General features: G+C 73.1%; 97 protein-coding genes and 1 riboswitch. Of the genes, 43 read left to right on the top strand and 54 right to left on the bottom strand.

What is annotated here, in order from left to right; all coding sequences use genetic code 11:
- The 3 genes from AC1RSJ_RS13255 to galE all read right to left on the bottom strand — a co-directional run.
- Window positions 1-929, bottom strand: a 929-nt coding sequence (locus AC1RSJ_RS13255) for a glycosyltransferase family 2 protein (RefSeq protein WP_493118867.1), incomplete at its 3' end; no start/stop codon positions are given.
- A 145-nt stretch (window positions 930-1,074) separates the two neighbouring features.
- On the bottom strand, window positions 1,075-1,401 hold the full coding sequence (locus tag AC1RSJ_RS13250; protein ID WP_493118866.1) for a WhiB family transcriptional regulator: 327 nt from the start codon (window positions 1,399-1,401) through the stop codon (window positions 1,075-1,077).
- A 196-nt stretch (window positions 1,402-1,597) separates the two neighbouring features.
- A complete protein-coding gene (gene galE, locus AC1RSJ_RS13245) occupies window positions 1,598-2,566 on the bottom strand; it encodes a UDP-glucose 4-epimerase GalE (RefSeq protein WP_493118865.1) in 969 nt (322 codons plus the stop codon).
- A gap of 105 nt (window positions 2,567-2,671) precedes the next feature.
- On the opposite strand from galE, the gene AC1RSJ_RS13240 reads away from it, so the two are divergent.
- A complete protein-coding gene (locus AC1RSJ_RS13240; RefSeq protein WP_493118864.1) occupies window positions 2,672-3,637 on the top strand; it encodes a GlxA family transcriptional regulator in 966 nt (321 codons plus the stop codon).
- 17 nt (window positions 3,638-3,654) lie between these two features.
- Here the strand turns inward: AC1RSJ_RS13240 and manA are convergent, their stop codons facing one another.
- Window positions 3,655-4,770: a mannose-6-phosphate isomerase, class I gene (manA, locus tag AC1RSJ_RS13235; protein ID WP_493118863.1), complete on the bottom strand. Its 1,116-nt coding sequence runs from the start codon at window positions 4,768-4,770 to the stop codon at window positions 3,655-3,657.
- A gap of 128 nt (window positions 4,771-4,898) precedes the next feature.
- Here manA and AC1RSJ_RS13230 point away from each other — a divergent pair, with 128 nt between their 5' ends.
- From AC1RSJ_RS13230 to AC1RSJ_RS13205, 6 genes are read left to right on the top strand one after another with little or no spacing between them, the layout of a single operon-like run.
- The gene (locus tag AC1RSJ_RS13230) at window positions 4,899-6,098 is read left to right on the top strand and encodes an acyl-CoA dehydrogenase family protein (RefSeq protein WP_493118861.1); all 1,200 of its coding nucleotides are present in this window, start codon (window positions 4,899-4,901) and stop codon (window positions 6,096-6,098) included.
- 24 nt (window positions 6,099-6,122) lie between these two features.
- Window positions 6,123-7,472, top strand: a complete 1,350-nt coding sequence (locus AC1RSJ_RS13225; protein ID WP_493118860.1) for an O-antigen ligase family protein — start codon at window positions 6,123-6,125, stop codon at window positions 7,470-7,472.
- Complete coding sequence (locus tag AC1RSJ_RS13220; protein WP_493118858.1) at window positions 7,469-8,794, top strand: O-antigen ligase family protein; 1,326 nt, start codon at window positions 7,469-7,471, stop codon at window positions 8,792-8,794. The genes AC1RSJ_RS13225 and AC1RSJ_RS13220 overlap by 4 nt, the downstream gene beginning before the upstream one ends.
- 51 nt (window positions 8,795-8,845) lie before the next feature.
- On the top strand, window positions 8,846-9,745 hold the full coding sequence (locus AC1RSJ_RS13215; RefSeq protein WP_493118857.1) for a glycosyltransferase family 2 protein: 900 nt from the start codon (window positions 8,846-8,848) through the stop codon (window positions 9,743-9,745).
- A 9-nt stretch (window positions 9,746-9,754) separates the two neighbouring features.
- The gene (locus tag AC1RSJ_RS13210) at window positions 9,755-10,465 is read left to right on the top strand and encodes a glycosyltransferase family 2 protein (protein ID WP_493118856.1); all 711 of its coding nucleotides are present in this window, start codon (window positions 9,755-9,757) and stop codon (window positions 10,463-10,465) included.
- On the top strand, window positions 10,462-10,851 hold the full coding sequence (locus tag AC1RSJ_RS13205) for a DUF2304 domain-containing protein (RefSeq protein ID WP_493118855.1): 390 nt from the start codon (window positions 10,462-10,464) through the stop codon (window positions 10,849-10,851). The genes AC1RSJ_RS13210 and AC1RSJ_RS13205 overlap by 4 nt, the downstream gene beginning before the upstream one ends.
- 14 nt (window positions 10,852-10,865) lie before the next feature.
- Here AC1RSJ_RS13205 and AC1RSJ_RS13200 read toward each other — a convergent pair whose 3' ends face one another.
- Together AC1RSJ_RS13200 and AC1RSJ_RS13195 are read right to left on the bottom strand one after the other, a co-directional pair.
- A complete protein-coding gene (locus AC1RSJ_RS13200) occupies window positions 10,866-12,101 on the bottom strand; it encodes a hypothetical protein (RefSeq protein WP_493118854.1) in 1,236 nt (411 codons plus the stop codon).
- Window positions 12,098-13,099, bottom strand: a complete 1,002-nt coding sequence (locus tag AC1RSJ_RS13195) for a glycosyltransferase family 2 protein (protein ID WP_493118853.1) — start codon at window positions 13,097-13,099, stop codon at window positions 12,098-12,100. Before AC1RSJ_RS13195 ends, AC1RSJ_RS13200 begins: the two co-directional genes overlap by 4 nt.
- Window positions 13,100-13,185: 86 nt before the next feature.
- On the opposite strand from AC1RSJ_RS13195, the gene AC1RSJ_RS13190 reads away from it, so the two are divergent.
- Window positions 13,186-14,862, top strand: a complete 1,677-nt coding sequence (locus AC1RSJ_RS13190; protein ID WP_493118852.1) for a DUF2142 domain-containing protein — start codon at window positions 13,186-13,188, stop codon at window positions 14,860-14,862.
- Here AC1RSJ_RS13190 and AC1RSJ_RS13185 read toward each other — a convergent pair.
- Both AC1RSJ_RS13185 and AC1RSJ_RS13180 read right to left on the bottom strand, forming a co-directional pair.
- Entirely contained in the window at window positions 14,835-17,129 is a 2,295-nt protein-coding gene (locus AC1RSJ_RS13185) for a hypothetical protein (RefSeq protein WP_493118851.1), read from the bottom strand. The two genes, AC1RSJ_RS13190 and AC1RSJ_RS13185, sit on opposite strands and share 28 nt — an antisense overlap.
- On the bottom strand, window positions 17,126-17,617 hold the full coding sequence (locus AC1RSJ_RS13180; protein WP_493118850.1) for a hypothetical protein: 492 nt from the start codon (window positions 17,615-17,617) through the stop codon (window positions 17,126-17,128). Before AC1RSJ_RS13180 ends, AC1RSJ_RS13185 begins: the two co-directional genes overlap by 4 nt.
- A 133-nt stretch (window positions 17,618-17,750) precedes the next feature.
- On the opposite strand from AC1RSJ_RS13180, the gene AC1RSJ_RS13175 reads away from it, so the two are divergent.
- Together AC1RSJ_RS13175 and AC1RSJ_RS13170 are read left to right on the top strand one after the other, a co-directional pair.
- Window positions 17,751-18,674, top strand: coding sequence for an ABC transporter permease (locus AC1RSJ_RS13175; protein ID WP_493118849.1), 924 nt, complete (start codon window positions 17,751-17,753; stop codon window positions 18,672-18,674).
- Entirely contained in the window at window positions 18,674-19,855 is a 1,182-nt protein-coding gene (locus tag AC1RSJ_RS13170) for an ABC transporter ATP-binding protein (RefSeq protein ID WP_493118848.1), read from the top strand. Before AC1RSJ_RS13175 ends, AC1RSJ_RS13170 begins: the two co-directional genes overlap by 1 nt.
- On the opposite strand, the gene AC1RSJ_RS13165 is transcribed toward AC1RSJ_RS13170, so the two are convergent.
- The 3 genes from AC1RSJ_RS13165 to AC1RSJ_RS13155 are packed head-to-tail and all read right to left on the bottom strand — an operon-like array spanning window position 19,852 to window position 23,010.
- A complete protein-coding gene (locus AC1RSJ_RS13165; RefSeq protein ID WP_493118847.1) occupies window positions 19,852-20,838 on the bottom strand; it encodes a glycosyltransferase family A protein in 987 nt (328 codons plus the stop codon). The two genes, AC1RSJ_RS13170 and AC1RSJ_RS13165, sit on opposite strands and share 4 nt — an antisense overlap.
- On the bottom strand, window positions 20,835-21,758 hold the full coding sequence (locus tag AC1RSJ_RS13160; protein WP_493118846.1) for an NAD-dependent epimerase/dehydratase family protein: 924 nt from the start codon (window positions 21,756-21,758) through the stop codon (window positions 20,835-20,837). Before AC1RSJ_RS13160 ends, AC1RSJ_RS13165 begins: the two co-directional genes overlap by 4 nt.
- Window positions 21,751-23,010, bottom strand: a complete 1,260-nt coding sequence (locus AC1RSJ_RS13155) for a rhamnosyltransferase WsaF family glycosyltransferase (protein WP_493118845.1) — start codon at window positions 23,008-23,010, stop codon at window positions 21,751-21,753. Before AC1RSJ_RS13155 ends, AC1RSJ_RS13160 begins: the two co-directional genes overlap by 8 nt.
- Window positions 23,011-23,147: 137 nt before the next feature.
- Between AC1RSJ_RS13155 and AC1RSJ_RS13150 the strand changes: the two genes are divergently transcribed.
- Window positions 23,148-24,029 carry a glycosyltransferase family 2 protein gene (locus tag AC1RSJ_RS13150; protein WP_493118844.1) on the top strand — a complete coding sequence of 294 codons (882 nt, stop codon included), beginning with the start codon at window positions 23,148-23,150 and terminating at the stop codon, window positions 24,027-24,029.
- Here AC1RSJ_RS13150 and rfbA read toward each other — a convergent pair.
- Both rfbA and AC1RSJ_RS13140 read right to left on the bottom strand, forming a co-directional pair.
- A complete protein-coding gene (rfbA, locus tag AC1RSJ_RS13145; RefSeq protein WP_493118843.1) occupies window positions 24,002-24,865 on the bottom strand; it encodes a glucose-1-phosphate thymidylyltransferase RfbA in 864 nt (287 codons plus the stop codon). The genes AC1RSJ_RS13150 and rfbA overlap by 28 nt on opposite strands.
- A complete protein-coding gene (locus AC1RSJ_RS13140) occupies window positions 24,862-25,488 on the bottom strand; it encodes a dTDP-4-dehydrorhamnose 3,5-epimerase family protein (RefSeq protein ID WP_493118842.1) in 627 nt (208 codons plus the stop codon). The genes rfbA and AC1RSJ_RS13140 overlap by 4 nt, the downstream gene beginning before the upstream one ends.
- 73 nt (window positions 25,489-25,561) lie before the next feature.
- Here AC1RSJ_RS13140 and rfbB point away from each other — a divergent pair, with 73 nt between their 5' ends.
- The 3 genes from rfbB to AC1RSJ_RS13125 are packed head-to-tail and all read left to right on the top strand — an operon-like array spanning window position 25,562 to window position 28,547.
- The gene (gene rfbB, locus AC1RSJ_RS13135; RefSeq protein WP_493118841.1) at window positions 25,562-26,560 is read left to right on the top strand and encodes a dTDP-glucose 4,6-dehydratase; all 999 of its coding nucleotides are present in this window, start codon (window positions 25,562-25,564) and stop codon (window positions 26,558-26,560) included.
- Complete coding sequence (gene rfbD / locus AC1RSJ_RS13130; RefSeq protein WP_493118840.1) at window positions 26,560-27,426, top strand: dTDP-4-dehydrorhamnose reductase; 867 nt, start codon at window positions 26,560-26,562, stop codon at window positions 27,424-27,426. The genes rfbB and rfbD overlap by 1 nt, the downstream gene beginning before the upstream one ends.
- Window positions 27,423-28,547, top strand: a complete 1,125-nt coding sequence (locus AC1RSJ_RS13125; RefSeq protein ID WP_493118838.1) for a glycosyltransferase family 4 protein — start codon at window positions 27,423-27,425, stop codon at window positions 28,545-28,547. The genes rfbD and AC1RSJ_RS13125 overlap by 4 nt, the downstream gene beginning before the upstream one ends.
- A gap of 17 nt (window positions 28,548-28,564) precedes the next feature.
- Here AC1RSJ_RS13125 and AC1RSJ_RS13120 read toward each other — a convergent pair whose 3' ends face one another.
- Genes AC1RSJ_RS13120 through AC1RSJ_RS13105 form a run of 4 tightly spaced genes read right to left on the bottom strand, consistent with a single transcriptional unit; the run spans window position 28,565 to window position 32,906 of the window.
- Window positions 28,565-29,758 (bottom strand): acyltransferase family protein, encoded by a 1,194-nt coding sequence (locus AC1RSJ_RS13120; RefSeq protein WP_493118837.1) that lies wholly within the window; start codon window positions 29,756-29,758, stop codon window positions 28,565-28,567.
- Window positions 29,751-31,220, bottom strand: a complete 1,470-nt coding sequence (locus tag AC1RSJ_RS13115) for an LCP family protein (protein WP_493118836.1) — start codon at window positions 31,218-31,220, stop codon at window positions 29,751-29,753. The genes AC1RSJ_RS13120 and AC1RSJ_RS13115 overlap by 8 nt, the downstream gene beginning before the upstream one ends.
- Window positions 31,221-31,267: 47 nt before the next feature.
- Window positions 31,268-31,735: a 5-(carboxyamino)imidazole ribonucleotide mutase gene (purE, locus tag AC1RSJ_RS13110; protein WP_493118873.1), complete on the bottom strand. Its 468-nt coding sequence runs from the start codon at window positions 31,733-31,735 to the stop codon at window positions 31,268-31,270.
- A gap of 43 nt (window positions 31,736-31,778) precedes the next feature.
- On the bottom strand, window positions 31,779-32,906 hold the full coding sequence (locus AC1RSJ_RS13105) for a 5-(carboxyamino)imidazole ribonucleotide synthase (protein ID WP_493118835.1): 1,128 nt from the start codon (window positions 32,904-32,906) through the stop codon (window positions 31,779-31,781).
- A gap of 88 nt (window positions 32,907-32,994) precedes the next feature.
- On the opposite strand from AC1RSJ_RS13105, the gene AC1RSJ_RS13100 reads away from it, so the two are divergent.
- A complete protein-coding gene (locus AC1RSJ_RS13100) occupies window positions 32,995-33,543 on the top strand; it encodes a GtrA family protein (protein WP_493118834.1) in 549 nt (182 codons plus the stop codon).
- Here the strand turns inward: AC1RSJ_RS13100 and AC1RSJ_RS13095 are convergent.
- Both AC1RSJ_RS13095 and AC1RSJ_RS13090 read right to left on the bottom strand, forming a co-directional pair.
- Complete coding sequence (locus tag AC1RSJ_RS13095; RefSeq protein ID WP_493118833.1) at window positions 33,485-34,045, bottom strand: PH domain-containing protein; 561 nt, start codon at window positions 34,043-34,045, stop codon at window positions 33,485-33,487. The genes AC1RSJ_RS13100 and AC1RSJ_RS13095 overlap by 59 nt on opposite strands.
- Window positions 34,042-34,881 (bottom strand): biotin--[acetyl-CoA-carboxylase] ligase, encoded by an 840-nt coding sequence (locus AC1RSJ_RS13090; RefSeq protein ID WP_493118832.1) that lies wholly within the window; start codon window positions 34,879-34,881, stop codon window positions 34,042-34,044. Before AC1RSJ_RS13090 ends, AC1RSJ_RS13095 begins: the two co-directional genes overlap by 4 nt.
- Window positions 34,882-34,947: 66 nt before the next feature.
- Between AC1RSJ_RS13090 and AC1RSJ_RS13085 the strand changes: the two genes are divergently transcribed.
- The 3 genes from AC1RSJ_RS13085 (at window position 34,948) to AC1RSJ_RS13075 (ending at window position 37,699) form a co-directional block, all read left to right on the top strand.
- The gene (locus AC1RSJ_RS13085) at window positions 34,948-35,763 is read left to right on the top strand and encodes a polyprenol monophosphomannose synthase (protein WP_493118831.1); all 816 of its coding nucleotides are present in this window, start codon (window positions 34,948-34,950) and stop codon (window positions 35,761-35,763) included.
- Window positions 35,764-35,849: 86 nt separating this feature from the next.
- Complete coding sequence (locus AC1RSJ_RS13080) at window positions 35,850-37,457, top strand: acyl-CoA carboxylase subunit beta (protein WP_493118872.1); 1,608 nt, start codon at window positions 35,850-35,852, stop codon at window positions 37,455-37,457.
- A complete protein-coding gene (locus tag AC1RSJ_RS13075; protein ID WP_493118830.1) occupies window positions 37,454-37,699 on the top strand; it encodes an acyl-CoA carboxylase subunit epsilon in 246 nt (81 codons plus the stop codon). Before AC1RSJ_RS13080 ends, AC1RSJ_RS13075 begins: the two co-directional genes overlap by 4 nt.
- Window positions 37,700-38,098: 399 nt before the next feature.
- On the opposite strand, the gene AC1RSJ_RS13070 is transcribed toward AC1RSJ_RS13075, so the two are convergent.
- Genes AC1RSJ_RS13070 through AC1RSJ_RS13055 form a run of 4 tightly spaced genes read right to left on the bottom strand, consistent with a single transcriptional unit; the run spans window position 38,099 to window position 42,281 of the window.
- Complete coding sequence (locus AC1RSJ_RS13070) at window positions 38,099-39,127, bottom strand: DUF8320 family protein (RefSeq protein WP_493118829.1); 1,029 nt, start codon at window positions 39,125-39,127, stop codon at window positions 38,099-38,101.
- A complete protein-coding gene (locus AC1RSJ_RS13065) occupies window positions 39,124-40,350 on the bottom strand; it encodes a sensor histidine kinase (protein WP_493118828.1) in 1,227 nt (408 codons plus the stop codon). Before AC1RSJ_RS13065 ends, AC1RSJ_RS13070 begins: the two co-directional genes overlap by 4 nt.
- Complete coding sequence (locus tag AC1RSJ_RS13060) at window positions 40,337-41,017, bottom strand: response regulator transcription factor (protein ID WP_493118827.1); 681 nt, start codon at window positions 41,015-41,017, stop codon at window positions 40,337-40,339. Before AC1RSJ_RS13060 ends, AC1RSJ_RS13065 begins: the two co-directional genes overlap by 14 nt.
- 31 nt (window positions 41,018-41,048) lie before the next feature.
- On the bottom strand, window positions 41,049-42,281 hold the full coding sequence (locus AC1RSJ_RS13055) for a class I SAM-dependent RNA methyltransferase (RefSeq protein ID WP_493118826.1): 1,233 nt from the start codon (window positions 42,279-42,281) through the stop codon (window positions 41,049-41,051).
- 31 nt (window positions 42,282-42,312) lie between these two features.
- Here AC1RSJ_RS13055 and AC1RSJ_RS13050 point away from each other — a divergent pair, with 31 nt between their 5' ends.
- Window positions 42,313-42,966, top strand: coding sequence for a Maf family protein (locus AC1RSJ_RS13050; protein ID WP_493118825.1), 654 nt, complete (start codon window positions 42,313-42,315; stop codon window positions 42,964-42,966).
- A gap of 79 nt (window positions 42,967-43,045) precedes the next feature.
- The gene (locus AC1RSJ_RS13045; protein WP_493118824.1) at window positions 43,046-44,824 is read left to right on the top strand and encodes an acetyl/propionyl/methylcrotonyl-CoA carboxylase subunit alpha; all 1,779 of its coding nucleotides are present in this window, start codon (window positions 43,046-43,048) and stop codon (window positions 44,822-44,824) included.
- Window positions 44,825-44,887: 63 nt separating this feature from the next.
- Here the strand turns inward: AC1RSJ_RS13045 and AC1RSJ_RS13040 are convergent, their stop codons facing one another.
- Window positions 44,888-45,853 (bottom strand): hypothetical protein, encoded by a 966-nt coding sequence (locus AC1RSJ_RS13040; RefSeq protein ID WP_493118823.1) that lies wholly within the window; start codon window positions 45,851-45,853, stop codon window positions 44,888-44,890.
- A 173-nt stretch (window positions 45,854-46,026) separates the two neighbouring features.
- On the bottom strand, window positions 46,027-47,463 hold the full coding sequence (locus tag AC1RSJ_RS13035; RefSeq protein ID WP_493118822.1) for an NAD(P)H-quinone dehydrogenase: 1,437 nt from the start codon (window positions 47,461-47,463) through the stop codon (window positions 46,027-46,029).
- A 56-nt stretch (window positions 47,464-47,519) separates the two neighbouring features.
- Between AC1RSJ_RS13035 and AC1RSJ_RS13030 the strand changes: the two genes are divergently transcribed.
- Together AC1RSJ_RS13030 and AC1RSJ_RS13025 are read left to right on the top strand one after the other, a co-directional pair.
- On the top strand, window positions 47,520-48,353 hold the full coding sequence (locus AC1RSJ_RS13030; RefSeq protein ID WP_493118821.1) for a purine-nucleoside phosphorylase: 834 nt from the start codon (window positions 47,520-47,522) through the stop codon (window positions 48,351-48,353).
- Window positions 48,354-48,433: 80 nt separating this feature from the next.
- Window positions 48,434-50,104: a phospho-sugar mutase gene (locus AC1RSJ_RS13025; protein ID WP_493118870.1), complete on the top strand. Its 1,671-nt coding sequence runs from the start codon at window positions 48,434-48,436 to the stop codon at window positions 50,102-50,104.
- Between the two features lie 67 nt (window positions 50,105-50,171).
- On the opposite strand, the gene AC1RSJ_RS13020 is transcribed toward AC1RSJ_RS13025, so the two are convergent.
- Genes AC1RSJ_RS13020 through AC1RSJ_RS13010 form a run of 3 tightly spaced genes read right to left on the bottom strand, consistent with a single transcriptional unit; the run spans window position 50,172 to window position 52,008 of the window.
- Window positions 50,172-50,444, bottom strand: coding sequence for a PTS sugar transporter subunit IIB (locus tag AC1RSJ_RS13020; protein WP_493118820.1), 273 nt, complete (start codon window positions 50,442-50,444; stop codon window positions 50,172-50,174).
- Window positions 50,441-50,890: a PTS sugar transporter subunit IIA gene (locus tag AC1RSJ_RS13015; protein ID WP_493118819.1), complete on the bottom strand. Its 450-nt coding sequence runs from the start codon at window positions 50,888-50,890 to the stop codon at window positions 50,441-50,443. The genes AC1RSJ_RS13020 and AC1RSJ_RS13015 overlap by 4 nt, the downstream gene beginning before the upstream one ends.
- Window positions 50,887-52,008 carry an adenosine deaminase gene (locus tag AC1RSJ_RS13010; RefSeq protein WP_493118818.1) on the bottom strand — a complete coding sequence of 374 codons (1,122 nt, stop codon included), beginning with the start codon at window positions 52,006-52,008 and terminating at the stop codon, window positions 50,887-50,889. Before AC1RSJ_RS13010 ends, AC1RSJ_RS13015 begins: the two co-directional genes overlap by 4 nt.
- Before the next feature lie 97 nt (window positions 52,009-52,105).
- On the opposite strand from AC1RSJ_RS13010, the gene uriH reads away from it, so the two are divergent.
- Window positions 52,106-53,038, top strand: coding sequence for a uridine-preferring nucleoside hydrolase UriH (uriH, locus tag AC1RSJ_RS13005; protein WP_493118817.1), 933 nt, complete (start codon window positions 52,106-52,108; stop codon window positions 53,036-53,038).
- A 9-nt stretch (window positions 53,039-53,047) separates the two neighbouring features.
- Here the strand turns inward: uriH and AC1RSJ_RS13000 are convergent, their stop codons facing one another.
- The 9 genes from AC1RSJ_RS13000 to AC1RSJ_RS12960 all read right to left on the bottom strand — a co-directional run bounded on the left by AC1RSJ_RS13000 (window position 53,048) and on the right by AC1RSJ_RS12960 (window position 62,817).
- Window positions 53,048-53,617, bottom strand: a complete 570-nt coding sequence (locus AC1RSJ_RS13000; RefSeq protein WP_493118816.1) for a carboxymuconolactone decarboxylase family protein — start codon at window positions 53,615-53,617, stop codon at window positions 53,048-53,050.
- Window positions 53,618-53,678: 61 nt separating this feature from the next.
- Entirely contained in the window at window positions 53,679-54,971 is a 1,293-nt protein-coding gene (locus AC1RSJ_RS12995) for a thymidine phosphorylase (protein WP_493118815.1), read from the bottom strand.
- Window positions 54,972-54,994: 23 nt separating this feature from the next.
- A complete protein-coding gene (locus AC1RSJ_RS12990; RefSeq protein WP_493118814.1) occupies window positions 54,995-55,615 on the bottom strand; it encodes a DUF4232 domain-containing protein in 621 nt (206 codons plus the stop codon).
- A 9-nt stretch (window positions 55,616-55,624) separates the two neighbouring features.
- Window positions 55,625-56,086 (bottom strand): cytidine deaminase, encoded by a 462-nt coding sequence (locus AC1RSJ_RS12985; protein WP_493118813.1) that lies wholly within the window; start codon window positions 56,084-56,086, stop codon window positions 55,625-55,627.
- Complete coding sequence (locus AC1RSJ_RS12980; RefSeq protein ID WP_493118812.1) at window positions 56,083-57,369, bottom strand: ABC transporter permease; 1,287 nt, start codon at window positions 57,367-57,369, stop codon at window positions 56,083-56,085. The genes AC1RSJ_RS12985 and AC1RSJ_RS12980 overlap by 4 nt, the downstream gene beginning before the upstream one ends.
- The gene (locus tag AC1RSJ_RS12975) at window positions 57,366-58,757 is read right to left on the bottom strand and encodes an ABC transporter permease (RefSeq protein WP_493118811.1); all 1,392 of its coding nucleotides are present in this window, start codon (window positions 58,755-58,757) and stop codon (window positions 57,366-57,368) included. Before AC1RSJ_RS12975 ends, AC1RSJ_RS12980 begins: the two co-directional genes overlap by 4 nt.
- Window positions 58,754-60,268, bottom strand: a complete 1,515-nt coding sequence (locus AC1RSJ_RS12970; RefSeq protein ID WP_493118810.1) for an ABC transporter ATP-binding protein — start codon at window positions 60,266-60,268, stop codon at window positions 58,754-58,756. The genes AC1RSJ_RS12975 and AC1RSJ_RS12970 overlap by 4 nt, the downstream gene beginning before the upstream one ends.
- A gap of 125 nt (window positions 60,269-60,393) precedes the next feature.
- Window positions 60,394-61,530, bottom strand: a complete 1,137-nt coding sequence (locus tag AC1RSJ_RS12965) for a BMP family lipoprotein (RefSeq protein ID WP_493118809.1) — start codon at window positions 61,528-61,530, stop codon at window positions 60,394-60,396.
- A gap of 171 nt (window positions 61,531-61,701) precedes the next feature.
- A complete protein-coding gene (locus AC1RSJ_RS12960; protein WP_493118808.1) occupies window positions 61,702-62,817 on the bottom strand; it encodes a mannose-1-phosphate guanylyltransferase in 1,116 nt (371 codons plus the stop codon).
- A 188-nt stretch (window positions 62,818-63,005) separates the two neighbouring features.
- Between AC1RSJ_RS12960 and sdhC the strand changes: the two genes are divergently transcribed.
- The 4 genes from sdhC to AC1RSJ_RS12940 are packed head-to-tail and all read left to right on the top strand — an operon-like array spanning window position 63,006 to window position 66,491.
- Complete coding sequence (gene sdhC, locus AC1RSJ_RS12955) at window positions 63,006-63,434, top strand: succinate dehydrogenase, cytochrome b556 subunit (RefSeq protein WP_493118807.1); 429 nt, start codon at window positions 63,006-63,008, stop codon at window positions 63,432-63,434.
- The gene (locus AC1RSJ_RS12950; protein WP_493118806.1) at window positions 63,434-63,883 is read left to right on the top strand and encodes a succinate dehydrogenase hydrophobic membrane anchor subunit; all 450 of its coding nucleotides are present in this window, start codon (window positions 63,434-63,436) and stop codon (window positions 63,881-63,883) included. Before sdhC ends, AC1RSJ_RS12950 begins: the two co-directional genes overlap by 1 nt.
- Window positions 63,883-65,685, top strand: a complete 1,803-nt coding sequence (gene sdhA, locus AC1RSJ_RS12945; RefSeq protein ID WP_493118868.1) for a succinate dehydrogenase flavoprotein subunit — start codon at window positions 63,883-63,885, stop codon at window positions 65,683-65,685. Before AC1RSJ_RS12950 ends, sdhA begins: the two co-directional genes overlap by 1 nt.
- Complete coding sequence (locus tag AC1RSJ_RS12940; protein ID WP_493118805.1) at window positions 65,685-66,491, top strand: succinate dehydrogenase iron-sulfur subunit; 807 nt, start codon at window positions 65,685-65,687, stop codon at window positions 66,489-66,491. The genes sdhA and AC1RSJ_RS12940 overlap by 1 nt, the downstream gene beginning before the upstream one ends.
- A 296-nt stretch (window positions 66,492-66,787) precedes the next feature.
- Here the strand turns inward: AC1RSJ_RS12940 and AC1RSJ_RS12935 are convergent, their stop codons facing one another.
- Window positions 66,788-68,398 carry a sigma-70 family RNA polymerase sigma factor gene (locus tag AC1RSJ_RS12935; protein WP_493118804.1) on the bottom strand — a complete coding sequence of 537 codons (1,611 nt, stop codon included), beginning with the start codon at window positions 68,396-68,398 and terminating at the stop codon, window positions 66,788-66,790.
- 184 nt (window positions 68,399-68,582) lie between these two features.
- On the opposite strand from AC1RSJ_RS12935, the gene AC1RSJ_RS12930 reads away from it, so the two are divergent.
- Window positions 68,583-69,221 (top strand): QsdR family transcriptional regulator, encoded by a 639-nt coding sequence (locus AC1RSJ_RS12930; protein ID WP_493118803.1) that lies wholly within the window; start codon window positions 68,583-68,585, stop codon window positions 69,219-69,221.
- Window positions 69,222-69,226: 5 nt separating this feature from the next.
- On the opposite strand, the gene ptsP is transcribed toward AC1RSJ_RS12930, so the two are convergent.
- Complete coding sequence (ptsP, locus tag AC1RSJ_RS12925) at window positions 69,227-70,870, bottom strand: phosphoenolpyruvate--protein phosphotransferase (RefSeq protein WP_493118802.1); 1,644 nt, start codon at window positions 70,868-70,870, stop codon at window positions 69,227-69,229.
- A gap of 137 nt (window positions 70,871-71,007) precedes the next feature.
- On the opposite strand from ptsP, the gene AC1RSJ_RS12920 reads away from it, so the two are divergent.
- From AC1RSJ_RS12920 to AC1RSJ_RS12900, 5 genes are all read left to right on the top strand, one after another.
- A complete protein-coding gene (locus AC1RSJ_RS12920) occupies window positions 71,008-72,009 on the top strand; it encodes a YihY/virulence factor BrkB family protein (protein WP_493118801.1) in 1,002 nt (333 codons plus the stop codon).
- Window positions 72,010-72,174: 165 nt separating this feature from the next.
- The gene (locus AC1RSJ_RS12915; protein ID WP_493118800.1) at window positions 72,175-73,008 is read left to right on the top strand and encodes an exodeoxyribonuclease III; all 834 of its coding nucleotides are present in this window, start codon (window positions 72,175-72,177) and stop codon (window positions 73,006-73,008) included.
- A 65-nt stretch (window positions 73,009-73,073) separates the two neighbouring features.
- Window positions 73,074-74,078 carry a tryptophan--tRNA ligase gene (gene trpS, locus AC1RSJ_RS12910; RefSeq protein ID WP_493118799.1) on the top strand — a complete coding sequence of 335 codons (1,005 nt, stop codon included), beginning with the start codon at window positions 73,074-73,076 and terminating at the stop codon, window positions 74,076-74,078.
- Window positions 74,075-74,620: a GNAT family N-acetyltransferase gene (locus AC1RSJ_RS12905; RefSeq protein ID WP_493118798.1), complete on the top strand. Its 546-nt coding sequence runs from the start codon at window positions 74,075-74,077 to the stop codon at window positions 74,618-74,620. The genes trpS and AC1RSJ_RS12905 overlap by 4 nt, the downstream gene beginning before the upstream one ends.
- Entirely contained in the window at window positions 74,617-75,345 is a 729-nt protein-coding gene (locus AC1RSJ_RS12900) for an HAD family hydrolase (protein ID WP_493118797.1), read from the top strand. Before AC1RSJ_RS12905 ends, AC1RSJ_RS12900 begins: the two co-directional genes overlap by 4 nt.
- A 94-nt stretch (window positions 75,346-75,439) precedes the next feature.
- On the opposite strand, the gene glpK is transcribed toward AC1RSJ_RS12900, so the two are convergent.
- From glpK to AC1RSJ_RS12885, 3 genes are all read right to left on the bottom strand, one after another.
- Complete coding sequence (glpK, locus tag AC1RSJ_RS12895) at window positions 75,440-76,951, bottom strand: glycerol kinase GlpK (protein WP_493118796.1); 1,512 nt, start codon at window positions 76,949-76,951, stop codon at window positions 75,440-75,442.
- 46 nt (window positions 76,952-76,997) lie between these two features.
- Entirely contained in the window at window positions 76,998-77,738 is a 741-nt protein-coding gene (locus tag AC1RSJ_RS12890; RefSeq protein ID WP_493118795.1) for an MIP/aquaporin family protein, read from the bottom strand.
- Window positions 77,739-77,872: 134 nt separating this feature from the next.
- The gene (locus AC1RSJ_RS12885; RefSeq protein WP_493118794.1) at window positions 77,873-79,585 is read right to left on the bottom strand and encodes a glycerol-3-phosphate dehydrogenase/oxidase; all 1,713 of its coding nucleotides are present in this window, start codon (window positions 79,583-79,585) and stop codon (window positions 77,873-77,875) included.
- A gap of 112 nt (window positions 79,586-79,697) precedes the next feature.
- Between AC1RSJ_RS12885 and AC1RSJ_RS12880 the strand changes: the two genes are divergently transcribed.
- The 7 genes from AC1RSJ_RS12880 to AC1RSJ_RS12850 all read left to right on the top strand — a co-directional run bounded on the left by AC1RSJ_RS12880 (window position 79,698) and on the right by AC1RSJ_RS12850 (window position 86,395).
- Entirely contained in the window at window positions 79,698-80,672 is a 975-nt protein-coding gene (locus AC1RSJ_RS12880; protein ID WP_493118793.1) for a sugar-binding transcriptional regulator, read from the top strand.
- 98 nt (window positions 80,673-80,770) lie between these two features.
- A riboswitch (FMN riboswitch) is annotated at window positions 80,771-80,914 on the top strand.
- Between the two features lie 95 nt (window positions 80,915-81,009).
- Window positions 81,010-82,059: a bifunctional diaminohydroxyphosphoribosylaminopyrimidine deaminase/5-amino-6-(5-phosphoribosylamino)uracil reductase RibD gene (gene ribD / locus AC1RSJ_RS12875; protein WP_493118792.1), complete on the top strand. Its 1,050-nt coding sequence runs from the start codon at window positions 81,010-81,012 to the stop codon at window positions 82,057-82,059.
- A 1-nt stretch (window position 82,060) separates the two neighbouring features.
- Window positions 82,061-82,693, top strand: a complete 633-nt coding sequence (locus AC1RSJ_RS12870; RefSeq protein WP_493118791.1) for a riboflavin synthase — start codon at window positions 82,061-82,063, stop codon at window positions 82,691-82,693.
- A complete protein-coding gene (gene ribA / locus AC1RSJ_RS12865) occupies window positions 82,690-83,985 on the top strand; it encodes a GTP cyclohydrolase II (protein ID WP_493118790.1) in 1,296 nt (431 codons plus the stop codon). Before AC1RSJ_RS12870 ends, ribA begins: the two co-directional genes overlap by 4 nt.
- On the top strand, window positions 83,982-84,458 hold the full coding sequence (ribH, locus tag AC1RSJ_RS12860; protein ID WP_493118789.1) for a 6,7-dimethyl-8-ribityllumazine synthase: 477 nt from the start codon (window positions 83,982-83,984) through the stop codon (window positions 84,456-84,458). Before ribA ends, ribH begins: the two co-directional genes overlap by 4 nt.
- Window positions 84,459-84,629: 171 nt before the next feature.
- On the top strand, window positions 84,630-86,024 hold the full coding sequence (locus AC1RSJ_RS12855) for an MFS transporter (protein WP_493118788.1): 1,395 nt from the start codon (window positions 84,630-84,632) through the stop codon (window positions 86,022-86,024).
- Between the two features lie 68 nt (window positions 86,025-86,092).
- Window positions 86,093-86,395, top strand: a complete 303-nt coding sequence (locus tag AC1RSJ_RS12850; protein WP_493118787.1) for a GNAT family N-acetyltransferase — start codon at window positions 86,093-86,095, stop codon at window positions 86,393-86,395.
- Between the two features lie 35 nt (window positions 86,396-86,430).
- Here the strand turns inward: AC1RSJ_RS12850 and AC1RSJ_RS12845 are convergent, their stop codons facing one another.
- The 3 genes from AC1RSJ_RS12845 to AC1RSJ_RS12835 are packed head-to-tail and all read right to left on the bottom strand — an operon-like array spanning window position 86,431 to window position 89,065.
- Complete coding sequence (locus tag AC1RSJ_RS12845; RefSeq protein ID WP_493118786.1) at window positions 86,431-87,261, bottom strand: ABC transporter permease; 831 nt, start codon at window positions 87,259-87,261, stop codon at window positions 86,431-86,433.
- Window positions 87,258-88,145, bottom strand: a complete 888-nt coding sequence (locus AC1RSJ_RS12840; protein WP_493118785.1) for an ABC transporter permease — start codon at window positions 88,143-88,145, stop codon at window positions 87,258-87,260. Before AC1RSJ_RS12840 ends, AC1RSJ_RS12845 begins: the two co-directional genes overlap by 4 nt.
- Window positions 88,142-89,065, bottom strand: coding sequence for an ABC transporter ATP-binding protein (locus tag AC1RSJ_RS12835; protein ID WP_493118784.1), 924 nt, complete (start codon window positions 89,063-89,065; stop codon window positions 88,142-88,144). Before AC1RSJ_RS12835 ends, AC1RSJ_RS12840 begins: the two co-directional genes overlap by 4 nt.
- A gap of 113 nt (window positions 89,066-89,178) precedes the next feature.
- Here AC1RSJ_RS12835 and AC1RSJ_RS12830 point away from each other — a divergent pair, with 113 nt between their 5' ends.
- Together AC1RSJ_RS12830 and AC1RSJ_RS12825 are read left to right on the top strand one after the other, a co-directional pair.
- Window positions 89,179-89,955 (top strand): hypothetical protein, encoded by a 777-nt coding sequence (locus AC1RSJ_RS12830; protein WP_493118783.1) that lies wholly within the window; start codon window positions 89,179-89,181, stop codon window positions 89,953-89,955.
- A gap of 86 nt (window positions 89,956-90,041) precedes the next feature.
- A complete protein-coding gene (locus AC1RSJ_RS12825; RefSeq protein ID WP_493118782.1) occupies window positions 90,042-91,925 on the top strand; it encodes an ABC transporter ATP-binding protein in 1,884 nt (627 codons plus the stop codon).
- Window positions 91,926-91,949: 24 nt separating this feature from the next.
- Here AC1RSJ_RS12825 and AC1RSJ_RS12820 read toward each other — a convergent pair whose 3' ends face one another.
- The 9 genes from AC1RSJ_RS12820 to AC1RSJ_RS12780 all read right to left on the bottom strand — a co-directional run bounded on the left by AC1RSJ_RS12820 (window position 91,950) and on the right by AC1RSJ_RS12780 (window position 100,353).
- Window positions 91,950-92,537: an isochorismatase family protein gene (locus AC1RSJ_RS12820; RefSeq protein WP_493118781.1), complete on the bottom strand. Its 588-nt coding sequence runs from the start codon at window positions 92,535-92,537 to the stop codon at window positions 91,950-91,952.
- 22 nt (window positions 92,538-92,559) lie between these two features.
- Window positions 92,560-94,092 carry a D-alanyl-D-alanine carboxypeptidase gene (locus AC1RSJ_RS12815; RefSeq protein ID WP_493118780.1) on the bottom strand — a complete coding sequence of 511 codons (1,533 nt, stop codon included), beginning with the start codon at window positions 94,090-94,092 and terminating at the stop codon, window positions 92,560-92,562.
- A complete protein-coding gene (locus AC1RSJ_RS12810) occupies window positions 94,089-95,078 on the bottom strand; it encodes a Gfo/Idh/MocA family protein (RefSeq protein WP_493118779.1) in 990 nt (329 codons plus the stop codon). The genes AC1RSJ_RS12815 and AC1RSJ_RS12810 overlap by 4 nt, the downstream gene beginning before the upstream one ends.
- Window positions 95,079-95,087: 9 nt before the next feature.
- Complete coding sequence (locus AC1RSJ_RS12805) at window positions 95,088-97,193, bottom strand: MMPL family transporter (protein WP_493118778.1); 2,106 nt, start codon at window positions 97,191-97,193, stop codon at window positions 95,088-95,090.
- Window positions 97,190-97,774: a MarR family winged helix-turn-helix transcriptional regulator gene (locus AC1RSJ_RS12800; protein ID WP_493118777.1), complete on the bottom strand. Its 585-nt coding sequence runs from the start codon at window positions 97,772-97,774 to the stop codon at window positions 97,190-97,192. The genes AC1RSJ_RS12805 and AC1RSJ_RS12800 overlap by 4 nt, the downstream gene beginning before the upstream one ends.
- A gap of 4 nt (window positions 97,775-97,778) precedes the next feature.
- Complete coding sequence (locus AC1RSJ_RS12795; RefSeq protein ID WP_493118776.1) at window positions 97,779-98,060, bottom strand: hypothetical protein; 282 nt, start codon at window positions 98,058-98,060, stop codon at window positions 97,779-97,781.
- A 16-nt stretch (window positions 98,061-98,076) separates the two neighbouring features.
- On the bottom strand, window positions 98,077-98,427 hold the full coding sequence (locus tag AC1RSJ_RS12790) for a histone-like nucleoid-structuring protein Lsr2 (RefSeq protein ID WP_493118775.1): 351 nt from the start codon (window positions 98,425-98,427) through the stop codon (window positions 98,077-98,079).
- Window positions 98,428-98,563: 136 nt separating this feature from the next.
- On the bottom strand, window positions 98,564-99,205 hold the full coding sequence (locus tag AC1RSJ_RS12785) for a LuxR C-terminal-related transcriptional regulator (RefSeq protein WP_493118774.1): 642 nt from the start codon (window positions 99,203-99,205) through the stop codon (window positions 98,564-98,566).
- Entirely contained in the window at window positions 99,202-100,353 is a 1,152-nt protein-coding gene (locus AC1RSJ_RS12780; RefSeq protein ID WP_493118773.1) for a sensor histidine kinase, read from the bottom strand. The genes AC1RSJ_RS12785 and AC1RSJ_RS12780 overlap by 4 nt, the downstream gene beginning before the upstream one ends.
- A 103-nt stretch (window positions 100,354-100,456) precedes the next feature.
- Here AC1RSJ_RS12780 and AC1RSJ_RS12775 point away from each other — a divergent pair.
- Window positions 100,457-101,294: PspC domain-containing protein (locus AC1RSJ_RS12775; protein WP_493118772.1), on the top strand; the 838-nt coding region annotated here is incomplete at its 3' end.

The raw sequence follows: 101,294 nt of genomic DNA, 5'->3' as shown, positions 1-101,294 counted from the left end.
GTCCGCCGCAGCCGGCGCCGGGCGGCCGGCACGGTCGGATCGGCGAACGCCGCGCGGAACGCGGCGGCGAACTCGCCGGGCACGGCGCCGGGCCGCTTGGCGAGCAGGTGCACGGCGGAGCGGGCGATCGCGAGCGGCACGAGCACGAGCCAGTGCAGCGGCAGGGCGATCGCCGGCGCGCCGACGAACCGGCGGTGCAGCTGCGCCGAGCGGCCGATGCGGCGCCGAGCGGCGCGGGTGGTGCGGCGGCGGCGTCCGAAGTCCGCCGGATCGACGGCGCGGGCGACGCGGGCGCCGGGCACCCGCACGACGCGGTGGCCGGCGAGCCGGGCGCGGATGGAGAGGTCGAGTCCGGCATCCGCGCTGGGGAGGCCCGGGTCCGCGCCGCCGAGCGCGTCCCAGACGGAGCGCCGCACCAGCATCCCGCTGAGGGCGACGCCGAGCACGTCCGTCTCCGCGTCGTACTGCGCCTGGTCGAGGTCGCTGTCGAGCAGCGGCACGGTGCGCCCGGTCGTCGAGACGCTGATGCCGTAGCTGCGCAGCAGGGCCTGGTCGTCGGGGTCGACGATCTTCGGCCCGGCGATGGCGACCGAGGGTGCGATCTCGACCGCGGCGAGGAGCGCGGCGAGCGCGCCCGGCGCGGGAGCGGTGTCCGCGGCCAGGAGCCAGAGCCACTCGTCCGCGGAGGCGGTGGGCGGCAGCGCCCGCAGCCCGGCGGTCACGGCGACGCCGTACGACGAGGGCGGGGCGGCCACCCGGACGTCGGAGCGGGCGGCGGTGAGCGCCTCAGCCGTGCCGTCGGTCGAGCCGGCGTCGACCACGAGGAGCGTGTCGGCAGCGCGCACCTGGCCGGCGAGCGCGTCCAGGGTTCGCCCGAGATGCGCCGCGCCGTTCCGCGCGACCAGGACCGCGGTGACTCGGGGCTGCATCGCGTCCGAGGCTAGGCGGCGGTCACGGCGGGGCCAGGGAGAACACGCCGCTCAGCACCGCCCCGTCCGAGGGGCGTCGACGGGCTCGGCCCGCCGGAGGACGGCTCGGTCCGCCGGAGGACGGCTCGGCCCGCCGGAGCGCGGCTCAGGCGATGCGGTTGCGGCGGAGCTTGCGGCGCTCGCGCTCGGAGAGGCCGCCCCAGATGCCGAAGCGCTCGTCGTTGTCGAGTGCGTACTGCAGGCACTGGGCGCGCACCTCGCACGATCCGCAGATCTTCTTCGCGTCGCGGGTCGAGCCGCCCTTCTCCGGGAAGAAGGCCTCGGGGTCGGTCTGCGCGCACAGGGAGTCGGTCTGCCACGCGAGGGCGGCGTCCTCCTCGACCTGGCGGAGCGGGCTGCCGGGGACGCCGCGCTTGACGGGGTCGACGAACCAGTCGTCAGGGACGTGCGGGCGGTAGTCGCTCGTCGACATGGCTCTCTCCTTCTGCAGCGCGGCCTCCGGGGATCCCGGGGGTTGCCGATAATTACACCCGTGTCATTCGCCCGCGTCAAGTCGCGGATCGGTATTCCCGGGCGTGTCGCGCGGTCCGCGCCGGAGCGCGTGGTAGAGACCCCCGAACGGGGGAGCCCGCGTCCGGGCCAGCCCGGAGGCGCGGCGCCGTCGTGCCTCAGCGCGTTCCGGCGGCCTCGCGCGCCTCCCAGGCGGAGAGCACCATGTCGTCGAGGTCGTGGCGCATCGACCAGTCGAGGTCGCGGGCGGCGAGCTCGCCCGACGCGACGATGCGCGCGGGGTCGCCGGGTCGCCGGGGGCCGACCTCCGGCTCGAACCCGCGGCCGGTGACCCGGGCCATCGCGTCCATGATCTGGCGCACCGAGACGCCGTCGCCGCTGCCGAGGTTGTAGGCGGCCTCGACGGGCTCGCCGGCGTCGAGTCGACGCGCGGCGGCGACGTGCGACGCCGCCAGATCGGCGACGTGGATGTAGTCGCGCACGCAGGTGCCGTCGGGCGTCGCGTAGTCGTCGCCGTTGATGCGCGGCGTGCGGCCCTCGAGCAGCGCGTCGAACACGAGCGGGAACAGGTTGTGCGGGCTCGTGTCGTAGACGGCCGGGTCGCCGGAGCCGACGACGTTGAAGTAGCGCAGGCTCGCGTGCCGGAGGCCGGTGGCGACCGCCTGATCGCGCAGCAGCCACTCGCCGATGAGCTTCGACTCGCCGTAGGGCGACTCCGGGGCCTTCGGGGTGTCCTCGGTCACGAGGTCGACATCCGGCGTGCCGTAGACGGCGGCACTCGAGGAGAACACGATCCGGTCGACGCCGCGGTCGGCCATGACCGCGAGCAGCGTGGCCGTGCCGGTCACGTTCTGCGCGTAGGTGTGGAGCGGGCGCTGCACCGAGACGCCCGCGTACTTGTAGCCCGCCACGTGGATCACGCCGGTCACGCCGTGGTCGGCGATGGCCTGCTCGATCACGGCGCCGTCGAGGATGCTGCCGCGGAGGAACCGCGCCTCGGCCGGGACGAACTCCTCGTGCCCGGACGACAGGTCGTCGACGACGACCGCGTCGAGTCCCGCGTCGAGGAGGGCGCGCACGACGTGCGCGCCGATGTACCCGGCACCGCCGGTGACCAGCCAGCTCATGTCCTCAGGCTATCGGGACGCGGATGCCGCGATCGCGTGGCAGGATGTGCGATATCCCATCATCACCGCCATAGGCGGTCGCCGTCATCACCACCGGGAGGGTCCATGCTCCGCAAGGTCGTCGCGCTCGTGCTGCCCGGCACGGCGCCGTTCGAGTTCGGGGTCGTCTGCGAGGTCTTCGGCATCGACCGGAGCGACTCCGGCGGCCCGGCCTTCGACTTCACCATCGCGACGGCCGAGCCCGGCCCGGTGGAGACGAGCCTCGGGTTCCCGATCGTCGTCGCCGACGACCTCTCCGTCTGCGCCGACGCCGACCTCATCGCCGTGCCGGCGCATCGCATCGGCGGCACCGACGAGCGCTTCCTCGAGGTCATCCGCGACGCCCACGCCCGCGGCGCCTGGGTGCTCAGCGTCTGCAGCGGCTCCTTCGTGCTCGCCGAGTCGGGCATCCTCGACGGCCGCCGCGCGACCACGCACTGGATGCACGCCGAGCGGATGGCGCGCCAGTACCCGCGCGTCGACGTCGACCCGGATGTGCTGTTCGTCGAGGACGACCGCATCATCACGAGCGCCGGCACCGCCGCCGGCATCGACGCGGCCCTGCACCTCGTGCGCCGCGAGCACGGCGCCGCGGCCGCGAACGTGATCGCGCGGCGCATGGTCGTGCCGCCGCAGCGCGACGGCGGGCAGTCGCAGTACATCCAGATCGTCGTGCCGCCGGTGCGCGACGAGTCGCTGTCGGAGCTCTCCGAATGGATGCTGGAGCATCTCGACGAGGACCTCGGCATCGACCGGCTGGCTCGGCGCGCGCTCATGTCGACCCGCACGTTCGCTCGCCGCTTCCGCGCCGAGTTCGGCACCACGCCCGCCGCCTGGCTCAACCGGCAGCGGCTGCTCCGCGCGCAGCACCTGCTCGAGCAGAGCGACCTGGGCCTCGAGCCGCTCGCGCAGCACGCCGGCTTCGGCACCGCGGCCGTGATGCGCCACCACTTCCTCAAGGTGCTCGGCACGACGCCGAACGACTACCGCCGCACCTTCGGCGCCCGCGAGCCGGAGCGCGCCGCCGGCTGACCGTCCCGGGTGGCGGCTCAGAGCTCCGGGGAGGCGATGAAGACGCGCGTGCCGCCGTCGGCGCCGCCGATCGCGATCGAGGCCTCGTCCTCGATGAAGACGGCCTCGCCGCGGCCGAGCGGACGACCGCCGACCTCGGCCTCGCCGATGCTGAACGCGATCGCCGGACGCCCGCCGAGCGTCAGCTCGACGCCGGCGGTGAGCGCCTCGCCGAAGACGACCGCAAGCTGGAAGTCGGGGATGCCCGGCCGGAAGACGTCGAGCCCGGGCCGCACGGCCTCCGGGCGCAGGTACGGCACGGGCAGGGGCCGGAAATCGAGCACCGAGAGCAGCTCGGGCACGTCGATGTGCTTCGGGGTGAGGCCGCCGCGCAGCACGTTGTCCGACGACGCCATGAGCTCGATGCCGAGCCCGTCGAGGTAGGCGTGGATGTTGCCGGCCGGGAGGTAGAGCGCCTCGCCCGGGGTCAGCGACACCGTGTTGAGCAGCAGCGAGATCGCGACGCCCGGATCGCCGGGGAAGCTCTCCGCGAGCGCCCGGACGGTGTCCCATGACGGGTCGTCCTCGACGGCGGACGCCTCGACGACCGCCGCGACCGTCTCGTCGACGTCCTCGCCGCCCCGGATCAGCCACTCGAACACCGGCCCGATCGCGGCGTCGTCGGCCAGGCGGTCGCGCAGCGCGGCGATCCGCGGATCGGCGGACACCGGGTCCAGCAGCGCACGCGTCGCCGCGACCGCGCGGAACCCGCAGAGCGCCCGGAACGGGTCGCTCAGCGCGTAGATCATCTCCGGCTTGTGCAGCCGGTCCCGGTAGTTGCGGTCGGGGGCGTCGACGGCGATCCCGGCGGCATCCTCGCGGGCGTAACCCGCCTCCGCCTGGGCGATCGTCGGATGCGCCTGGAGCGACAGCGGCGAGCGCGCCGCGAGCACCTTGAGCAGGAACGGCAGGTCGGGCGCCACGTCGGCGAGGGTGCCGCCGCCGTCGACGAGGCGCGCGGGCGAGCCCGGATGGGCGCCGAGCCAGAGCTCGGCCTCCGGCCGTCCGCTCGGCGCGCGGCCGAGCAGGGCGGGCATGAGGGTGGTCGATCCCCAGGCGTAGTCGCGGGGCGTGTTCGTGATTGCGGCGAGCATCGCGCTCATCCTCCCAGTCCGCCGGATCGTGGGCGACCTACAACCGTCGGGGCGTCCCGGCCGACGCGGGTCCGCCCCCATCGCCAACGCATCGACGGCATCCGGGAACGCGGCGTAGCGTCCCTGCCATGACGGTCACCGACGCCCCCGCCTTCACCGCGCTCGCCAGCGACTTCTACGGATTCGCCGACCGCCTCACCGCGCAGGAGAAGGACCTCCTCGCCCGGCTGCGGGTGTTCCTCGAGACCGAGGTGAAGCCGATCGCGAACGACCACTGGAGCCGGGCCGAGTTCTTCCCGCGCCGCGTCGCGGAGGGCATGGCCGAGCTCGGGCTGTTCGGCATGCCGTGGGAGGAGACGAAGCCGTTCGAGAACTCGGCCGTCTTCCGCGGCTGGGTCGCCCTCGAGCTGGGCCGCGTCGACGCCTCCGCCGCGACGCTCGTGGGCATGCAGAACGGCCTCGTCATGGGCGCGATCGGCGTCGCCGGCTCGCCGGAGCAGCGCGCCGAGTGGCTGCCGCGCTTCGCCTCCGCCGAGCTGCTCGGCTGCTTCGGACTCACCGAGCCGCTGTCCGGCTCCGACTCCGCGCGCGGCCTCCGCACCACGGCGACGCCGGACGGCGACGACTGGATCCTCAACGGCGCGAAGCGCTGGATCGGCAACGGCACGATCGCCGACGTCGCCGTGATCTGGGCGAAGAGCACGGTCGACGGCCAGGTGAAGGGCTTCCTGGTGCCCACGGACTCCGCGGGGTGGACCGCGACGAAGATCGAGAACAAGACGGCGCTGCGCATCGTGCAGAACGCCGACATCACGCTCGACGGCGTGCGCGTGCCGGAGGCGAACCGCCTGCAGCGCGGCGACTCGTTCCGCGAGACGGCGGCCGTGCTGCGCCTGACCCGGGCCGAGGTGGCGTGGGCCGCGATCGGCAACTCGATCGGCGCCTACGAGGCGGCGCTGGCCTACGCGCAGGAGCGCGTGCAGTTCGGCGAGACGATCGTGCACCACCAGCTCATCCAGGAGCACTTCGCGAAGATGATGGGCAACATCACCTCGTCGATCGCGCTCTGCACGCAGGTGTCGCAGATGCTCGACGAGGGGCTGCAGCGCGACGAGCACGCGGCCCTCGCGAAGGAGTTCGCCTGCTCGCGGATGCGCGAGACCGTCGCCTGGGCCCGCGAGTCGATGGGCGGCAACGGCATCGTGCTCGACAACGACGTCGCCCGGCACTTCGCCGACGCCGAGGCGCTGTACTCGTACGAGGGCACGCGGGAGATGAACACCCTCATCGTCGGGCGCGCGCTCACCGGCGTCTCCGCGTTCGTCTGAGGCGGGCCCCGATAGCCTGAGCGGGTGACGGATCCCGCGAGCGCCTACCACCGCGCGCTCGCGGCTGCGGGCATCGTCCTGCTGACCGCCGGCGACTTCTTCCGCTACCTGCTGACCTGGTACGGCTGGGGCGCGCTCGTGCTGATCGGCCTCGCGCTGACGGTCGTCGAGCTGGTCCGGGCGCGAGTCGACGTGCGGCGCCTGCCGCTGCCGCTGCTCGCGTTCCTGCTGCTCGCCGGGCTGTCGACGATCTGGTCCGCCTACCCGGGCGCCACCGCCCTCGGCACCGTCGTGACGCTCGTCTGCACGACGTTCGCCGTGTTCCTCGGCACCGTGCTCCGCTTCGAGAGCCTGCTCGAGGCGGTCTCGACCGCGAGCCGCTGGGTGCTCGGGGGCTCGCTGCTGTTCGAGCTCGTCGTGGCGCTGTTCGTGCGACAGCCCGTGCTGCCGCTCTGGGTGTCGTACTGCGACCCGCAGGACATCCGGCCCGCCTGCTACTGGTCGCGCGACCTGCTGCTCGAGGGCGGCCGCATCCAGGGCATCCAGGGCAACTCGAACCTGCTCGCGATGGCCGCGCTCATCGGGCTCGTCGCCTTCGCCGTGCGCTGGGCCTCCCGCTCCGGCTCGCGGGTGTGGAACGGCTTCTGGGCCGTCGTCGCGATCGCGGTGCTCGCGCTGACCCGCTCGTCGACCGTGGTCGTCGCGCTCGTCGCGACCGCGGCGGTCGCCGTGTTCCTCGTCGTCGCCCACCGGCTCGCGGGCCGCGGGCGGCTCGTGCTCCACCTCGCGGGCGCCGTCGTGCTCGTCGGCGGCGTGCTCGGCGCGATCGCGCTGCGCGGGCCGCTGCTCGGGCTGCTCGGCAAGAGCCCCGACCTGACGAACCGCACGAGGATCTGGGACATCGTGCTCGGCCTCGCGAACCAGCGGCCCGCGGCCGGCTGGGGCTGGGTCAGCTACTGGCCGAGCTGGGTCGACTTCTTCGACCTCATCCAGATCAAGGGCATCCACTACTACCAGGCGCACGACGCGTGGATCGACCTGTACCTGCAGCTCGGGGTGATCGGGGTCGTCGTGTTCGGCCTGCTCGTGCTCGTGGCGATCGTGCGCGCCTGGGTGCTCGCGCTCCGCGCCGTGCCCGCGGCGCTGCCGTCGGCCGGTCCGGCGGCTCGCGCGGCGGCGGCACCGGGCGTCCCGCCCGTGGCCGACCCGCCGTCCGTGCGCTGGCCGGTCGCGATCGCGGCCCCGCTGCTCCTGACCGCCCTGCTCGTGCAGAGCCTGGCCGAGAGCCGGCTGCTCATCGAGATCGGCTTCGCGCTGCTCGTCGCGATCGCCATCCAGATGCAGCCGCAGCGCACGCGGGCGACCCGCCGATGAGCGCACCGCAGCCCCTCCACCGCGCGCCGGAGTGGGTGCGGATCGTGCTGGCGTCGCCGCGGCTGAGCGAGGCGCTCACCGTCACGGCCGTGGCGACCGCCGCGGCCGCGGTGCCCATCCGCCGGCTGATCGGCATCCCGGGCCTGTTCGCGATCCTCGCCGGCCTCGTCGTGATCATGGCGCTCTCGTTCGCCGCCCGGCGACACGACATCGAGCTGCGCGGGCTGCTGCCGCTCTCCCTCCTCGGGTTCCTGGGCTGGACGGCGGCGTCGATCTTCTGGAGCGAGTACCAGTGGGCGAGCCTCGGCGGTCTCGTCTACCTCACGGCGTACACGCTGCTCGGGTTCTACATCGCGCTCGCCCGCGACACCATCCAGATCCTGCGCTCGACCGGCGACGCGGTGCGCGTCATCCTCGGCGTCTCGCTCGCGATGGAGGTGCTCAGCGGCATCCTCATCGACACCCCGATCCCGTTCCTCGACATCGAGGGCAACATCGCCGCGCTCGGGCCGATCAGCGGCATCGAGGGCACGCGCAACCTGCTCGGGCTCGTCGCCACCGTCGGCGCCGTGACGGCGGTGATCGAGTGGCGCACCCGCTCGGTGTCGCGGATGACGAGCGTCGTCTCCGCCGTGCTGTGCGGCCTGTGCATCCTGCTCACCCGCTCCCCTGTCACCTACGGCGTCGCGATCGTCGTCGTCGCCGCGTTCCTCGTCATGTACGGCATCCGGCGGGTGAGCGCGGAGCGCCGCACGGTGTGGCAGCTCGTCGCGCTCGCCGGCGCGACTGTGGTGCTCGCCGTGATCTGGGCGTTCCGCACCCCGCTCGTCGAGCTCGTCAACGCGGGCGGCGAGGCGGGCTACCGGCTGCGGATCTGGCAGCAGATCCTGCCCTGGCGGCAGCTGCGCGAGCTGCAGGGCTGGGGCTGGCTCGGCCGCTGGGACCGTGACCTGCCGCCGTACTCCAGCATCCTGTCGCCCGCCGCCGCGCGCCCGGCGGGATCGGCGTCGAACGCATTCCTCGACGTGTGGCTGCAGGTGGGGCTCATCGGCCTGGTGCTGCTCGTGCTCACCGCGGGGCTCGCGTTCACGCGGTCGTGGCTGCTCGCCGGGCAGCGCCGCAGCATCGTCTACGCCTGGCCGGCGGCGGTGCTCGTCGCGCTGCTGTTCACCGGCCTGGCCGAGAGCACGCTGCTCTACGAGTTCGGCTGGCTGCTGTTCGTGATCTGCAGCGTCAAGGCCTCGCAGGAGCTGAGCTGGCGGCGGGCGCTCGACCGCCTCGAGCCGCGGCCCGCGGTGCCGGCCCGCGGCGCCGGCGCGTAGGCGCAGCCCGCCGCGTTGGTAGCGTGTCCCGGACACCAGGGAGGGGCCGACGTGGCGCTCGACATCATGATGCCGTTCTGGGGGCGCCCCGATCACTTCCGGATCGCCGTGGAGAGCGTGCTCGCCCAGGACGACCCGGACTGGCGCCTCGTCGTCATCGACGACCGCTACCCGGATCCGGAGCCGGCGGACTGGCTCCGCTCGCTCGGGGACACGCGGATCGAGTACGTGCTCAACCCCGAGAACCTCGGACCGGCCCGCAACTTCCAGCGCGCCGTCGACCTGTCGCGGGCGGACCTCGTCGTGATCATGGGCTGCGACGACGTCATGCTGCCCGGCTACGTGCGGCGCATCGGCGAGCTCGTGGCCGCGGACCCGGACGCCGCGATCGTGCAGCCGGGCGTCGGCGTCGTGGACGCCGAGGGCCGCCCGTCCACCCCGCTCGCGGACCGGGTCAAGGCGCGGCGCCGGCTCGCGGCCGGCAGCCACGGCGGCGAGGAGCTCGCCGTCTCGCTGCTCGGCGGCAACTGGCTCTACTTCCCCTCCCTCGCCTGGCGCCGCGAGGAGCTGGCGCGCTTCGGCTTCCGCCCGGACCGCGACGTCGTGCAGGACCTCACGCTGATCCTCGAGATCGTCGTCGCCGGCGGGCGCCTCCTGGTCGACGACCGGCACGTCTTCGACTACCGCCGTCACACGGCGAGCGTCTCCTCGCAGGGCGGTCCCGACGGCTCGCGGTTCGTCGAGGAGCGCGCGCTCTTCGCGGAGGCGGCCGGCTGGGCGGCCTCCCGCGGCTGGCGCCGGGCCCGCCGCGCCGCCGCCGTGCACCTGACCAGCCGGCTCAACGCCGTCGCGCAGCTGCCGGCCGCCGCGCGCGCCCTCGACCCCCGCAGCGCGGGCTCGCTGCTGCGTCACGCGCTCGGCCCCTCCGGCGGCCCGGCCGGCCGCGGATAGGATCGCAGCATGGGAAGAGCGCTGGTGATCGTGCCGGCCTGGAACGAGGAAGCCACGATCGAGGCGGTGATCCACGAGATCCGCGACCTCAATCCCGATGTGGACATCCTCGTGGTCAACGACGGATCGCGCGACGGCACCGCCCGCATCGCCAGGGCGGCCGGCGCGCGCGTCGCCGACCTGCCGTTCAACCTCGGCGTCGGCGGGGCGATGCGCACCGGCTACCGGTTCGCCTACGACAACGACTACGACCACGTCGTCCAGATCGACGCGGACGGGCAGCACGACCCGGCTCGGGTGGGCGAGCTGATCGCCCTCCTCGACACCTACGACATCGCGATCGGCGCGCGCTTCGCCGGCACCGGCGACTACGCGGCCCGCGGGCCGCGCCGCTGGGCCATGGTGGTGCTCGCCCGCGTGCTGAGCCGCGTGGCCCGCACGCCGCTGACCGACACGACCTCCGGCTTCCGGGCGGCCGGCCGCCGCGCCATCCGGGTGTTCGCGTTCGACTACCCCGCCGAGTACCTCGGCGACACCATCGAGGCGCTCGTCATCGCCGCCCGCGCCGGCTGCCGCATCACGCAGCTGCCGGTCGCCATGCGCGCCCGGGCCGGCGGCCGCCCGTCGCACGACCCGGTGAAGGCCGCGGCCTACCTCGGCCGCGCCATGATGGCGCTGCTGTTCGCCCTCGTCCGTCCCCGCAGGAGCCTTCCCTCGTGAGCGCCGTCAGCTACGCCTTCGGAGTCGCCACGGCGCTCGTGATCCTCGTGGTCGTGATCCAGCTGCTGCGCCACCGCCGGCTGCGCGAGCGCCACGCGATCTGGTGGATCGTCGCGGGCGTGCTCGCGCTCGTCATCGGCGTCTTCCCGCCGGTGCTCGCCTGGGCCGCGGAGCTGCTCGGGGTCGCCGTGCCGACGAACCTCGTCTTCTTCGTCAGCCTCGCCATCCTGTTCCTGGTGTGCCTGCAGGCGAGCGCCGAGCTGACGAGCCTCGAGTCGCAGAGCCGCGACCTGGCCGAGCGGGTCGGGCTGCTCGAGCTGCGCATCACCGAGCTCGAGGCGCGCACGCAGGACGACGGCACCGGATCGGCGCGCACGCCCGACTGACCGGGCCGGGCGGGTCACGCCCGCCGGCGGCGCTCCGAGTGGGTGCCGGCGAGCGCGGACACGAGCTGCACGACCGCGCCGACGAGCGGGCCGCCCGCGAGCGCCAGCGCCGCGCGCTGCTCGATCGGCAGCGGGAGCGCGAGCAGCGCGATCGACCCGGCGGCGATGACGATCCAGCCCGCGATGAACGCCGCGTGCCGCGATCGCGCCAGCAGCAGCGCCGACACGACCACGTTGAGCGCGACGACGCCGGAGCCGCCGACGAGGGCCGCGAGGAACCACGGCTCGACCGCGAACCGGGTGCCGAGCAGCAGGTGCACGATCGGCGGCCCCGCGAGCGCGGCGAGCCCGGCGAGCACGGCGGTCGCGGCGGCGATGCCCGCGACGACCACGGCGAGCAGCCGGCGCACCGACGACTCCGCGATGTCGCGGAAGCGCACCACGAGCAGGCTCTGCAGCGACAGCGCCCCGAGCATCAGCGGTGCGCGCACCAGCGTCACCATGAGCATCACCGTGCCGAGGCGGGCGCCGCCGCCCGGCTCGGACGACGCGATGATCGCCGGGATGCCGCTCATCACCACGCTCGTCGACACCGATCCGAGCACGGCGCCGACGGACTGCACGGCGAAGCGCCGCGGCGTGGTGTCGACGCCGGCGCCCCGCCGCACCGCGGCCACCAGGAACGGGATGCCGACGAGCAGCGCGACCGGGAACGGCACCACCACCGCCCAGAACAGCACGATGTGATCGGCACCCGCGAGGAGCGCCAGCAGCACGAGCACGAGCCGCAGCAGCGCGTCGACGAGCACCATGACGGCGACCGCGCGCAGGCGCCCGACGCCGTACATCGCGCCGTTGACGAGCGCGACGGCGGAGTAGGCGGCGGTGCCTACGATGAGCGGCACGACCAGCTCGGGTCCGCTGCCCGCCATCACCCGGCCGGCCCAGAGCGGCGAGGTCGCCGCGAGCACCGCGGCCACGACGACCGGGGCGATCGCCAGCGCCGACTCCAGCATCCGCCGCTCCTGCGGCGGGGCGTCGGCCCTCGTCGCCCGCGCGGTCTCCTGCTGCAGCCCGACGAGGCTGCCGACGACGAGGTAGACGGCCGACCAGAAGGCCGAGAAGCCGGTGTAGCGCTCCGGCCCGAGCACGGCGGCGACCACGGTCGTGAGCACGTAGCCGATCGCGCCGGCGAGGATGCTCACGCCGCTGACCAGCCCGACGTCGCCGAGCCGGCGGCGCGCGCTCACGAGGAGCGCCCGTCGGAGGGCTGGACGAGATCGCGCAGCACGTCCTGCGCCCCGCCCCCGTAGCGGCCGTAGTCGCCGGCGAGGACGCCGGCGAGCACACCGGGCAGGCGCGCGATCCGGAGGGCCGGGAGCGCGCTGCGGCGCTCCTCGTGCCGGAGCTTGCGGGCGCTGTCGCGCAGCCGCTCGGCCGGCACGCCCGGCACCGCGGGCAGCCGCTCGGCGAGCGAGCGGGCGCGGCGCAGCAGCCGGGCGTCGCGCTCGGTGCGCCCCGCACCGAGCCGCGAGAGCTTGCGGGCGAGCGTCGGCGCCGCGACGCCCACCTGGTTCGCGCCGTGCTGGCGGTAGTCGATGAGCGCGGCGCGGTCGGGGCGCACGCCGTCGAGCGCGGCCGCCGTCATCGCGAGCCACTCGTCGTGGAGCCAGCCGTCCGGCACCGGCAGGGCGAGGTCGACGAGCTCGCGGCGGAGGCCGGCGGCCGCCCCGGTGACGATGTTGCGACGCAGCAGCAGCGTCCAGGCGCCGCCCGGCCGGGACTCGGCGTCGAGGTCGGCCCCGGTGAGCTCGAGGCGGCCGAAGACCGTCGAGCCGAGGTCCTCGCCGTCCGCGCCGACGAGCCGGGCATCCGAGTGGGTGAGCAGCGAGCCGGGAGCGGCGAGGGCGGCGAGCGCCCGCTCGACGCGGTCGGGGTGCCAGACGTCGTCCTGATCGGAGAGCAGCAGCACGTCGCCGGTCGCGGCGCGCAGCGCGCGCTCGATGTTCCGCACGACGCCGAGGCCGCCGTCGCCCTCGATCACGACGAGCCGTGGGGCGCGGTCGCCGAGCTCGGCGACCGCCTGGCGCACCACCGCGATCGTGCCGTCGGCGGAGCCGTCGTCCGCCACGACGAGCTCGTCGACGGGCCGGGACTGCGCGAGGATCGAGCGCACCTGCTCCCCCACCCAGCGCTCGCCCTGGTAGGTCGCCATCGCGACCGACACGGCGGCGGGCGGGGTGGGCATCCTGGAAGCCTAGCCAGGGCGCCGGTCCGCGCCGACCAGGCGCGGCCTCAGCGGGGCCCGACCCGGCCGTGAATAGGATGCCAGGCGTGAAACTCCGCGATCGGATCGACCGCGTCCCCCGCTGGATCTTCTCCTTCGTGGCGGCTCCCCTCCTCGCGCTGATCGCCCTCTCGGCGTGGGCCCTGGCCTCCCCGGTCGGCTCGAGCCCCGACGACGACTTCCACCTGGCGAGCATCTGGTGCGGCGCCGGCGACCGTGCCGACCTCTGCGAGCCCGGCGCCGCATCCGACCAGCGGTCCGTGCCCTCCGACCTCGTCGGACCGGCCACCTGCTACGCCTACAAGCCGGCGGAGAGCGGCGCCTGCCAGGGCGCCGGGTTCGGCGACGGCGTCGACCGCCTGCAGTCGACCGATCGCGGCAACTTCGAGGGCCTCTACCCGCCGCTGTACTACCTCGCCATGAGCGCCTTCGCGGGCCCCGACCTCGACGTCTCGGTCGTCACGATGCGCATCGTCAACGCCGCGTTCTTCGTCGCCGTCATCGCGGGTGCCTGCGCCCTGCTGCCGCGCCGGAGGAGGCCGACGCTGGTGTGGTCGGTGCTCATCACCTCGGTGCCGCTCGGCGTCTCGATCATCGCGTCGACGAACCCGAGCAGCTGGGCGATCCTGTCGGCGGCCGTGCTCTGGGTCACGCTGCTGGGCTACTTCGAGACGACGGGATGGCGGCGGATCGCGCTCGGCGGCTACGCCGCGCTGGCCACGGTCATCGGCGCCGGCGCCCGGGCGGACTCCGCGATCTACGCCGTCATCGCCATCGGCATCGCGTGCGGCCTGGCGTTCCGCTTCCGGGTGCGGTTCCTGCCGCTGCTCGCGCTGCCCGTCGTGCTGATCGCCTACGCGGCGATCGCGTACCTCTCCGCCTCGCAGGGCGGCGCCGCGGCGACCGGCCTCACCGGCACCCCGCCGCCCGACCCGGAGCGCTGGCGCGGGCTGTTCCTGCTGAACCTCACGAGCGTGCCGGACCTCTGGGTGGGCGTCTTCGGCCGCTGGAACCTGGGCTGGCTCGACACCCCGGTGCCGGCCGGCGTCTGGGTGGCCGGGTTCACCGTGTTCGTCGGCGCGATCGCGATCCAGCTGCGCGACCGCTCGGTGCGGGCCGCGATCGGCATGGGCATCGCGCTCGCGGCGATGGCGCTCATCCCGGTCTACATCCTGACTCAGAGCAGCGCGCTCGTCGGCGGCTACGTGCAGCCGCGCTACATCCTGCCGCTCATGGTGCTGCTCGCCGGCATCGCGCTCATGCGCACCCCGCGCACGCCCCGCACGGCGATGCGGCCGCCGAGCCGCGTCGCGCTCGTGCTCGCCGTGCTGCTGCTGGCGACGGCCAACAGCGTCGCGCTGCACTCCGACATCCGCCGCTACGTGACCGGCACCGATGTGCTCAGCGTCGACCTCGGCAGCCACGCCGAGTGGTGGTGGCCGTCCGCCCCCGGCCCGATGTACGTCTGGGCGATCGGCACCGCCGCGTTCACGGCGCTGCTCGTGCTCGCCGCCGCGCCGCTCTGGCGGCGATCCGCCGCCGACGCGGAGGCCGTCACCGCCCGCCTCGACGACGAGGCCGCGGAGGCGGAGGCCGACGCCGACGCCGACGACACCGGGCGCGTCGGGTCGGACGCCGGGCGCACCGGATCAGCGGACCGCGCCCGGACCGCCGGCGTGGCGCCGGCGGCCGGGACTCAGGCCAGCGGGCCCGTCGGGATCTGAGACGCGAACTGCGGCACGACGTCCATCCAGGACTGACCGCCGCTGAGCTGGGCCCAGCGCGCCATCGACGCGATCGGCCGCTTCTGGCCGCCGACGAGCTGGTAGATCGAGCCGTCCGGCGTGCGGATGAACGATCCGGCCGGCGCGCCGACCTTCAGGTTCTGGCAGGTGAACTGGTCCATCGTCACGTAGTCGAACGGGTACGACGCGGCCAGCGCATCCGAGACCTGGTGCACCGAGCCGCCCGCGGCGACGTAGCGCGTCGTGCCGCAGAGCATGCCGAAGCCCATGAGCTTCTGGTTGACCGGGTAGGCCTTGATCACCGCGTCGTCGGCGAACACGAGCTTCGAGAAGCCCGCCTCCACCGGGAAGACGAACGAGCTGAAGGCCACGCGGCTCGAGACGCCGTCGATGAAGTAGACGGTCGCGTCCTGCGGCGACCGCGCGAGCGTGCCGGCGGTGAGGGCCGTCTTGCCGGTCGTGAGCTGGCCGACCACCGACGAGGGCACGGTCGTGATCGACACCGACTGGCCCGGCGGGGTCAGCGCGAGCAGCGAGTCCCAGCTGCTGATCGGCCGGATGTCGGACGCCATCACGATGTAGACGGTGCCGCTGTCGGGCGTCTTGATGAACGAGCCGGCCGCGATGGTGCCCAGCAGCGGGTAGCTGTCGAGGAACGGCTGCGTGGCGGCGGAGCTCGGGAACGGCGTCGCCGACCCCGCCACCAGGCGCGGGTCGCCGGCCTTGAGGTCGTAGCGGCCGGCCGAGGTGACCACGCTGACGCCGGGGGCGCCGGGCAGCGAGACGATGCCGCTGAAGTCGCGGCAGGCGCCGAGCAGCGTGGCGGACGCGGGCCACAGCGTGCCGCTCGTGCGCGTGGTCACGCCGAGCGCGGCCTCCTGGCCCGACGGCACCGCGCAGCTGCCGCCGCCCGAGTAGGCGTACTTCGAGGTGCCGCGCTGCAGCAGGAACGTGCCGGTGCGCGCGACCGGCGCCGCGAGCGGGATGCTCGAGATGGCGGCCTCGGTGAGCACGTTCATGCCCGCGGGGATGCCGGCGGCGACCTGCGACGCGTCGTCGAGGATCTCGCGCTTCTTCCCGCCGGACACGTAGTAGCGCGCGCCCTCGACGGTGCCCATCACGGAGGTCAGCACCGGGCCGGTCGCGAACGCGGCGATCTGCGCGTCGTCGAGCTGCACGTAGCCGTCCGCGGCGCACGAGGCGCCGTAGTCCGCCGCCTGGGCGCACGAGGTGAACGGCAGCTTCAGGCCGGAGTCGTAGAAGTAGATCGAGCCGTCCGGGCCGCGGATGCTGCGGCCGACTACGTGCCCGGTCGTGAACTGGTCGAGGTAGGACTGCGAGACGTAGGAGACCTGGCCGAGCGGCGCGAGGGCGGTCAGGATGTCGACGCTGGCGACGGGGTACTTCGACGAGCCCGAGGTGAGGTAGACGGTCGCGTTGTCGACGGTCCGAACGACGCTCGAGGGTCCGGTCGGCGAGCCGAACCAGTCGCTCCAGAAGCCCCAGAAGTTGCGGTTGCCGAACGACGCGCAGGGATCGGCGCTGCCGGCGTAGTTCGGCACGAGGGCGTTCCCGTTGGGCTGGTACGGCGTGTAGTCGTACAGCGACGCGGTCGCGATGTTCTGGATGTAGACGGCCGAGTATCCGGTGCACTTCGGCGAGTACAGGATGTTGTTGACCCGGCCCGGCAGGTAGTTGAACGAGGTCGGCTTCTGCTTGTAGTGCTGGAACTGCACGGCCGCGTAGAACACCTGGTAGGTGAAGCCCGCGTACGCCGGGTTGCACGGCGCCGTGTCCGGGCAGTTGAAGCCGGTGGCGCTCGTGTAGGCGCTGGCCGGCGGGTTCGTCGAGGTGACGAGGCTCTGCTCCTTCTGGAGCAGCACGAGCAGCACGCGCGGGCTGATGTTGCACGCGATCGCCGTCTTCGCGATGACGTCGGCGGCGCGGTCGCGGGCGCTCGGCGCGAAGGAGCCGGCGCAGTACGAGCTGGAGATCGCCGGGGTGGCGGAGGCCCAGTCCTTCATGCACAGGGCGCCGGACCGGCAGGTGGGCACCTTCGCCTGCAGGAAGCTCTGGATCTGGTTCGCGCTCATCGCGCCGCCGTCGTAGAAGTTGGCGTCGCTGATGATGTAGCCGGGATTCCACAGCTTGACGTCGTAGGCGTTGGCCGCCTGGGGCGTGGCCATCACCGTGAGCACCGGTGCCACCACCAGTGCCGCCAGCAGGCCGATCAGGGCGCGTCTCACGGGATCTCCACCTTCTGGGTCGCCGAGGTGCGCTCGGTCTGCGAGGTCGACTGGTAGCGCAGCTCGACCGTCCACGGTCCGCGCGACAGCTTCGCGGTCTCGATCTGGGTGGTGCCGCAGCTCGTCGTGGCGCCGTTCGCGGCGCCCTCGGTCTCGGCGGTCACCTCGGCGCCGGACACGTCGGAGGTCAGCACGAAGGTGCAGCTGCCGCCGTCCTCGCTGACCTCGGTGACGAGGCCGCCGACCGTGAGGTGCAGTCCGTCGACGTCGACGGAGGCGATCGTGATGGCCGGCATCGGGCCGTCGACCACGCTCGGGGTCGGGCTCGGCGTCGCCGACGCGGACCCGGACGACGTCGCGGACGGCGTGCCGGATCGGGTCGGCTCGGGCTGCGTCGTGACGCAGCCGGAGAGCACGACGAGCAGGGTCGCGGCTGCGGCCGCGACCAGGAACGACTCCGGGGCGAGCCCCCTCAGACTCCGGATCACCGGGACAGCGTACCTTCAACCGGCACTTGAAGGCGCGTCACCCGTTCGGGAGGGGCCTTGAGCGCCCGTGCACCGGCTCGGCTCTACAATCGTCGGGACCGTCCCCGAGGAAGACACCGGGGCCTTCCCGAGGATGACATCTGTGACCACAGCCGCTGCGCGCGAGAGAGAGGCGCGGATCGCCGACCTCCCGTTCGTGACCGTGGATTCGGGCGGAGGCTTCTTCCGCGGCACCGCGAGATCGATCCGCGAGATCTGGGGACGACGCGAGCTGCTCGGCCTGCTCGTGCGCCGCGAGGTGCGCGCGCGCTACAAGGACAGCTCGCTCGGCATCGTGTGGAGCCTGCTGCGTCCCATCGCCCAGCTGCTCATCTACTATTTCATCATCGGCCAGGTGCTCGGCGTCGCCCGAGGGGTGCCGCAGTTCGCGATCTTCGTGTTCACGGGCCTCACCGCCTGGACGCTCTTCACCGAGATCCTGCAGAACGCGACGAGCTCGATCGTCAACAACGCCGGGCTCATCAAGAAGGTCTACCTGCCGCGCGAGATCTTCCCGCTCGCGTCGGTGGGCGGCGGGCTGTTCAGCCTCGGCATCCAGTTCGTGGTCCTGCTCGTCGGCAGCCTCGCGCTCGGGCAGTTCCCGATCTCGCGCGAGATCGTCTACCTGATCCCGTCGCTGCTGCTGCTCATCATCTACGCCTCGGCCCTCGGCATCCTGCTCTCCGCCGCCAACGTCTACCTGCGCGACTTCCAGCACCTCGTCGAGGTCGTCCTGCTCGTGCTGTTCTGGGCGTCGCCGATCGTCTACTCGTTCGGCTACATCCACCAGTACCTCGGCGACGGCCTCCTCGGCGAGATCTACCTGGCGAACCCGATCACCCTCGGCGTGATCGGGCTGCAGAAGGCGATGTGGATCGCCGGCTCGACCGTGCCGGGCGCCTTCCCGCCCGGGCTGGAGCTGCGGATGCTCATCGCCTTCCTCGTGGGCCTCGTGCTCCTGTTCGTGGCGCAGCGCGTGTTCTCGCGGCTGCAGGGCAACTTCGCGCAGGAGCTGTGATGCCGGCATCGACCATCGTCGACATCCAGCGGATGTCCAAGCGCTTCGTCCTCCACCAGGACAAGTCCATCAAGGAGCGGCTCGTCAACTTCCGCTCCTCGAAGTCGCACCGCGAGGACTTCTGGGCGCTCCGCGACATCGACCTCAGCATCGAGACCGGGTCGACCCTCGGCCTCGTCGGCCACAACGGCTCCGGCAAGAGCACCCTGCTGAAGATCATCGGCGGCATCATCCAGCCGAGCTCCGGCCGTGTGATGCGCAAGGGCCGGCTCGCCGCCCTGCTCGAGCTCGGCGCCGGCTTCCACCCGGATCTCACCGGCCGCGAGAACGTCTACCTCAACGCCTCGATCCTCGGCCTGAGCCGGGCCGAGACCGACCGGCAGTTCGACGCGATCGTCGACTTCTCGGGCATCGAGGACTTCATCGACACCCAGGTGAAGTTCTACAGCTCCGGCATGTACGTGCGGCTCGGCTTCGCGGTCGCGGTGCACCTCGACCCCGACCTGCTCCTCGTCGACGAGGTGCTCGCGGTCGGCGACGAGCCGTTCCAGCGCAAGTGCATGGACAAGATCGCGGAGTTCCAGCGCGAGGGCCGCACCATCGTGCTCGTCACCCACTCCGCCCAGCAGGTCATGGCCATGTGCGACCGGGTCGCGGTGCTGAACCACGGCTCGCTCATCCACGACGGCGACCCCGTGGAGGGCCTGCGGGCGCTGCGCGAGAGCTTCGAGACCGGCGAGACGACCGGTGCCGACTCCGACAACTCGGTGGTCTCCATCCGCGGCGTCCGGATCTCGGCGAGCGAGCGCGAGCTCACCGGCGAGATCCCGCTCGGCGCCGACCTCACCGTCGAGGTGGACCACCGCGTCGGCAGCGCGCCGGCCGGCTGGCTCGCGGGCATCGACATCCAGAACCCGCTCGGCCAGTCGATCTACGGCGTCAACACGGCCGGCCTGCGGCTTGCGATGCCGACGGAGCCCGGCGACTACACGCTGCGCATCCAGCTGCCGCACACGTCGCTCGGCAGCGGCCGCCACCTGCTGTACTCCACGGTCGTGACCGCGGAGGGCGACCCGATCGACGCCACGTCGGACCCGGTCGAGTTCCTCATGGCGCAGGACCCGCACGGCGTCGGCTACCTGCAGTTCGCCTCGAGCGGCGAGGTCGGCCCCCGCCGCTAGCGGTGCCCGTGCCGGCGCTTGCGGCTGTGCTCGAGCGAGCCCGCGCGCACGGCGCCGGTGTCGGCGAGGTCCACCCGGCTGGCCCGGCGCATCGCCGACCAGCGGCGCCACTGGTACGCGGGGTTCACGACGAGCCAGCGCAGCTTCTCGACCGCCGAGTAGTCGCTGTCGCGCACGATCGACAGCGAGTTGCCGATACTGCCCTTGATCGTCGCCTTGATCACCTCGGCACGCCCCATCCGGTGGAAGGGGAACCCGAGGCGGCGGAGTCCGACCGTCTCGTCGAAGATGCGCGGGCCGTACTCGTCGTAGGAGAGGTCGTTCGAGTGCTCGACGACTGCGCGGCCGGCGTACGCCCGCCAGTAGCCGAGGTTGAGGGCCTGCTGCGCCATGAGCTGGTCCTCGGAGTAGGGCACGTCGGCGAACGGCAGCGGCCCGGTGGCGAGGTCGCGGCGCACGGCCGCGTTGACGTCGGAGTGGAACTCGGCCGCGCTCGCCTCGGCGGCGCTGAACGGGCGGGCGGCATGGCCCCAGATCGTGGTCGCGCTGTTCGGGCCCTGGTGCCGGAACGTGCCGATGATGTCGTAGCGCTGCAGCGGGAACGCGCGCTGGCGCGGGTACTGGCGCCCCGTGACGATCGCCACCTTGTCGCTCAGCGCGAACGGCGCGAGCAGCTCGCTGAGCCACTCCCGGTCGAGCGGCACGGCGTCCTGGGTGAGGAAGGCGACGTAGCGGCCGCGCGTCATCCGCACCGCGAGGTCGCGGGTGCGTCCGTGGCCGAACTCGCTGTTCGGGATCTCGTGCAGCCGCACGGCCGGGTGCCGCGCGACGATCTCCAGCGTGGCGTCCTTCGACCCCGAGTCGATGACGAGCACCTCGTACTCGCCGTCGACCACCTGCTGCTCGACCGACTCGAGCAGCCGCTCGAGGTAGTCCTCGCCGTTGTAGGTCACGATGACGACGCTCGCCAGCACCTCGGTCATGCGATCCCCCGGATGTCGTCGTACGTCAGTGCGATGCCCTCGTCGAGCGGGAGCGGCTCCACCCGGCCGAACTCGCGGTCGAACAGGGCGGTGTCGAGCACGACCTTCTGCACGAAGGTCGGCGGTGTCGGCATCTCGGTGATGTCGAAGTCCACGCCGACCACCCGGCGGATCGCCGCGAGCACCTCGCCGACCGAGTAGCCGTGGCCGCTGCCGAGGTTGTAGATCGGCGCGGCCGGCTCGCCCTCGGCGATCGACACGATCATCCGGACGACGTCCTCGACGTAGACGTAGTCGCGCACCATCCCGCCGTCGCCGTAGCGCACGACCGGCCGGCCCTCGACGACGTTGCGGAGCGCGATCGGGATGAGTCCCTGCCGGCGGAACGCGCGCTGGCGCGGGCCGTAGGGGTTCGAGATGCGCAGCGCGGTCGAGCGGAGCCCGTGGGTGGCGCGGAAGTAGTCGAGGTAGCGCTCGATGGTGAGCTTGCCGATGCCGTAGGGCGAGAGCGGCAGCGCCGGATCCGACTCGGAGTAGACCTCGCGCCCCTGGTCGCCGTAGATCGCACCGCCCGTCGACGCGTAGAACACGCGCCCGACGCCCGCGCGCACCGACAGGTCGAGCAGCTCGACCGTCTGCGCCACGTTCGTGCGCAGGTCGAAGGTCGGATCGCCCTCGGCGCTGGCCGGGGTGCTCGTCGAGAGGAGGTGGAACACCCAGTCGCGGCCCTCGACGGCCGCGGCGAGGTCGGCCGAGCTGAGGAAGTCGCCGCGGATCGCCGTGACGCCCTCGGCGCGGTAGGTCGGCGCCGGGCCGCTGAACCGGTCGAACGCGGTCACCGAGTGACCGGCCGCGGCCAGCGCATCCACGAGATGCGAGCCGATGAAGCCGTTGCCTCCGATGACGACGGCGTCAGCCATGCATCGCCCTCTCGAGCGCGTCGACGAACTGGGTGCCGGAGTCGGCCCAGCTGCGGTCGGCCACCGACTCGGAGCGGGCCACGGCGCGCTCGACCGCGTCCGGCGCGTCCAGGATCCGCTCGATGCGGTCGGCGATCGCGCCGGGCGAGGGCGCGACGTAGTCGATGAAGGGGTTGTCCGACACCATCCGGTTGTTCGGGGCGTCGTTCACCACGGCGGCCGTGCCGCAGGCGAGCAGCTCGAGCGGCAGCAGCGACATGTTCGTCAGCGAGAGCACGAGCCCCGCGGCGCAGCGGTTGTAGACCGCGTTGAGCTGCGAGAGCTCCAGCGAGGCCAGGTTGCGGTAGGCGAACGGCACGTTCCAGCCGCGCACGTCCCAGCCGGCGAAGTTGATGACGAGACCGGGGCGGCGCTCGGCCAGCTTCGCCAGGGCGAGCACGCCGAACTCGAACGCCCGTCGCGTGGTGACCGGGCGCGCGTAGAAGAACACCTCGTCGCGGCGGCCGCGGTTCGTGAGGTTGTAGAGGCTCCGGTCCACCGAGAAGTCGAAGTGGTCGGTCGTCATGCCGTACTCGTCGTGCAGCTTGCGCGCGAGCCAGCCGCCCGCGGTGATGCCCTGGAACCCGAAGCGGTACGTGTTCTCGGCGAGCAGCGACTCGGTGCCGACCGGGTAGAACGAGGGCTCGAAGTCCTGGATGAAGTACATCCGGCGGGCGCGCGACGGATCCCGGTAGGACGGATACGCGGTCTCCCACCCGGTGGCGAACAGCGCCTGGGTGGACGCGTGCACGCCGACCTCGGGGCGGTAGTCCTCGATCGTCGCGTCGAGGTGCGGGTACGCCTCGCTCGCCTGGAGCATCGCGCGCACGTCGCGGAGGCTGTGCCCGAACTGGTCGTAGAGGTAGATGCGCGAGCGGTGGCCGCGCTCCTCGGCGAACTTGATGAACCGGAACAGGTTCTGGTGCCCGCCGCTCTCGGCGCCGGGAGGCGACATGATCCAGCCGAGCTCGAGCGGCTCCGACACCACGCGCACCGGGTCGGTGCGCCAGGCCGGCGAGTCCGTCCAGTCGACGTTCTCCGCGTCGTCCGTCGCCACCAGCATCGTCGGCAGCACGCCGCCGCCGGTCGAGGCGGCGGGGCCGACGAGCAGGCCGCCGAGCTTGCCGAAGATCCGGCCGAGCAGCCGTCGCGGCCCCTCGTCCCGGAGAATCAGCCCGGCCCGGCTGACGTTGCGGCGGAGTCGGGACACCATGCCGCCAGTCTACGGGGGCCCGGTCTGCGCCCCGGCCGGGAGCGCACCGGGGCGGGCGGGGCGGCGGCCCGGCCCCGGGTCGGACACCACCCGGACGCCGGGTCCGGTCCCATCCCGGACGCCTAGGCTGGAGCATCATGCCGTCGACTGAGCCTGGACGCGAGACCGCGATCGTCACGGTCTCGTACCGCTCCGTCGACGACGTCGTCGGGTTCCTGGAGTCCGCCGCCCGCGTCGCGCCGCACGTGCCCGTCGTCGTCGTCGACAACCCGTCGGAGGAGTCGGACCGCATCGCGGCCGTCGTCGAGGCCTCCGCCGCCACCCTGATCCGGCAGGGCGAGAACGTCGGCTACGGTCCGGCCGCGAACGCCGGCGTGCGGTCGCTGCCGCCGGAGGTGCGCTACGTGCTCATCTCGAACCCGGACGTCCGCCTCCACGAGGGCGCGCTGGAGACCCTGCTCGACGGGCTGCAGGACGGCGATGCCGCGACCGGCCCGCGCATCCTCAACGAGGACGGCTCGGTGTACCCGTCCGCCCGCGAGGTGCCGTCGCTGCGCACCGGCATCGGCCACGCGCTGTTCTCGCGGGTGTGGCCCGCGAACCCGTGGACCCGCCGCTACCGCGCGGAGCTCGAGCCGAGCGACCTCGGCCGCACGGCCGGCTGGCTCTCCGGCGCCTGCCTGCTCGTGCGCCGCGACGCGTACGAGCGCGTCGGCGGTTTCGACGAGAGCTACTTCATGTACTTCGAGGACGTCGACCTCGGCTACCGCTTCACCCGCGCCGGCTTCGCGAACCGCTACGTGCCCGGCGCTGTGGTCACCCACATCGGCGGCACGGCGACGGCCGGGTCGGCGCAGATGCTCATCGTGCACCACCGCAGCGCCGACCGCTTCCTGTCGACGAAGTACCGCGGCTGGCACCTCGCGCCGGTGCGCTGGGCGCTGCACCTCGGGCTCGAGGTGCGCGCCCGCTGGGTGACCCGCGGCGCGCGTCAGGCGTCGAGGAGCCGCGTCAGGTAGGCGCCGTAGCCGCTCTTCACGAGCGGCGCGGCGAGCTCGCGCGTCTGGGCGTCGTCGATCCAGCCGGCGCGCCAGGCGATCTCCTCGATGCAGCCGATCTTGAAGCCCTGCCGGTCCTCGATGACCTTCACGTACTCCGACGCCTGCATCATCGACTCGAACGTGCCGGTGTCGAGCCACGCGACGCCGCGGTCGAGCACCTGCACCTGCAGCCGGCCGGCCTCGAGGTAACGCTCGTTCACGGTCGAGATCTCCAGCTCGCCGCGCGCGCTCGGCTCGATCGTCTTCGCGATGCCGACGACGTCGTTGTCGTAGAAGTAGAGGCCCGGCACCGCGTAGTTCGACTTCGGCTTCACCGGCTTCTCCTCGATGGAGAGCGCGGTGAAGTCGTCGTCGAACTCGACGACGCCGTAGGCGGTCGGGTCGGCGACCTGGTAGGCGAAGATCAGGCCGCCCTCGATGTCGGTGTTCTGCCGCAGCGACGAGCCGAGGCCGACGCCGTGGAAGATGTTGTCGCCGAGCACGAGCGCGACCGAGTCGCCGCCGATGAACTCCTCGCCGATGATGAAGGCCTGCGCCAGGCCGTCCGGCGAGGGCTGCACGGCGTACTCGATGCGCATCCCGAGGTGCGAGCCGTCGCCGAGGAGCGCCCGGAACTGGTCGTTGTACTCGGGCGTCGTGATGACGAGCACCTCGCGGATGCCGGCCATCATCAGCGTCGACAGCGGGTAGTAGACCATCGGCTTGTCGTAGATCGGCATCAGCTGCTTCGAGATGCCCTTGGTGATCGGCCAGAGCCGCGTGCCGGATCCGCCGGCCAGGATGATGCCCTTCATCGCGCACCCGCCTCGGCGGCACGCGCGTCGAGCTCCGCGTACCAGGCGGTGGCGGCCTCCCAGGTGGGGAGGAGGCCGGACTCGGCCGCCGCGGTCAGCCCCGGCGCCTCCGTGTCCTTCGGCGAGAGCAGCAGCTCCGACACGTCGATCGGGAACTCGAGGCCGACCTCCGGGTCGAGCGGGTCGATGCCGTGCTCGGCGCCCGGGTTGTAGACGTCGGTGACGAGGTAGCTGACCGTCGCGTCGTCGGTCAGGGCCACGAAGCAGTGGCCGAGGCCCTCGGCGAGGTAGATGCCCCGGCGGTCGAGGTCGTCGAGCAGCACGGAGTCCCACTGCCCGAACGTCGGGGACCCGACGCGGATGTCGATCGCGAAGTCGAGCACGGCGCCGCGGGTGGCCGTGACGTACTTCGCCTGCCCGCGCGGCACGTCGGCGAAGTGGATGCCGCGCACGACGCCGCGCTTCGAGACCGAGGTGTTCGCCTGCCGCAGGTCGACCGGGTGGCCGACCGCCTCGGCGAGCCGGTCGAACCGGTACCACTCGAGGAATACGCCCCGATCGTCGCCGCGCAGTACGGGCGTGATCTCGAAGGCGCCGGGAACGGAGAGCTCGCGGATCTGCACCGGGGAAGCCTACCAACGGGCCCCCGATAGACTTCCGGACGCCCCTGCCCCCGAACGAACGGAGCGAGCCCCCGTGCGGATCCTCGTCACCGGAGGAGCCGGCTTCATCGGCTCCAACTTCGTGCACCACCTCGTGGAGCACACCGACCACGTCGTCACCGTGCTCGACAAGCTCACCTACGCCGGCAACCTCGCCTCGCTCGACGGCCTGCCGGAGGACCGGGTCGCGTTCGTGCGCGGCGACATCGCCGACGCCGCCGTGGTCGACGAGCTGTTCGCCCGGCACGACGCGGTCGTGCACTACGCGGCCGAGAGCCACAACGACAACTCGCTGCACGACCCGCGGCCGTTCCTCGACACGAACATCATCGGCACCTACACGCTGCTCGAGGCGGCGCGGAAGCACGGCATCCGGTTCCACCACATCTCGACCGACGAGGTCTACGGCGACCTGGAGCTCGACGACCCGGCGCGCTTCACCGAGGACACCCCGTACAACCCGTCGAGCCCGTACTCGTCGACGAAGGCCGGATCCGACCTGCTCGTGCGCGCCTGGGTGCGCTCGTTCGGCGTGCAGGCGACGATCTCGAACTGCTCGAACAACTACGGGCCGTACCAGCACGTCGAGAAGTTCATCCCGCGCCAGATCACGAACGTGCTCCGCGGCGAGCGCCCCAAGCTCTACGGCACGGGCGAGAACGTGCGCGACTGGATCCACGCCGACGACCACTCCTCGGCCGTGCTGACGATCCTCGAGCGGGGCGCCATCGGCGAGACCTACCTCATCGGCGCGGACGGCGAGAAGGACAACAAGCAGGTCGTCGAGCAGATCCTCACCGAGCTCGGGCAGCCGGCCGACGCCTACGACCTCGTCAAGGACCGCGCCGGCCACGACCTGCGCTACGCGATCGACTCGACGAAGCTGCGCACCGAGCTCGGCTGGACGCCGCGCTACGCCGACTTCGCCGCCGGCCTCGCGGCCACGATCGCCTGGTACCGCGACAACGAGGCCTGGTGGGCGCCGCAGAAGGACGCGACCGAGGCGAAGTACCGCGCAGCGGGGCACGCCTGATGACCGGAGCGGCACCGCTGCGCTGGCTCGTCGCCGGCGGCCGGGGAATGCTCGGCGCCGACCTGGCGCGCGCGCTCGAGGGCCGCGACGCCGTGCTGCTCGGCAGCGCGGAGCTCGACATCCGCGATCCGGAGGCCGTGCGCTCCGCGGTGCAGGGTGTCGACGTCGTCGTCAACGCCGCCGCGTACACGAAGGTCGACGACGCCGAGGCGCACGAGGACGACGCGCTCGCCGTGAACGGCAGGGGCGCCGGCATCCTGGCCCGCGCCGCCGAGGCCGTCGGCGCCCGCATGGTGCAGGTGTCGACGGACTACGTGTTCGACGGCGCGGCGACCGAGCCCTACCCGGAGGACGCGCCGCTCGCGCCGCTCGGCGCCTACGGGCGCACGAAGGCGGAGGGAGAGCGGCAGGTGGAGGCGGCGCTCGGCGACCGCGCCTGGATCGTCCGCACGGCGTGGCTCTACGGCGCCGGCGGCCCGAACTTCGCGAAGACCATGCTCCGCCTCGCCGAGGGCCGCGAGACCGTCAGCGTCGTCGACGACCAGATCGGCCAGCCCACCTGGACCGGCGACCTGGCCCGCCGCATCGTCGAGCTCGTCGACGCCGACGCGCCGGGCGGCGTCTACCACGGCACCGCCGGCGGCCGTGCGAGCTGGTTCGAGTTCGCCCGCGCCGTCTTCTCCGAGGCCGGACTCGACCCGGAGCGCGTGCTGCCGACGACGAGCGCCGAGTTCGTGCGCCCCGCGCCCCGCCCCGCGTGGTCGGTGCTCGGCCACGCCGGCTGGAGCCGCGCCGGGCTCGCGCCGCTGCGCGACTGGCGCGCGGGCCTCTCGGCCGCCGCCGGGGACGGGGTCCTGCTCCCGTGACCACGCTGCGCGTCATCCTCGATGCGATGATCGCCCCCGCCCGCGGCGGCGTCGGGCGCTACGCCGAGGAGCTGACGCGCGCGCTCATCGCCGGCGCACCGTCGGGCGCGGCCGTGACGGGCGTCGTCTCCGCGGTGCCGGAGGAGGAGCTCGCGACGATCTCCGACCTGCTGCCCGGCCTCGCCGGCCTCCACCGCTCCGCGTTCGCCCGCCGCGAGCTCGCCGCCGCCTGGCAGCACGGCTTCACGCGGCTCCCGGGCACCGGCATGATCCACGCCACGAGCCTGCTCGCGCCGCTCGCCCGCCACGACCGCGGGGCCACCCCCGGCGAGCAGATCGCCGTCACGATCCACGACTCGTCCGCCTGGACGCGGCCCGAGCTGCTGCCCGGCCGCGTCGCCGCGAACCGGCGCGCGATGGGCCGTCGCGCCGAGCGGTACGCCGACGCGATCGTCGTGCCGACCCACGCCGTCGCGGACGAGCTCGCCGGTCACCTCGACCTCGGCGACCGGATCCGGGTGATCGGCGGCGCCCCGAGCGCCGGCGTGCGCCCCGGACGGGATGCGGCCGAGCGCCGCGCGGAGCTCGGCCTGCCGGAACGCTACGTCGTGCTCGCCGGCGCCGGCGACCCCCACCGTGGCGCCCCCGCCCTCATCGCGGCGCTCGACGGGCTGCCCGCCGACGTCTCGATCGCGCTCATCGGCGCCGCCGGGGAGCTCGAGGAGGGCGACCCGCTCGCCGCGGCCGATCCCGCGCGCGTGCTCCGCCTCCCCGCCCTCGACGACGCCGCGCTCGGCGCCGTGCTCGCCGGGGCCGCGGTCTACGTGCAGCCCTCGAGCCTCGAGGGCTTCGGGCTGACGGCGCTCGAGGCCGCCTCGCTCGGCACCCCGGTCGTGCACTCCGACTCCCCCGCGCTGCTCGAGGTCATGGCCGACGCCGGGCTCGTCGTGCCGCTCGACGACGCCGAGGGGCTGCCCGCCCGGCTCGCCGAGTCGATCCGCGCCGTGCTCGACGACACGGAGCTCGCGCGACGGCTCTCCGTCGCCGGGCAGGACCGCGCCCGCACGTTCACCTGGGCCGACTCGGCCGAGAAGGTCTGGCAGCTGCACGCGGATCTCTGATCGCCGCGGGCCCCGGCTCAGAACAGCGCGCGGTGCCGCTCGATCGACTTGCCGACGCGGATCGAGAGCCGGTGCGAGGGCATCTCGACGAACCGGGTGAACAGATCGCCGACGATCACCGCGAGTGCCATGGAGATGCCGGCGATGAGCAGCAGGGAGCTGCCGCTGAGCACCGCCGCGACGCCGGTGATGATCGGCACGTGCACGAGGTACAGGCTGAACGAGATGCGGCCGAGGTAGCGGGAGGGCGCGAGCGTGAGCAGCCGCTCGACCGGCGACCACACCACCGCGAGCGCGACGAGCAGCGCGGCGCCGAGCGGCGCGATGCTCGGGCCGACCTGCCGCGAGAGGCCGTGGTCGCCGGTCATCGCGAACACGATCCACTGCGAGTCGATCGCGACGAGCGCGACGACGAGCCCGGCCGCGCCGAGGAGGTGACGCACGAGCGGCCGGAGCCGCAGCACCGTCTCCCGGAACGAGGGCAGCACCTCGCCCAGGAGCGCCCCGATGCCGAACATCGGCAGGTACAGGAAGGCGAGGGCGCCGGTGACCGCCCCCATCCAGCCGAGCAGCGCGAGTCCGACGAAGGCGACGGCGATCGCCCAGCGGCGTCGCATCACCAGCCGCGCCAGCACGACGAACAGCGGGAGCATGAACGAGAAGATGACCTCCCACTTCAGGCTCCACAGCGGATTGTCGATGATCGCGCCGCCGCCGAGCAGGTCGAGCGCGCGGATGAACGTGCCGAAGTCGAGCGGCACCGCATCCGCCCGCAGCCACTCGCTGACGAAGTCGGCCGGGGTGGGCCTGGTGATCTTCCAGATCGCCGCCGCGAGCACGACCGCGCCCGCCACCGGGAGCAGCAGTCGGATGGAGCGCCGCGGGAAGTAGCCGGCCCAGTCGTAGGACGAGGGCGAGCGGACGGCCCGCGTCAGCACGAGCCCGCTCAGCACGAAGAAGACGAACACCGCCTCCGGCCCCGCGGTGAGCAGCTTCAGCGGCGAGCTCAGCGCCCACCAGGTGAGGCTCCCGGGCTCGGGGCGCGGCGAGCCCGCGTCGATGTAGGCGGCGGCGATCGACGGCGCGATGAGGGAGGTGTGGTGCAGCAGCACGACGAGCGCCGCCACGCCGCGGAGCCCGTCGAGGGCCGGGAGGCGCAGCGAGGACGGGGCGCTCGAGACCGCCGCGCCGGTCGGCCGGGGGTCAGCCACGGCCGGCCGAGCAGGTCTGCTGGGCGGCCGACTGGCCGGTGACCGACGGCGGCAGCGTCACGGGCGCCGCCGGGGCGGTCTTCCCGTCGGACGGCGTCGCACCGCCCGTCGGGGTCGGCGTGCTCGACGGATCCGGTGCGGTCCCGCCGCCGACGGCCGCGCCGCCGAGGGCGCCGACGGCGATCGGCTGGTCGGCGCCGATCGCGCCGGTGAGCGCGGCCGCGGCCTCCGTCTGCGGCACGGTGACGGCCTGCCCGCGCACGGTCTTCGGCGTCGAGGGGTACTGTGCGAAGACGATCCGCTCGAGCGGGATGGCGCGCAGGGTCAGCGCGAGCGACACCATCGTGCTCGTCTGCGCGAGCGAGGTGGAGAGCTGCATGTTGTCGGCGGCCGCGTTGGCGAGGTTCACGAGCTCGACCGGGTTCGTCAGCGTCGCGGAGTCCTTCACCTTGCGCACGAGCGCGGAGAGGAACACCTGCTGGTTGCTGATGCGCTGGAGGTCGCTGCCGCTCGCGAGGCCGTGGCGGGTGCGCAGGAAGGAGAGCGCGTCCTGGCCCTGCAGCGTGTTCTCGCCCGCCGGGAGGTGCAGGTTCGTGTACTTGTCGTCGATCGGGGCCGCGAGGCAGACCGTGACGCCCCCGACCGCGTTCGACATGGCGACGACGCCGTCGAACTCGATCTTCGCGGCGTACTGGATGTCGAGCCCGGTCAGCGCGGTCACCGACTTCGCGACGCAGGCGAGCCCGCCGCGCGCGAGGGCGGTGTTGAAGCGGGCCGCCTCGACCGCCGGCGCGGTGCCGCCGGCCGGCTTGTCGCACTCCGGCTGCGACACGTAGAGGTCGCGCGGGATGCTCATCGCCGTCGCGGACTGCGAGCCCGGCGAGAGGTGCAGCACGATCGTCACGTCGTTGAGCGACTCGCCGCGCTGGCCGTAGGCCGCATTGCCGCCGCCGGAGTCGCTGCCGACGAGCAGGAGGTTCACGGGGTGGTCGAGCGGCCCGACCGACACGGTGCCGCCGTCGGCGCCGGGGATGTCGACCGTGTTCGAGCCGATCTTCGCGGCCACGACGCCCGCGGCGCCCGAGAACCAGGCGGCGCCGAACGCGGTGCCGGCCGTCGACACGAGCGCGACGACCGCGAGCACCGCGACGCCGGCGCGCGCGGCCGCCCCGACCCGGCCGAAGCGCACGAGCCGCAGGGTGTCGATCGTGCAGACGAGCCAGACGACGCCGTAGAACGCGAGCACGGCGGCCGCGGCCCAGAAGACGATCGGGTTCGCCACGAGGGCGAGCAGCGACTCGCGTCCGATCAGCCCGGCGACGACTGCCACCACGACGAGCGCCCAGAACACGATGGTGGTGGTGAGCGCGAAGCGGCCGGCCCGACGGCTGCCGGCGAGCACCTGCGCCGAGCCGGGCACCAGGATGTTGAGGCCGACGAGCCACCAGGCGCGCTTCGACATGAGCGGCTCGGAATGCAGGTCCGGGTAGCGGACCGGGGTGACCGGCGTCACAGGCTCTCGCGCAGCTTCGCGTTCTTCTCGGCGACGAGCGCCTCGAGTGAGGCCGCGTAGTCGGCGAGCCGGGCGGCGAGCGCCGGGTCCGAGACGGAGAGGATGCGCGCCGCCAGGATGCCGGCGTTGCGCGCGCCGCCGATCGAGACCGTGGCGACCGGGATGCCGGCCGGCATCTGCACGATGGAGAGCAGGGAGTCGAGCCCGTCGAGGCGCGCGAGCGGCACCGGCACGCCGATCACCGGCAGCGTCGTGACCGAGGCGATCATGCCCGGCAGGTGCGCGGCGCCCCCGGCGCCCGCGATGATCACGCCGACGCCGCGGCCCGCGGCCTCCGTGCCGAACTCGATCATCCGGCGCGGCGTGCGGTGCGCGGAGACGACCTCGACCTCGTGGGCGATGCCGAACTCGGTCAGCGCGGCGGCGGCGTCGCCGAGCACCGGCCAGTCGGAGTCCGAGCCCATGACGACGGACACGAGGGGGGCGGGCACCCGGCAAGGGTACTGGTCAGTTCTGGAAGATCCGTGCCGCGGCACGCGCCGCCGCGAGGGTCGGCTCGACCTCGGCGCCGAGCACGGTGACGTGCCCGACCTTGCGTCCGGGGCGCGACGCCTTCTCGTAGAAGTGGAACTTCGCCGCCGGGTGGGCCGCGAGCGCCTCCGGGTAGCGGTCGAGCATGCTGCCGGACGACGGCCCGCCGAGCACGTTCTCCATCACCGCGACCGGGGCGAGCGCATCCGGCTCGCCGAGCGGCAGGTCGAGCACGGCGCGGAGGTGCTGCTCGAACTGGCTCGTGATGGCGCCGTCGATGCTCCAGTGCCCCGTGTTGTGCGGCCGCATGGCGAGCTCGTTGACGAGCAGGCGCCCGTCCGGGGTCTCGAACAGCTCGACGGCGAGCACGCCGGTCACGTCGAGCCCCTCGGCGATCGCCACCGCCAGGTCGCGCGCCGCATGGGCGAGCGCGCCGGCGCCGGGCGCGGGGGCGACGACCTCGGCGCACACGCCATCGCGCTGCACGGTCTCCACCAGGGTCCAGGCGCGCACCTCGCCGGAGGGGCGCCGGGCGACCGACTGCGCGAGCTCTCGCGTGAACGGCACCAGCTCCTCGGCGAGGAGGCCGAGGCCGGAGCCGTGCTCGGCCTGCGCGGCGAACCAGTCGTCGGCGCCGCCCGCGTCGCGGACGACTCGGACGCCCTTGCCGTCGTAGCCGCCGCGCGGGGTCTTCACGACCGCGCTGCCGCCGTTCGCGGCGAGGAAGTCCGCCAGCTCCGCGCCATCCCGCACGACCGCCCAGGCCGGCAGCGGGGCGCCGAGCGCGGCGAGGCGGCGGCGCATCGTGATCTTGTCCTGGGCCACCTCGAGCGCGTGCGGACCGGGGCGGACCGCGACGCCGGCCGCGACGAGCGCGGCGAGCACGTCCTGCGGCACGTGCTCGTGGTCGAACGTGATCACGTCGACGTCGCGGGCGAACCGCAGCACGGCCTCCGCGTCGTGGTAGTCGCCGACGGCCGTCGCCGCGATCGCAGCCGACATGCCCTCCTGCTCGGCGAGCACCCGGATCTCGACGCCGAGCGCGATCGCCGGGGGGATCATCATCCTGGCGAGCTGACCTCCGCCGATGACACCGACGCGCATCCGACTCCCACCCGGCCCTGAGACCCTCGTGAACGGCGCGGCTAGACTGCCGCAGTCCGACCCTACCCGGCCGATTCGAGGGGATGCGATGCGACGGCTCCTCGCGCAGTTCGCGCGGTTCGGCGTCGTCGGCGGCATCGGCCTGGTGGTCGATCTGGGCCTCTTCAACCTGCTGCTCTCGACCGTGCTCGCGCCCGACCGGCTGCACGAGGGACCCGTCGTCGCGAAGCTGATCTCCAGCGCCGTCGCGATCGTCTGCAACTGGCTCGGCAACCGCTTCTGGACGTTCCGCGAGCACCGCGGCCGCCAGCTCTGGCGCGAGGGCGTCGAGTTCGGCCTCGTCAGCGTCGCCGGCATGCTCATCGGCGTCGGCTGCCTCTGGATCTCGCACTACGTGCTCGGCTTCGAGAGCCGGCTCGCCGACAACATCGCGGGCAACGGCGTCGGACTCGTGCTCGGCACGCTGTTCCGGTTCACGCTCTACCGACTCTGGGTGTTCCGCCCGCACCGCGGCGAGGCGCCGACCGGCTTCGAGGACGACGGCGAGGAGGACGACGACGCGGATGCCGACCGCGCGGTCAGCGCTCGCCCAGGTCCCCGGAGCGGCGCAGCCGCTCCTCGTGCCGCCGAGCGCTGAGCCCGCTCGCGTTCGACTCCATGAGGTCGTGGAGGGCGTCGGCCAGCAGCAGCGGCCGCGGCACGTCCCGGAGCGTCAGCGGCCGGTCGAGGCCGGTGCCGATCTCGACGTCGCCGCTCCCCGCCATCCGCTGCAGCCCGCTCCGGTGCACCGTCACGTCGTAGCCGCGGCTGTGCAGCAGCTCCTGCCGGGTGTGCGCGATCACGCCGCGGCGCACCACCACGCGCCGCGTCGTCACCGTGTAGCTCGTGGTCGCCCAGCGCAGCAGCGGCAGCAGCGTGCCGAGCAGCACCGCGACCCCGCCCGCCGCGAGCACGACGATCCGGATCCACGGCTCCGGAAGCGCGCCGACGAGATAGGCGGCAGACCCGGTCACGACCACGGCGATGACGCAGGGCAGCACGAGCGCCCGGCCGTGCGGACGCAGCCGCGCGATCACGGTCTCCGGCGTGCGCACCGGACCGGTGCGGTCGTCCGGCGCGGGCGACGGCGCCGAGCTCATCCGTGCCTCAGGTGCGTCACGTCCCCCGCCGCGACGGCGAGCGTGCCGGCGCCGTCCGTGCGCCCGACCACCAGCCGCCCGGCCGAGTCGATGTCGAGGGCGGTGCCGGCCACGATCTCGCCGCCCGGCAGCTCGACGCTGACCGGGCCGCCGAGGGTGCCGCAGAGCTCGCGCGCGCGGTCGCGGAGGCCGCTGTGGTCGGCGTTCGCGGCGGCCGCGAGCAGCGCGGACGCGTGGGAGCGCAGCCGGCGCAGGTAGTCGGCGAGCACGCGGTCGTCGAGCCCGGCGGGATCCGCGCCCTCGATCGCGAGCGAGGTCGCGGTCGGCACCGGCAGCTGCTCCGCGGTCATCCGCGTGTTGAGGCCGGCGCCGACGACGACGGCGCCGATCCCGCCCGGCGCGACGCCGGGACCGCCGAGCACCGCCTCCGACAGCACGCCGCAGACCTTCCGGTCGCCGATCAGCACGTCGTTCGGCCACTTCAGCGTGACGCCGCGCGCGGGCACGGCCTCCGTCACGGCCTCCGTCATCGCGACGCCCGCGGCGATCGCGAGCCAGCCGAGCCGCTCCGGCGGCACCGGGCGGCCGACCGCGTCGACCGGGCGGATGAGCACGCTGATCGCGAGGGAGGCGCCCGCGGGCGCTGACCAGACCCGGTCGAGCCGGCCGCGGCCCGCGGTCTGGTCGCCGGTGACCACGGTCGTGTAGTCGGCGAGCCGGCCCGCGTCCGCCTCGGCCGCCGCGCGGGCGCGCTCGACGAGCACCGCGTTGGTGGAGGGCGCGGAATCCAGCACCACCAGCTCCGGCACCTCGCGTCGGCTCGCGTCGAGGGTCATGCCGCCACGGTAGCCGCGGGGCCCCCGCCGAGCCGGGAGCCTCGCGGGCTCTATGCTCGATGCGACATGGACGAGCCGCTCCCGACCGCCGACGGGATCGCGCTCCCGGAGCCCGCCGCGACGCCGTCTGCGCCCGCCGCCGGCCGCATCCTCGTCGTGCTGCCGACCTACGACGAGGCGGAGAGCCTCGAACGGGTCGTCGCGTCGGTCCTCGCCTCGCCCGCCGACGTCGACGTGCTCGTGGTCGACGACGCGAGCCCCGACGGCACCGGCGCGATCGCCGACCGGATCGCCGCGCGGGAGCCGCGTGTCAGCGTGCTGCACCGTCCCGGACGCGCGGGACTCGGCAGCGCGTACCTCGCCGGCTTCGCGATCGCCGCCGAGCGCGGCGCCCTCGCCGTCGCGGAGATGGACGCCGACGGCTCGCATCCGGTCTCCGCCCTCCCCGCGCTCGTCGACGCCGTCCGCGGCGGCGCGGGCGCGGCCATCGGATCGCGCTGGATGCCCGGCGGCAGCACCGTGGACTGGCCCTGGCACCGCCGCCTGCTCAGCCGCGGCGCGAATGCGTACGCCCGCCTCGCGCTCGGCATCCCGGTGCGCGACGCGACCGCCGGCTACCGCGTCTACGCGACCGACGTGCTCGCCCGCGCCCACCTCGACGACGTCGTCTCGCGCGGCTACTGCTTCCAGATCGACATGACGCTGCGGGTGCTCGACGCCGGCGCCCGGATCGTGGAGGTGCCGATCGCGTTCTCCGAGCGCACCGCCGGCCGCTCCAAGATGAGCGGCGCGATCGTGGTCGAGGCGATGCTCCGCGTGACCGGCTGGGGCCTCCAGCGCCGGCTCCGCATCGGCGGACGCCGAGCACCGTCCCGCGGCTGACCCGGCCTCCTCTGCACGACATCGACGACGTGGGGGTCGATCCGCTGGCGGAGTCCTCCAGAACGCCCGCCGGAGCCGTCGCTAGGCTGGCACCCGTGACCGATGCCGCACCCCAGCACGACCTGGCCACGACCGCCGGCAAGCTCGCCGACCTCCGCGACCGCTATCACGAGGCTGTGACGGCGAGCGGCGAGGCCGCGATCGAGAAGCAGCACGCCCGCGGCAAGAAGACCGCGCGCGAGCGGATCGAGCAGCTGCTCGACCAGGGCAGCTTCGTCGAGCTCGACGAGTTCGTCCGCCACCGCACCCACGCCTTCGGGATGGAGTCGAAGCGGCCCTACGGCGACGCGGTCGTCACGGGCACCGGCACCATCCACGGCCGCCAGGTGGCCGTCTACGCCCAGGACTTCACCATCTTCGGCGGCTCGCTCGGCGAGGTGGCCGGCGAGAAGATCATCAAGGTCATGCAGCTCGCGCTGAAGACCGGGGTGCCGATCATCGGCATGCTCGACTCGGGCGGCGCCCGCATCCAGGAGGGCGTCGTCGCCCTCGGCAAGTACGGCGAGATCTTCCGCCTCAACACCGCCGCGTCCGGCGTGATCCCCCAGATCTCGATCATCATGGGCCCCGCCGCCGGCGGCGCGGTCTACTCCCCCGCCCTGACGGACTTCGTGATCATGGTCGACAAGACCAGCCAGATGTTCGTCACCGGCCCCGACGTGATCAAGACCGTGACCGGCGAGGACGTCGGCATGGAGGAGCTCGGCGGCGCGCACACGCACAGCACCCGCACCGGCGTCTCGCACTACCTCGCCGACGACGAGGACGACGCGCTCGACTACGCGCGCAGCCTCATCAGCTTCCTGCCCGACAACAACATGACCGAGCCGGTCGTGTACGAGTCGGAGGTCGAGGTCGAGGTGACCGACGCCGACAAGGTGCTCGACACCCTCATCCCGGACTCGCCGAACCAGCCCTACGACGTGCACGACGTCATCGAGCCGCTGGTCGACAACAACGACTTCCTCGAGGTGCAGCCGCTCTTCGCCCCGAACATCGTGGTCGGCTTCGCCCGCGTCGAGGGCCGCTCGATCGGCATCATCGCGAACCAGCCGTCGCAGATGGCCGGCACCCTGAACATCGAGGCCGGCGAGAAGGCGGCGCGGTTCGTGCGCTTCTGCGACGCGTTCGGCATCCCGATCCTCACGCTCGTCGACGTGCCCGGCTACCTGCCCGGCACCGACCAGGAGTGGACCGGCGTCATCCGCCGCGGCGCGAAGCTGCTCTACGCCTACGCCGAGGCGACCGTGCCGCTCGTCACGGTCATCACCCGCAAGGCCTACGGCGGCGCCTACATCGTCATGGGCTCGAAGCAGCTCGGCGCGGACATCAACTTCGCGTGGCCGACGGCCGAGATCGCGGTGATGGGCGGCCAGGGCGCCGTCAACATCCTCTACCGCAACGAGATCAAGGCGGCGGAGGCGGCCGGCGAGGATGTCGCCGCCGTGCGCACGCGGCTCGCGAACGAGTACCTCTACAACGTCGCCAGCCCGTTCCTCGCGGCCGAGCGCGGCGAGCTCGACGGCGTCATCCAGCCCTCGGCCACGCGCGTCGCCGTCATCAAGGCGCTGCGGGCCCTCCGCACCAAGCGCGCCGAGCAGCCGCCGAAGAAGCACGGGAACATCCCGCTGTGAGCGGCCGCCACAGCAGCGGCGCGGGGCCCGCGCCGGAGCCGGCCGTCGCCGGCGTGCGGATCACGGGCGGCGACCCGACCCCGGAGGAGATCGCCGCGGTGACCGCGGTGCTCTCGGCCGCGCTCGCGTCGATCTCCGCCGAGGACCGCAGCGAGGACCCGGGCACGACCGGCTGGGACCGCAGCCGTCGCGCGCCGCGACGCCGGCCGACGCCCGGCGGCTGGACCGACTGGCGCAGCTGACTTCGGATTCCGCGGCATCCGGGGCCGAGTCGATTCGGATTCCGTGGCGAGCGGGTGACTGTACCCCTCATCCCGACATCACCCACCGTCGGAATGCGCTTACGCCCCCGGAATCCCGGGCTTTCTCGGGGTACCCGATTTGTACCCCTGTGGTCCTCCGAAATGTCTACTGCGACAGGGAGGGCGAGACGGGCATCATCTTCATACGGCGGAGCGATCCGTCGTCGACTCGTCATCGCCGATCTAGGGTAAGCGCGACGATGACGTGGGGGCGGGTCAGGGCGATATTCGGGTTATCGCCCTGACCCGAAGCGTGACAGAGGGCCGGACGGGACGTCCGGCCCTCTGGTCTTTCCCGGGGCGCCTCGTCCGGGTCCTCCCGGAGTGCCGCTCCCGCGGTCAGGCGCCGCGCGGGATCTCCAGCCAGAGCTCGACCTCGTCCTCCTCGTCGGAGTCCTGTCCGAGCGCCGCGGCGTCGGAGCCGCTGAGGCTGAGGCCGACGACCGTGACGGCCACCTCCGAGCCCTCCGGCACGGTCCGCGCGATCACGCGATCGGCGCGGGTCGAGCGCAGCGCGTCGGCGAGCGAGCCGAGCACGCGGGTCAGGTCGTCGTGGTCGAGGTCGTCGATGCCGCCCTCGTCGAGCAGCACGACCTGGGTGCCGCGGCGCCGGGCGAGCATCACCTCGCGCCGCACGCCGTCGTCGAGCAGCTTGCGCCCGCGGATCTCATCGCGGATCGCGCCCTCGAGGTGCAGGCACTCCTCGCGCTCCGCGTCGCTGAGCTCGCCGCCGGTCTCGCGGATGCGCTGCAGCGTCTCGAGCGCCATCACGCCCGTCTGGCCCAGCCGGAACTGGCGCTCGCTGAGGTGCGCCTCCTGTGCCGCCTGCCACTCCGCAGCCTGGCGCTCCGCCTGCGCGAAGCGCTGCGAGTCCCTGGCCGCCTTCGACAGCGTGTTCGTGATGATGTGCGCGACGCCGACCCAGGCCGCGCTGCCGATGACGCCGAGCGGGCCGATCGCGAGCGGGCCGGCCCAGAGCAGCGTCTGCAGGCCGAGGAACACGACGCCGGCCCACGCGAAGCCCGGACGGTAGCGGGTCGCGCAGATCGTCAGCAGCGTGCCGACGGCGGCGACGTACCAGGTGCCGTAGCCGTTCTCGCGGCCGGGGTCGAGCACGCTCGTCTCGAGCAGCGGGAGCGACACCGCGACCGCGAGCGAGAACACCGCGATCCAGAGCGGCATCCGCTGGTTGCCGGTCGGCAGCAGCGCGACGACGGTCGCGAGCCCGTAGAGCGCCATGCCGACGACGACGGGCACAGACGAGCGCGCGAAGCCGAAGCCCAGCGAGTAGATCGCGAGCACGACGTGGTAGCTCGAGAACAGCGCGGCGAGCGCGACGATGATGAAGCGCGGGGGCACGACGGTCATGCGGTCGTCACCTCCGGGCTCGGCCACTGCAGCGTGATCCGCGTGCCCTCGCCCGGGGCGCTGACGACCTCGGCGTGGCCGCCGGCGCTGCCGAGCCGCTCCACGATCGAGACGCGCACGCCGAGCCGCTCGGTCGGCACGTCGCGCGGGTCGAACCCGCGGCCGTCATCGCCGACCACCACCTGGAGCCCGCCGCGCACGTCGCGCAGCTCGACCCAGCGGTGCGCCGCCTGCCCGTGCTGGAGGCTGTTCACCATCGCCTGCACCGCCGCGGCGTACATCGCCTCCGCGGCGGCGATCGGCAGCCCGGCCGAGCCGAGGTCGCCACGCCGGACCTCGAACGGCGCCGACAGCGAGTCGATCGATTCGAGGATGCGGGAGGCGACCACGGAGGCGCGCACCTCGCCGTCGACGTCCGGCCCGACGGCGGCGGCGTCGCGGAGGTGGCCGATAGCGTTGGCGGCCATCCGCGCGGCGAGCTCCTTCGCCTCCGGCGTCTCGGCGCGCGCGGCCGAGAGCAGCGTGGTGAGCACGCTGTCGTGCACGATCGCGTCGACCTGCACCCGCTCCGCCTCCACCGCGTGCTGGCGCACCGCGTGGCTGTAGCGGGCGAGCGCGGTGCCCTGCGCGGAGTCCACGGCGAGCGCGGCCCGGCGCAGCACGATGATGATGATCGTGATGACCCCGCCGAGGATGATCGAGTAGACGGAGTCGAGGATCGCCTGCACCGGCGTCACCCCGCCGCCGGCCGGCAGCACGCGGATCACGGCGTACAGCGCCGGGGCCAGGACGACGTAGACGGTGCCGGCACGGGCGCCGAAGCCGATCGTCGCGCTCGCGGTCGCGATCGTCATGTTGAAGTACAGGAAGAAGCTCGAGCTGTGCGGCGACAGCGCCGGATCGATCACCGCGAGCGGCCAGATCGCCAGGGCGAGCGCGTAGGCGATCGCGTACGAGGAGTGGGCGGCGCGGACGCCGCGGCGCAGCACGGACGCGGCCACCGTGACGAGCAGGCTGAGCCCCAGCAGCGGGAGCATCGACCACGTCCACCACGACGCGAGGTTCGGCAGCTGGGCGACCATCACGGGGATGGACTGCAGGAAGAAGGCGACGCCGAACCCGGCGGCGGAGCGCGCGACGGCGGTGTCGAGCGCCTCCAGACTCAGCGGATTGGCCGGGGTGCGGGTCGGCCGGAGCCCCGCGGGAACGTCAGGGTGCGTCATTGCCGTCGGGGTCGAGACCGGGCAGGATGCCGTCCTCGACCGCGCGGCGCAGCAGGTCGACCTTCGTCGGGGCCGGGCGGCCGACCTCGACGTACTTCACCCGGATGCGGTCGAGGTACTCGCGGGCCGTGGAGTAGCCGATGCCGAGCTGCTCGGCGGCGCGCTTGAGGGGCAGACCCGAGGCGTAGAGGTGCAGGATCTCGCGCTCGCGGCGTCCGAGCTGCGCCTTCGCGAAGTCGGCGTCGGCGTCGATCGCGGAGGCCCACTCGAGGTTGTTGAGCACGTCGCCGCGGGCCACCGTGGCGGCGGCCGCGATGACGGTCTTCGTGGCGGAGGCCTTCGGGATGACGCCGGCGGCGCCCGCCGCGAGCGCCTCGCGCACCAGGCCGACGCGGTCGGCGATCGAGTGGACGAGCACGGCCGAGCCGGCCGCCTGCACGCGCTTCACGTTGTCGGTGACGCTCGAGCCGTCGCCGAGCGACAGGTCGAGCACGACGACGTCGACCTCGCGGCCGTCGAGCTCGCGGATGAGCTCCTCGACGGTCGGGGCGACGGTGAGCACGTCATAGCCCTCGTCCTGGAAGGCGGCCCGGAGCCCGAGGCGCACGGACTCGTGGTCGTCGACCACCGCGACGCGCACTCGCGGCCGATCCACGGTCTGCGTCATGAGGTCCCGTCCTGTCCTGCCGCCGGTCGACTCAGCCTATCCGCCGGAACGCCCCGACCGCCTCCACATGGTGCGTCGAGGGGAAGAGGTCGAGCGCGCGGAGGCCCGCGAGCGCGTAGCCGCGGTCCGCGAGGATCGCGACGTCGCGGGCGAACGCGACCGGGTCGCACGCCACGTAGACGATCTGGGCGGCACCGGTGTCGGCGAGCGCCTCGAGCACCTCGCGTCCGGCGCCGGATCGCGGCGGATCGAGCACGACCGTCGCGGCGGCCTGCCGGGCGCGCTCCGCCGGCGACGCCGCGGCCAGCCCGCGCACCCAGTGCTCGACGCGGCCGGTGACCGCCTGGGCGCCGATCCAGTCCGCCAGGTTCTCGGCGGCGTGCTCCGTCGCCCGCTCGCTCGACTCCACGGTCGTGATGCGCGTGGCGGCGCCGAAGCGGTCGCCGACGGCCGCGGCCAGCAGCCCGACCCCGCCGTAGAGGTCGAGGTTCGCGGCCCGCGGGTCGAAGGCGTCGGGATCGATCGCGGCGACCACGGCCTCGCTCAGCGTCGCGGCGGCGTGCCGGTGCACCTGCCAGAAGCCGGTGTCGTCGAGGCGGAAGTCGCGCTCGCCGACCCGCTCCACGATCTCCGTCGGCGCCTGGCGGCCGATCACGAGGCGGGCGCCCCCGGTCGTCGGCGCGAGCACGTCGACGGTCGGGATGCCGGAGAACGTCTCGCCGAGCGGCGCGGCCTCGCGCAGCTCCTCGGTGCCGAGCGGCAGGTCGGCGACCCGGATCACCCGGTGGCTGCGTGCCGCGACCGGACCGGGAACGCCGTCCTCGTCGACGTGGAGGCGCACGCGGGTGCGCCATCCGGTGCCGTCCGCCGGGCCGGGCAGCGCCTCGACCTCGACCGCGGGCGGCTCGGCGAGGCGGCCGTGACGGCGCAGCGAGTCCTCCAGCACCGCCGCCTTGAGCGCGCGCTGATGCGCCGGGTCGATGAAGCCGTAGTCGGCGCCCCCGGCCCGGTCCTCCGGTGCGCGCTCGATCGCGGCCTCCGCCCAGACGTGCGGACGACGGTGCGGGCTCGCCTCCAGCACCTCGAGCGCCTCGGCCCTCCAGAAGCTCTTCTTCGCGTCGTCGACGATCCGCGCGCGCACCCGCTCGCCCGGGATCGTGTCCGGCACGAACACGACCCGTCCGTCGAGCCGCGCGACCGCGATCCCGCCGTGCGCCATGTTGGTAGCCTCGAGCTCGACCTCGCGGCCCTGCATGTCCGGCATCCGCCACCTCCCCCGCCAGCCTAGGAGCCCCGTGCGCCTCGTCCTCGCGTCCACCTCCCCCGCGCGGCTCGCGACGCTCCGCGCGGCGGGTATCGAGCCGGTCGCGATCGCCCCCGGCGTCGACGAGGACGCGGCCGTCGCCGAGGCGGAGGCGGCCGCCGGGCATCCGCTGCCGACGCACGAGCTCGTGCAGCTGCTCGCGCGCCGCAAGGCGGAGGCCGTGCTGGCGGCCGTCGCGGGCGATCCGACGCTCGCCGACTGCCTCGTGCTCGGCGGCGACAGCAACTTCGAGCTCGACGGCGTCAGCTACGGCAAGCCGCACACGCCCGAGGTCGCGCGCGAGCGCTGGGCGCTCCAGCGCGGGCGCACCGGCGTGCTCCACTCCGGGCACTGGCTCATCGCGGTGCGCGGCGGCGCCGTCGCGGACGCCGCGGGCGAGCCGTCCGCCGCGTCCGTGACCTTCGCGTCCGATCTCGACGAGGCCGAGACGGAGGCCTACATCGCCACCGGCGAGCCGCTCGCCGTCGCCGGCGCGTTCACCATCGACAGCCTCGGCGCGGCGTTCATCGAGCGCATCGACGGCGACCCGTCCACCGTCGTCGGCCTCAGCGTGCCGCTGCTGCGACGGCTGGTGCGACGGCTGGGGGTGGCGTGGCCCGACCTCTGGAACCGCGCAGCCTTGTAGGAACACGACGAGGTCCGTCCGGGGTCTTGGACGAGTCGGACAAAAGTCACGGCGCCGTCACGAAATAGGCTGATATGTCATGGCGCCAATCACCAAGGTCCTGATCGCGAACCGCGGAGAGATCGCCGTCCGGGTCATCCGGGCCGCACGAGACGCGGGGCTCCGCTCCGTCGCCGTCTACGCGGACCAGGACCGCGACGCCCGGCACGTGAAGCTGGCCGACGAGGCGTACGCCCTCGGCGGCACCACGAGCGCCGACACCTACCTGGTGATCGACAAGATCCTCTCCGTCGCCCGCCGCTCGGGCGCCGACGCGATCCACCCGGGCTACGGCTTCCTCGCCGAGAACGCCGACTTCGCCCGCGCCGTCATCGCCGCCGGCCTCACCTGGATCGGCCCGTCGCCGGAGGCCATCGAGCGCCTCGGCGACAAGGTCTCCGCCCGCCATGTCGCCGAGAAGGTCGGCGCCCCGCTCGCCCCCGGCACCCTGAACCCGGTCGCCGACGCGGACGAGGTGCTCGCCTTCGTCGACCAGGTCGGCCTCCCCGTCGCCATCAAGGCGGCGTTCGGCGGCGGCGGCCGCGGCCTCAAGGTCGCCCGCACCCGCGAGGAGGTGCCCGAGCTCTTCGAATCCGCGGTGCGCGAGGCCGTCGCCGCCTTCGGCCGCGGCGAGTGCTTCGTGGAGAAGTACCTCGACGAGCCGCGCCACGTCGAGACCCAGTGCCTCGCCGACGCCGCCGGCACCGTCGTGGTCGTCTCGACCCGCGACTGCTCGCTGCAGCGCCGGCACCAGAAGCTCGTCGAGGAGGCCCCGGCCCCGTTCCTCACCGACGAGCAGACCGAGCTGCTGTACCGCTCGTCGAAGGCCATCCTCAAGGAGGTCGGCTATGTCGGCGCCGGCACCTGCGAGTTCCTCATCGGCAAGGACGGCACCGTCTCGTTCCTCGAGGTGAACACCCGCCTCCAGGTCGAGCACCCGGTCTCGGAGGAGGTCACCGGCCTCGACCTCGTGCGCGAGCAGTTCCGCATCGCCGAGGGCGGCCTCATCGACTACCCGGACCCGGAGGCCCACGGTCACTCCATCGAGTTCCGGATCAACGGCGAGGACCCGGGCCGCAACTTCCTCCCGATGCCCGGCCCGGTGCAGGTGCTCCGGTTCCCCGGCGGCCCCGGCGTGCGCGTCGACTCGGGCGTCACCACGGGCGACGTCATCTCGGGCGCGTTCGACTCGCTGCTCGCCAAGCTCATCGTCACCGGCTCCGACCGCGCCGACGCCCTCGAGCGGGCCCGCCGCGCGCTCGACGAGTTCGAGGTCGCAGGCCTGCCGACCGTGCTGCCCTTCCACCGGAAGATCGTGCGCGACCCGGCCTTCCTCGCGGAGGACGGCCGCTTCGGCGTCTACACCCGGTGGATCGAGACGGAGTTCGACAACGACATCGAGCCGTGGGGCGGCGTGCTCGCCGACGCGGCCCCGGCCGAGAAGCGCCACGACGTGGTCGTGGAGGTCGACGGCAAGCGCGTGGCCGTGTCCCTGCCGACCCGCCTGCTGCCCTCGGGCGGCGGCGCCTCCGGCTCCGTGTCGGCCGCGCCCGCCGCGCCGCGCCGCCGCGGCGGTGCCGGCTCGGGTGCCGTGGGCGCCTCCGGCGACGCGGTGAAGAGCCCCATGCAGGCGACGGTCGTGAAGGTCGCGGTCGCCGAGGGCGACAAGGTCGTCAAGGGCGACCTCGTGCTCGTGCTCGAGGCGATGAAGATGGAGCAGCCGATCGCCGCACACAAGGACGGCGTGATCGGCAGCATCACGGCCGAGGCCGGCCAGACGGTCTCCGCGGGGCACCAGCTGCTGACCATCGCCGGCTGAGGCGGGGCCCCTTGGGGTGATTGCCGCGCGATCTCTCAACTCGTGCCGGATACCACCCGGCGATCAGAAGATGACGCGGCGGCTACGGGTAGCGGCGCCCCGCTGAGGCAAGCCCGCATCGCGCAGGACCCGTTCCAGCATCCGTGGCGTGCTCGCCTCGGGCCATCCCCAGCGGGCGACTGCCGGACCTGTCGCGCGAAGCCGGTCCTCGCGCCGCTTCTCCGCCACGACGATCTCCGCACCTGTACGGCCCGCGGTGTACTCGTCTCGGACGTACTTCGCGACGCCGTCGAACTCGCCGATGAGGCGATGTTCCGGCCACCAGAAGTCGACGAACCCGATGAGTCCGGCTCGATCCTCGAACCGCTGCTGCAGCATCGGCGCTGGGAAGCCGAGCGCGTCGATGACGACTCGGCTGAGCGACTCCCCCGGCGATCCGCTCCCGATCGCGGACAGCGCGAGCGCGCGCCCGGCGCGCACCGCACCGCGATCGCCGGCGCCACGGCTCCATTCCGCCTCGAGTCCCGCGAGATCGATCGCGGCGCGAGCACGCCCGGCGAGCGCCGCGTCGATCATCGGCACGGAGACCGTGGCCGGCGACCATCGCGCGATGTCGAGGAGGGTGCGGGCCAGTCCGGTCACGCGGAGTCCGTCGAGAACGGCGATCGCGTCGACCGCCCGGCCGGACCGACGCCGGATGTCCGCGCGACTCCGCCCTCCGTTCTGATCGCCGACGGCGACGTCGACTCCGTGCGGCCATGGGGTGACCGCCGGGAGTCCCCAGATCGCCGCGGCGGCGAAGCCGCAGAACGGCGCGTGGTCCGGATGCCGCAGTGCGACTCCTCTGACGGCGGCGAGGAAGCGCTGATCGGGATCGAGTCGGCGCCAGGTCTCCGTAGGCAGGTAGACACCGGTGATCAGCCGGGTCAGACGACCCGCGTCGACGGCTCGATAGAGTCCGGCCTCCGCGCCCGACGAGCGGGCTTCCCGCGCCGTGATGAGCTGGTGCGTCCAGATGCCGTCATCCACCCGAGCAGGATGACGGGGGCAGCGGATCAGACCCCCTGCACCGGGGCGAGGTGTGGATCGGTCCGAGCGTGGGTACGCCTGTGGAGGACGCGTGCGCCGCGTCGTCTCCGGAATGGCGGGTGATATCCGCCACGGGTCGAGAGACGGCGCGGCAATCACCCCCAGGGCAGCTCCTACTCCACGATGTGCAGGGCCCGCGCGGCGTCCGTGATGCTCCCCGACAGGCTCGGGTACACCGAGAACGCGCGGGCGAGCTGGTCCACCGTCAGGCGGTGCTCGACGGCCAGGGCGATCGGCAGGATGAGCTCGCTCGCCTTCGGCGCCACCACCACGCCGCCGATCACGGTGCCGGATCCGGTGCGGGCGAACAGCTTCACGAAGCCGTCCTTGATGCCCATCATCTTCGCGCGCGGGTTGGAGGCGAGCGGCAGCTTGTAGATGTCGCCCTGCGCGATGCCGTCCTCGATCTGCTTCTGCGACCAGCCGACCGTCGCGATCTCGGGCTGCGTGAAGATGTTCGACGCGACGTTGCGCAGCTCGGTCGGGTTCACGGCGTCGCCCATCGCGTGGAAGACGGCCGAGCGGCCCTGCATCGAGGCGACGGAGGCGAGCGGCAGGAAGTCGCTGCAGTCGCCGGCCGCGTAGATCGACGGCACCGAGGTGCGGGCGACGCGGTTGACGCGGATGTGGCCGGACTCGGTCAGCTGCACGCCGGCCTCCTCGAGCCCGATCCCGGCGGTGTTCGGGATGGACCCGACCGCCATGAGGCAGTGCGAGCCGGTGACCTCGCGGCCGTCCGCGAGCTTCACGACGACGCCGTCGTCCGTGCGGGTGACGGACTCGGCGCGGCTCTTGGAGAGCACCTCCATGCCGTTGCGACGGAACACGTCCTCGATGACGCGCGCGGCGTCGGCGTCCTCGCCCGGCAGCACCTGGTCGCGGCTGGAGACGAGCGTCACGGCCGAGCCGAGCGCGCGGTACGCGCTGGCGAACTCGGCGCCGGTGACGCCCGAGCCGACGACGATCATGTGCTCCGGCACCTCCTCGAGGGAGTAGAGCTGGGTCCAGGTGAAGATCCGCTCGCCGTCCGGCTTGGCGGAGGCGAGGATGCGCGGCGACGCGCCGACGGACACGACGAGCGTGTCGGCGTCGATCTCCTCGAAGTCGGTGCGGCTCTTGCCGCGTCCGGTGGACACGACGAGGCGGGTGGGCCCGTCGAGGCGCCCGTCGCCGACGACGATCCGCACGCCGGCCTTGATGAGCGACGACTTCATGTCCTCGGACTGCTGACGCGCGAGCAGCAGGAGGCGGCGGTTGACGGCCTCGAGGTTCACGGTGACCTCCGGCACCGAGGCGCGTCCGGATGCGCCGCGGGCGAAGAACTGCACGCCGAGATCCGAGGCCTCGCCGATGGCGTTGGCGGCCTCCGCCGTGGCGATGAGGCTCTTCGAGGGCACGACGTCGGTGAGCACCGCCGAGCCGCCGACGCCCTTGCGCTCGACCAGGGTGACCTCGGCGCCGAGCTGGGCTCCGGCGAGGGCCGCTTCGTAGCCTCCCGGCCCTCCGCCGAGGACCGCGATGCGCTGCTTCCGCTCGAACTCGTAGGGCATGCGCCGATTCTTCCAGGTCCCCGGGCCCCGCGCTTCCGCGGGCTACCCTGACGGTCATGGCGACGACGCACGACAACCCCCTCGACGACCCGGCAGCCGACCCGTTCGCGATCGCCCAGGAGGCCGCTGCGCGGCTCGCGGAGGCCACCGGCGTCGCCCGGCACGACATCGCGCTGACGCTCGGCAGCGGCTGGGCGAAGGCCGCGGACCTGCTCGGCGAGACCGTCGCGACGGTGCCGGCCTCCGAGATCCCGGGCTTCAGCGCCCCGGCGGTCGTCGGGCACGTCGGCTCGCTGCGCAGCATCCGGCTCCCCGACGGACGGCACGCGCTCGTGATCGGCGCGCGCACGCACTTCTACGAGGGCCACGGCGTGCGCCGGGTCGTGCACTCGGTGCGCACCGCGGCGGCCGCCGGCGCCACGACGATGATCCTCACGAACGGCGCCGGGGGCATCCGGGAGTCCTGGAGCCCGGGCACGCCGGTGCTCATCAGCGATCACATCAACCTCACCGCCGCGTCGCCGCTCGAGGGCGCGACGTTCATCGACCTCACCGACCTGTACTCCCGCCGCCTGCGCGACGTCGCGCGCGGCGTGCAGGGCGACCTCGACGAGGGCGTCTACGTGCAGTTCCGCGGCCCGCACTACGAGACGCCCGCCGAGGTGCAGTTCGCGAAGACGATCGGCGGCCACATCGTGGGCATGTCGACGGCCCTCGAGGCGATCGCGGCACGGCAGGCCGGTATGGAGGTGCTCGGCTTCTCGCTGATCACGAACCTCGCCGCGGGGATCAGCCCGGAGCCGCTGAGCCATCAGGAGGTCCTCCAGGCGGGCCGCGATGCCGAGTCGGTGATCTCGGACCTGCTCGCGCGCGTCGTGGCGGCGCTGTGAGCGCCCCCGCCGAGCACGGCGCCCCCGCCGAGCACGGCGCCCCGGCGGAGCAGAGGACCCCCGCCGACGACCGCCGCACCCTGCTCGCGCAGGCCCGCGCCTGGTCGGCGCAGGACCCGGATGCCGCCACCCGCGAGGAGCTCGACGCGCTCGCCGAGCGCGCCGGCTCCGGCGACGACGTGGCGGAGCAGGACCTCGCGGAGCGGTTCTCGGGCCGCCTCGAGTTCGGCACCGCCGGGCTCCGCGGCGCCCTCGGGGCCGGGCCGATGCGGATGAACCGGGTGCTCGTGGCGCAGGCCGCCGCCGGGCTCGCCGCGTTCCTCCTCGGCCGCGAGGCGTCGCCGACCGTCGTCGTCGGCTTCGACGGCCGCCACAACTCGCAGGTCTTCGCGCAGGACACCGTCGAGCTCATGCGCGGCGCCGGCGTGGGCGCCCTGCTCATGCCGCGGCTGCTGCCGACGCCCGTGCTCGCCTTCGCGGTGCGCGAGCTCGGCGCGAGCGCGGGCGTCATGGTGACCGCCAGCCACAACCCGGCGGCCGACAACGGCTACAAGGTGTATCTCGGCGGCGAGGACGCCGGCAGTCAGATCGTGCCGCCCGCGGACGCGGAGATCGCCCGCCGCATCGAGCAGGCCGCGGCGGGATCGATCGCCGACCTCCCCCGCGTCGCCGACGGCGAGCTGGTGCCCGAGCACGTCATCGCCGAGTACGTGCGCCGCACCGCCGCGCTGCTCGCCCCGGCACCCGCCGCCGACCGCCCGCACGTCGTCTACACGGCCATGCACGGCGTGGGGTGGGACACCTGGCGCGCCGTGCTCGACGCGGCCGGCGTCGCGCTGCCCGACCTGGTCGAGGAGCAGCTGCATCCCGATCCGGACTTCCCGACGGTGCCCTTCCCGAACCCGGAGGAGCCCGGCGCGATGGACCTCGCGTTCGCCCGCGCGGCCCGCGACGACGCCGACCTGGTGATCGCGAACGACCCGGATGCGGACCGGCTCGCCGTCGGCATCCCGGACGCGGGCGCGCCGGGCGGCTGGCGCCGGCTCACCGGCAACGAGGTCGGCCTGCTGCTCGGCCTCCGGGCTGCGGATGCCGCGCCCGCCGACGCCGCGGCGCGCGCCGACGCCACGCTGGCCTGCTCGATCGTGAGCTCCCCCGCCCTCGCCGCGATCGCGCGCGAGGCCGGCCTCCGCCATGTCGAGACGCTCACCGGCTTCAAGTGGATCAGCCGCGCTCCCGGGCTCGCGTTCGGGTACGAGGAGGCGCTCGGCTACCTGGTCGATCCCGACAAGGTGCGCGACAAGGACGGCATCTCCGCCGCCGCCGCGATCCTCGACCTCGCCACGGGACTCCGCGCGCGCGGCACGGACCTCGCCGGGGCGCTCGAGGAGGCGGCCGAGCGGATCGGCGGCTTCGCCTCCGGCCAGATCTCGATCCGGGTCGCCGACCTGGAGGAGATCCCGCGGCTCATGGCGCGGCTGCGCGCCGGCGCGCCCAGCGCGATCGGCGGCATCGCCGTCGAGGGCGTCGAGGACTTCCTCGAGGGCGTCGACGGCTTCCCGGCGGGCGACATCCTGCGCTACCGCACGGCGTCGTCCGGACGGGTGATCGTGCGGCCGTCGGGCACCGAGCCGAAGCTCAAGGTGTACCTCGACGCCGCGAGCCACCAGGGCACGGGCGCCGAGCGCATCGCCGCCGCGCAGGCGACGGTCGACCGGCTCGACGCCGGGATGCGCGAGCTGCTGGGCTAGCCGAGCGGGCTTCGACAGGCTCAGCCATCCGAAGAGGCCTCGGCGGGCCCAGCCGGCCGAAGGGGGGCTAGCCGAGCGCCTTCTCGAGGCGCCGGGTGAGCTCCTCCGTGTCGAAGTAGTTCTCCACCACCACGACGTCGGCGGAGGTGCGTCCGATCGCGTCGACGAACTCGGGGCTCGTCAGGATCACCTGCGCGTCGTCGGCCTCGGCGTGGAGCGAGTCGAGATCCGTCGCGACGACCGCCGCGTCGATCCCGAGCCGCGCCAGCACGCGCTCGGCGTTGACCTTGAGGATGGCGCTGGTGCCGATGCCGGCGCCGCAGATCGCCACGATCTTCATGCCGCCTCCGCTCCGAGGATGTCCCGCACCGCGTCCGCGTCGGCGGCTCGCCACAGCCGCTCGGTGGTGTCGGAGTCGTTGAACGCGTTCGCGATGTCGGCGATCATCGCGAGGTGCCGGCCGACCGTGTGCACGGCCAGGCCCAGCACGACCCGCACGGGGTCGTTGTTCGGGTGCCCGAACTCGACGGGCTCGGCGAGCGTGACGACCGACAGGCCGTCGGCGAGCACGGACGGCCCGGGGCGGGCGTGCGCCAGGGCCAGTCCGGGCGAGATCACGACGTACGGGCCGTGCTCCTCGATCATCCGCACCATCTCGTCCGCGTAGACCGGCCGCGCCGCCCCGGAGCGCTGCAGCGCGTCCCCGGCGAGCCGCACGGCGGCGCGCCAGTCCGCCGCGCCGGCTCCGAGGAGCACCGCGTCGTCCGGGAGGGCGGGCAGGGTCATCGCGTGCCGAACCCCGCCCGGAGGTCCTCGGCCAGGATCTCGCGGTCCTCGGTGGGCAGGAACGCGCCCTCCGCGGCCGCCAGCTGGAACGCGAGCAGATCGTCCAGTCCGTAGTCGAACGTGTCGGCCAGCACGCCGAGCTCGCGGCTCAGGCTGGTGCCGCTCATGAGGCGGTTGTCGGTGTTGACGGTCACGGCGAAGCCGAGCTGGGCGAGCAGGTCGATCGGGTGGTCGTCCATCGTGTCGCCCCAGGCGGCGAAGGCGCCGGTCTGCAGGTTCGACGACGGGCTGACCTCGAGCGGGATGCGGCGGTCCTTCACCCACTCCGCGATGCGGCCGAGGCGCACGCGGATCGCGTCGTCGTCCTCGCCGACGATCTCGATGTCCTCCCGGATGCGCACGCCGTGACCGAGCCGGAGGGCGTGGCCGTCGACGAGCGCGCTGCGGATCGACTCGATGCCGTCGGCCTCGCCGGCGTGCACGGTGGCGGGCATGCCCTCGGAGAGCAGGAGGTCGAACGCCTGGCGGAACCGCGACGGCGGGAAGCCGGCTTCGGGGCCGGCGATGTCGAAGCCGGCGACGCCCGCGTCGCGGTGGCGGATGGCGAGCTCGGCGATCTCGACGCTGCGGTCGAGGTGGCGCATCGCGCTGACCAGCTGGCGGGCGGTGATCTCCCGGCCGGCGGCGCGGGCCGCCTCCTCGCCCTGGCGGATGCCCTCCTGCACGGCCTCGACGGTCTCGTCGAGCGACAGGCCGCGCGCGAGGTGCTGCTCGGGCGCCCAGCGCAGCTCGCCGTAGATCACGCCGTCGGCGGCGAGGTCCTCGACGGCCTCGCGCGCGACGCGGGCGAGGCCCTCCGGCGTCTGCATGACGGCGATCGTGAGGTCGAAGGTCTTCAGGTACTCGACGAGCGAGCCGCTGTCCGACTTCTCGGCGAACCAGGCGCCGAGCGCCGCGGCGTCGTCCGCCGGCAGGTCGACCCCGTACTCGCGCCCCAGCTCGAGCACCGTCGCCGGCCGGAGCCCGCCGTCGAGATGGTCGTGGAGGGAGACCTTCGGGAGCTCGAGGAGGGACACGCCCTCGACCTCGGTGCTGACCTGATCTTCTGCATCGCTCACTCCCCGAGGCTATCGCGGCCGAGCCTGGAGGAGCCCTGCTCGCGAGGACGGATCCGCACCTGTCCGAGCGGCGGCGGCGGGCCGCTAGCGTGGCGGGGTGACGCGCCGCATCCTCCTCGACTGCGATCCCGGCCACGACGACGCGATCGCGATCCTGCTCGCCGCGGGCTCGCCCGGCGTCGAGCTCGTCGCGATCACCACGGTCGCCGGCAACCAGAGCATCGCCAAGGTCACCCGCAACGCGCTCGCCATCGCGGAGCTGGCGGGGCTCGACGTGCCCGTCGCGGCGGGGGCGACGCGTCCGCTCGTGCGGGCGGTGGAGTACGCGCCGGAGATCCACGGCGACTCCGGGCTCGACGGCCCGGTGCTGCCGGAGCCGACCCGCGCGCTGGACCCCCGGCACGCCGTCGACGTCATCATCGACGAGGCGATGTCGTCCGCGCCCGGCGAGCTCACGCTCGTGCCGACCGGGCCGCTCACGAACATCGCGCTCGCCGTCCGGAAGGAGCCCCGCATCGTCGAGCGCGTGCGCGAGGTGGTCTTCATGGGCGGCGGCGTGCACGTCGGCAACTGGAGCGCGACGAGCGAGTTCAACGTCGTCGTCGATCCGGAGGCGGCGCACATCGTGCTGAACGAGCCGTGGCCGGTCACGATGGTCGGGCTCGACGCGACGCACCAGGCGCTGGCCACCCCGGAGGTGCGCGCCGCGATCGCGGCCGTCGGCACGCGCGCCGCCGAGGTCACCGGGCAGCTGCTCGACTTCTACGGCGGCGCCTACCTCGAGAGCCAGGGCTTCGCGGCACCGCCCGTGCACGATCCGCTCACCGTGGCGCACGTGCTCGACCCGTCCGTGCTGCAGGTGGTCACGGCGCCGCTCGACGTCGAGCTGCGCGGGGAGCTGACCCTCGGCATGACGGTCGCCGACCTCCGCGGTCCGGCGCCGGCGGGCTGCACCACGGCGGTCGCCCTCAGCGTCGACGCCGCGCGGTTCTGGTCGCTCGTGACCGCAGCGCTCGCCCGTCTGCCGTAGGCAGGGGCGTCAGATCCCGCGCAGCAGGGCCTCCCGCAGCGGAGCGTCGAGTCCCGCCGGCTCATCCACCGCGACGCCGAGCGCCTGGACGGCACGGCTGTAGTAGTTGCGCGCTGCCGCGGTCAGGGCGATGTCGACGATCTCGCGATCGGTGAAGCCGACCGCGCGCAGCCGGAGGCCGTCCTCCTCCGTCATCGCCGAGGAGTCCGTGCTCACCCGCTCGGCGAAGTCCATCATCGCGACCTCCGCCTCGCTGAGCCCGGCCGTCCGGTGGTCGGCGGCTGCGGCGACGAGCTCGTCGTGCTCGATCCAGCGCAGCGAGCGGGCGCCGTGGGCGAGCCGGCAGTGCCGGGAGCCGGCGCCGCGCGCGGCGGCGAGCGTCACGAGCTCGTAGCGGCGCTTGTCCATCTGCGACGTGATCGCGCGGATGAGCCCCTCCCAGGCCTGCTCGGCCTCGGGGTTCAGCGCCATCACGCGGGTGTGCTCGGGGATGTGCCCGTCGGCCGCACGGTCGTCGTCGTAGATCGCCTTGACGAGACCCTCGGCCTCGTCGTCGGGAACGGTCCTGAGGAAGGTCATGCGGCACCCCTGCCGGGCTCTGGCGGAGGGCGCGGATCGGACGGCTCAGCGTACCGCCCGGTCAGGAGATCCGGTCGAGGATGAGCGGGTGCGCCGAGTGCAGCGGCGAGCCCGCGTCCGCGATCTCCCAGGCGCCCTCGAGCGCCGCGAGGGCGCGATCGAAGCGGGCCGGATCCTCGGCGCCGAGCGTCCACAGCGGGTCGCCCGCCTTCACCGCGTCGCCGGGCTTCACGTGCAGGTCGATGCCGGCGGAGTGCACCACCGGATCCTGCTGCCGGGCCCGGCCGGCGCCGAGCCGCCAGGCCGCGATGCCGAACGGCAGCGCCTCCTGCCGCACGAGCACCCCGTCGCGGTCGGCGGTCACCGTGTGGGTCTCGGACGGCACCGGCAGCGCCGCGTCCGGGTCGCCGCCCTGCGCGCGGATCATCGCCCGCCAGGTGTCCATCGCGCGGCCGTCGCGGAGCGCCTCCGCCGGGTCCGCGTCGGTCACGCCGCCGAGCTCGAGCATCTCCTGCGCGAGCGCGACCGTGAGCTCGACGATGTCGTCCGGGCCGCCGCCCGCGAGCACCTCGACCGACTCGCGCACCTCGTTCGCGTTGCCGATCGCGCGGCCGAGCGGCACGTCCATGTTCGTGAGCAGCGCGCGGGTGGCGACGCCGGCGTCCGTACCGAGGCGCACCATCGTCTCCGCCAGCTCGCGGCTGCGGACCGGGTCCTGCATGAAGGCGCCCGAGCCGAACTTCACGTCGAGCACGAGCGCGGCGGTGCCCTCGGCGATCTTCTTCGACATGATGCTCGACGCGATGAGCGGGATGGCCTCGACCGTGCCGGTGATGTCGCGGAGCGCGTAGAGCCGGCCGTCGGCCGGCGCGAGGCCCGATCCGGCGGCGCAAATGACGGCGCCGACCTCGTCGAGCTGAGCCAGGAACTCCTCGTTGCTCAGCGACGCGCGCCAGCCCGGGATCGACTCGAGCTTGTCGAGCGTGCCGCCGGTGTGGCCGAGCCCGCGACCCGAGAGCTGCGGCACGGCGACGCCGAACGAGGCGACCAGCGGGGCGAGCGGGAGCGTGATCTTGTCGCCGACGCCGCCCGTCGAGTGCTTGTCGGAGGTGCGCTTCGACAGCCCGGCGAAGTCCATCCGCTCGCCGGAGGCGATCATCGCGAGCGTGAGGTCCCGGATCTCGTCGCGCGTCATCCCGTTGAGGAAGATCGCCATCGTCATGGCCGACATCTGCTCGTCGGCGACGTAGCCGCGCGTGTACGCGTCGACCAGCCAGGAGATCTGCTCGGTGCTGAGGGCTCCGCGGTCGCGCTTGGCGCGGATGAGGTCGACGGCGTCGAAGGGTTCCACCACGACACCGACCCTAGCCGTCGCGCTCAGCCGCCGACCGGCTCCGCGACGCCGACGTGCAGCCACGCCGGGCCGGCCTCGCACGCCGTGATCGTGGCGTCGGGCACGAACCAGGCGCGGTACGAGTGCGGCGGGTAGATGCGCCAGCCGTCGCCGCCGACGACCTCGCAGTCCTCGCCGAGCGGGCCGCCGTCCTTGCCGATGGCGACGGCACGCAGCGCGGCGCTCGCGACGCCGCCCGGCGCGAGCTCGACGGTCGCGCCGGCGCCGCCCTCGCGATCCGCCGCCGGGCCGAGCTGGGTGCCGTCGCCGTGCCCGACGACGGAGACGCCCGGCTGGCCCTGCAGCGTGCAGGCCTCGGTGCCGGTGTTCGTGAACTCGACGAGATACCCGACGCTGCCCGCCGCGCCGCCGGCCGGATCGCGCACGACGTCGACCTCCAGCACCGCATCGGCGCACTGCCCGGCGGGCGCCGCCGGGTTCATCGTGCCGGCGCTCGGCGCCGGGGTCGGCGTGGCGGTCGCGGTCGCCGTCGGGTAGAGCGCGGTGGGCTCGCTCGTCGCGGAGGGTGCCGAGGAGGCGCAGCCTCCCAGAGCCAGTGCGACGACCGGGACGGCGAGCAGCGCGATGCGCGACGCGACGACCATGCTCGGACGCTACGACGACGGGCTGGACGTCCCCTCAACCGCGGCCGTGCCCTCGCGGTACGCGACGAGCGTGCGCGGCCCGAACGCGTCCGGCAGCACCTCGTCGATGGTGCGGATGCCGCTCACCGTCGCGAGCAGCATGCCGTCGGCGGAGTGCTCGAACAGCAGCTGCCGGCAGCGGCCGCACGGCATGAGCGCCGCGCCGTCGCCGTCGACGCAGACGAAGCCGACGAGCCGGCCGCCGCCCGTCATGTGCAGCGACGAGACGAGCGCGCACTCGGCGCAGAGCGTGAGCCCGTAGGAGGCGTTCTCGACGTTGCAGCCGGCGATGATGCGCCCGTCGTCGACGAGCGCCGCGGCGCCCACCGGGAACGCCGAGTACGGCACGTAGGCGTGGCTCATCGCCTCGAGCGCCGCCGTCCGGAGGGCGTCCCAGTCGATCGCGGCGGCGGTTCCGGCGTCCGCGCTCATGACTTGATGTACGGCTTGCCGGAGGCGGCCGGTCCGCGCACCTGGCCGACCAGTCCCGCGACCGCGAAGATCGTGATCAGGTACGGGAGCATGAGCAGGAACTCGCTCGGCACGGGTGAGCCGGCCGACGCCAGGGAGTTCTGCAGGCTGGTCGCGAACCCGAACAGCAGGGCCGCGAGCGTCGCGCGGATCGGATCCCAGCGTCCGAAGATCACCGCGGCGAGTGCGATGAAGCCCGCGCCGTTCGTCATCTCCTTCGAGAACAGGCCGATCGCATCAAGCGTGTAGTACGCCCCGCCGAATCCGGCGATCGCGCCGGCGAGCGACACGTTCCAGAACCGGGTGCGGCGCACGTTGATGCCGACGGTGTCCGCCGCGGTGGGGTGCTCGCCGACCGCGCGGAGGCGGAGACCCCAGCGGGTCTTGAACAGCCCGAACCAGACCGCGATGACGGCGATGTACATGAGGTACACGACGATCGACTGCCGGAACAGGGCCGGTCCGATGACCGGGATCTCGCTGAGCAGCGGGATCGGCAGCTTCGGGAACCGGGCCGGGTGGTTCAGCGCGGGATCCTGCGCCAGCACGGCGCCGGAGAGGAACGTGGTCAGGCCCGTCACGAGCACGTTGAGCACGACGCCGACGATGACCTGGTCGACGAGGTACTTGATCGAGAACGCGGCGAGCACGAACGACACGAGCATGCCGGCGACGGCCGCCCCGATGAGGCCGACGACCGCCGAGTGGGTGACCGACGCGATGATCGCCGACGAGAACGCACCGAACAGCAGCTGCCCCTCGATGGCGACGTTGACGACGCCGACCCGCTCCGAGATCACCCCGCCGAGCGCGCCGAAGATGAGCGGCGTGCTCAGCGCGAGGGCGCCGACGAGCAGGCCGGGCACCGGGAGGCGATGGCCGGCGACGGCCCAGGTGAGGAACGCGACGAGGAACAGCAGCGTGAACGCCGCGGTCAGCCAGAGCGGGATGCGCCCGGTGGCGCTGCGCAGCTTGCAGGCGACCGCGACGCCCGCGAGCAGCGCGAGCACGACGGCGAGCACCGCGACGGTCGGCGCGGCCGGCACGACGAGCTCCGGCAGCTGGATGAGGTCGGCGGAGGTGGACAGCGCGAACGTGGTCGACCCCTCCGGCGCGAAGCCGAACGCGCCGACGACGGCGAGGAGCGCGAACACCCCGAGCACGATCGGGATCTTCGGGCTGCGGACGACGGCCTTCTCGTGCACGATCGGGGCGTCGGCCGGGGCGATGTCGACGGCGGTCATCGGGAGGCCTCCACGGTGCGGCGCGAGCGGCGTGCTCGCGGGGCGGATCCGGGCGCCGGCAGGCGGAACACCGACCGGACCAGCGGCGGGGCCGCGATGAACAGGACGATCACCGACGAGACGACGGTGATGATGTCGATCGGCACGCCCTGCGCGGCCTGGATCGTGTAGCCGCCGGCCTTCAGCGCGCCGAACAGCAGGCCGCTGAAGAAGACGCCCCAGGGTCTCGATCTGCCGAGCAGCGCGACCGTGATCGCGTCGAAGCCGATGCCGGCGTCGATGCCGGAGGCGAACCCGGTGGTCGTCGTGCCGAGCACCTGGATGCCGCCCGCGATGCCGATGAGCCCGCCGGAGATCGCCATGGCGAGCACGTAGACCCACTTCACGTCGATGCCGGCGACGCGCGCCGCGTGCGGGTTCTCGCCGACGGCCCGGAACCGGAAGCCGGTGCCCGACCGGGCGAGCAGCCACCAGACGAACACGGTGGCGGCGATGACGATGAGGAAGCCGAAGTTGAGGCGGAAGGCGCCGACCTGCTCGCCGCCGTTCAGCGCCGTGAGCAGGTCGCTCAGCGTCGGCAGCACCGCGCTCGGGTCGGCCGCCGGCGACTGCGGGTTGCTCGAGCCGGGGGCCTGCAGGGCGCCGGGCGTCTTCAGCAGGAACGACACGAGGTAGAAGGCGACGTAGTTGAGCATGATCGTGACGATCACCTCGTGCGCGCCGGTGCGGGCCTTGAGCACGCCGACGAGGCCGCCCCAGATCGCGCCGCCGACGATCGCGCCGACCATCGCCACGAGCATGTGCACGAACACCGGCATCGGGAACGACCACGAGATCCAGCCGGCGACGGCCGCCGCGATGAGGATCTGGCCGCGTCCGCCGATGTTGAACAAGCCGACGCGGAAGGCGACCGCGACGCCGAGCCCCGCCGCGATGAGCGGGGTCGCGAACGTCAGCGTCTCGGTGAGCGGCTTGATGCCGTTGACGAAGCCGGGGCGGCGGAAGTTGTAGATCGCGCCCTGGAACAGGCTGGAGTACGCGCCGCCGATCGAGTCGCCGATCGCGCGGATCATGTCCCCGGGCCGGGCGAAGAAGTACCCGGCCGTGCGCTGCACGTTCTCGTCGGTGACGACGATGAGCACGCTGGCCACGACCAGCGCGAGCACGATCGCGAGCGCCGTCATGAGCGCGTTGCCGGAGAGGATGTCGCGGAGCACGCGGCTCGAGGCGGACGGCGCCGGGCCGTCGCCGCCATCCCGCCCGTCGTCGAGCACGCGGGTGCCCGCGGGCTCGACGTTCGGCGCCTGGCCGGGCTCGACGCCCTGCTGCTCGGCGGACGCGGCCGCGTCGGGTGTCTGGCCGTGGGCCGGGATCTGCTGGTCGCTCACGCGGCTGCTCCTGCCGGGGTCTCGCCGGCCATCATGAGGCCGAGCACGTCGCGGGGGGTGTCGGCCGGCACGATGCCGACGATCGCGCCGCGGTACATGACCGCGATGCGGTCGGCGAGCGCGACGACCTCATCGAGCTCGGTCGACACGACGACGATGGGCACGCCGGCGTCGCGGGTAGCGACGATGCGCTTGTGGATGAACTCGATCGAGCCGACGTCGACGCCGCGGGTCGGCTGCGCCGCCACGAAGAGGCGCAGATCGCGGCTCAGCTCGCGGGCCAGCACCACCTTCTGCTGGTTGCCGCCGGAGAGGCGGCCGACGTGCGTCGTGATGCCCTGGGCGCGGATGTCGAACTCCCGCACCTTCTCCTCGGCGAAGCGGTCGAGGTCGGCGAGGCGGAGGGCGCCGTTGCGCACGAAGGGCGGGCCGTCCGAGCGGTCGAGCATGAGGTTCTCGGCGATCGTGAACTCGGCGACGAGGCCGTCCTCCGTCCGGTCCTCCGGCACGAAGCCGACCCCCGCGTCGAGGATGCGGCGCGGCGCCCGGCCGGCCAGCTCGACGCCGTCGAGGGAGATGGACCCCTCGACGCGGGGCTGGAGTCCGAGGAGCGCCTCGGTGAGCTCGGTCTGGCCGTTGCCCTGCACGCCCGCGATCGCGAGGATCTCGCCGGCGCGCACCTCGAAGTCGACGTGCGACACGACGTACTGGTTCTGGGCGTCGATCACCGAGAGGTCGCGCACGACGAGGGCGGCGTCGCCCGGGGCCGCCGGCGACTTCTGCACGGTCAGCTCGACCGCGCGGCCGACCATCATCGACGCCAGCTCGGCGTTGGAGGCGCTCGGCTGCGCCTCGCCGACCACCTTGCCGAGGCGCACGACCGTGATCCGGTCGGCGACCTCGCGCACCTCGCGCAGCTTGTGGGTGATGAACACGATGGCCGTGCCGGAGGCCTTGAGCTGGCGCATGATGCCCATCAGCTCGTCGGTCTCCTGCGGCGTCAGCACGGCGGTCGGCTCGTCGAACACGAGCACCTTCGCGTCGCGGGAGAGCGCCTTGATGATCTCGACGCGCTGCTGCACGCCGACGGGCAGGTCCTCGACGAGCGCGTCGGGATCGACGTCGAACCCGAAGCGCGCCGAGATCTCGCGCACCCGCTCGCGGGCCGCGGCGAGGTCGAGCACGCCGCCGGTGCGGGTCTGCTCGTGCCCGAGCATGACGTTCTCGGCCACCGTGAACACCGGGATGAGCATGAAGTGCTGGTGCACCATGCCGATGCCGGCCGCCATCGCGTCGCCGGGGCCGGAGAAGTGCTGGACGACGTCGTCGAGCAGGATCCGGCCCTCGTCGGCCTGGTACAGGCCGTAGAGCACGTTCATGAGGGTGGACTTGCCGGCGCCGTTCTCACCGAGGAGGCAGTGGATCTCGCCGGGCTCGACCACCAGGTCGATGTGGTCGTTCGCAGTGAGCGCGCCGAAGCGCTTGGTGATGCCCTGCAGCTCGAGCTTCATGTCGCCAATCTATTCCGGGCGCCCGATGGCGGGAATGCGCCGGTGTCGGACGCGCGCCGGTGTCGGAACGCGGAACGGGGAGGCCGGCGGCGCCGACCTCCCCGTTCGCGGACGGTCTCCCGGGCTTACGCCTTCGGGGACGCCTTCGACTCGACCGTGATGTCGCCGTCGATGATCTTCTTCTTGATCGCGTCGAGCTCGCCCTGGAGGCCGGAGTCGACCTTCGAGGAGAAGTCGTGGAACGGCGCGATGCCGACGCCGTCGTTCTTCAGCGTGCCGACGTACGGCGTGTTGTCGAACTTGTCGGCCGCCGTCTTCTCGACGACGTCCTGCACGCCCGCGCCGATGCCCTTCATGACCGAGGTGAGCAGCAGCTCCTTCACGGTCGGGTCCGACTCGTACACGTCGGCGTCCACGCCGATGAGGGCGATGTCGCCGCCCTTGTCGCGGATCGCCTCGGCGGCGCTCTGGTAGATCGGGCCGCCGACCGGCATCAGCACGTCGGCGTTCTGGTCGAGCAGGCCCTGGGCCGCCGTCTTGGCCTCGACGCCCGCGGCGAAGCCGCCGGTGAACACGCCGTTCTGGGAGTCCTTGTCCCAGCCGACGAGCTTGACGTCCTTGCCCTTCTCCTGGTTGAAGTACTTCACGCCGTCGGCGAAGCCGTCCATGAAGATGGTGACCGGCGGGATGGGCAGGCCGCCGAAGGTGCCGACGACGCCGGTCTTGGAGTAGCTGGCCGCGGCGTAGCCGCCGAGGAAGGCCGCCTGGGCGGTGTCGAACAGGATCGGCTTGCCGTTGTCGACGTCGACCTTGCCGTCGCCGGTCGCCTTGCCGTCGTCGCCGGTGGCGCCCTCGTTGTCGAGGCCGTCGTCGATGATCGCGAACTTGACGTCCGGGTTGTCCTTCGCGGCCTTGTCCGTCGCGGCGGAGAGCTTGAAGCCGACCGTGACGATCAGGTTGCACCCCTGGCTGAGCAGGTTGTCGATGTTCGGCGCGTAGTCGTCCTCGCTGTTGGACTGGACGTGCTTCTCGGACGTGCCGAGCTTCTTCGCCGCCGCCTCGAGGCCCTTGAGGCCCGACTCGTTGAACGAGTGGTCGTCGAAGCCGCCGTCGTCGGAGACCATGCAGGGCAGGAAGTCCGACTTGGCCGCGCCGCTGCTGGCGGAGTCCTCGGGGGCCGCCGCGCAGCCGGTGAGGACGAGCGCGCTGGCGCCCAGGGTGGCGAGGGCGGCGACGGCCGACCTCCGCGAGAAGAGAGTCACAGTGATTGCCTCCAGGAAGGGTGCCCGATCGGGCCTCGACCGGGCGGACTGGGACACACGTTACACACGGTGACGAGCCCTCTTGACTCCGGCTCCAGCGCTGTCGCGGAGTCGTTACAAACCCGTGCCGGAGCCGTAACGAGCGCGAAACGACGACCGTCGGATCCGGGGTCAGAGGACGGAGTCCCGGCCTCGCCCCTTCAGCTCGTCGACGACCTGCTTCACGCGCTGCGCGTGCTCGGTCGTGGTGACGAGGAGCGCGTCCTCGGTGTCGACCACGACGATGTCGTCGACGCCGATCACGGCGACGGTCCGGCCGCCGGCGGCGACGACGAGTCCGCTCGCGTCCTGCGCGAGGATCTGCTCCGAATCACCCAGCGTCACGAGCTGGTTCGGGCGGCCGCCGGCGCCGAGCCGGGCGATCGTGGCGAAGTCGCCGACGTCGTGCCACGTGAAGCGGCCGGGGATCACCGCGAGGCGCCCCGCCTCCGCCGCGGGCTCCGCGACGGTGTAGTCGATCGCGATCTTCGCGAGCCCCGGCCAGATGCGGGCCACGGCGTCGGCCCGGCCCGGCTGGTCCCAGGCGGCGGCGAGCTCCTCGAGCCCGGCGACGAGCTCCGGCTGCGCGAGGCGCATCTGCTCGAGCAGCGAGTCGGCGCGGCTCACGAACATGCCGGCATTCCAGAGGTAGTCGCCGCTGGCGAGGTACTCGATGGCCGTCTCGAAGTCCGGCTTCTCGACGAAGGAGTCGGCCAGCAGCGCGCCGGAGGACTCCGGCAGCTCCTGGGTCGCGCGGATGTAGCCGAAGCCCGTCGCCGGCTCCGTCGGCGTCACGCCGATCGTGGCGATGTACCCGGCGTCCGCCACCGCGACCGCCTGGCGCACGGCCTGCCCGAAGGCGGCGGCGCCGCGGATGACGTGGTCGGCGTGGAACGAGCCGATGATCACATCCGGCTCGCGGCGCACCAGGATGGCGGCCGCCAGGCCGATGGCCGCGGACGACTCGCGGGGGTCGTCCTCGAGCACGAGGTTCTCGTCGCCGAGCTCCGGCAGCTGCTCCCGCACGGCGTCGCCGTGCGAGCGCCCGGTGACGACCATGATCCGGTCCTCGCCGGCCAGCGGGGCGACCCGCTGCCAGGTGTCGCGGAGCAGGCTCTCCCCCGAGCCGCTGAGCGGGTGGAGGAACTTCGGCGCGGCCGCGCGGGAGAGCGGCCAGAGCCGCGACCCCACGCCGCCCGCGGGGATCACCGCGTGGAAGCGGTCGAGTCCCCGTGCGGTGGTCGACATGCGGCACAGCCTAACGACGGCACCCGCGAGCTCTCCGGCACCCGCCGGCGGTATCTCGACGTCGAGAGAGTAAGGGTGCCCTGGCCTGCGTCCCGGGCGACGCGGGCATAGACTCGGCGATGCGCCCGCCTGCGTCGGCGGGCCCCCTCCGGCGCCGTCCGTCGCCGGTCCACGAGGAGAGGATGCCCGTGTCGACCCAGGCTGGATCCGGCACCGTCGCAGCCCCCCGCATCCCGTCCCCGAGACGGCCCGCCGGCACCCTGTACCGCGGCCGCGAGGGCATGTGGTCGTGGGTGCTGCATCGCGTCACCGGCACTGCGATCTACTTCTTCCTGCTGGTGCACATCCTCGACACCGCGCTCGTGCGCGTGAGCCCCGAGGCGTACGACGCCGTGATCGGCACCTACAAGAACCCGATCATGGGGCTCGGCGAGGCCGGGCTGGTGGTCGCGATCGTCTACCACGCGTTCAACGGCCTGCGGATCATCCTGATCGACTTCTGGCCCTGGGCCACCCGCCACCAGCGGCTGCTGTTCTGGATCGTGGTCGGCATCTGGGCGGTGCTGCTCGTCGGCTTCCTGCCCCGCCACCTCATGAACGTGTTCGGAGCCCACTGATGAGCGACGCCACGCAGACCCTCGCCGCGCCGCGGACCCCCGCGCGCCGGCCCGGCCGGTTCAACCTCGAGAAGTGGGGCTGGATCTACATGCGCGCGAGCGGCGTCGTGCTCATCGTGCTCGTGTTCGGCCACCTGTTCGTCAACCTCTTCGTCGGCGAGGGCGTGCACGCGATCGACTTCGCGTTCGTCGCCGGCAAGTGGGCGAGCCCGTTCTGGGTCGTCTGGGACACGCTCATGCTCTGGCTCGCGCTCATCCACGGCGCCAACGGCATGCGCACGCTCGTCAACGACTACGCCCGCGGGCGCATCCGGAAGGTGCTCCTCGGCGCCATCCTCGTCTCCACCATCGTCCTCCTCCTGCTGGGAACCCTCGTGATCTACACCTTCGACCCGTGTCTCGACCCCCGCGTCGCCGCCGACCTCGGCGCGACCTGCTCGGCCGGCTGATGGCGGTCGACTTCGAGGACGGCCAGGTCATCGACGGCGTCCACTACCACCGCTTCGACATCGTCATCGTGGGCGCCGGCGGCGCCGGCATGCGCGCCGCCATCGAGGCGGCCCCCGGTGCCCGCACCGCCGTCATCACGAAGCTCTACCCCACCCGGTCGCACACCGGCGCCGCGCAGGGCGGCATGGCCGCCGCCCTCGCGAACGTCGAGGAGGACAGCTGGGAGTGGCACACGTTCGACACGGTCAAGGGCGGCGACTACCTCGTCGACCAGGACGCGGCCGAGATCCTGGCGAAGGAGGCGATCGACGCCGTCCTCGACCTCGAGAACATGGGCCTGCCGTTCAACCGCACGCCCGAGGGCCGCATCGACCAGCGCCGCTTCGGCGGGCACACCCGCGACCACGGCAAGGCGCCCGTGCGCCGCGCCTGCTACGCGGCCGACCGCACCGGCCACATGATCCTGCAGACGCTGTTCCAGAACTGCGTGAAGCTCGGGGTCAACTTCTTCAACGAGTACTACGCGCTCGACCTGATCATGACCGAGGTCGACGGGCAGCAGGTGCCCTCGGGTGTCGTCGCCCTCGAGCTCTCCACCGGCGAGCTGCACGTCTTCCAGTCGAAGGCGGTCATCTTCGCCACCGGCGGCTTCGGCAAGATCTACAAGACCACCTCGAACGCCCACACCCTCACGGGCGACGGCGTCGGGATCGTCTGGCGCAAGGGCCTCCCGCTCGAGGACATGGAGTTCTTCCAGTTCCATCCGACCGGCCTGGCCGGCCTCGGCATCCTCCTGACCGAGGGCGCCCGAGGCGAGGGCGCGATCCTCCGCAACGCGTCCGGCGAGCGGTTCATGGAGCGCTACGCGCCCACGATCAAGGACCTCGCCCCGCGCGACATCGTCGCGCGCTGCATGGTGCAGGAGGTCGCGGAGGGCCGTGGCGCCGGCCCGAACAAGGACTACGTGCTGCTCGACTGCACGCACCTCGGTGCCGAGGTGCTCGAGACGAAGCTGCCCGACATCACCGAGTTCGCGCGCACCTACCTCGGCGTCGACCCGGTCACCGAGCCCGTGCCGGTCATGCCGACCGCGCACTACGCGATGGGCGGCATCCCGACGAACACGAACGCCGAGGTGCTCAGCGACAACACGACCGTCGTGCCCGGCCTCTACGCGGCCGGCGAGTGCGCCTGCGTGTCGGTGCACGGCTCGAACCGCCTCGGCACCAACTCGCTGCTCGACATCAACGTCTTCGGCAAGCGCGCCGGCAACAACGCGGTCGCGTACGTGAAGGACGCGGAGTGGGTGCCGCTGCCCGACGACCCGGCCGCCTTCGTCCGCGGGCTCGTCGAGGACGTCCGCGAGGCGACCGGCACGGAGCGCATCGCCGTCCTGCGCAAGGAGCTGCAGGACGAGATGGACAAGAACGCGCAGGTGTTCCGCACCGACGAGTCGCTCGAGAAGGTCACCGCGACCATCCACGAGCTGCGCCAGCGCTTCCGCAACGTGTCCGTGCAGGACAAGGGCCGCCGCTACAACACCGACCTGCTCGAGGCCATCGAGCTCGGCTTCCTGCTCGACCTCGCCGAGGTCGTCGTCTTCTCCGCCAGGAACCGCAAGGAGAGCCGCGGCGGCCACATGCGCGACGACTTCCCGAAGCGCGACGATGAGAACTACATGAAGCACACGATGGCGTACCTCACCGGCGACCCGCACTCCGCCGACGCGTCCGACCACATCTCGCTCGACTGGAAGCCGGTCGTGATCACGAACTACCAGCCGATGGAACGGAAGTACTGATGTCCGACACCGCCGTCGCCCCCGCCGCGCCGACCGAGACGCAGACCGCCGACGCCCCGCCGCCGATCGAGGCGTTCACGGTCACGCTGATCATCCGCCGCTTCGACCCGGAGGTCGACAGCGAACCGCGCTGGGTCGACTACGACGTCGAGCTGTACGCGACCGACCGCATCCTCGACGCGCTCCACAAGATCAAGTGGGAGCAGGACGGCTCGCTCACCTTCCGCCGCTCGTGCGCGCACGGCGTGTGCGGCTCGGACGCGATGCGGATCAACGGCCGCAACCGCCTCGCCTGCAAGACACTGATCAAGGACCTCGACATCTCGAAGCCGATCTACGTCGAGGCGATCAAGGGCCTGCCGCTCGAGAAGGACCTCATCGTCGACATGGAGCCGTTCTTCGCCTCCTTCCGCGAGGTGCAGCCCTTCCTCCAGGCGAGCGCCACCCCGAAGGACGGCAAGGAGCGCATCCAGTCCGTCGCCCAGCGCGAGCGCTTCGACGACACCACCAAGTGCATCCTCTGCGCCGCGTGCACCTCGTCGTGCCCGGTGTTCTGGACCGACGGCCAGTACTTCGGCCCGGCCGCGATCGTCAACGCGCACCGCTTCATCTTCGACAGCCGCGACGAGGGCGCCCAGGTGCGCCTCGACATCCTCAACGACAAGGAGGGCGTGTGGCGCTGCCGCACGACCTTCAACTGCACCGACGCCTGCCCGCGCGGCATCCAGGTGACGAAGGCGATCGCCGAGGTGAAGGCCGCCGTGCTGCGCGGCAAGCCCGACATCCCGGCGGGCCTCCCCGCCTGACCCGCACCACTGTCGAGGGGTCTCGAATCGACGCCGCGCGCTCGCGTGGCACGTCGATTCGGGACCCCTCGACGTCTGTGCTGAGGGCGTGGGAGAGCCGGCACCCGCTGCTTCTGCTGGGACAGGCGGCGCGGGTGCCGGCTCGACGCCGTCGACCCGAACGACGGCGGCTGCGGCGGACGGGACTTCCGCCACACTGAGGAGACGACGTGGGCGCCCGGCTATGACGCGGATCCGGCGGGGAATTCCCGACGGGGTCCGGAGCGGGTCACGCCCTGCGGGTCACACCCCGCGGATCACTGCAGCAGCTGGAGCGTGATCGGCAGGCCGAGGCTGTTGGTGTCGACGACGAGCTGGGTGATGCCGAGTCCGGCGAGCAGTCCGCCGAGGAGCCCGCGCACGTTCTGCGTCAGCGTGACCGCGCCGGCGGTCGTCGGCAGGGCCGCGATGTGGATCGCCCAGGTGCCGTCCTTCGCCACCGTGGTGGTCGCCCAGACGGTGCCGGCGGCCTGCGCCGTGACCGTCGCGCCCGGGGTGCCGCGGCCGGCGAGATCGAGCACGGCCGTCACGGGCGCTCCCGGAGGAGCCGCCTGGCCGCTCGGGGCCGTGGTCGGTGTCACCGAGCCGGCGACCGAGCCGACGGCACCGCCGACCGCACCGGTCACGGAGCCGACCGTGCCGCCGACGCCGTCGACCACACCGCCGACCACGCCGTCGACCGTGCCGGCCAGTCCATCGCCGGTCGCAGGAGACGTCGGGATGGCGCTCGGATCGACGACGGGCGCTCCCGTGGGGCCGCTGACCGGCGGCGGCGGCGACGTCGTCCGAGGCGCGCTCGCGGAGGCGCTGATCGAGGGCGAGGTGTACTCCGCCGCGCTTGATCCGCTGTTCCCGGCGCCGAGCGCGACCGAGCCGCCGATCACCGCGACGACGGCGAGCCCGCCGACGAGGCTCGGGACGCCGAACGAGATGCCCGATCCGGCGGCCACGACGGCGGCACCCGCGCCGGCGCCGACCGCCCCCGTGCCCGCGGCGGCGGCCGCTCCGGCACCCCCGAGGGCGGCGACCGCGGCGGGCAGCGCCGGGACGACCTCCGCGGCCATGGCGGCAGAGGGCGCGGCGAGCTGCGCGAGGATCGCACCGCCGGCGACGCCGCCGAGCAGCGCCGGAACGAGGATCATCGCCAGGTGGGAGCCCACCTCGTCGACCTCCTCGGAGATGATCGAGCATTTCGCGCAGCCGGCGAGGTGCGCCTCGAGCCGCGTGCGCTCGCGGTCGGTCAGCGACCGCCGCGCGTGGTTGCCGAGCCGCTCGATGCTCCAGCGGCACTCCCCCGCGCTGGTCGCGTCCGACACGTGGGCCTGGAGCCAGGCGGTGCGCAGCCCCTCGCGTGCCCGGTACGAGAGCGCGGCGACGCCGTTGGCGGTCATCCCGAGGATCGGCGCGACCTCGTGCGGGTCCATGCCCTCGACCTCGGTGTACCAGAGCACGGTCTGCCACCGCTCCGGCAGCGTGCGGAACGCGCGGGCGGTCAGTGTGCGGTCGAGCGCCCAGGCGGCGGGATCCTCCGGGATCCGCGCGTCCTCGAACTCCTCGATCGCGTCGACGTCGACCTCGCGCCGCGCGGAGCCCCAGCTCGAGGCGAGGTTGCGGATCGTCGTGTACAGGTACGGGCGGAAGGCGCCGGAGGCAGGGCCGCCGCCCGCCAGAACACGCTGGTAGATCCTCGCGTACGCCTCGGAGACGAGGTCGTCCGCGTCGATCGACGACGTGAACTGGCGGGCGACACGAGCGGCCGAGCGGTAGTGGCGGCGCCACAGCTCGCCGAACGCGCGAGAATCCCCCGATTGCGCGCGTGCGACGAGCTCCGCATCTGAAGCTTCGAGCTTCGATTCCTGGCTGCTCATTCCCCCTGTTTTCTGTTCCCTGGGCCTCTCCATTGTCCCTGTGGGATGCCGGGAAGGCGAGAGCCTCCCGACATACGAAGAGACTGCGGATCGATGAGGCTATGACGCGGATCCTCACCCCGATATCACCCCCTGTTCGGGGGACAGCCGGGTCCTCCAGACCGACAGGTCTATAGTCCGGAGCATGCCCGACGGCGACAACCTGCTCGCGATCGCCTCGGTCGGCATCGCCGAGCACCCGTCCCGTCTCAGCCGCCGGCTCGAGGACGGCCGGCACCCGGACACGGAGCGCGCCTTCCGGATCGCGCGCCGTGCCTTCCTCGACGGCGAGCGGCTCGACATGGGCGAGCTGGCGGCGCGGCTCGAGGTCGACCGCACGACGCTGTTCCGCTGGGTCGGCAACCGCGACGCGCTCCTGGCCGAGATCATGTGGTCGGTAGCGGCGCCGACGTTCGACCGGGCCGCCGAGCTCACCCGCAAGCTCGACGACGGCGAGCGGGTCGTGGAGATCATCGGCCGCTTCATCGAATCGCTCATCACGGCCGAGTTCTTCCGCGAGCTGCTCCGCCGTGAGCCGGCGCGCGCCCTCCGGCTCCTCACCACGAGCGACAGCCCGGTGGCCGCCCGCTACCGGTCGGTGCTCGTCGCACTGCTGCGACGCGAGTTCCGCAGCGACCACGTGCACGGCATGGAGGTCGGCGAGCTCGCGTTCCTGCTCGTGCGCATCACCGAGGCGTACACCTACGCCGACCTCATCACCGGCGAGCAGCCGAGCTCGCGACGAGCGCGCGCCGCGGTCCGCCTCCTGCTGCGGAACGGCTGAGCGGATCAGGCGGTGCGGGCGGCCTCGCGGGCGCCGGCGGCGCTCCGGGCGGCGAGCGCCGCGACGGCCTTCGCCTTCGCCTGCTCGAGGGTGACACCGGCGAGCTCGGCCCGCACGTCCGCGAGGGCCGCCGGGGTCATCGAGAGCGTCGTGGCGCCGAGCCCGACGAGCACGACGGCGAGCTGCGGGTCGGCCGCGGCCTCGCCGCAGATCCCGACGCCCTTGCCCGCCGCCGCTCCGGCGTCGCCGAGCAGCTTGACGAGGCGCAGCACGGCCGGGTGCCAGGGGTCCTGGTACGACGCGACGCTGCCGAGCATCCGGTCGGCGGCGAGCGTGTACTGGGTGAGGTCGTTCGTGCCGATCGACACGAAGTCCGCGTCCGCCAGCACCTGGTCGGCGACGACGGCGAGCGACGGCACCTCGGCCATCACGCCGACCGTGTTCAGCCCGAGGCCCTTGCCGTACTGGACGAACCAGGCGGTCTCGTCCGCGTCGGCGACCATCGGCGCCATGACCCAGAGGTCGGCCTCCGTCGCGTCCTGCGCGTGCTTCAGCGCGGTGAGCTGGTCGTGGAGGATCTGCTCGCTGGCACGGAGCGCCCGCAGCCCGCGGAGGCCGAGGGCGGGGTTCTCCTCGTGCGCGTCGTTGAGGAACGCGAGCGGCTTGTCCGCGCCCGCGTCGAGCGCGCGCACGACCACCTTGCGGCCCGGGAAGTGCTGCAGCAGCTCGGTGTACTGCGCCTGCTGGTCCTCGACCGTCGGCGCCGTGGCGGAGTCGAGGAACAGGAACTCGGTGCGGAAGAGCCCGACGCCCTCGGCGCCGAGCTCGACCGCCTTCGCGGCGTCCTTCGGCGAGCCGAGGTTCGCGAGCAGCGGCACCTTCGTGCCGTCGGCCAGCGCGCCGTCGGTGATCGGCGCGTCGGCCTGCGCCGCACGCTCCGCGATCCGGCGCTCGGCGTCGGCGATGGCGGCGGCGTCCGGGTCGACGCTGACGACGCCCGTCGAGGCGTCGAGCACCACGACGGTGTCGTCGGCCAGGTCGAGCGCGCCGGTGGCGCCGACGATCGCGGGGATCGACTTCGAGCGGGCGAGGATCGCGGTGTGGCTCGTCGGACCGCCGTCGGAGGTGATGAGCCCGAGCGTCTTGGCGAGGTCGAGCAGCGCCGTGTCGGCCGGTGCGAGGTCGCGCGCGACGAGGATGAACGGGGTGTCGGACTCCGGGACGCCGGGCACCGGCACGCCGCGGAGGTTCGCGATGATGCGCTGCGCGACGTCGGCGAGGTCGGCGGCGCGCTCGGCCATGTAGCCGCCGAGCGCCGTGAGCTGCTCCTGGAACGAGGCGAAGGCGTCGAACACGGCGCGCTCGGCGGTCGTCCCGCCGTCGATGCGGGCGGTGACGTCGTCGGCGAGCATCGGGTCCTGCGCCATCATGACCGCGGCTTCGAGCACCTGCTGCGCGTCGCCCCCGGCCTTCTCGGCCCGCGCGGTGAGATCGGCGGCGGCCGCCTCGACCGCGGTGCGGACGCGGGCCTTCTCGGCCTCCGCGTCGCCGCCGTGGCGCTCATCGGCAGGCTCCGGCAGGGGATCCGGCATCCGCTTGACCGGTCCGACGGCGACCGCCCGGCCGACTCCGACTCCCTGCAGCTCCATGGCGTCCCTCTTCCTCGACGATGCCTGGTGCGAGCGTAGCGAACGGGAGACGGCGGATGTCGGCCGCCGCCGGTGTGCCTCCCGAGCGCCGGGTGAGAGATCACGGGGAGCCGGATCGGCGCCGCTAGCGTGGACGGATGGACCGCGTGAAGCAGCTGATCGCCCGGCTGCAGGCCAGCAGGCCCGTCCGGGTGTTCCAGCACTACAGCGGCGTGCGGGGCCCGATCCTCGCGAGCGGCCTCGCCTACCAGGCGCTGTTCGCCGTCTTCGCCGCCGTCTGGGTCGGGTTCTCGATCGCCGGGCTCGTGATCAGCCGCGATGCCGGCCTGCAGGACCGCGTCATCGACGTCATCGCCGGCGCGGTGCCGGGGCTCATCGACACCGGGAGCGGCACCGGCGCGATCGACCCGTCGGCGCTGCTCGAGCCCGGCGTCTTCAGCTGGACCGGGCTCATCGCGCTCGTCGGCCTGCTCGTGACCGCGCTCGGCTTCCTCGCCTCGCTGCGCGACGGCATCCGCGTGATCTTCGATCTGCCGGCGCTGCAGGGCAATCCGGTGCTGCAGAAGCTCAAGGACCTCGCCGTGGGTCTCGGATTCGCGGTGGTGCTCATCGTGTCGGCCGCGCTGTCGTTCCTCGGCACGTCGGCGACGAGCTGGCTGCTCGACGCGGTCGGGATCGGCTCGGACAGCGTGGTCGGCGCGGTCGCGGCCCGCATCCTGTCGATCGCGATCATGTTCGCCATCGACGCGGTGACCCTCGGCGCGCTCTACCGGGTGCTGTCGGGCGTCGCGATCCCGTGGTCGCGGCTCCGCGGCGGGGTGCTCGTCGGCGCGCTCGGTCTCGGCGTGCTGAAACTGCTCTTCTCGGCCGCGATCATCGGCGGCGTCGGCAGCAACCCGCTGCTCAAGTCGTTCGCCGTCATCCTCGGGCTGCTGATCTTCTTCAACTTCGTCTGCCAGGTGATCCTGCTCGCCGCCTCGTGGATCACGGTCGGCCTCGCCGACCGCGGCATCGACGTCGACCCCCTCCACACGCAGCAGCGGGTGCTCGACGCCCGCGCGCTCCTGCTCGACCACGGCCTGGTCAGCGGTCGCCCGGTGGACCGGCGCGGCCGGCGCATCCGGATCGACGCCGGCTGAGCGGTGTCGGTCGCGCTCCCGCCCCGGACGGCTGAGCCCGTCGAAGCCCTGTCGGTCGCGCTCCCGCCCCGGACGGCTGAGCCCGTCGAAGCCCTGTCGCGCGCTCCCGCCCCGGACGGCTGAGCCTGTCGAAGCCCTGTCGGTCGCGCTCCCTAGGCTGGGATCATGGCCGGCCCCCTCCGCATCGCCTCCGTCAACGTCAACGGCGTCCGCGCCGCCTTCCGCAACGGGATGGGCGCGTGGCTCGAGCCGAGCGGCGTCGACATCCTGGCCCTGCAAGAGGTGCGCGCCGAGACGCAGCACCTCGAGGAGCTCCTCGGCGAGGAGTGGGACATCCTGCACGACCCGGCCACCGCGAAGGGCCGCGCCGGTGTCGCGATCGCGAGCCGCCGGAAGGCCTCCATCCACCGCGTGACCCTCGGGCCGGACGACTTCGACAGCGCCGGCCGCTGGCTGGAGGCCGACTACGAGGTCGACGGCGAGATCGTGACCGTCGTGAGCGCCTACGTGCACTCCGGCGAGGCCGGCAGCGAGAAGCAGGTCGAGAAGTACCGCTTCCTCGACGCGATGCTGGAGCGTCTGCCCGAGCTGCAGCGTCACAATCCGAAGTCGGTCGTGATGGGCGACCTCAACGTCGGGCACCGCACCCTCGACATCCGCAACTGGAAGGGCAACGTCAAGAACGCGGGCTTCCTGCCGGAGGAGCGCGCCTACTTCGACCGGATCGTCGGGGCGGAGGGCGACCCCGACTACAACGCGGGCGCGGGACTCGGCTGGGTCGACCTCGGCCGTCGCGCCGCCGGCGAGGTCGACGGCCCGTACACGTGGTGGTCGCAGCGCGGCCGCGCCTTCGACAACGACACCGGCTGGCGGATCGACTACCAGCTCGCCTCGCCCGAGCTCGCGGCGGCGGCCGTCGACTACCGGGTCGACCGGGCGGCGACGCACGCCGAGCGCTGGTCGGATCACGCCCCCGTGGTCGTCGACTACCGGCTCTGACGAGTCCGCTCCGGCCTCGCGCCGCCGGCTCGGACGCCCGCCGCGCGACCTGGAAGGATGGGGGCATGTCCACGCCCCGCCTGTTCTCCGGCATGCAGCCGAGCGCCGCCTCCCTCCACATCGGCAACTTCATCGGGGCGCTCCTGCAGTGGCGGAGGCTGCAGACCGAGTACGACGCCGTGTTCTGCGTCGTGGACCTCCACGCCATCACGGTGCCGCAGGACCCCGCCGAGCTGCGCGACGCGACCCGCCGCACGGCGGCGCAGTACATCGCGGCCGGCATCGACCCGGCCAGCTCGATCCTGTTCGTGCAGTCGCACGTCTCCGCGCACGCCGAGCTCGCCTGGGTGCTCGACACCATCACCGGCTTCGGCGAGGCCAGCCGGATGACCCAGTTCAAGGACAAGTCCGCGAAGCAGGGCTCCGACCGCACCAACGTCGGGCTGTTCGCCTACCCGATCCTGCAGGCGGGCGACATCCTGCTCTACGACGCCGAGGTGGTGCCGGTGGGCGAGGACCAGCGGCAGCACATCGAGCTCACGCGCGACCTCGCGACCCGGTTCAACACCCGCTTCGGCGACACGTTCACCGTGCCGGAGGTGAAGATCCTGCCGGAGACGGCGAAGGTCTACGACCTGCAGAACCCGGGCTCGAAGATGTCGAAGTCGGGCGACTCGCCGCAGGGCATCCTCTGGCTGCTCGACGAGCCGTCCGTGCTCACGAAGAAGATCAAGTCCGCCGTGACCGACGCGGAGCGCGAGATCCGCTTCGACCCGGCGGCGAAGGCCGGCGTCTCCAACCTGCTCTCGATCCAGTCCGCGGTGACCGGCACGCCGATCGACGACCTCGTCGACGGCTACGCGGGCAGGGGCTATGGCGACCTCAAGTCGACGGTCGCCGACGCGGTGGTCGCCGAGCTGGAGCCGATCCGCACCCGCGCGCTCGAGCTGCTCGCCGACCCGGCGGAGCTCGACCGCATCCTCGCGGGCAACGCGGAGCGGGCGGAGGCGATCGCGCGCCCGAAGCTCGAGCAGGTCTACGAGCGCATCGGCTTCCTGCGCCGGGCATGATCCCCGTCGAGCTCCGCAGCGCGCGGCTGGTGCTCGATCAGCCGCGCGACGGCGACGTCGACACGATCGCCGAGGCCTGCGCGCACGAGGAGTTCCGGCGGTACATGACCACCCCGTGGCCGTACCGCCGCGACGACGCCGCGGAGTTCGTCCGCACGTTCGTGCCCGACGGCTGGCGACAGGGCCGCGACCTGACCTTCGCGCCTCGGCTCGGGCCGGACGATGCGCTGCTCGGCATGGTCGGGCTGCACCGCCACGAGGACGGCGCGCTCGAGCTGGGCTACTGGCTCGCCGCGGGCGCGCGCGGCAGCGGCTACGTCACCGAGGCCTCGCGCGCGGTGCTCCAGTGGGCGGCGGACGAGCGGCTCGCCGACCGGTTCACCTGGCGGGCCGTCGTCGGCAACGACGCGTCCCTCGCGGTGGCCCGCCGACTCGGCTACCGGATGACCGCGGTGCGCGACAGCGAGCTGCGCGACGAGGTGGTGCCGCACTGGTTCGCCGAGCTCGACGCCGACGAGGTGCGGACGGGGGCGGGCTCATGAGCGCACCGGCGCCGCCCATCCAGGTGGTGCTGTTCGACCTCGACGACACGCTGTTCGCGCACCGGACCGCCGTGGAGTCGGCGATCGGCGCGCACCGGCGCACGATGACCGGAGGCGGCGAGCTCGACGAGGCGGGCGAGCGCCTGCGGTGGCGGGAGCTCGAGGAGCACCACTACCACCGCTACCTCGCCGGCGAGCTCGACTTCCTCGGCCAGCGCCGAGCCCGGGTGCGGGACTTCACCGCGCACTACGGCGTCTCGTTCGCCGACGACGCCGCCGTCGACGCCTGGTGGAGCGCGTACGCCGTCGAGTACCGGCGCGCCTGGGTGCTGCACGACGACGCCCTCCGCGTGCTCGAGGCGCTGGCGGATCGCCGCCTCGGGCTCATCACGAACGGCGAGCTCGCGTTCCAGGCGGCGAAGATCGAGGCGGTCGGGCTCTCCGGGCGGCTCGAGCACGTGGTCGCGAGCGGGGAGCTCGGCGTCACGAAGCCGGATGCCCGCATCTTCTGGCACGCCTGCGCGTTGTTCGACGTGCCGCCGGCCGCGGCCGCCTACGTCGGCGACCGCCTCCGCACCGACGCCGTCGGCGCCGCGGAGGCCGGGCTGACCGGCATCTGGCTCGACCGGCACGGCGTCGCGACGCCCGCCGAGCTCGCCGAGGCCGACCGGGCCGGCGTCGCCGTCATCCGCACGCTCGACGACCTCCCCGCACTGCTCGGCTGATCTCGCGGGACGCCGCACACGCGGACGGGCCCGGGAGCCGAAGCTCCCGGGCCCGTCGCGTCGTGCCGGATGGACCGGGACGATCAGGTGGCGACTACTTCACGTCGGCGTCGACCCAGTCCATCGACTTGGTGACGGCCTTCTTCCACAGGCGCAGCTGACGAGCGCGCTCGTCGGCGTCGAGGTTCGGCTCCCAGCGCTTGTCCTCCTGCCAGTTCTGGCCGACCTCGGCGAGGTCCTTCCAGAAGCCGACGGCGAGACCGGCCGCGTAGGCCGCGCCGAGCGCCGTGGTCTCCGCGACGACCGGCCGGACGACCGGGACGCCGAGGATGTCGGCCTGGAACTGCATGAGCGCGTCGTTCGCGGTCATGCCGCCGTCCACCTTGAGCTCCGTGAGGTCGACACCCGAGTCGGCGTTGACCGCCTCGATCACCTCGGCCGTCTGGAAGGCGGTGGCCTCCAGCGCGGCGCGGGCGATGTGCCCCTTGTTCACGTAGCGGGTCATGCCGACGAGCGCGCCGCGCGCGTCCGGCCGCCAGTACGGCGCGAACAGGCCGGAGAACGCCGGCACGAAGTAGACGCCGCCGTTGTCGTCCACGCTCTTCGCCAGCTCCTCGACCTCCGGGGCAGCGGAGATGATGCCGAGGTTGTCGCGCAGCCACTGGATCAGCGATCCGGTGACCGCGATCGAGCCCTCGAGCGCGTAGTGCGTCGGCTGGTCGCCGAGCTTGTACCCGATCGTCGTGAGCAGCCCGTTCTTCGAGTGGACGATCTCGGTGTCCGTGTTGAAGATCAGGAAGTTGCCCGTGCCGTAGGTGTTCTTCGATTCGCCCGCCTCGAAGGCGGCCTGGCCGAACGTGGCGGCCTGCTGGTCGCCGAGGATGCCGGAGATCGGCACCTCGCGGAGCAGGTTCGACGCCTCCACCTGGCCGTACACCTCGGAGGACGACTTGATCTCCGGGAGCATCGACTTCGGGATGCCGAAGTCGGCGAGGATGTCGTCCCGCCAGCTCAGCGTCTCGAGGTCCATGAACAGGGTGCGGCTCGCATTGGTGACGTCGGTGACGTGCACGCCGCCGTCGGTGCCGCCGGTGAGGTTCCAGAGCACCCAGCAGTCGGTCGTGCCGAACACCAGGTCGCCGGACTCCGCCTTGGCGCGCGCGCCGTCGACGTTGTCGAGGATCCACTTGATCTTCGTGCCGGAGAAGTAGGTCGCCAGCGGGAGGCCGACGATCTGCTTGTAGCGCTCGACGTCGCCGTCCGCCAGCTCGTCGACGATCGACTGCGTGCGGGTGTCCTGCCAGACGATCGCGTTGTAGACCGGCTGCCCGGTCGTCTTGTCCCAGACCACCGCGGTCTCGCGCTGGTTCGTGATGCCGACGGCGGCGATGTCGTGGCGGGTCAGGTCGGCCTTCGAGAGGGCCTGGCCGATGACCTCGCGGACGTTGTCCCAGATCTCGAGCGGGTTGTGCTCGACCCATCCGGCCTTCGGGAAGATCTGCTCGTGCTCCTTCTGACCGACGGAGATGATGCTCCCCTTCTTGTCGAAGATGATGGCGCGCGACGAGGTCGTTCCCTGGTCGATGGCGATGACGTAGTCAGCCATGAGGCGTGTGACTCCTTTGTCTGTTCGGGTGTGGATCGGTCGCGGGTCAGCCGAGGCTGAGGAACGCGAAGGAGGCGAGCGCGGCGAGCGCGCCGCCGATCAGCGGGCCGACGACCGGCACCCAGGCGTAGCCCCAGTCGCTGGAACCCTTGCCCTTGATCGGGAGGATGGCGTGGGCGATGCGCGGGCCGAGGTCGCGGGCGGGGTTGATCGCGTAGCCGGTCGGGCCGCCGAGGGAGGCGCCGATGCCGACCACGAGGAGCGCGACGGCGATGGCCGCGATCGGGCCGAGGGCGACCGGCTTGCCGAAGTTCGAGTCGGAGAAGCCGAGGATGACGAAGACCAGCACGAAGGTCGCGATGATCTCGGTGATGAGGTTCCAGGCGGCGGAGCGGATGCCGGGGCCGGTGGAGAAGACGCCGAGCTTGTTGGCCGGGTCGGGCTCCTCGTCGAAGTGCTGCTTGTACGCGAGCCACGTCAGCACGGCGCCGACGATGGCGCCGATGAGCTGGGCCAGGATCGCGATGAAGAACTGGCTGACGGCGATCTTGCCGGCGATCAGGAGGCCGAGCGAGACCGCCGGGTTGAGCTGCGCGCCGGAGTACTGCGACACGATGACGCCCGCGAAGACCGCGAGGCCCCAGCCGAAGTTGACGAGCAGGAAGCCGCCGCCGTTGCCCTTGGTCTTGGCGAGGGCGACGTTGGCGACGACGCCGCAGCCGAGGAGGAGCAGCATCGCGGTGCCGACCACCTCCGACAGGAAATAGAGGCCGAGATTCGGTTCCATAGTCGACGTTGACCTTTCAGATCTGCCCTCGGGGCGCGCAGGGGGCGTCGCCGACCGCGGGGGTTCGGTTTCAAGGGAGAAGCTAGTGACGGCCCCGTGGACGGGACAAGCGAAACGCCTGCACGTTCGTGCGACTAGGCCGCGGCGGGAGCCCCGGCCGCCAGCGTCACGCCGTGGCGGTCGCGCAGCAGCGTCGCCAGGCCAGTGATCTCGGCGTCGAGCCGGGCGGCGTCCCATCCGAGCACGCCCGCCGCGATGTCGGCGAGCTCCTCCACGAGCGGCCTGGTGAGCGCGCCGGTGAAGGCGAGCGAGGTGCGGCGCAGCACCAGGTCGTCGAGGTGGACGACGCCCTCCGTGGCGACGAGGTGGGCGATCTCCTCGCGGCCGTATGCACGATCGTGCAGCAGCGGGTGGTCATCGGTGCGCAGGCCGGCGTCGAGCAGCTCGTCGGCGCGGGTGCCGTAGCGCTCCAGGAGCTGCTCGGCGCGCTGGGCGCCGACGGCCTCGGCACGCTCCGCGACCCAGGCGGCGCGGGCGGCGTCCGTCTGCGGATAGCCGGCGCCGCCGCCGATCGCGAGACCGGCGGTCGTCACGGTGCGGGTGCCGCCGATTCGCGAGAGGGCCTCGTTCGCGAGGTGCTCGGCGAGCGCGCGGAACGTCGTCCACTTGCCGCCGACGAGGCTCAGCACGGGCGTGCCGCCGAGGTCGCCCTCCTCGATGCGGTAGTCGCGGGAGACGAAGCCGGGCGCGGTGTCGTCGTGGCGCGGCAGGGGGCGGATGCCGGAGAAGCGGTACACGATCTGCGACCGGTCGACGGCGATGCGCGGAAAGACGTGCCGCACGAGGTCGAAGAAGTAGTCGACCTCCTCCTCGGTGCAGACGACCGGCTGCGCCGGGTCGGCGTCGATGTCGGTCGTGCCGACCATGACCCGGCCCTTGAGCGGGTAGATGAGCACGATGCGGCCGTCGGAGTGCTCGAAGAAGATCTCGCGGCCGTCGGTCGCGGCGAGCAGCTCCGGGTTGTCGAGCACGATGTGCGAGCCCTTGGTGCCGCCCATGAAGCGGGTGGCGCGGCCGAGCGCGGCGTTCGTGATGTCGGTCCAGGGGCCGGAGGTGTTCACGACGAGGTCGGCGTGCACGGTGATCCGCTCGCCGGTCTCGCGGTCCTCGAGCACGACGCCGTCGCCGTCCGCGCCGATCGCGGCCACGTGGTTGAGGGCGCGTCCGCTGCCGGTGGCGAGACCGTCGTGCAGCACGTCGAGCGCCAGGCGCTCCGGGTCGTGCATCGAGGCGTCGTAGTAGGTCGCGGTGTACTTCAGGTCGGGGTTGAGCTGCGGCAGGTCGCGGAGCGCGGCCGCCTTGCGCAGGAAGCGGTGCCGCGGCACGGTGCCGCCGGCGCGGGAGAACGTGTCGTAGATCGTGAGCCCGATCTTGATGAGGAACGCGCCGCGCTCCTTCGGCTTGCCCTGCTTGTGGGTGAGGAAGCGGAGCGGGGCGGAGAGCACGCCGCTGAACGTCGAGAAGATCGGCACCGTGGTGCGCAGCGGCTTCACGTAGTGCGGCGCGATGCGGATCAGCCCGTTCCGCTCGGTCACCGACTCGTTCACGAGCCGGAATTCGCCGTTCTCCAGATAGCGGATGCCGCCGTGGATCATGTGGCTCGACGCGGAGGACGCGCCGGAGACGAAGTCGTCGCGCTCGACCAGCAGCACGTCCACGCCCTGCAGCGCGAGATCCCGGAAGGTGGCGATGCCGTTGATGCCGGCTCCGATGATGAGGACCCGCGCTCGCGGGTTCTCGCGGAGGGCGTCGATCTCGGGTCGGACGGAGGGAGTCGGCGTCGACATGCTCACTGCGTAGTGCCTTTCGGGGAGGGGTGCCGCTACAGTCGACACCGATGCCGCACGTCGGTGCAAGCCGGTTGCACGAACGTGCACCCCGACGGCACGGAGGACGAGGATGACCCTGCAGCAGACGGCGACGCCCGAGTCGGTCAAGACGCGCGAGGCGCTGCGAGCCGCCCAGCTGTACTACATGCAGGACCTGACGATGGATGCCATCGCCCGCGAACTGCACACCTCCCGCTCCTCGATCTCCCGCCTGCTCAGCTATGCGCGAGAGAGCGGGCTGGTGGAGATCAGCATCCGCTCCCCCCTCGACGTGCTCGGCCGGGTGGAGCACGAGATCCGGCTCCGCCACGGCGTCGTCGCGCACGTGGTGCCGGTGCCCGACCGCATCAGCGAGGTCGACCGGCTCGAGCGCGTGGCGCTCAGCGCCGCACGTCTGCTCACGGGCCTCATCGACTCGAATATGACGGTCGGCATCGCCTGGGGCTCCACGCTCAGCGCGATCGGCCGGCACGTGCCGCAGAAGAAGACGCACAACTCGCACTTCGTGCAGCTCAACGGGGCCGCGAACGTGCGCACCTCCGGCATCCCGTACGCGGGCGAGATCCTGGGCCGGTTCGGCTCGGCGTTCTCCGCGGAGGTGCACCAGTTCCCGGTGCCGGCGCTGTTCGACGACCCGGAGACGAAGCGCGCGCTGTGGCAGGAGCGCAGCATCCGTCGCGTGCTCGACCAGCAGCGCCGGGCCGACCTCATCGTGTTCGGCCTCGGCTCCCCCACCGCTGCGGTGCCGAGCCACGTCTACGCCGGCGACTACTTCGACCCGGACGACCACGAGCTGCTCGCGAACGAGGGCGTCGTCGGCGACGTCGCCACGGTGTTCTACCGGGCGGACGGATCGGACGACGGGATCGCGCTCAACGCGCGCTCGTCGGGCCCGGACCTCGACATCGTGCGCTCGATCCCCCGCCGCTTCTGCATCGTCAGCGGCCTGTCGAAGCTCGAGAGCCTCCGCGGCGCCCTCGCGGCGGGCATCATGACCGACCTCGTCGTCGACGAGACGATGGCGCGCCACCTCATCGACAGCTGAGCCGCGTCGGCAGCCGAGCCGCTGCTGCGCCGTCGGACGAAGTGTGACGCCCGGGAATACCGGCGTCGGAGCCGCGTTGTAGCCTGGCAGCAAGCAAGCACGTGCTCCGGGGGCGGTGGAAATCCGCGCCGGCGGTGATAGTCCGCGAACCCCGTCCAGACCGCTCCCCGGAGCGCGAGGGCGGGGCCGATCCGGTGGGATTCCGGGACCGACGGTGAAAGTCCGGATGGGAGGAGCGCGGCGCCGGCGGCGCTCCTGACGAGCACTGCGGACGCGGCAGGCACCTCACGTGCCATCACCCCGGAACCGTCTCGACGATCACGAGACCGAGGACCGGATGCCCCCCACGAACGACGCGGACGCCACGGCCATGCGCCGCGCGCTCGCGCTGGCCGAGCAGGGTCCGCTGACCGGCGGCAACCCGCAGGTGGGCTGCGTGCTGCTCGACGCCGACGGCGCGGTCGTGGCCGAGGGCTGGCATCGCGGCGCCGGCACCCCCCACGCCGAGGTCGACGCGCTCTCGCACGTGGACGACGCCCGCGGGCTCACCGCCGTCGTGACGCTCGAGCCCTGCAACCACACGGGCCGCACCGGACCGTGCAGCGAGGCGCTGCTCGCGGCGGGCGTCGCGCGCGTCGTCTACGCGATCTCCGATCCCGGCGTGGCCTCCCACGGCGGCGCCGAGCGGCTCCGCGAGGGCGGCGTCGAGGTGGTCGCCGGCGTGCTCGCCGACGAGGCAGAGGCGCTGCTGCACGTCTGGCTCACCGCGGTGCGCCGCGGGCGCCCCTGGGTCGTCGTGAAGTGGGCGTCGACGCTCGACGGCCGCGCGGCCGCGCAGGACGGCTCGAGCCAGTGGATCACCGGCGCCGCCGCCCGGCAGCGCGTGCACGAGGAGCGCGCCGCGAGCGACGCGATCCTCGTCGGCACCGGCACCGTGCTCGCCGACGACCCGTCACTGACGGCGCGCGGCGACGCCGGCGAGCTGCTCGCCGCGCAGCCCGTCCCCGTCGTCGTCGGCCTCACGCCCGTGCCGGCGGACGCCGCGCTGCGCCGCCACCCCGCCGGCCTGATCGAGACCGGCAGCCGCGACCTCGCCGCGATCCTCGCCGACCTCGACCGCCGCGGCATCCGCCGGGTCTACGTCGAGGGCGGTCCGACGCTCGCCAGCGCGATCGTCGCCTCCGGGCTCGCAGACGAGTTCTCGGTCTACCTCGCGCCGGTGCTGCTCGGCGGCGACCGGCTCGCGATCGGCGACCTCGGCATCCCCGCCATCGGCGACGCGCTCCGGCTCCGCATCTCCGCCGTCGACCGGCTCGGCGACGACCTCCACGTGCGCGCGACCGCGCATCCCCCGATCGCCGCCCCGGCCGGGGCCAGAAGGGACTGACATGTTCACCGGCATCATCGAGGAGCTCGGCGAGGTGCTCGCCTGGGAGCGCGGCGACGACGCCGCACGGCTCACCGTGCGCGCACCCATCGCCGCCTCCGACGCGGCGCACGGCGACTCCATCTCGGTCAGCGGCGTCTGCCTGACGGTCGTCGACCAGGGCGCCGACTGGTTCACCGCCGACGTCATGGCGGAGTCGATCGCCGCCTCCACGATCGGCGCGATCGGCGTCGGCGACCGGGTCAACATCGAGCGCGCGGCCGCCCTCGGCGACCGGCTCGGCGGCCACATCGTGCAGGGGCACGTCGACGGCACCACCCGCGTGCTCTCCATCGAGGACGGCTCCGCCTGGCGCGTCGTGCGCTTCACCCTCGATCCCGAGCTCGCGCCGCTCGTCGCGCGCAAGGGCTCGATCACCATCGACGGCACCTCGCTCACGGTCAGCGCGGTCAGCGACGCGGCGGAGCCGGATCAGTGGCTCGAGGTCTCCCTCATCCCCGAGACGCTCGCCGCCACCACCCTCGGGTCGAAGTCCGTCGGCGACGCCGCGAACCTCGAGACCGACATCCTCGCGCGGCAGGTGCTGCGCGCCCGGGAGTTCGACTCCCTGCACACCGAAGGAGGGCGGGCATGAGCCTCGCCAGCATCCCCGAGGCCCTCGCCGCACTCCGCGCGGGCCGTCCGATCATCGTCGCCGACGACGAGGGCCGCGAGAACGAGGGCGACGTCGTGCTCGCCGCGCAGACGGCGAGCCAGGAGTGGCTCGCCTGGATGGTGAGGCACAGCTCCGGCTTCATCTGCGCGCCCCTGACGAACGAGATCGCCGACCGCCTCGAGCTGCCGCCGATGGTCGCCGACAACCAGGACCCGCGCGGCACCGCGTACACGATCAGCGTCGACGCGGCGGACCGCTACAGCACCGGCATCTCCGCCTCCGACCGGGCCCACACCCTCCGCGTGCTGGCCGACCCGGCCTCGGAGCCCTCCAGCCTGCATCGCCCGGGCCATATCCTGCCGCTGCGCTCCGTCGACGGCGGCGTGCGCGAGCGCGACGGCCACACGGAGGCCTCCGTCGACCTCATGAAGCTCGCCGGACTGCTGCCGGTCGCCGCGATCAGCGAGATCGTCGCCGACAACGGCGAGATGGAGCGGCTGCCCGGGCTCATCGCGCTCGGCGAGCGCGAGGGCGTGCCGGTGATCACCATCGAGGCGCTCATCCGCTTCATGGAGGAGCGCAACTGCGAGGCCGACCCGGAGGCGGTCGCGGAGATCCCCGAGTTCGAGCGCGTCACGTTCGAGGTCGAGACCACGGTGCCGACGCAGCACGGCGCGTTCCGCGTGCGCGCGTACCGCGACCGGTCGACCGGCGCCGACCACGTCGCCTGGATCGCCGGGGACCCGGTCGACGGCACGCTCGTGCGCGTGCACTCCGAGTGCCTGACCGGCGAGGCCTTCGGCTCACTCAAGTGCGAGTGCGGCCCGCAGTTGCAGGCCGCGCTCGAGACGATCCGCGACGAGGGCGGCGTCGTCATCTACCTCCGCGGTCACGAGGGCCGCGGGATCGGGCTCATCAACAAGCTCCGCGCCTACCGGCTGCAGGAGGACGGGATGGACACGCTCGACGCCAACCTGGCGCTCGGGCTGCCGGCGGACGCGCGCGACTACGGCGCGGCCACCGCGATCCTCAAGGACCTCGGCATCGGCACCGTCCGGCTGCTGAGCAACAACCCCGAGAAGGCCCGGCAGCTCGCCGAGCGCGGGGTCGAGGTGACCGAGCTGGTGCCCCTCGTGGTGGGCGTCGGCGAATTCAACGAGGGCTACCTCGACGCCAAGCGCGACCGGATGGGCCACGCCCTGCCGACGCACGAGGTGCTCGACGAGACCATGCAGCGCGCCGTGGCGGCGCGGAAGGGGAGGACCGCATGAGCGGCGAAGGACGACCGGAGCTCGACGCGGCGGACGGAGCGGGACTCCGCATCGTCATCGTCTCGGGCCTGTGGCACAACGAGATCGCGGGCGGGCTGCTCGCCGGTGCGCGCCGCGAGCTGGAGCGCTCGAACGCGACCTGGACCGAGGTGCAGGTGCCGGGCAGCTTCGAGCTGCCCGTGGCGGCGAAGGCGGCGCTCGACGCCGGGGCGGATGCCGTGGTCGCGCTCGGCGTGATCGTGCGCGGCGAGACCCCGCACTTCGACTTCGTCGCGGCCGCGGCGACCGACGGGCTCACCCGCGTCGCGCTCGACAGCGGCAAGCCGGTCGGCTTCGGCGTGCTCACCGTCGACACCGAGCAGCAGGGCCTCGACCGGGCCGGCCTGCCGGACTCGAAGGAGGACGTCGGCGGCCGCGCCGCCGAGGCGGCGATCGCGACGGCCCACGTCATCCGCGGGCTGCGCGCCGGCTGAGGCGATGCACGGCAGTCGTTCACGACTGTGAAACATCCGTAGGATAGGGGGCGGACGGCCACAAGCCGTCCGCCCCCTCCTCCGTCCTCCCGGCGCGCGCGTCCGGGCGTGCATCACCTGCCGCCCGAAGATCCCCGCCGGCCCGACGTCCGACCGCCCCGGAGCCTCCCCGTGTCCACCACCACCCCGTCGGCCGAGTCCGGCACCGCCAACCCGCGCAGCCGGGTGCTCATCGCCAGCCTCATCGGCACCTCGATCGAGTTCTACGACTTCTACGCCTACGCGACCGCGGCCGTGCTCGTCTTCCCCGCGCTGTTCTTCCCGAACCAGGACCCGACGACGGCGCTGCTCGCCTCGTTCGCCTCGTTCGGCGCCGCCTTCATCGGACGCCCGGTCGGCTCGATCCTGTTCGGCCACTTCGGGGACCGCGTCGGCCGCAAGACCACGCTCATCGCCGCCCTGCTCACGATGGGCGTCGCCACGTTCCTCATCGGCTGCCTGCCGGGCGCGACGACGCCGGGCTGGTCGGTGCTCGCCCCCGCGCTGCTCACCATCCTCCGCTTCGCCCAGGGCATCGGCCTCGGCGGCGAGTGGAGCGGCGCCGCGCTGCTCGCGACCGAGAACGCGCCGGAGGGCAAGCGCGCGATCTTCGGCACCTTCCCGCAGCTCGGCGCGCCGATCGGCTTCATCATCTCGAACGGCCTGTTCCTCGTGCTCGCCCTGACCATGTCGTCGGCCGACTTCGCGGCGTGGGGCTGGCGCATCCCGTTCCTCGCGAGCGCGCTGCTCGTGCTCGTCGGGCTCTACGTGCGGTTCCGCCTGGTCGAGGCACCCGCGTTCACGAAGGTGGTGGAGGCGGGTGCGGTCGCCAAGCTGCCGCTCGGCCGTGTGTTCCGCACCAGCTGGCGCCAGCTCATCCTCGGCACGTTCATCATGCTGGCGACCTACGTGCTCTTCTACCTCATGACCACGTTCACGCTGACGTACGGCACCGCGCCCTCGTCGGAGGCCGCCGCCCGCGCCGCCGCGGAGGCCGCCGGCAAGGCGTTCGACCCGGCGACGTTCAACCCGGGTCTCGGCTACGTGCGCACCGACTTCCTCGTGCTGCTCATCATCGGCGTCGTGTTCTTCGGCATCTTCACGCTCGTCGCCGGTCCGCTCGCGGAGCGCTTCGGGCGCCGCAACATGCTCTCCGTCGTGACGCTCGGCATCATCGTGTTCGGCTTCCTGTTCGTGCCGCTCGCCGGCGCCGGGCTCGTCGGCGTGCTGTTCTGGCTCATCATCGGCTTCTCCCTCATGGGGCTCACGTTCGGGCCGATGGGCGCCGCGCTGCCCGAGCTGTTCGCCACGAACGTGCGCTACACCGGCTCCGGCGTCAGCTACAACGTGTCGAGCATCATCGGCGCCGCGGTCGCGCCGTTCATCGCCGTCTGGCTCTGGGGGCTGGCCGGCGGCAGCGTCGTGCTCGTCGGCATCTACCTCTCCGTCGCGGGAGTGCTCACGCTCATCGCGCTCCGGCTCAGCCGCGAGACGCGGAACGCCGACTTCGCGACCATCGTCGAGTAGCGCCGTGCGGATGCCGGGAACCGTCCCGGCATCCGGCGCGCGGGCCGCATCCGGGGCAGGATCGGACCGTGTCTGAGAACGCTGCGGCCGACGTCGTGATCGAGAACCAGCCGGATGCCTCCCGCTACGCCCTGCTCGTCGACGGCGAGGTCATCAGCATCGCGGACTACCGGCTGCAGGACGGGCTGATCTCGTTCCCGCACACGTTCACCCGCCCGACCCACCGCGGGCGGGGGCTGGCCGAGCAGCTCGTCGACTTCGCCATCGCCGACGTCGAGCGCGACGGCACCCGCAAGGTGGTGCCGATGTGCTGGTTCGTGGCGCAGTGGTTCGACCGGCATCCGGAGAAGTCCGGGCTGCTCGCGGGCTGAGCGTGCGCGGCCGCGGCCTCGTCAGCCCGGTCGCGCTAGTCCAGGAACAGGGCGCGGAGGCGGCGGGTCGTGAACGTCATGCCGACGGCGATCATGATCGCGTAGTAGAGCACGTGCACGAGCATGATCGGGCCGACGGCGCCGGTCGTGAGACCGCGCACCAGCTCGACCCCGTGCCAGAGCGGCAGGCAGCGGATGAACCACTGGATCGGCTCGGAGTAGACGCTGAGCGGGTAGAAGGTCGCCGACAGCAGGAACATCGGCAGCAGCACGAACTGGATCCAGTCCATGTGCTGGAACGTCTTCATGTAGCTGGTGACCGCCATGCCGAGGCTCGCGAAGCCGAACGCGATGAGCAGGATGGCCGGCAGCGCGAGCAGCGCCCACCACGACAGGTTCAGCCCGAGCACGCTCATGACGATGAGGAAGATCGTGCCGTAGACGCCGCCGCGCAGCAGCGCCAGCAGGATCTCGCCGAGCGCGATGTCGAGCGGGCCGAGGCTGGTGGCGAGCATGCCCTGGTAGAGCTTGCCGAAGTGCATCTTGAAGAACACGTTCCACGTCGAGTCGTAGATGGCGCCGTTCATGGCCGACACGGCGAGCAGCGCCGGCGCGATGAACGCCGGGTACGAGATCGGATCGCCGTTCGCGTCGGTGACGCCGGAGATGTACGACCCCAGCCCGACGCCGAGCGAGAGCAGGTAGAACACCGGCTCGACGACGCCGGTGAGCACGATGATCCAGTTCGTGCTGCGGGTGGCGACCAGGCCGCGCACGACCACGGAGCGCGCGTTGCCGGCGTAGAGCGCCCGCACGCCGCCGCCGCGGCGCACGACCACGGCCTCCCGATCCGTCGTGGCGGTCACTTGTCGAGCCTCCTGGTGACGACGCGCTGGCAGAGCAGCCAGCCGGCGGCGGCCAGCCCGCCGAGGTAGACGACGTGCACGAGCGTGAGCCAGAGCGGCTCGGTCGGGCCGTACGCGAACTGGCGCCCGAGCTCACTGCCGTGCCACAGCGGCGAGAGCCAGCCGAGCGGCTGGAGCCACGGCGGCAGCTGCGTCAGCGGGAACACCGTGCCGCTGAACAGCGTGAGCGGCAGGATGACGACGCGCTGGAGCACGGCGAACTGGCCCTTGTCCTCGCGGATCGTCGCGCTGTACGCGCCCACCAGCGTCCAGGCGTAGCCGGAGAGGAGGCCGACGGGGATGACGAGCACGCCGAGCGGCGAGGGCATCGCGCCGAAGCAGACGATCACGACGTAGTAGATGACGGTCGTGATGATCATCCGCACGCCGATGAAGAGGAAGTGGCCGCTGACGATCTGGGCCGCGCTGAGCGGCGTCGCGTTCATGCCGACCCAGGTCGGGTTCCATTTCAGCCCGAGCAGCACGCCGAACGTCAGCTCCTCGCTGGCGACCAGCGTCGCGGCCGTCACGAGCAGCGCCGGGGCCACGAACTGGATGTAGTCGACCGTGCCGGACCCAGAGGGCGCCACGTTCTTCGTGATGAGCGTCGCGAGGCCGACCCCGAACGCGAACAGGTAGAGCACCGGCGTGCCGATCGCCGTGGCGATCATCGTGATGCCGAACTTCGACATGGTCCGCAGCTGGTGCTCGGCGACGAAGAGGGGTCCGAGCCGACGCGGGCGGGCGGCGGCGCGCACCGACTCCTCGCGGCTGGGGAGGCTGGCGCCGGTCGCGGTGCGGGCACCGGTGGCGCTGCCGCCGGTGCCGAGCGGGTCCGTGCTCATTCGATGAGGCTCCGTCCGGTGAGGCGGAGGAAGACGTCCTCGAGGCTCGAGCGCCGCACCAGGCTCGTGACCGGCTGCAGTCCGAGCTCGACGACCTGCGTCAACGCGTGCTCGCCGTCCTCGGCGTAGACCAGCACGCGGTCGGGCAGCACCTCCTGGCGGTCGCCGATGCCGGCGATCCGCTCCGCGGCCTCGGCGTTGCGGTCCGAGCCGAAGCGCACCTCGAGCACCTCGCGCGTCGAGTACTGGCGGATCAGCGCCGCCGGCGATCCCTCCGCCATGATCGTGCCCTTGTCGACGACCACGAGGCGGTCGCAGAGCTGCTCGGCCTCGTCCATGTAGTGGGTGGTCAGCACGAGGGTGGTGCCCTGCTCCTTGAGCCGGAACAGGCGGTCCCAGAGGATGTGCCGGGCCTGCGGATCGAGCCCGGTCGTCGGCTCGTCGAGCAGGAGGATGCGCGGGTCGTTGATGAGCCCGCGCGCGATCGTGAGCCGGCGCTTCATGCCGCCGGAGAGGTTGTCGACCTTCTCCTTGACCTTCTCCTCGAGCTGCGCGAACCGCAGCAGCTCATCGGCCCGCTCGGCGATGCGCGCCCGCGGCAGCCCGAAGTAGCGGCCGTAGACGAGCAGGTTCTCGCGCACGGTCAGCTCCATGTCGAGGTTGTCCTGCTGCGGCACGACGCCGAGCTGGGCGCGGATCTCGGGGCCGTTCGCATCCGGGTCGAGGCCGAGGATGCTGAGGTCGCCGCTCGTGCGGGTCGACACGGCGCCGATCATGCGCATCGTCGTCGACTTGCCGGCGCCGTTCGGCCCGAGCAGCCCGAACGACTCCCCCGGACTCACCTCGAAGTCGATGCCGCCGACGGCGAGCACGTCGCCGTAGCGCTTGGTCAGTGCGGAGGCGGCGATGACGGGAGGCACCCGCTCACTCTAGGGACGACGTCCGACAGATGTGAACGCTGTCGACATCCGGGGCGTCGGTACACTGACCGCGGTGCCGAGTCCGGCCCGATCGACCCCGCGAGGAGCCCGGAATGCGACGACGCACCGCCCTCGTCGCCGCGGCCGTCGCGATCGCCTCGGCCGCCCTGCTGGCGGGCTGCGGACTCGGCGCCGGCGGCTCCGCGACCCGCTCCGCGACGCCCGGCTCGGCGAGCCCCACCGCGAGCCCGACGCCGACGGCCTCCGCCCCGGCGCTGCCCGACGGCGTGCTGGCCGTCGTGGACGCGACCGCCCGGCAGCAGAGCGGCGTCGAGCTGCGGCTCCGGATGACCGTGCGCGAGGCGGTCGACTGGAACTCCACCGCCGGGGCGCCGATCGCCTCCCGGATCGCGCAGATCTGCTCGGGCGAGCTCGACGCGGCCGCCTTCGCGCAGCAGGACTACCGGTTCGTGCGCATCGACGTGACGGCGACCGAGGGCGCCGGCGACTGGGACGGCGGCGCCGTCGCGATCCTCCCGGCCCCGACCTCGTCGAGCGTCTTCGGCGTCGTCGCCGACGGCGCGGCCACCCAGATCGCCGTGCTCGGCGCCGACCCGGAGCCCGGCGACTACGTGCCCCACTGCGCGCAGCCGGCGGTGCTCACCGGGCCCGGCACGGGCGAGGTCGACGTGGCCGCGCCCGACTCGTCGCCGGCGGCGTGGGCGTCGCTCGCGTTCGGCTTCACCGTGGCGCCGACCACGGACGGCAGCGAGCCGCTGCCGCTGCTGTTCCCGACGTGCACCGTGACCGGTGCGTCCGGGGCCGGCGTCGACTGGGTGAAGAGCACGACGTCGGGCGGCGCCGCCGCCTGCGCGATCCAGGCCACCTGACGCCCCCGGCGGCGGATGATGCCGTCGCCGCGTCCCACGGGCGGCCCCCAGCCGCCTCCCCACCAGCACGGAGGATGCTGAACCGCATGAGCTCGTCCCGCCCGACCGCCTCGACCGCCCCGCGGCGGAGCCTGTTCGGGCGCCGCGCCGACGACGGACCCCGCGTCGGCGTCCGCGACCTGCTGCCGTACCTGCGCGACCACCGCCGCGTGCTCGTCGTGGTCGTGCTGCTCAGCCTCGTCGGCGCCGGGGCGTCCCTCGCCCAGCCGGCGATCGTCAGCCAGGTGATCGGCCTGGTGCAGAGCGGCAAGCCGCTCGGCGGACTGGTCTGGGCGCTCGCGGGCCTCGTCGTCGTGGCCGGGCTGCTCAGCGGCCTCCAGCACTACCTGCTGCAGCGCACCGGCACCTCCATCGTGCTCACGGCGCGCGAGCGGCTCGTGCGGCGGATGCTGCGGCTGCCGATCGCCGAGTTCGACGTGCGGCGCACCGGCGACCTCGTGTCGCGGGTCGGCAGCGACACCACGCTGCTCTACGCCGTGATGACGCAGGGGCTCGTCGACTCGGTCGGCGGCGCCATCGTGTTCGTCGGCGCGATCATCGGCATGGCGATCATCGACCCCGTGCTGCTCGGGCTCACCGTGCTCGTCATCGCGGTCGCCGTGGCCGCGGTCGCCGGGCTCGGCGGCCGGGTGCGCATCGCGAGCCGCGAGCAGCAGGAGGCCGTGGGCTCGCTCGCCGCCGCCGTCGAGCGCGCGGTCACCGCCATCCGCACGATCCGCGCCGCGAACGCCACCGAGCGCGAGACGGCCGCCGTCGAGGAGCACGCGCGCGGCGCCTGGCGGGCGGGCATCCGCGTGGCGCGCTTCTCCGCCGCCGTCGTGCCGGTCGCCGGCATCGCGATGCAGCTGTCGTTCCTCGTCGTGCTCGGCGTCGGAGGCTACCGCGTGGCGAGCGGCGCGATCACGATCGCGGATCTCGTCGCGTTCATCCTGTTCCTCTTCATGATGATCATGCCGCTGGGCCAGGCGTTCGGCGCGTTCAACTCCCTCAACCAGGCGCTCGGGGCGCTCGGTCGCATCCAGGAGGTCATCTCGATCCCGTCGGAGGACGAGGCGGATGCCGGGCTCGCGTCGGGCGCGGCGGCCGCCGCCGAGTCCGCTCCTGGTGCGCCGGCGCTCGCGTTCGACGACGTGCGGTTCGGGTACCCCGCGAGCGCGCATCGCACCGAGCGCGAGAAGGCCATCGCGGCCGCCGTCGGCGACGAGGCCGAACCGGATGCCGGAGCTCCCCGCGAGGTGCTCCACGGCGTCTCGTTCGCGGTGCCGCACGGTGCCCGGGTCGCGCTCGTCGGGCCGTCCGGTGCCGGCAAGAGCACGATCCTCGCGCTCGTCGAGCGCTTCTACGACCCGATCTCGGGCGTGGTCCGCCTCGACGGCCGCGACATCCGCGCGCTCGACCGCCACGATCTCCGCTCGCGGATCGGCTACGTCGAGCAGGACGCGCCGGCCCTGGCCGGCTCACTTCGCGACAACCTCCGGCTCGGCGCCCCGGCCGCGACCGACGACGCGTGCATCGCGGTGCTCCGCGCCGTGAATCTCGGCGAGGTGCTCGACCGCACGCCCGACGGACTGGATGCCGAGGTCGGCGAGAACGGCGTCATGCTCTCCGGCGGCGAGCGCCAGCGCCTCGCGATCGCCAGGACGCTGCTCGCCGCGCCGCCGATCCTGCTGCTCGACGAGGCGACCGCCTCCCTGGACGGCCGCAACGAGCAGCTGCTCCGCGAGGCGATCGACCGGGTCGCCGAGGACCGCACGCTGCTCGTCATCGCGCACCGGCTCTCCACGGTCGTCGACTCCGACGTCATCGTCGTGCTCGACGGCGGCCGGGTGGTCGGCACCGGCACCCACGCGGAGCTGCTCGACTCGACCCCGCTCTACCGGGAGCTCGCGCGCCACCAGCTGCTGGTCTGACGCGGCGCGGGCCGTCGGCCCCGCCTACGGCTGCTCGCCGGGCACCAGCTCCGCGCCGGCGGCGGCCAGCTCCTGAAGGGCCGCCGCACTCGAGGCCGGAGCGACCCCGGCGACCAGCCCGGTGAGCACGCGCACCGGCAGTCCGGAGCCCAGGGCGTCGAGCGCCGAGGCGCGCACGCAGTAGTCGGTCGCGATGCCGGCGACGTCGACCTCGGTCACGCCGAGGGCAGCGAGCACCTCGGGGAGGGTGCGGCCGTCGTCGTCCGTGCCCTCGAAGATCGAGTACGCGGGGCGCCCCTGCCCCTTGCGGATGTGCGCGTCGATCAGCGCGGCGTCGAGCGCCCGATGGTAGTCCGCACCCGGGGTGCCGGCGACGCAGTGCGCCGGCCAGGTCTCCACGAAGTCGGGGGCGGACGACGTGGCGAAGTGTCCGCCGTTGTCGTTCTCGCCGGAGTGCCAGTCGCGGGAGGCGATCACCGCGTCGTAGCGGTCCGGATGCGCGCGCAGCAGGCCGGTGAGGTGCTCGGCGACCGCCGCGCCGCCCTCGACGCCGAGCGCGCCGCCCTCGGTGAAGTCGTTCTGCACGTCGATGATCAGCAGGGCCCTGCCCATGTCGTCCTCCAGCGGTGATGCGTCAGTGGTCGGCGAGATTGTCGCCGCAGCGGTAGACCGCGGCCACGAGCGCGTCGACGGCGGCCGGTGCAACCCCGTCGCCGGCGGCCGAGACCGCGAACGCGAGCGCCGTGCCGTCCTTCAGCGTGACGACGCCGGTCATGGCCGAGCCGCCCGACGGCGCGGCGGCGACCCCGGTCACGTGGCCCCGGGCCTTCGCGTTCGTGCCGGCGAACCGGGGGGCGAGCGTGCCGGAGGCGCCGGCGGAGCCGAGCGCGTCGCGCACGACATCGAGGTTCTGCTGCCCCGCCGACACGAGCTGCAGCAGCGCGGCGAGGTAGCCGGTGGTGAGCCGGTCGGCGGGGCTGCTGCCGGATCCGTCGTCGAGCACGAGGTCGCCGGTGTCGAGGCCGTACTCGGCGAGCGCCTGATCCATGATCGCCGGGATGGACGACAAAGCGCCGCGCCCGCCGGCCTCCACCGACGTCACGCGGGCCAGCGACTCCGCGAGGGTGGCGTCGCCGGTGGCGAGCATCTGGGCGATGAGCGTGCTCAGGGGCTGGGACTGGGCGCCCGCCAGCCGCGTGCCGGTCGTCGTGGAGGTCGCGATCGTCACGGTCGGAGAGGCCGGCACGAAGACGCCGGTCGGATCGGCCGCGTGCAGCGCCGCCGCGAACGCGGTGCCGGTCGCGGTGACCGGATCGTCGCCGCGCGGGCTCACGAGCTGGGTGGGGTCGGTCCGGCCGCCGTCGAGCTGGAGGGCCGTGACGGGGCCGAGCACGCCGTCCGTGCGCAGCGCCGGATCCCAGTCGGGGTCCCAGCCGTCGGCCGCGCTCCAGGCGGTCGCGTCGAGCACGATGCTCGTGAGCTGCTGCCCCGGATGCGCGGTCGCCCACGCCGCGACCGTCGACGCCGCGAGATCGGCGAGCTTCGGGGCGCCGGCGTAGACGCTCTCCTGCCCGGCGGGGGTCACGCTGAGGGTCGGATCGCCGCTGCCGACGAGCGCGACCCCGGAGCCGGTGTCGACGACGTCCGTCTCGAGCCGGAAGTCCGGGCCGAGCACCGCCAGCGCGGCGGCCGCGGTCGTGACGCCCGCGAGCGAGCCGGGCGCGAAGCCGGTGGCGGGATGCCGGGACAGCAGCGTGGTGCCGTCGGTGCCGGAGAGCACGGTGGCGCGCAGCGCCGGCAGCCCGTCGGCGGCGATGGCGGCCGCCGCGGAGCAGGTGCGCACGCGGACGGCGTCCGGCAGCGCGCCCGGCGTCGGGCGGGCGGTGGGCGCGGCGTCCGGGGTGCTGGTGCGCGTCGGCTCGGGCGCCGAGGAGGCGGAGCCGATGCCGGCGGCGAGGGATCCGGCGGCCAGCAGCAGGAAGACGGCTGTCAGCGACCCGGCGAGCACGCCGGTGCGGTGGCGGCCGACGAACGCGGCGAGACCGGTGAGTCCGGCCCGGTCGAGCAGGCCGCGCACGGCTGCCGGGCGGGCCCCCGGAGGCGTCGCCGAGGCGCCGCCGTCCCGCTCGTCCGCGGGCGGCGTCCCGTCCCGAGGATCGCCGCTCATCCCTCGCCAGGGTAGCGGAGGCCGATCTGACGGCGGATCTCGTCGAGCGTGCCGAGCATCCGCACGCTCTCGTCCGCCGGCAGCTCCGTCGTGCGGGTGCGGCCGTCGCGCACCGCGTCCTCGACGGCGAGGGCCTCGTAGCCGAGCCCGGTGCCGATGACGCTCTCGTCCCAGCGCTCGAGCACCGTGCCGTCGGACGCGATCACCCGGAAGGTCGTCGGCGCGAGCCACATGCCGTCGAGCTCGATGCGGCCGCGGGTGCCGATGATCTGCGCCGCGTTCGCGCCCGCCGCGTCGAGCTGGGTGTGCAGCACCGCCTGCTCGCCGTCGGGGTAGCCGAGCAGCACGGAGGTCTGCGCGTCGACGCCGCTCGGCGCCGGCGTCGAGATCGCGGTCACCGTCGCCGGCTCCCCCAGCACGTCCCAGGCCAGCGACACCGGGTAGATGCCGAGGTCGAGCAGCGCGCCGCCGCCCTGCTCCGGCACGTGCATGCGCGGGTAGTCGTCGGCGGGGAGCCGCTGGCTGTGCTGGGCGATCACCGTGCGCACGTCGCCGAGCGTGCCCGCCTCGAGGATCGAGCGGATGCGCACCATCTGCGGCAGGTACCGCGTCCACAGCGCCTCCTGCACGAACAGCCCGCGGGCGGTCGCCTCGGCGAGCACCTCCTCGCCCTCGGCCCGCGACATCGCGAACGGCTTCTCGACGAGCACGTGCTTGCCGGCCCGCAGCGCGAGCAGCGCGTTCGGGGCGTGCAGCGGATGGATGGTGCCGACGTAGACGACATCGATGCCGGGATCGGCCACGAGGTCGGCATAGCTGCCGTGCGCGCGCGGGATGCCGAGGTCGGCCGCGAACGCCTCCGCCTTGCCGAGGTCGTCGGCGGCGCCGACCGCCTGCACGTCGAGCCCGAAGGCCCGAAGGTCGCCGGCGAACTGCCGTGCGATGTGGCCGGTCGACAGGATGCCCCAGCGAAGTCCGCCGCTCATGCCACCAGGCTAGCGAGCGCTCCCGCGAGCGAGCCGGGACGGCCACCAGACCGCGCGCCCGATGTCGTGCACGAGCGCCGGCACGAGCAGCGACCGGACGACGATCGTGTCGAGCAGCACCCCGAACGCGACGATGAACGCGATCTGCGCGAGGAACAGCACCGGGATCACGCCGAGCGCCGCGAACGTCGCCGCGAGCACGACGCCGGCGCTCGTGATGACGCCGCCGGTGACCGCCAGCCCGCGGAGCACGCCCTCCCGCGTGCCGACGGCGAGCGACTCCTCGCGCACCCTCGTCATGAGGAAGATGTTGTAGTCGATGCCGAGCGCGACGAGGAACACGAAGCCGAACAGCGGCACCGCCGGATCCGCGCCGGGGAAGCGGAAGATCCCGTCGAAGACGAGCGCGGAGGCGCCGAGGGCCGCGGCGAACGACAGGATGACCGTGCCGACGAGCAGCAGCGGGGCGATGACCGCCCGCAGCAGCAGCATGAGGATGAGCAGGATCACGGCGAGCACGATCGGGATGATCAGCGTGCGGTCGCGGATCGTCGTGTCGTCGGTGTCGAGCCGGATCGCCGTCACGCCGCCGACCAGCGCGCCGGGGTCGACGGACTTCACCGCCGTGCGGAGGTCGCGGACGGTCTGCTCCGCCGCGACCGAGTCCGCCGCCTCCGACAACGTGGCCTGCAGCATCACCCGGCCGTCGACCTCGGTCGGCGGCACCGCGATGCCGGGCGTGCCGTCGACGGGCACCGTGCCCGAGGGCGAGTCGGCCGAGACCGCCACGACCGAGTCCACGCCGTCCGTGCCGGACACGGCATCCGCCAGCTCGGTGAGGCGGCCGGCGTCGCCGACCACGACGGCGGGGCTGCCGGAACCCGCCGGGAAGTGCTCGCCGAGCACCGCCTGCCCGTCGCGTGCGGCGCTGGAGCCGAGCACGAGGTCGCTCTGGGCGACGCCGTCCGCCTTCAGCTGCGTCAGTCCGAGGCCGGCGCCGAGCAGCACGACGGTGCAGACGATCCAGACGAGCCGCGCGCGCCGGGCGACGAGCCGCCCCACCGCCGGCCAGAGCCCCTTCGCGTCGACGCCGGTGAGCCGCGGATGCGCGGACCCGAACTTCGGGCGGAGCGGCCAGAAGGCGGCCCGTCCGGTCGCCAGCAGCAGGGCGGGGAGCAGCGTCAGCGCGCTGAGCAGCGCGCAGGCGACGCCGATCGCCGCCACCGGGCCGAGCGCCTTGTTCGAGTTGAGGTCGCTGAGCAGCAGGCAGAGCAGGCCGGCGATCACGGTGCCGGCGGAGGCGGCGATCGGCTCGAGCGCGCCGCGCAGCGCGGTCCGCGTGGCGTCCCATCGCCGCTCGGAGTCGCGCAGCGCCTCCCGGTAGCGCGAGGTGTACAGCAGCGCGTAGTCGGTGGCGGCGCCGATCACGAGGATGAACAGGATGCCCTGCACCTGCCCGTTGATCTGCACGATGCCGGCGTCGGCGAGATGCCAGACGACGAGGATCGCGGCGCTGAGCGCGAAGACCGAGGTGCCGAGCACGAGCAGGGGCAGCAGCGGCGAGCGGTAGACGACGATGAGGATCACGAAGACGGCGGCGAGCGCGACGCCGAGCAGGAGGCCGTCGATGCCGGCGAACGCCCCGGTCAGGTCGGCGGTGAAGCCGGCCGGTCCGGTGACGAGCGCCTGGAGGCCGTCCGGCGGTGTGCCGATGGCCTGCTCCATCGCGGCGACCGTGTCGCCGACGTCGCCGGAGACGGGCACGATCAGCTCCAGGGCCTTCCCGTCGTCGGACGGGATCAGCGGGCTGCCCTCCGTCACGCCGTCGAGCTGGTCCGGCGAGAGCTTCGTCACCAGGTCGTCGGCCCAGGTGCGGTCGGCGTCGGTGAGGGCGCCGTCGCGGGCGATCACGACGATCGCGGGCACCGCATCCGAGCCGGCGAAGTCCGGCAGCAGCGCCGCGACCTTCGTGGCGTCGGCGCTGGCGGGGAGGTAGCTCGCCTGGTCGTTCGAGGCGACCTCCGAGATGCGACCGAAGTACGGACCGCCGATGGCGCCGACCGCGAGCCAGATCAGGATCAGCAGGGACGGGACGAGCACGCGGACGGCTCTCATCGGGACTCCTCGGAACGGGACGCGGCGGATGCCGTCGGGGCGGGTGCAGGGGATGCCGGCGCGGCGGACGCGGGCGCGGGGGATGCCGGCGCGGCGGACGCGGCCGCCGCCTGCGCGGCGGCGATCCGGCGGAGGGCGCCGTGCAGGTCCGCCCGCTCGGACGCCGTGAGCGGCGCGAACAGGTCGTCCGCCAGGTCGCCGAGGTCGGCGTCGACCGCGTCGAGCAGCCCGTCGGCGGCCGGCAGCAGGTGCACCTCGAGGGCGCGCCGGTCGGTCGGATGCGGCCGGCGCTCGACGAGCCCCTTCCGCTCGAGCTGGTTGACGATCGCCACCATCGCCGGCTTGAAGATGTCGAGCCGCTCGCTGATGCGCGACTGCACGAGGGGCCCGCCGCGCAACGAGCTGAGCACGCCGAGCTGGTGCGGCGTGAGGCCGTGCTCCTCGACGGTGCGGTGGAACCGCCGCTCGGCCGAGCGGGCGACCCAGGAGAGAAGGAAGGCGGGATTGCCGGTCAGCAGGTCGGGGAGCCCGCCGGGCGCCGCGGCCTCCGGTGTCGACCCGCTCTGATCGTTACTCTCCATAACGTTATGGAGAGTAACGGTTCCCGTCGCCGTCCGCCAGTGCCCGGAGGAACGACATCACCTTCGCCGTCGGCATCTCGCACGGCTTCAGCACGTCGCCCGCGCGCGTGCGGAGCACGTTCGCGCTGACGAGATCCGTTCCGCCGAGCTCCTCGGCGGTGATCGTCAGCGTGCGGCCGCCGGCGTGCGGCGTGCGCGTGAGCCCGTAGCTGCGCCCGCCGACGCGGACGCGCGTCCAGCCGTCCGGGATGCCGGCGAGCAGCGCGGTGAGCTCGTCCGGCTCCACGCCGTCCGCCTCGGGCTCAGTGGGCGTCGTCGTACGCGTCGACGATGTCCTGCTTGATGCGGCCGCGGTCGCCGACCGTGTAGCCGTTCGACTGCGCCCAGCCGCGGATCGCCTGCAGGCGGTCGGAGGCCGAGGGGCCGGACGAGGCGGTGCCGGGCGAGCGACGTCGGGCCGCGGACGGCGCCCCGACGCGGGTGCCGGCGTCGACGAACGGCTTGAGCGCGTCGTGGAGCTTGTCGGCGTTCGCCTCGGAGAGGTCGATCGAGTAGTTCACGCCGTCGACCGAGAACGTGGTCGGCCGCGTGCCCTCCGGCAGATCACTGCCGTCGAGGTCGTCGGTGAGCTGGGTGATGATCCGTCGCGCCATATCGAAATGGTATATCGATCGCAAATGAAACGCGATTTCGCGCCGGAATCACGCCGTCGATATCCGCGGTCTGCGGAAATCGATATCCGAGCCGATTTCGATTCGCGCGCGCGACGGATATCGACCGGGAATCGGATCAGAGCAGCTTGCGCTCGAGCGCCCAGGCCGTGAGCTCGTGCCGCGACGAGAGCTGCAGCTTGCGCAGCACCGCGGAGACGTGCGACTCGACCGTCTTGACCGAGATGTAGAGGTCGGCCGCGACCTCCTTGTAGGCGTAGCCGCGGGCGATCAGGCGCATCACCTCGCGCTCGCGCGCGCTGAGCCGGTCGAGCTCGTCGCTCGACTCCGCCTGCTCGCCCTGCACCGCGCCGAAGGCGTCGAGCACGAAGCCGGCGAGCCGCGGCGAGAACACGGCGTCGCCGCCGGCCACCGACTCCAGGGCGCGCACGACATCCGCGCCGGAGCTCGATTTCGTGATGTACCCCCGCGCACCCGCCCGGATGACGCCGACGACGTCCTCGGCGGAGTCGGACACGCTGAGCGCGAGGAAGCGCACCTCCCCGAGCACGTCGGCGCAACGCCGCAGCACCTCGGCGCCGCCGCCCGGCGACCCCGGCAGGTGCACGTCGAGCAGGACGACCTCCGGCCGCAGCTCGTGGACGGCCGCGACCGCGTCGTCGACGGTCGCCGCCTCCCCCACCACCTCGACCTCGGTGCCGAGCTCGCTGCGCAGCCCCGCCCGGAAGATCGAGTGGTCGTCGACCAGCAGCACCCTCATGCGGCCTCCCCTCCCGGCAGCCGGAGGTGCACCTCGGTGCCGTTCGCGCTGCTGCGGACCCGCGCGGTGCCGCCCGCGCGCTCCATCCTGCCGACGATCGACTCCCGCACGCCGATGCGGCCGTCGGGCAGGGCGTCGGGGTCGAAGCCCTCGCCGTGGTCGCGCACGAAGACCTCCACCTCCGACGGGCTCGCCTCGATGTAGACCGTCACCTCGCCGCCCGCGTGCCGGGCGGCGTTGAGCATCGCCTCGCGCGCGGCGCCCACCAGCGGGGCGCTGCCGATCGACGCGACGTCGCCGACGGTCACGATCTCGAAGCGCACCGGATGCTCGAGCTCGAGCTCGCCGGCGACGCTGCGGAGCTCGGTGGCGACATCGCCGGCGAACGGATCCGTGCCCGCGAACAGCCAGTCGCGCAGCTCGCGCTCCTGGGCGCGGGCGAGCCGCGCGACCTCGCTGTGCGGTCCGGCGCGGTGCTGGATCACCGCGAGCGTCTGCAGCACGGAGTCGTGCAGGTGGGCGGCGATCTCCGCGCGCTGCGACTCGCGCACGCGCTGGCTGCGCTCGGCCAGCAGGTCCGTCCAGGCGCCGACCACCCGCGGCGCCGCGAGGATGGCGATGCCGACGGCGACGAGCACCACCGCGAGCACGGCGGTCGCCGGACGGGTCTGCCCCGGCAGGAGCAGCACGCCCTCGATCACGAGCACCCCGCCCGCCACGCCGCCGACGACCCGCTGCGCCCGTGCGTGGCCCGGCTCGCCGCGATCGAGCGCGAGGGTCCAGACGACGGCGCCGATCGCGAGCACGGCGCTCTCGATCGCGCCGGGCACGACGCCGCTCGCGGCGCCGGCGCGCGCGAGGGCGAGCCCGACGGCGACCGTGGCCGCAGCGCCCGACAGCGCGGCGAGGATCAGCGCACCCGGGATACGGCGGCGAACGCGGCCGTCGCCCTCCTCGAGCGGGACGAGCGCCCACAGCCACAGGTAGAGCAGCGCGCCGGCGCCGCCGACGAGCGCCGCCAGCACCAGCACGGCGCGCACGACGGCCACGGGTCGGCCGAGATGCCGCGCCAGCGCCGCGCAGACCCCGCCGAGCACCATCCGCCGCGGGCGCGCGAGCGCGGGTCGGGCGGCGAGGGCGGCGGTCACACGCCGATCCAACCAGACCGGATCCGGCCCGCCACCGGCGATCAGGGTCGAATCAGGGACTCACCCCATAGAGGCGGATGCCGCCGATGGGCACGATCGGGTCATGACCTCCTCCCCTCCCCTCGCGCCGCCGCAGCAGGAGCCCCGGCTGTTCTCGTGGATCCGGTCGCTCGGGCTGGTGCGCGGTGCCGGCTGGCTCGGCGGCGTCTGCCTCGCGGTCGCAGCCCGGCTGCGCATCGACCCGCTCATCGTGCGCGGCATCGTCGTCGCGCTCGCGGTGCTCGGCGCGCCCGTCACGATCGCCTACGCCGCGGCGTGGGCGCTGCTGCCGGACGAGCAGGGGCGCATCCACGCCCTCGACGTCGGACGAGGCCGCTTCGACCGCGCCCTCATCGGCATCGCCGTGCTCGTGCTCGTCGCGCTGCTGCCGGTCGCTCCGGGCATCTGGTGGCTCGGCGCGGCGTACTGGGGCGCCCCCGACGTGACCGGCTCGCTCTGGCGGATCTTCTGGACCGGCGTCGTGATCGCGGCCGTCGTCATCGTCGCGTCCCTCGTCGCCCGGCAGGCGCCGCGGGCGGACGCGGGCGGCGCGGCGGAGCCGTCGCACGCGCCCGAGCCGTCGGGTTCGGCGGACGGGGCGACCGGCGCGGCGGTCACGGATGACGGCATCACCGACGGCGGCATCACCGACGGCGAGTCCGCCGACGTCGACACCGAGCACCTCGAGACCGCGAGCGGCACGGCCGCGTCCGCCACCGCCCCGACCGCGATCGGCGAGCCGATGGCGCCGCCCGAGCCGCCGAAGCCCGCCGGCGGTGCGTCGGATGCCGAGCTCGCCGCGTGGCGCGAACAGCAGCAGGCGTGGAAGGAGCACCGCGCGGTGTGGGCGGCCGAGCAGCGCCGCATCGACCGCGAGCGCCGCGCCGCGGCGTCGGCGGCTG

The sequence above is a fragment of the Schumannella sp. GW821-FHT10F01 genome (assembly GCF_058809295.1).
This window is presented reverse-complemented; position numbering and strand designations above follow the sequence as displayed.

Bases quoted from the DNA above. Each gene is read 5' to 3' on its own strand.
- AC1RSJ_RS12805 (WP_493118778.1), bottom strand. From the start codon at position 97,193: ATGAGAGCCGTCCGCGTGCTCGTCCCGTCCCTGCTGATCCTGATCTGG.
- AC1RSJ_RS13100 (WP_493118834.1), top strand. From the start codon at position 32,995: ATGCGACGGCTCCTCGCGCAGTTCGCGCGGTTCGGCGTCGTCGGCGGC.
- trpS (WP_493118799.1), top strand. From the start codon at position 73,074: ATGTCCACGCCCCGCCTGTTCTCCGGCATGCAGCCGAGCGCCGCCTCC.
- AC1RSJ_RS12970 (WP_493118810.1), bottom strand. From the start codon at position 60,268: ATGAAGCTCGAGCTGCAGGGCATCACCAAGCGCTTCGGCGCGCTCACT.
- galE (WP_493118865.1), bottom strand. From the start codon at position 2,566: ATGAGCTGGCTGGTCACCGGCGGTGCCGGGTACATCGGCGCGCACGTC.
- AC1RSJ_RS13030 (WP_493118821.1), top strand. From the start codon at position 47,520: ATGGCGACGACGCACGACAACCCCCTCGACGACCCGGCAGCCGACCCG.
- AC1RSJ_RS13150 (WP_493118844.1), top strand. From the start codon at position 23,148: ATGCCGTCGACTGAGCCTGGACGCGAGACCGCGATCGTCACGGTCTCG.
- AC1RSJ_RS12815 (WP_493118780.1), bottom strand. From the start codon at position 94,092: ATGAGCGGCGATCCTCGGGACGGGACGCCGCCCGCGGACGAGCGGGAC.
- sdhA (WP_493118868.1), top strand. From the start codon at position 63,883: ATGGCGGTCGACTTCGAGGACGGCCAGGTCATCGACGGCGTCCACTAC.
- AC1RSJ_RS13195 (WP_493118853.1), bottom strand. From the start codon at position 13,099: ATGCCCACCCCGCCCGCCGCCGTGTCGGTCGCGATGGCGACCTACCAG.
- rfbD (WP_493118840.1), top strand. From the start codon at position 26,560: ATGACCGGAGCGGCACCGCTGCGCTGGCTCGTCGCCGGCGGCCGGGGA.
- AC1RSJ_RS12890 (WP_493118795.1), bottom strand. From the start codon at position 77,738: ATGGAACCGAATCTCGGCCTCTATTTCCTGTCGGAGGTGGTCGGCACC.
- AC1RSJ_RS12790 (WP_493118775.1), bottom strand. From the start codon at position 98,427: ATGGCGCGACGGATCATCACCCAGCTCACCGACGACCTCGACGGCAGT.
- AC1RSJ_RS12800 (WP_493118777.1), bottom strand. From the start codon at position 97,774: ATGGAGAGTAACGATCAGAGCGGGTCGACACCGGAGGCCGCGGCGCCC.
- manA (WP_493118863.1), bottom strand. From the start codon at position 4,770: ATGCTCGCCGCAATCACGAACACGCCCCGCGACTACGCCTGGGGATCG.
- AC1RSJ_RS13090 (WP_493118832.1), bottom strand. From the start codon at position 34,881: ATGACCCTCGACGCGAGCCGACGCGAGGTGCCGGAGCTGGTGGTGCTG.
- AC1RSJ_RS12980 (WP_493118812.1), bottom strand. From the start codon at position 57,369: ATGACCGCCGTCGACATCGCCCCGGCCGACGCCCCGATCGTGCACGAG.
- AC1RSJ_RS13240 (WP_493118864.1), top strand. From the start codon at position 2,672: ATGCTCCGCAAGGTCGTCGCGCTCGTGCTGCCCGGCACGGCGCCGTTC.
- AC1RSJ_RS13175 (WP_493118849.1), top strand. From the start codon at position 17,751: ATGACATCTGTGACCACAGCCGCTGCGCGCGAGAGAGAGGCGCGGATC.
- AC1RSJ_RS12900 (WP_493118797.1), top strand. From the start codon at position 74,617: ATGAGCGCACCGGCGCCGCCCATCCAGGTGGTGCTGTTCGACCTCGAC.
- AC1RSJ_RS12825 (WP_493118782.1), top strand. From the start codon at position 90,042: ATGAGCTCGTCCCGCCCGACCGCCTCGACCGCCCCGCGGCGGAGCCTG.
- ribD (WP_493118792.1), top strand. From the start codon at position 81,010: ATGCCCCCCACGAACGACGCGGACGCCACGGCCATGCGCCGCGCGCTC.
- AC1RSJ_RS13065 (WP_493118828.1), bottom strand. From the start codon at position 40,350: ATGACGCACCCTGACGTTCCCGCGGGGCTCCGGCCGACCCGCACCCCG.
- AC1RSJ_RS13165 (WP_493118847.1), bottom strand. From the start codon at position 20,838: ATGACCGAGGTGCTGGCGAGCGTCGTCATCGTGACCTACAACGGCGAG.
- AC1RSJ_RS13055 (WP_493118826.1), bottom strand. From the start codon at position 42,281: ATGCCGGACATGCAGGGCCGCGAGGTCGAGCTCGAGGCTACCAACATG.
- AC1RSJ_RS12840 (WP_493118785.1), bottom strand. From the start codon at position 88,145: ATGAGCACGGACCCGCTCGGCACCGGCGGCAGCGCCACCGGTGCCCGC.
- AC1RSJ_RS13155 (WP_493118845.1), bottom strand. From the start codon at position 23,010: ATGGTGTCCCGACTCCGCCGCAACGTCAGCCGGGCCGGGCTGATTCTC.
- ribA (WP_493118790.1), top strand. From the start codon at position 82,690: ATGAGCCTCGCCAGCATCCCCGAGGCCCTCGCCGCACTCCGCGCGGGC.
- AC1RSJ_RS13015 (WP_493118819.1), bottom strand. From the start codon at position 50,890: ATGACCCTGCCCGCCCTCCCGGACGACGCGGTGCTCCTCGGAGCCGGC.
- AC1RSJ_RS13105 (WP_493118835.1), bottom strand. From the start codon at position 32,906: ATGCGCGTCGGTGTCATCGGCGGAGGTCAGCTCGCCAGGATGATGATC.
- AC1RSJ_RS12880 (WP_493118793.1), top strand. From the start codon at position 79,698: ATGACCCTGCAGCAGACGGCGACGCCCGAGTCGGTCAAGACGCGCGAG.
- glpK (WP_493118796.1), bottom strand. From the start codon at position 76,951: ATGGCTGACTACGTCATCGCCATCGACCAGGGAACGACCTCGTCGCGC.
- AC1RSJ_RS12810 (WP_493118779.1), bottom strand. From the start codon at position 95,078: ATGAGCGGCGGACTTCGCTGGGGCATCCTGTCGACCGGCCACATCGCA.
- AC1RSJ_RS13160 (WP_493118846.1), bottom strand. From the start codon at position 21,758: ATGGCTGACGCCGTCGTCATCGGAGGCAACGGCTTCATCGGCTCGCAT.
- AC1RSJ_RS13045 (WP_493118824.1), top strand. From the start codon at position 43,046: ATGGCGCCAATCACCAAGGTCCTGATCGCGAACCGCGGAGAGATCGCC.
- AC1RSJ_RS13210 (WP_493118856.1), top strand. From the start codon at position 9,755: ATGGGAAGAGCGCTGGTGATCGTGCCGGCCTGGAACGAGGAAGCCACG.
- AC1RSJ_RS12930 (WP_493118803.1), top strand. From the start codon at position 68,583: ATGCCCGACGGCGACAACCTGCTCGCGATCGCCTCGGTCGGCATCGCC.
- AC1RSJ_RS12950 (WP_493118806.1), top strand. From the start codon at position 63,434: ATGAGCGACGCCACGCAGACCCTCGCCGCGCCGCGGACCCCCGCGCGC.
- AC1RSJ_RS13170 (WP_493118848.1), top strand. From the start codon at position 18,674: ATGCCGGCATCGACCATCGTCGACATCCAGCGGATGTCCAAGCGCTTC.
- AC1RSJ_RS12940 (WP_493118805.1), top strand. From the start codon at position 65,685: ATGTCCGACACCGCCGTCGCCCCCGCCGCGCCGACCGAGACGCAGACC.
- ptsP (WP_493118802.1), bottom strand. From the start codon at position 70,870: ATGGAGCTGCAGGGAGTCGGAGTCGGCCGGGCGGTCGCCGTCGGACCG.
- AC1RSJ_RS13250 (WP_493118866.1), bottom strand. From the start codon at position 1,401: ATGTCGACGAGCGACTACCGCCCGCACGTCCCTGACGACTGGTTCGTC.
- AC1RSJ_RS12920 (WP_493118801.1), top strand. From the start codon at position 71,008: ATGGACCGCGTGAAGCAGCTGATCGCCCGGCTGCAGGCCAGCAGGCCC.
- AC1RSJ_RS13035 (WP_493118822.1), bottom strand. From the start codon at position 47,463: ATGCCCTACGAGTTCGAGCGGAAGCAGCGCATCGCGGTCCTCGGCGGA.
- AC1RSJ_RS13085 (WP_493118831.1), top strand. From the start codon at position 34,948: ATGGACGAGCCGCTCCCGACCGCCGACGGGATCGCGCTCCCGGAGCCC.
- AC1RSJ_RS13070 (WP_493118829.1), bottom strand. From the start codon at position 39,127: ATGACCGTCGTGCCCCCGCGCTTCATCATCGTCGCGCTCGCCGCGCTG.
- AC1RSJ_RS13020 (WP_493118820.1), bottom strand. From the start codon at position 50,444: ATGAAGATCGTGGCGATCTGCGGCGCCGGCATCGGCACCAGCGCCATC.
- ribH (WP_493118789.1), top strand. From the start codon at position 83,982: ATGAGCGGCGAAGGACGACCGGAGCTCGACGCGGCGGACGGAGCGGGA.
- AC1RSJ_RS12830 (WP_493118783.1), top strand. From the start codon at position 89,179: ATGCGACGACGCACCGCCCTCGTCGCCGCGGCCGTCGCGATCGCCTCG.
- AC1RSJ_RS13220 (WP_493118858.1), top strand. From the start codon at position 7,469: ATGAGCGCACCGCAGCCCCTCCACCGCGCGCCGGAGTGGGTGCGGATC.
- AC1RSJ_RS12915 (WP_493118800.1), top strand. From the start codon at position 72,175: ATGGCCGGCCCCCTCCGCATCGCCTCCGTCAACGTCAACGGCGTCCGC.
- AC1RSJ_RS12785 (WP_493118774.1), bottom strand. From the start codon at position 99,205: ATGAGGGTGCTGCTGGTCGACGACCACTCGATCTTCCGGGCGGGGCTG.
- AC1RSJ_RS12870 (WP_493118791.1), top strand. From the start codon at position 82,061: ATGTTCACCGGCATCATCGAGGAGCTCGGCGAGGTGCTCGCCTGGGAG.
- AC1RSJ_RS12820 (WP_493118781.1), bottom strand. From the start codon at position 92,537: ATGGGCAGGGCCCTGCTGATCATCGACGTGCAGAACGACTTCACCGAG.
- AC1RSJ_RS12905 (WP_493118798.1), top strand. From the start codon at position 74,075: ATGATCCCCGTCGAGCTCCGCAGCGCGCGGCTGGTGCTCGATCAGCCG.
- AC1RSJ_RS12985 (WP_493118813.1), bottom strand. From the start codon at position 56,086: ATGAGCGCGGACGCCGGAACCGCCGCCGCGATCGACTGGGACGCCCTC.
- AC1RSJ_RS13000 (WP_493118816.1), bottom strand. From the start codon at position 53,617: ATGACCTTCCTCAGGACCGTTCCCGACGACGAGGCCGAGGGTCTCGTC.
- AC1RSJ_RS12990 (WP_493118814.1), bottom strand. From the start codon at position 55,615: ATGGTCGTCGCGTCGCGCATCGCGCTGCTCGCCGTCCCGGTCGTCGCA.
- AC1RSJ_RS13095 (WP_493118833.1), bottom strand. From the start codon at position 34,045: ATGAGCTCGGCGCCGTCGCCCGCGCCGGACGACCGCACCGGTCCGGTG.
- AC1RSJ_RS13060 (WP_493118827.1), bottom strand. From the start codon at position 41,017: ATGACGCAGACCGTGGATCGGCCGCGAGTGCGCGTCGCGGTGGTCGAC.
- AC1RSJ_RS13230 (WP_493118861.1), top strand. From the start codon at position 4,899: ATGACGGTCACCGACGCCCCCGCCTTCACCGCGCTCGCCAGCGACTTC.
- purE (WP_493118873.1), bottom strand. From the start codon at position 31,735: ATGGGCTCGGACTCCGACTGGCCGGTGCTCGGCGACGCCGCCGCCGCG.
- AC1RSJ_RS12960 (WP_493118808.1), bottom strand. From the start codon at position 62,817: ATGTCGACCACCGCACGGGGACTCGACCGCTTCCACGCGGTGATCCCC.
- rfbA (WP_493118843.1), bottom strand. From the start codon at position 24,865: ATGAAGGGCATCATCCTGGCCGGCGGATCCGGCACGCGGCTCTGGCCG.
- AC1RSJ_RS12935 (WP_493118804.1), bottom strand. From the start codon at position 68,398: ATGAGCAGCCAGGAATCGAAGCTCGAAGCTTCAGATGCGGAGCTCGTC.
- AC1RSJ_RS13115 (WP_493118836.1), bottom strand. From the start codon at position 31,220: ATGTCGAAGCGCGCCTGGTGGCTCGTCGGCCTCAACATCCTGGTGCCC.
- AC1RSJ_RS12885 (WP_493118794.1), bottom strand. From the start codon at position 79,585: ATGTCGACGCCGACTCCCTCCGTCCGACCCGAGATCGACGCCCTCCGC.